Annotated in this window: 95 protein-coding genes and 7 pseudogenes (1 of these 102 only partly in view); 45 read left to right on the top strand and 57 right to left on the bottom strand. The window is 73.9% G+C overall.

Annotation, left to right across the window (positions count from 1 at the left end):
- Positions 1-26, bottom strand: partial view of an MFS transporter gene (locus ABZY20_RS27580; RefSeq protein ID WP_356444644.1) — the 5' end (the start) only. 1240 nt of this gene lie to the left of the window's left edge; 26 of the gene's 1266 nt are visible here — the first part of the coding sequence; it begins with the start codon at positions 24-26; its stop codon lies beyond the left edge, outside the window.
- 210 nt (positions 27-236) lie between these two features.
- On the opposite strand from ABZY20_RS27580, the gene ABZY20_RS27575 reads away from it, so the two are divergent.
- Positions 237-4331, top strand: coding sequence for a glycosyl hydrolase (locus ABZY20_RS27575; RefSeq protein WP_356444642.1), 4095 nt, complete (start codon positions 237-239; stop codon positions 4329-4331).
- Here the strand turns inward: ABZY20_RS27575 and ABZY20_RS27570 are convergent.
- Positions 4328-5347 (bottom strand): LacI family DNA-binding transcriptional regulator, encoded by a 1020-nt coding sequence (locus ABZY20_RS27570; RefSeq protein WP_356444640.1) that lies wholly within the window; start codon positions 5345-5347, stop codon positions 4328-4330. The two genes, ABZY20_RS27575 and ABZY20_RS27570, sit on opposite strands and share 4 nt — an antisense overlap.
- Positions 5348-5581: 234 nt before the next feature.
- Here ABZY20_RS27570 and ABZY20_RS27565 point away from each other — a divergent pair, with 234 nt between their 5' ends.
- The gene (locus ABZY20_RS27565; RefSeq protein WP_356444638.1) at positions 5582-6817 is read left to right on the top strand and encodes a four-carbon acid sugar kinase family protein; all 1236 of its coding nucleotides are present in this window, start codon (positions 5582-5584) and stop codon (positions 6815-6817) included.
- Between the two features lie 263 nt (positions 6818-7080).
- On the opposite strand, the pseudogene ABZY20_RS27560 reads toward ABZY20_RS27565, so the two are convergent.
- A pseudogene (locus tag ABZY20_RS27560) lies at positions 7081-7458 on the bottom strand (helix-turn-helix domain-containing protein); the annotation flags it as partial.
- 95 nt (positions 7459-7553) lie between these two features.
- Between ABZY20_RS27560 and ABZY20_RS27555 the strand changes: the two are divergent.
- The 3 genes from ABZY20_RS27555 to ABZY20_RS27545 are packed head-to-tail and all read left to right on the top strand — an operon-like array spanning position 7554 to position 10270.
- Positions 7554-8423, top strand: a complete 870-nt coding sequence (locus tag ABZY20_RS27555) for a class I SAM-dependent methyltransferase (RefSeq protein WP_356444636.1) — start codon at positions 7554-7556, stop codon at positions 8421-8423.
- A 51-nt stretch (positions 8424-8474) separates the two neighbouring features.
- Positions 8475-9188, top strand: coding sequence for a ThuA domain-containing protein (locus ABZY20_RS27550; protein ID WP_356444634.1), 714 nt, complete (start codon positions 8475-8477; stop codon positions 9186-9188).
- Positions 9158-10270, top strand: coding sequence for a Gfo/Idh/MocA family oxidoreductase (locus ABZY20_RS27545; protein ID WP_356444632.1), 1113 nt, complete (start codon positions 9158-9160; stop codon positions 10268-10270). The genes ABZY20_RS27550 and ABZY20_RS27545 overlap by 31 nt, the downstream gene beginning before the upstream one ends.
- 5 nt (positions 10271-10275) lie before the next feature.
- Here the strand turns inward: ABZY20_RS27545 and ABZY20_RS27540 are convergent, their stop codons facing one another.
- Complete coding sequence (locus ABZY20_RS27540) at positions 10276-11754, bottom strand: glutamate-cysteine ligase family protein (protein WP_356444630.1); 1479 nt, start codon at positions 11752-11754, stop codon at positions 10276-10278.
- A gap of 122 nt (positions 11755-11876) precedes the next feature.
- Between ABZY20_RS27540 and ABZY20_RS27535 the strand changes: the two genes are divergently transcribed.
- From ABZY20_RS27535 to ABZY20_RS27525, 3 genes are all read left to right on the top strand, one after another.
- On the top strand, positions 11877-13058 hold the full coding sequence (locus ABZY20_RS27535; RefSeq protein ID WP_356444628.1) for an MFS transporter: 1182 nt from the start codon (positions 11877-11879) through the stop codon (positions 13056-13058).
- A gap of 302 nt (positions 13059-13360) precedes the next feature.
- On the top strand, positions 13361-14239 hold the full coding sequence (locus ABZY20_RS27530) for an SDR family oxidoreductase (protein WP_356444626.1): 879 nt from the start codon (positions 13361-13363) through the stop codon (positions 14237-14239).
- Positions 14240-14312: 73 nt separating this feature from the next.
- Positions 14313-15041, top strand: coding sequence for a maleylpyruvate isomerase family mycothiol-dependent enzyme (locus ABZY20_RS27525; protein ID WP_356444624.1), 729 nt, complete (start codon positions 14313-14315; stop codon positions 15039-15041).
- Positions 15042-15059: 18 nt separating this feature from the next.
- Here ABZY20_RS27525 and ABZY20_RS27520 read toward each other — a convergent pair whose 3' ends face one another.
- Positions 15060-15458 (bottom strand): MarR family transcriptional regulator, encoded by a 399-nt coding sequence (locus ABZY20_RS27520; protein WP_356444622.1) that lies wholly within the window; start codon positions 15456-15458, stop codon positions 15060-15062.
- Positions 15459-15544: 86 nt separating this feature from the next.
- Between ABZY20_RS27520 and ABZY20_RS27515 the strand changes: the two genes are divergently transcribed.
- Complete coding sequence (locus ABZY20_RS27515; protein WP_356444620.1) at positions 15545-17026, top strand: MFS transporter; 1482 nt, start codon at positions 15545-15547, stop codon at positions 17024-17026.
- Positions 17027-17185: 159 nt separating this feature from the next.
- Here ABZY20_RS27515 and ABZY20_RS27510 read toward each other — a convergent pair whose 3' ends face one another.
- Positions 17186-17587: a RidA family protein gene (locus ABZY20_RS27510; protein WP_356444618.1), complete on the bottom strand. Its 402-nt coding sequence runs from the start codon at positions 17585-17587 to the stop codon at positions 17186-17188.
- Between the two features lie 132 nt (positions 17588-17719).
- Between ABZY20_RS27510 and ABZY20_RS27505 the strand changes: the two genes are divergently transcribed.
- From ABZY20_RS27505 to ABZY20_RS27495, 3 genes are read left to right on the top strand one after another with little or no spacing between them, the layout of a single operon-like run.
- Complete coding sequence (locus ABZY20_RS27505) at positions 17720-18757, top strand: WYL domain-containing protein (protein WP_356444617.1); 1038 nt, start codon at positions 17720-17722, stop codon at positions 18755-18757.
- Entirely contained in the window at positions 18741-19289 is a 549-nt protein-coding gene (locus ABZY20_RS27500) for a GNAT family N-acetyltransferase (RefSeq protein ID WP_356444616.1), read from the top strand. The genes ABZY20_RS27505 and ABZY20_RS27500 overlap by 17 nt, the downstream gene beginning before the upstream one ends.
- 58 nt (positions 19290-19347) lie before the next feature.
- Positions 19348-19635, top strand: coding sequence for a DUF6332 family protein (locus ABZY20_RS27495; RefSeq protein ID WP_356444614.1), 288 nt, complete (start codon positions 19348-19350; stop codon positions 19633-19635).
- 72 nt (positions 19636-19707) lie between these two features.
- Here ABZY20_RS27495 and ABZY20_RS27490 read toward each other — a convergent pair whose 3' ends face one another.
- Together ABZY20_RS27490 and ABZY20_RS27485 are read right to left on the bottom strand one after the other, a co-directional pair.
- Positions 19708-20373 carry a response regulator transcription factor gene (locus tag ABZY20_RS27490; protein ID WP_356444612.1) on the bottom strand — a complete coding sequence of 222 codons (666 nt, stop codon included), beginning with the start codon at positions 20371-20373 and terminating at the stop codon, positions 19708-19710.
- A 31-nt stretch (positions 20374-20404) separates the two neighbouring features.
- Positions 20405-21628, bottom strand: coding sequence for a sensor histidine kinase (locus ABZY20_RS27485; RefSeq protein ID WP_356444611.1), 1224 nt, complete (start codon positions 21626-21628; stop codon positions 20405-20407).
- 114 nt (positions 21629-21742) lie between these two features.
- Between ABZY20_RS27485 and ABZY20_RS27480 the strand changes: the two are divergent.
- A pseudogene (locus tag ABZY20_RS27480) lies at positions 21743-22624 on the top strand (helix-turn-helix domain-containing GNAT family N-acetyltransferase); the annotation flags it as partial.
- A gap of 176 nt (positions 22625-22800) precedes the next feature.
- On the opposite strand, the gene ABZY20_RS27475 reads toward ABZY20_RS27480, so the two are convergent.
- Positions 22801-23517: a TetR/AcrR family transcriptional regulator gene (locus tag ABZY20_RS27475; RefSeq protein ID WP_356444609.1), complete on the bottom strand. Its 717-nt coding sequence runs from the start codon at positions 23515-23517 to the stop codon at positions 22801-22803.
- A 265-nt stretch (positions 23518-23782) separates the two neighbouring features.
- Between ABZY20_RS27475 and ABZY20_RS27470 the strand changes: the two genes are divergently transcribed.
- Positions 23783-24232 (top strand): nitroreductase family deazaflavin-dependent oxidoreductase, encoded by a 450-nt coding sequence (locus tag ABZY20_RS27470; protein WP_356444607.1) that lies wholly within the window; start codon positions 23783-23785, stop codon positions 24230-24232.
- Here the strand turns inward: ABZY20_RS27470 and ABZY20_RS27465 are convergent.
- Positions 24216-25460 (bottom strand): geranylgeranyl reductase family protein, encoded by a 1245-nt coding sequence (locus ABZY20_RS27465; RefSeq protein ID WP_356444605.1) that lies wholly within the window; start codon positions 25458-25460, stop codon positions 24216-24218. The genes ABZY20_RS27470 and ABZY20_RS27465 overlap by 17 nt on opposite strands.
- Before the next feature lie 134 nt (positions 25461-25594).
- Between ABZY20_RS27465 and ABZY20_RS27460 the strand changes: the two genes are divergently transcribed.
- From ABZY20_RS27460 to ABZY20_RS27450, 3 genes and pseudogenes are all read left to right on the top strand, one after another.
- Complete coding sequence (locus tag ABZY20_RS27460) at positions 25595-26950, top strand: dipeptidase (RefSeq protein WP_356444604.1); 1356 nt, start codon at positions 25595-25597, stop codon at positions 26948-26950.
- Positions 26951-27011: 61 nt separating this feature from the next.
- A pseudogene (locus ABZY20_RS27455) lies at positions 27012-27086 on the top strand (MBL fold metallo-hydrolase); the annotation flags it as partial.
- 152 nt (positions 27087-27238) lie between these two features.
- Positions 27239-27853: pseudogene (locus ABZY20_RS27450) on the top strand (MBL fold metallo-hydrolase); the annotation flags it as partial.
- A gap of 61 nt (positions 27854-27914) precedes the next feature.
- Here ABZY20_RS27450 and ABZY20_RS27445 read toward each other — a convergent pair.
- From ABZY20_RS27445 to ABZY20_RS27415, 7 genes are all read right to left on the bottom strand, one after another.
- Positions 27915-28958 (bottom strand): NUDIX domain-containing protein, encoded by a 1044-nt coding sequence (locus ABZY20_RS27445; RefSeq protein WP_356444602.1) that lies wholly within the window; start codon positions 28956-28958, stop codon positions 27915-27917.
- A 144-nt stretch (positions 28959-29102) separates the two neighbouring features.
- Positions 29103-29303 (bottom strand): hypothetical protein, encoded by a 201-nt coding sequence (locus tag ABZY20_RS27440; RefSeq protein WP_356444600.1) that lies wholly within the window; start codon positions 29301-29303, stop codon positions 29103-29105.
- Positions 29304-29370: 67 nt separating this feature from the next.
- The gene (locus tag ABZY20_RS27435; RefSeq protein ID WP_356444599.1) at positions 29371-29595 is read right to left on the bottom strand and encodes a hypothetical protein; all 225 of its coding nucleotides are present in this window, start codon (positions 29593-29595) and stop codon (positions 29371-29373) included.
- A 500-nt stretch (positions 29596-30095) separates the two neighbouring features.
- Positions 30096-32501, bottom strand: coding sequence for an excinuclease ABC subunit UvrA (locus ABZY20_RS27430; RefSeq protein WP_356444597.1), 2406 nt, complete (start codon positions 32499-32501; stop codon positions 30096-30098).
- Between the two features lie 149 nt (positions 32502-32650).
- The gene (locus ABZY20_RS27425) at positions 32651-33067 is read right to left on the bottom strand and encodes a VOC family protein (RefSeq protein ID WP_356444595.1); all 417 of its coding nucleotides are present in this window, start codon (positions 33065-33067) and stop codon (positions 32651-32653) included.
- Positions 33068-33077: 10 nt separating this feature from the next.
- Positions 33078-33524 carry a helix-turn-helix transcriptional regulator gene (locus ABZY20_RS27420; protein ID WP_356444594.1) on the bottom strand — a complete coding sequence of 149 codons (447 nt, stop codon included), beginning with the start codon at positions 33522-33524 and terminating at the stop codon, positions 33078-33080.
- Between the two features lie 165 nt (positions 33525-33689).
- Entirely contained in the window at positions 33690-34643 is a 954-nt protein-coding gene (locus ABZY20_RS27415; RefSeq protein WP_356444592.1) for an ROK family protein, read from the bottom strand.
- Positions 34644-34836: 193 nt separating this feature from the next.
- Between ABZY20_RS27415 and ABZY20_RS27410 the strand changes: the two genes are divergently transcribed.
- Positions 34837-35901 carry a LacI family DNA-binding transcriptional regulator gene (locus ABZY20_RS27410; RefSeq protein WP_356444590.1) on the top strand — a complete coding sequence of 355 codons (1065 nt, stop codon included), beginning with the start codon at positions 34837-34839 and terminating at the stop codon, positions 35899-35901.
- A gap of 7 nt (positions 35902-35908) precedes the next feature.
- Positions 35909-36724 (top strand): hypothetical protein, encoded by an 816-nt coding sequence (locus ABZY20_RS27405; protein ID WP_356444589.1) that lies wholly within the window; start codon positions 35909-35911, stop codon positions 36722-36724.
- Here ABZY20_RS27405 and ABZY20_RS27400 read toward each other — a convergent pair.
- Positions 36670-38562: a protein kinase gene (locus tag ABZY20_RS27400; RefSeq protein ID WP_356444588.1), complete on the bottom strand. Its 1893-nt coding sequence runs from the start codon at positions 38560-38562 to the stop codon at positions 36670-36672. The two genes, ABZY20_RS27405 and ABZY20_RS27400, sit on opposite strands and share 55 nt — an antisense overlap.
- A gap of 109 nt (positions 38563-38671) precedes the next feature.
- Here ABZY20_RS27400 and ABZY20_RS27395 point away from each other — a divergent pair, with 109 nt between their 5' ends.
- A complete protein-coding gene (locus ABZY20_RS27395; protein ID WP_356444586.1) occupies positions 38672-38974 on the top strand; it encodes a hypothetical protein in 303 nt (100 codons plus the stop codon).
- A gap of 31 nt (positions 38975-39005) precedes the next feature.
- Here ABZY20_RS27395 and ABZY20_RS27390 read toward each other — a convergent pair whose 3' ends face one another.
- On the bottom strand, positions 39006-40307 hold the full coding sequence (locus tag ABZY20_RS27390) for an aldolase/citrate lyase family protein (RefSeq protein WP_356444584.1): 1302 nt from the start codon (positions 40305-40307) through the stop codon (positions 39006-39008).
- 192 nt (positions 40308-40499) lie between these two features.
- Between ABZY20_RS27390 and ABZY20_RS27385 the strand changes: the two genes are divergently transcribed.
- Positions 40500-41405 carry an endonuclease/exonuclease/phosphatase family protein gene (locus ABZY20_RS27385; RefSeq protein ID WP_356444582.1) on the top strand — a complete coding sequence of 302 codons (906 nt, stop codon included), beginning with the start codon at positions 40500-40502 and terminating at the stop codon, positions 41403-41405.
- A gap of 59 nt (positions 41406-41464) precedes the next feature.
- Here ABZY20_RS27385 and ABZY20_RS27380 read toward each other — a convergent pair whose 3' ends face one another.
- The 4 genes and pseudogenes from ABZY20_RS27380 to ABZY20_RS27365 form a co-directional block, all read right to left on the bottom strand.
- The gene (locus ABZY20_RS27380) at positions 41465-42427 is read right to left on the bottom strand and encodes an electron transfer flavoprotein subunit alpha/FixB family protein (protein ID WP_356444580.1); all 963 of its coding nucleotides are present in this window, start codon (positions 42425-42427) and stop codon (positions 41465-41467) included.
- Positions 42428-42482: 55 nt separating this feature from the next.
- Entirely contained in the window at positions 42483-43271 is a 789-nt protein-coding gene (locus ABZY20_RS27375) for an electron transfer flavoprotein subunit beta/FixA family protein (protein ID WP_356444579.1), read from the bottom strand.
- 218 nt (positions 43272-43489) lie between these two features.
- Complete coding sequence (locus ABZY20_RS27370) at positions 43490-43981, bottom strand: flavin reductase family protein (protein ID WP_356444577.1); 492 nt, start codon at positions 43979-43981, stop codon at positions 43490-43492.
- An 86-nt stretch (positions 43982-44067) separates the two neighbouring features.
- Positions 44068-44474, bottom strand: a pseudogene (locus ABZY20_RS27365) (thioredoxin family protein).
- Positions 44475-44840: 366 nt separating this feature from the next.
- Between ABZY20_RS27365 and ABZY20_RS27360 the strand changes: the two are divergent.
- A complete protein-coding gene (locus ABZY20_RS27360) occupies positions 44841-45569 on the top strand; it encodes a lysophospholipid acyltransferase family protein (protein ID WP_356444575.1) in 729 nt (242 codons plus the stop codon).
- A gap of 21 nt (positions 45570-45590) precedes the next feature.
- Here the strand turns inward: ABZY20_RS27360 and ABZY20_RS27355 are convergent, their stop codons facing one another.
- The 4 genes from ABZY20_RS27355 to ABZY20_RS27340 all read right to left on the bottom strand — a co-directional run bounded on the left by ABZY20_RS27355 (position 45591) and on the right by ABZY20_RS27340 (position 49716).
- Positions 45591-46292: a phenylalanine--tRNA ligase beta subunit-related protein gene (locus ABZY20_RS27355; protein WP_356444573.1), complete on the bottom strand. Its 702-nt coding sequence runs from the start codon at positions 46290-46292 to the stop codon at positions 45591-45593.
- 159 nt (positions 46293-46451) lie between these two features.
- Positions 46452-47522 (bottom strand): low specificity L-threonine aldolase, encoded by a 1071-nt coding sequence (locus tag ABZY20_RS27350; RefSeq protein ID WP_356444571.1) that lies wholly within the window; start codon positions 47520-47522, stop codon positions 46452-46454.
- Positions 47519-48268 carry an SDR family NAD(P)-dependent oxidoreductase gene (locus ABZY20_RS27345; RefSeq protein WP_356444569.1) on the bottom strand — a complete coding sequence of 250 codons (750 nt, stop codon included), beginning with the start codon at positions 48266-48268 and terminating at the stop codon, positions 47519-47521. The genes ABZY20_RS27350 and ABZY20_RS27345 overlap by 4 nt, the downstream gene beginning before the upstream one ends.
- A gap of 50 nt (positions 48269-48318) precedes the next feature.
- Positions 48319-49716, bottom strand: coding sequence for a DUF6421 family protein (locus tag ABZY20_RS27340; protein WP_356444567.1), 1398 nt, complete (start codon positions 49714-49716; stop codon positions 48319-48321).
- A 249-nt stretch (positions 49717-49965) separates the two neighbouring features.
- On the opposite strand from ABZY20_RS27340, the gene ABZY20_RS27335 reads away from it, so the two are divergent.
- The gene (locus tag ABZY20_RS27335) at positions 49966-50649 is read left to right on the top strand and encodes a glycerophosphodiester phosphodiesterase family protein (RefSeq protein WP_356444565.1); all 684 of its coding nucleotides are present in this window, start codon (positions 49966-49968) and stop codon (positions 50647-50649) included.
- A 3-nt stretch (positions 50650-50652) separates the two neighbouring features.
- On the opposite strand, the gene ABZY20_RS27330 is transcribed toward ABZY20_RS27335, so the two are convergent.
- A complete protein-coding gene (locus tag ABZY20_RS27330) occupies positions 50653-51192 on the bottom strand; it encodes a GNAT family N-acetyltransferase (RefSeq protein ID WP_356444563.1) in 540 nt (179 codons plus the stop codon).
- A 73-nt stretch (positions 51193-51265) separates the two neighbouring features.
- Between ABZY20_RS27330 and ABZY20_RS27325 the strand changes: the two genes are divergently transcribed.
- Positions 51266-51658 (top strand): VOC family protein, encoded by a 393-nt coding sequence (locus ABZY20_RS27325; RefSeq protein ID WP_356444561.1) that lies wholly within the window; start codon positions 51266-51268, stop codon positions 51656-51658.
- A 24-nt stretch (positions 51659-51682) separates the two neighbouring features.
- Here ABZY20_RS27325 and ABZY20_RS27320 read toward each other — a convergent pair whose 3' ends face one another.
- On the bottom strand, positions 51683-52597 hold the full coding sequence (locus ABZY20_RS27320) for an N-acetyltransferase (RefSeq protein WP_356444559.1): 915 nt from the start codon (positions 52595-52597) through the stop codon (positions 51683-51685).
- Positions 52598-52772: 175 nt separating this feature from the next.
- Between ABZY20_RS27320 and ABZY20_RS27315 the strand changes: the two genes are divergently transcribed.
- A complete protein-coding gene (locus tag ABZY20_RS27315) occupies positions 52773-53534 on the top strand; it encodes a VOC family protein (protein ID WP_356444557.1) in 762 nt (253 codons plus the stop codon).
- Between the two features lie 19 nt (positions 53535-53553).
- Here the strand turns inward: ABZY20_RS27315 and ABZY20_RS27310 are convergent, their stop codons facing one another.
- Together ABZY20_RS27310 and ABZY20_RS27305 are read right to left on the bottom strand one after the other, a co-directional pair.
- On the bottom strand, positions 53554-54015 hold the full coding sequence (locus tag ABZY20_RS27310; RefSeq protein ID WP_356444756.1) for a MarR family transcriptional regulator: 462 nt from the start codon (positions 54013-54015) through the stop codon (positions 53554-53556).
- A 695-nt stretch (positions 54016-54710) separates the two neighbouring features.
- Positions 54711-56387, bottom strand: coding sequence for an FUSC family protein (locus ABZY20_RS27305; protein ID WP_356444556.1), 1677 nt, complete (start codon positions 56385-56387; stop codon positions 54711-54713).
- Positions 56388-56562: 175 nt separating this feature from the next.
- On the opposite strand from ABZY20_RS27305, the gene ABZY20_RS27300 reads away from it, so the two are divergent.
- The 5 genes from ABZY20_RS27300 to ABZY20_RS27280 all read left to right on the top strand — a co-directional run bounded on the left by ABZY20_RS27300 (position 56563) and on the right by ABZY20_RS27280 (position 60497).
- Entirely contained in the window at positions 56563-57111 is a 549-nt protein-coding gene (locus ABZY20_RS27300; protein WP_356444554.1) for a DUF5134 domain-containing protein, read from the top strand.
- 123 nt (positions 57112-57234) lie between these two features.
- On the top strand, positions 57235-58170 hold the full coding sequence (locus ABZY20_RS27295; RefSeq protein ID WP_356444552.1) for a M56 family metallopeptidase: 936 nt from the start codon (positions 57235-57237) through the stop codon (positions 58168-58170).
- Between the two features lie 79 nt (positions 58171-58249).
- A complete protein-coding gene (locus ABZY20_RS27290; protein ID WP_356444550.1) occupies positions 58250-58945 on the top strand; it encodes a phosphatase PAP2 family protein in 696 nt (231 codons plus the stop codon).
- 9 nt (positions 58946-58954) lie between these two features.
- The gene (locus tag ABZY20_RS27285) at positions 58955-59644 is read left to right on the top strand and encodes an HAD-IA family hydrolase (protein ID WP_356444548.1); all 690 of its coding nucleotides are present in this window, start codon (positions 58955-58957) and stop codon (positions 59642-59644) included.
- Between the two features lie 166 nt (positions 59645-59810).
- On the top strand, positions 59811-60497 hold the full coding sequence (locus ABZY20_RS27280) for a helix-turn-helix domain-containing protein (protein ID WP_356444547.1): 687 nt from the start codon (positions 59811-59813) through the stop codon (positions 60495-60497).
- Here ABZY20_RS27280 and ABZY20_RS27275 read toward each other — a convergent pair.
- Positions 60485-61987 (bottom strand): hypothetical protein, encoded by a 1503-nt coding sequence (locus ABZY20_RS27275; protein WP_356444545.1) that lies wholly within the window; start codon positions 61985-61987, stop codon positions 60485-60487. The two genes, ABZY20_RS27280 and ABZY20_RS27275, sit on opposite strands and share 13 nt — an antisense overlap.
- 189 nt (positions 61988-62176) lie before the next feature.
- On the opposite strand from ABZY20_RS27275, the gene ABZY20_RS27270 reads away from it, so the two are divergent.
- Positions 62177-62833, top strand: coding sequence for a DUF305 domain-containing protein (locus ABZY20_RS27270; protein ID WP_356444544.1), 657 nt, complete (start codon positions 62177-62179; stop codon positions 62831-62833).
- Positions 62834-63151: 318 nt separating this feature from the next.
- Here ABZY20_RS27270 and ABZY20_RS27265 read toward each other — a convergent pair whose 3' ends face one another.
- On the bottom strand, positions 63152-63598 hold the full coding sequence (locus ABZY20_RS27265; RefSeq protein WP_356444542.1) for a DUF6214 family protein: 447 nt from the start codon (positions 63596-63598) through the stop codon (positions 63152-63154).
- A gap of 217 nt (positions 63599-63815) precedes the next feature.
- On the opposite strand from ABZY20_RS27265, the gene ABZY20_RS27260 reads away from it, so the two are divergent.
- Positions 63816-65150 (top strand): FAD-dependent oxidoreductase, encoded by a 1335-nt coding sequence (locus ABZY20_RS27260; RefSeq protein ID WP_356444540.1) that lies wholly within the window; start codon positions 63816-63818, stop codon positions 65148-65150.
- A 14-nt stretch (positions 65151-65164) separates the two neighbouring features.
- On the opposite strand, the gene ABZY20_RS27255 is transcribed toward ABZY20_RS27260, so the two are convergent.
- Positions 65165-65515: a helix-turn-helix domain-containing protein gene (locus ABZY20_RS27255; RefSeq protein ID WP_356444754.1), complete on the bottom strand. Its 351-nt coding sequence runs from the start codon at positions 65513-65515 to the stop codon at positions 65165-65167.
- 119 nt (positions 65516-65634) lie between these two features.
- Between ABZY20_RS27255 and ABZY20_RS27250 the strand changes: the two genes are divergently transcribed.
- Positions 65635-66714 (top strand): NADH:flavin oxidoreductase/NADH oxidase, encoded by a 1080-nt coding sequence (locus ABZY20_RS27250; protein WP_356444538.1) that lies wholly within the window; start codon positions 65635-65637, stop codon positions 66712-66714.
- Between the two features lie 21 nt (positions 66715-66735).
- On the opposite strand, the gene ABZY20_RS27245 is transcribed toward ABZY20_RS27250, so the two are convergent.
- A complete protein-coding gene (locus ABZY20_RS27245) occupies positions 66736-68052 on the bottom strand; it encodes a PHB depolymerase family esterase (protein WP_356444537.1) in 1317 nt (438 codons plus the stop codon).
- A 598-nt stretch (positions 68053-68650) separates the two neighbouring features.
- On the opposite strand from ABZY20_RS27245, the pseudogene ABZY20_RS27240 reads away from it, so the two are divergent.
- Positions 68651-69055: pseudogene (locus ABZY20_RS27240) on the top strand (pectate lyase); the annotation flags it as partial.
- A gap of 53 nt (positions 69056-69108) precedes the next feature.
- Positions 69109-69897 (top strand): pectate lyase, encoded by a 789-nt coding sequence (locus ABZY20_RS27235; RefSeq protein ID WP_356444536.1) that lies wholly within the window; start codon positions 69109-69111, stop codon positions 69895-69897.
- A 90-nt stretch (positions 69898-69987) separates the two neighbouring features.
- Here ABZY20_RS27235 and ABZY20_RS27230 read toward each other — a convergent pair whose 3' ends face one another.
- Positions 69988-70155: a hypothetical protein gene (locus ABZY20_RS27230; protein ID WP_356444774.1), complete on the bottom strand. Its 168-nt coding sequence runs from the start codon at positions 70153-70155 to the stop codon at positions 69988-69990.
- Between the two features lie 162 nt (positions 70156-70317).
- On the opposite strand from ABZY20_RS27230, the gene ABZY20_RS27225 reads away from it, so the two are divergent.
- Positions 70318-72630 (top strand): HEAT repeat domain-containing protein, encoded by a 2313-nt coding sequence (locus ABZY20_RS27225; RefSeq protein ID WP_356444535.1) that lies wholly within the window; start codon positions 70318-70320, stop codon positions 72628-72630.
- Positions 72631-72931: 301 nt separating this feature from the next.
- Here ABZY20_RS27225 and ABZY20_RS27220 read toward each other — a convergent pair whose 3' ends face one another.
- Complete coding sequence (locus ABZY20_RS27220) at positions 72932-73516, bottom strand: hypothetical protein (RefSeq protein ID WP_356444534.1); 585 nt, start codon at positions 73514-73516, stop codon at positions 72932-72934.
- Between the two features lie 176 nt (positions 73517-73692).
- Here ABZY20_RS27220 and ABZY20_RS27215 point away from each other — a divergent pair, with 176 nt between their 5' ends.
- From ABZY20_RS27215 to ABZY20_RS27200, 4 genes are all read left to right on the top strand, one after another.
- The gene (locus ABZY20_RS27215; protein WP_356444533.1) at positions 73693-74850 is read left to right on the top strand and encodes an exo-alpha-sialidase; all 1158 of its coding nucleotides are present in this window, start codon (positions 73693-73695) and stop codon (positions 74848-74850) included.
- Between the two features lie 88 nt (positions 74851-74938).
- On the top strand, positions 74939-75616 hold the full coding sequence (locus ABZY20_RS27210; protein WP_356444532.1) for a uracil-DNA glycosylase: 678 nt from the start codon (positions 74939-74941) through the stop codon (positions 75614-75616).
- On the top strand, positions 75613-76599 hold the full coding sequence (locus tag ABZY20_RS27205; RefSeq protein ID WP_356444531.1) for a BadF/BadG/BcrA/BcrD ATPase family protein: 987 nt from the start codon (positions 75613-75615) through the stop codon (positions 76597-76599). Before ABZY20_RS27210 ends, ABZY20_RS27205 begins: the two co-directional genes overlap by 4 nt.
- 110 nt (positions 76600-76709) lie before the next feature.
- Positions 76710-77633 (top strand): hypothetical protein, encoded by a 924-nt coding sequence (locus ABZY20_RS27200; RefSeq protein WP_356444530.1) that lies wholly within the window; start codon positions 76710-76712, stop codon positions 77631-77633.
- 78 nt (positions 77634-77711) lie between these two features.
- Here ABZY20_RS27200 and ABZY20_RS27195 read toward each other — a convergent pair whose 3' ends face one another.
- Together ABZY20_RS27195 and ABZY20_RS27190 are read right to left on the bottom strand one after the other, a co-directional pair.
- A complete protein-coding gene (locus ABZY20_RS27195) occupies positions 77712-78731 on the bottom strand; it encodes a lactonase family protein (RefSeq protein ID WP_356444529.1) in 1020 nt (339 codons plus the stop codon).
- A gap of 180 nt (positions 78732-78911) precedes the next feature.
- Complete coding sequence (locus tag ABZY20_RS27190) at positions 78912-80402, bottom strand: FUSC family protein (RefSeq protein WP_356444528.1); 1491 nt, start codon at positions 80400-80402, stop codon at positions 78912-78914.
- Between the two features lie 196 nt (positions 80403-80598).
- On the opposite strand from ABZY20_RS27190, the gene ABZY20_RS27185 reads away from it, so the two are divergent.
- The 4 genes from ABZY20_RS27185 to ABZY20_RS27170 all read left to right on the top strand — a co-directional run bounded on the left by ABZY20_RS27185 (position 80599) and on the right by ABZY20_RS27170 (position 85637).
- A complete protein-coding gene (locus ABZY20_RS27185) occupies positions 80599-81075 on the top strand; it encodes an Lrp/AsnC family transcriptional regulator (protein ID WP_356444527.1) in 477 nt (158 codons plus the stop codon).
- 43 nt (positions 81076-81118) lie between these two features.
- A complete protein-coding gene (locus ABZY20_RS27180; protein ID WP_356444525.1) occupies positions 81119-81814 on the top strand; it encodes an HAD family phosphatase in 696 nt (231 codons plus the stop codon).
- A 151-nt stretch (positions 81815-81965) separates the two neighbouring features.
- The gene (locus ABZY20_RS27175; RefSeq protein WP_356444524.1) at positions 81966-84779 is read left to right on the top strand and encodes a beta-L-arabinofuranosidase domain-containing protein; all 2814 of its coding nucleotides are present in this window, start codon (positions 81966-81968) and stop codon (positions 84777-84779) included.
- Positions 84780-84875: 96 nt separating this feature from the next.
- A complete protein-coding gene (locus ABZY20_RS27170; protein WP_356444522.1) occupies positions 84876-85637 on the top strand; it encodes a DUF4142 domain-containing protein in 762 nt (253 codons plus the stop codon).
- 15 nt (positions 85638-85652) lie between these two features.
- Here ABZY20_RS27170 and ABZY20_RS27165 read toward each other — a convergent pair whose 3' ends face one another.
- Complete coding sequence (locus ABZY20_RS27165) at positions 85653-86396, bottom strand: LysR family substrate-binding domain-containing protein (protein WP_356444520.1); 744 nt, start codon at positions 86394-86396, stop codon at positions 85653-85655.
- A gap of 57 nt (positions 86397-86453) precedes the next feature.
- On the opposite strand from ABZY20_RS27165, the gene ABZY20_RS27160 reads away from it, so the two are divergent.
- Positions 86454-86837 (top strand): DUF5997 family protein, encoded by a 384-nt coding sequence (locus ABZY20_RS27160; RefSeq protein WP_356444519.1) that lies wholly within the window; start codon positions 86454-86456, stop codon positions 86835-86837.
- 66 nt (positions 86838-86903) lie between these two features.
- Here ABZY20_RS27160 and ABZY20_RS27155 read toward each other — a convergent pair whose 3' ends face one another.
- The 17 genes and pseudogenes from ABZY20_RS27155 to ABZY20_RS27075 form a co-directional block, all read right to left on the bottom strand.
- Entirely contained in the window at positions 86904-87797 is an 894-nt protein-coding gene (locus ABZY20_RS27155) for a peptidoglycan-binding protein (RefSeq protein WP_356444517.1), read from the bottom strand.
- The gene (locus ABZY20_RS27150; RefSeq protein ID WP_356444515.1) at positions 87797-89344 is read right to left on the bottom strand and encodes a DUF6519 domain-containing protein; all 1548 of its coding nucleotides are present in this window, start codon (positions 89342-89344) and stop codon (positions 87797-87799) included. The genes ABZY20_RS27155 and ABZY20_RS27150 overlap by 1 nt, the downstream gene beginning before the upstream one ends.
- A 61-nt stretch (positions 89345-89405) precedes the next feature.
- Positions 89406-91592 carry a hypothetical protein gene (locus tag ABZY20_RS27145; protein WP_356444513.1) on the bottom strand — a complete coding sequence of 729 codons (2187 nt, stop codon included), beginning with the start codon at positions 91590-91592 and terminating at the stop codon, positions 89406-89408.
- On the bottom strand, positions 91592-95416 hold the full coding sequence (locus ABZY20_RS27140) for a putative baseplate assembly protein (protein ID WP_356444511.1): 3825 nt from the start codon (positions 95414-95416) through the stop codon (positions 91592-91594). Before ABZY20_RS27140 ends, ABZY20_RS27145 begins: the two co-directional genes overlap by 1 nt.
- A complete protein-coding gene (locus tag ABZY20_RS27135) occupies positions 95413-98547 on the bottom strand; it encodes a putative baseplate assembly protein (protein WP_356444509.1) in 3135 nt (1044 codons plus the stop codon). The genes ABZY20_RS27140 and ABZY20_RS27135 overlap by 4 nt, the downstream gene beginning before the upstream one ends.
- A complete protein-coding gene (locus ABZY20_RS27130) occupies positions 98544-98948 on the bottom strand; it encodes a GPW/gp25 family protein (protein ID WP_356444507.1) in 405 nt (134 codons plus the stop codon). Before ABZY20_RS27130 ends, ABZY20_RS27135 begins: the two co-directional genes overlap by 4 nt.
- Positions 98945-99286: a hypothetical protein gene (locus ABZY20_RS27125; RefSeq protein ID WP_356444505.1), complete on the bottom strand. Its 342-nt coding sequence runs from the start codon at positions 99284-99286 to the stop codon at positions 98945-98947. Before ABZY20_RS27125 ends, ABZY20_RS27130 begins: the two co-directional genes overlap by 4 nt.
- Before the next feature lie 14 nt (positions 99287-99300).
- On the bottom strand, positions 99301-99837 hold the full coding sequence (locus tag ABZY20_RS27120) for a phage baseplate assembly protein V (protein ID WP_356444503.1): 537 nt from the start codon (positions 99835-99837) through the stop codon (positions 99301-99303).
- A gap of 47 nt (positions 99838-99884) precedes the next feature.
- Positions 99885-101024, bottom strand: coding sequence for a hypothetical protein (locus ABZY20_RS27115; RefSeq protein ID WP_356444501.1), 1140 nt, complete (start codon positions 101022-101024; stop codon positions 99885-99887).
- The gene (locus ABZY20_RS27110; RefSeq protein WP_356444500.1) at positions 101017-101388 is read right to left on the bottom strand and encodes a hypothetical protein; all 372 of its coding nucleotides are present in this window, start codon (positions 101386-101388) and stop codon (positions 101017-101019) included. Before ABZY20_RS27110 ends, ABZY20_RS27115 begins: the two co-directional genes overlap by 8 nt.
- 8 nt (positions 101389-101396) lie before the next feature.
- A complete protein-coding gene (locus ABZY20_RS27105; RefSeq protein ID WP_356444498.1) occupies positions 101397-102098 on the bottom strand; it encodes a hypothetical protein in 702 nt (233 codons plus the stop codon).
- Entirely contained in the window at positions 102095-102781 is a 687-nt protein-coding gene (locus ABZY20_RS27100; protein ID WP_356444496.1) for a hypothetical protein, read from the bottom strand. The genes ABZY20_RS27105 and ABZY20_RS27100 overlap by 4 nt, the downstream gene beginning before the upstream one ends.
- A gap of 18 nt (positions 102782-102799) precedes the next feature.
- On the bottom strand, positions 102800-109759 hold the full coding sequence (locus ABZY20_RS27095; RefSeq protein ID WP_356444494.1) for a DUF4157 domain-containing protein: 6960 nt from the start codon (positions 109757-109759) through the stop codon (positions 102800-102802).
- Complete coding sequence (locus tag ABZY20_RS27090) at positions 109756-110076, bottom strand: hypothetical protein (RefSeq protein ID WP_356444492.1); 321 nt, start codon at positions 110074-110076, stop codon at positions 109756-109758. Before ABZY20_RS27090 ends, ABZY20_RS27095 begins: the two co-directional genes overlap by 4 nt.
- Complete coding sequence (locus tag ABZY20_RS27085) at positions 110067-112103, bottom strand: ATP-binding protein (protein ID WP_356444490.1); 2037 nt, start codon at positions 112101-112103, stop codon at positions 110067-110069. Before ABZY20_RS27085 ends, ABZY20_RS27090 begins: the two co-directional genes overlap by 10 nt.
- 410 nt (positions 112104-112513) lie before the next feature.
- Positions 112514-113413 carry a DUF4255 domain-containing protein gene (locus ABZY20_RS27080; RefSeq protein WP_356444488.1) on the bottom strand — a complete coding sequence of 300 codons (900 nt, stop codon included), beginning with the start codon at positions 113411-113413 and terminating at the stop codon, positions 112514-112516.
- A 69-nt stretch (positions 113414-113482) separates the two neighbouring features.
- Positions 113483-113727: pseudogene (locus ABZY20_RS27075) on the bottom strand (hypothetical protein); the annotation flags it as partial.

The following is a 113727-nucleotide window of genomic DNA, read 5'->3' as shown; positions in this document are numbered from 1 at the left end:
TTCGGGATGGGGCGGGTACCGGCCATGATGCGACTCCCTCGTCGGGGACAGCGCGGTTCGGGAGGGCCTGGTCGCAGCGAATATAGGGCGCTTAAAACGTTGCAACAAGGTGTCGCGCACGAGTGCGTGACAGGACGTCCCGCCGCCCTGCGCCCGTCCCCGGATCTGGTGTGCAGGCCCCAGGTCGCCTACGGTGACGGAAGCCTGAAAACGTTTTAGGGGAAGGACCGTGCCCCGTGCTCTCCCCCACGCTCCGGCAGCTGTTCGACGATCCGCCCCGCGGCTTCGGCCCCGCCCCCCTGTGGTGGTGGTCCGGCGCGAAGGTCACCCGCGACCGTCTCGCCTGGCAGGTGCGGGCGTTCGCGGACGGCGGCGTCCACGACCTGGTCGTCATCAACCTGGCCCCGGCGGGACCGGCGTTCGGCGCCCGGGCCGACGATCCGGCGTGGTTCGGCGAGGAGTGGTGGGCGCGCTTCACCGACGCCTGCGAGATCGCCGGTGAACTGGGCACGCGTCTGTGGTTCTACGACCAGATCGGGTTCTCCGGGGCCAATGTGCAGGGCGCCGTGACCCGGCGCCATCCCGAGGCGGCCGGGCGCGCCCTGCGCCACCGCTGGGCGGGAGTCCGCCGGGGCCGGGTCGAACTGGGCCACGCCGAGAAGCCGTTGGCGGCGTACTGCGCGCGGGGCCGGCGGCTCGGCATCGCCCCGGACGGGAGCGTCGCGGCCGCCGACGGCACCGGGGTGCGGCTCGTCACCGCCGTCCCCACCGCGTTCGACTACCTGGACCCGCACGCCGTGGGCCTGCTGATGGACGCGGTGCACCACGAGTACGACCGCCGGGTGCCCGGGTACCTGGGCACCGTCGTCGCGGGCAGCTTCCAGGACGAGCTGCCGGGCACGAACGCCTGGAGCCACCGCTTCGCCGCCGAGTTCCGCGCCCGGCGCGGCTACGACCTGCTCGACCACCTCCCGGCCCTGTTCGGCACGGACGGCGGCGTGCGGGAGGGGAAGATCCGCGCCGACTACTACGCGGTGCGCGCCGAGCTCACCGAGGAGGCGCTGTTCCGTCCCCTCGCCGACTGGCACCGCGAGCGCGGCCTGCTGCTCGGCAGCGACCAGAGCCACCCCGCCCGCGCGGGCTACCCGGCGCAGTCGACGCAGATCTACACCGACTACTTCCGCACCCACCGCTGGTTCAGCGCCGCCGGCAGCGACCACCACGGCGACGCCAAGGTGCACTCCTCCATGGCCCACATCTACGGCCACGACCGTGTCTGGATCGAGGCGTTCCACTCCTCCGGCTGGGGCGGCACGCTGGAGGACACCTACCACTGGCTGCTGCCGTTCCTGCGCAGCGGCGCCACCCTGTACAACCCGCACGCCAGTTACTTCGGCACCGCGGGCGGCTGGTTCGAGTGGGCCCCGCCGTCCACCGACTGGCGCCAGCCCTACTGGAAGCAGTACCCGGCGTTCTCCCGGGCCGTGGCCCGGATCTGCTCGATCATGTCGTGGGGTGGCTACGCGGCCGAGGTGGCGGTGCTGCACCCGACCGCCACCCTGCAGGCCCTCCTGCCGCTGGACGCGCCCGTCCGGCACTTCGGCGACGGCCGGCTGGGCGACGGACACGCCGACGCCGACGAGACGCAGCGGCACTACCTGGACCTGTGCGGCACGAACAACTGGCTCTCGCCGCACGTCGGTTCCCTCGACCGGCACGGCATCTCCTTCGACGTCGTCGACGACGACTCGGTGCGGCGCGCCGAGGCCACCGGCGGCGCCCTGCGGATCAGGGACCTGGCGTACACCGCGGTGCTGCTGCCCTCGGCGAGCGTGCTGGAGGAGGAGACGGCGCGCCGGCTGACGGAACTGCTCGACGCGGGCGGGCGGGTCGTGGTCGTGGGGCGCCCTCCCGCGACGGCCGCCGGCCGGTCCGGTGACGACGCGGCCGTCGAGGCCCTGGCGCACCATCCCCGGCTGGAGCGGGTGCGCGACGCGCAGGCCGGTGCGGAGGCGGTCGCGGACGCGGCCGGGCACGCGACGGGTGAGGTGCCGCTCCTGGTGCGGCGGCAGGGGGACATGGGGGTCGCCCTGGTCATGGCGGCGTTCCCGGAGGTCGGCTCGCATCCGCTGCGGCCCGGCCCCGCCCCGGTCACGGCCGACGCCTCGTGCGTCACCGTGCGGGCCGCCGTGGCCGAGGCCGAGGTCTGGAACCCGGCGACCGGCTCCCGCTCTCCCGCCTCCGTCACGGTCCCGGGCGACGGCACCGGCTCGGTCATCGGGGTACCGCTGGACGGCGCCCCGGCGGTCCTGGTCGTGTGGCGCGAGGAGCGCCCGGCGCCCGCCGCCGAGCGGGTCGGCACGGACGCGGCCCTGAACGCGGCCCTGGACGCGGCCCTGGACGCAGAGCCGGCCACGGCCACGGACACGGACACCGGCACCGGCACCGGCACCGACACAGGCACGGGCACGGGCACAGCCACGGTCAGCCGGGTGGTGGACATCTCGTCCGGCTGGCAGGGACGGCTGGTCCCCACCATGGACAACACCTGGGGCGACCTGGCCCTGCCCGCGGGATCGCCCGTGGACGAGCCGCAGATCTGGACCATGGAGTGGACCGAGGGGGCGGGCCGGGAGCGGATCCGGGCCACGTACGGCAACCGGGTGCGGGTCCTGCCGCCCCTGCCCGCGACCCGGCTGCCCGAGCCGCTGGACGGGGCGTCCGTCGAGCGGATCCTGGCCGGTGAGCTGCCGCTCGTGCCGCCCGGCGGCGGCTGGGACACCGGGGTGTACTCGTCGAGCCGCGGCATCCCGGACCAGGGCGGGCTGCTGGGTCTCAAGGGGCTGGTGAACGAGGAGTTCGTGCGGGTCGCGGTGCCCGGCGGCGGGACGGCCGCCCGGGTCCGGGCGATCGTGGAGACCGACCGGCTGGGGCCTGCCGAGCTGCACGTCGGCGCGGAGGCCGGCAAGCGGGTGTGGTGGAACGGCACACGGCTGTCGCCCGGCGGCGACGGCTACCTCGCCTCGGCCCGCGTCACGGTCACCCGCGCCCGCAACGTCCTGGAGTACGAACTGTCCGGCGCCCAGGACCGGCCCACGACGATCGGAGCCACCCCAGGCACCCCGCTCGGCAGCTTCTTCTGTCTGTCCGATCCGGGCGGGCTGGGACCGCGACCGCGGTTCATGCGGCTGCCCGACGGCGTCCCGGCGGACGGGCGGGTGACCTACGGCGCCCGGCTCCGGGTCCCGCACGGCGGGGCGCGGGCCGTGCTGGTCGTGGGCGCCGCCCCGGCGGTCACCGTGCTGCTCGACGGGGAGGTCGTGGCGCGGCAGGAGAAGGTGGAGTACTACGAGGCGGACTGGGGCGCGGTGCCGGCGTTCTTCCGCCACGAGCCGGAACTCGGGGCGGGCGAGCACACCGTGGAGGTGGTGGCCGAGGGTGCCGGGGCCGGGAACGCGGTCTTCGTCGACCTGGTGGCGGTGTCGGACACCGACGTGACGGCCCTGGTCAGCGCCGCCGGCTGGGAGGCCGCGGCGGGCACGTGGCGAGGGGTGAGCGTCGAGGACGGGACCAGGCGGGGCGAGCTGCGGCACTGTCACGCCGTGGTGCGGCCGCATCCGCTGCCGGACAGCGCGTGGCTCACGGGCCGGCCGGTGCCGGGCGGTGCCGTGTGGCCGGTGCGGTCCACCGACGACGTCCACGCCCTGCCGCAGCGCTTCGGCTTCACCGTGCCGGCGGGGACGGTCGCACTCGATCTGCCGCTGGCACTCCGCGCGCGGATCCGTGTGGGCGACGCCGAGGAACGTCCGCTGCACCAGCCTTACCTGACGCTCCCTCAGCCTTTGCGGAGGCCGACCCGCGTCGAGGTGGTCACCGAGCCCACGGCCACCCTGCGCGGCGGCTCGGCCTGGCACGGTCCGGTGCGGGTACGGACGGTGCCCGCGCCGCTGCCGCCGGGCGACTGGCGCGAGCGGGGGCTGGGCGGGTGGAGCGGGGGCGTGACGTACACGCGGCTGGTGGAGGTGCCGCCGGGGAGCGATCCCGTGCTGGATCTGGGGAGGGTGCGGGGCAGTGTGGAGGTGGCGGTGGACGGGGAGTTCGCCGGGGAGGCGTTCTGCGCTCCGTACCGCTTCCCGCTGCGCGGGGCAGCCGGCCGGACCGTCCGGCTGGAGGTGACCGTACGGGGCACCCTGGCGCCGTATCTCGCGGAGGCCACGCCGACGGAGTGGGCCTTCGAGTCCCAGCTGTCCTCCGGGCTGATGGGGCCGGTGACGCTGCGGAGTGCCGCGAGGCCGCCGTCCGGGCGACGGGAACCGCGCGGCGGGGTCTAGCCGTCGGCGGGCGGCCGGGTGGAGTCGCGCACGACGAGGCCCGGGGCGAAGACCCGGGTCTCGTGGAGGTGGTCCGCGCGGGCCTCGATCTCGTCGAGGAGCATCTCGACGGCCGCCCGGCCGAGTTCCTCGACCGGCTGCCGGACCGTGGTCAGGGTGGTCGCCCCGAACGTCGCCACGTCGAGGTCGCCGTAGCCGACGACCTGGACGTCCTCCGGGACGCGTACGCCCCGCTCGGCCAGACCCCGGCACAGGCCCGCCGCGAGGAAGTCGTTGGTGCAGAACACCCCGTCGGGCAGGTCCTCCAGCGCGCGGGCGATCTCCGTGCCGTACGCGACCGTCATCCGCTCGGCGACCACCTGGTCCAGCCGCGCCTCCCGCCGGCTGCGCACGGCCTGCCGGGCGCCCTGGTACCGGTCGGCGCACTGGCGTATGCCGCGCTCGCCGTTGACGACGAGGATGTCGCGGGCCCCGCGGTCGAGCAGGTGCCGCACGGCGATGCGGCCGCCCGCGATGTCGTCGACCGAGACCGAGCAGCCCTCCCGGTCGGGCATCGCGCGGTCGGCGAGGACCAGCGGGATGCCCCGCTCGCGCAGCCGGGCGAGGCGGCCCGGGTCGGCGCTCAGCGGCACGACGACGACGCCGACGGCCCGTTGCCCGGCGAGCATGCTGAAGTAGCCCTGCTCCCGCTCCGGGGCGTCCCCGCTGTGGCAGAGGACCAGGGAGTAGCCGTGGTCGTAGGCCGCGTCCGCGGCGCCCCTGGCGATGCGCGCGTAGAAGGAGTTGGTGACGTCGGGCAGGACCAGCCCGATCGCGGAGGCGCGCCCGGTGCGCAGACCGGCGGCGCCGGGGTGAGGCACGTAGTCGAGTTCGGCGACGGCGACGCGGACGCGTTCGGCGGTGCGGGCGTTGACGCGTTCGGGCCGGTTGAGCACGTTCGACACCGTGGAGACCGAGACGCCGGCGGCGGCAGCGACGTCCTGGATGCGGGCGGGGCGTGCCGGAACGGCGTCCACCCCCTCGCTGTTGCAGCCGTGCGACCAGGCACGACGATGGCCGTCATGGGCGCCGCAAGTATAACGTGACGGGGCGTGGAACGTTTTTCGCGCCCGGTCCGCGGGAGGGCGCGGACGCCGTGCCGGAACGGGCGTCCCTGCGCGAAGTGCGCAGGGTTCCTCGTCCACTTCACGCACCCCATGTCATCATCGTGGGCCGAGACGGTCCGACCGGGCCGCCCGAGGAGGTACGCGTTGTCCCTCTCCGCATCCGGCCCCGGCGGCCCCGCCCGCCCGGTGCTGGCCGTGGCCGACGATCTGTCCGGTGCCGCCGAGACGGCGGTGGCGCTGCGCTCGCCCGGCCGGATCCTGCTGGGGCCGGCCGGCGCGCCGGAGCCGCCCGCCCCCGGTGAGTCGCTCGTCGTGGACCTGGACTCCCGGCAGCTCCCGGCCGCCGAGGCGGCACGGGCGGTGCGCGACGTCACGCTGACCGCCCCGCCCGGGGCGCTGCTGTTCAAGAAGGTGGACTCGCTGCTGCGGGGGAACCTCGCCGCCGAGGCGGCCGCCTACGCGCAGGACGCCCGGGGCGTGGTGATCGCGACGGCGCTACCGCCGGCGGGGCGTTCGGTGCGCGACGGTGTCGTGCGCCTGCGCGGTGTCCCGCTGCACGAGACCGACGCCTGGCGGGCCGAGACCCGGCCGGCACCGCCCTCGGTCGCCGCCGCGCTCGGCGGCCTGCCGACGGCACCGGTGCCGCTCACGGCCGTGCGCGGCGGGCCGGGGGCGCTGCGGGACGCGCTGCGTGCGTGTTTCGCGCAGGGGCGGCACCCGGTGTGCGACGCGGAGACGGAGGCCGACCTCGACGCGGTCGCCGCGGCGGCGCTGGAACTGGGCCCGGGCGTAAGGCTGTTGGGCACGGGCGGACTGGCGGGCGCGGTGGGGCGGCTGACGGGCGCGGACGCCTTCCCCTCCCCCGCTGTCCCACCCGCGGACGGCGGCGTCCGGCCGGTGCTGGTCGTGGTAGGGACGGCCGAGCCCTCCGCCCGGGGGCAGATCGCCCACCTCCTCGCGGACGGCGCCCACCACGTGTCCCTCACCACAGAGGAACTCCTGGGCTCGCCCCGGCGGCTGGAGTCCCCGACCGCCGCCGTCACCGTCGTCCGCGTCACCGGCACGGCCGGCCCGGCCCTGGCCCGCCGGCTCGTCGCCGCGCTCGCCCACGCCGTCGCCGACGCGGCACGCGACTGCGACCTGGTCCTGACCGGGGGCGAGACCGCCCGCCGCGTCCTGGACGCGCTGCGCGTCACCGACCTGCATCCGGTGGGCCAGGTCCATCACGGCGCGGTGCACTCCCGCACGCCGGACGGCCGTTCGGTCGTCACGCGTCCCGGCAGCTACGGCGAGACCGACTCCCTGCGGCGCATCGTCCGGTCCCTGCGCCCCACAGCGGAACGCGCCACCCCGACCGCACCCGCGGCCGCGACGCCGTGACCTTGGCCCGCCCCTCCGGCGCGGCCGGGCGCGGCCGGACAGCGCGGCGGCCACGGGCGGCGGCACAGGGCGGGGACGGGGATGGGGACGGGATGGGGACGGGATGGGAACGGAGACGGGTCCGGCGGATCCTAGGACCCGGCGGGCGCCGTCCCCGCGTGGCTGCGGGGCGCGGCCGGGCCGCTCCCGGACGGTGGGGGTCTGAAGGGCTGTCGGCGCCCGGAGACCCGCCTTTCCCGTGGTGCGGCAGGGCCGGTCCCGGTCGCGTCGAGCAGGCGGCGGAAGGTGGGGCACTCCAGATGACGCGGCGCCGGACAGGCTGCGGCGTGCCGCAGGGAGTCGCGCAGCACGGCCAGTTCGCGGATCCTGCGGTCCAGTTCGTCGGCTCTGGCCGTCAGCATCTCCCGGTCGATGTCCGGCTGCCCGTCGGGCCCGAACATGCCCGCGATCTCGTCCAGCGAGAACCCGGCGGTGCGGCCGAGGGCGATCAGCGCCAGCCGCTCCAGCACGCCGGGGTCGTACTGGCGGCGCAGGCCCCGCCGCCCGGTCGGCGCTATGAGCCCTTTCTCCTCGTAGTACCGCAGGGTCGAGGCGGGCACCCCGGCGCGGTGCGCCACCTCGGCGATGTCCAGCTCCGTCATGGCTTGACCTCAAGTCGACTTGAAGGAGAACGCTGTCATCCTGCCGTACGGACGGCACGCAGCAGCGGACGAGGACTACAGAAGGAGAGACGGGTATGGACGCCTCGCGCAGGACCGACGACGAACAGGCCGCCCGCTGGAACGGACCCGCCGGCCACGCCTGGGTCGACCTCCAGCCGGTGCTGGACGAGATGTTCCGGCCCATCGAGGACCTGCTCGTCGAGGCCGTGGCCGCCGAACGGGCGGACCGGGTGCTCGACGTCGGCTGCGGGACGGGCGCCCTCACCCGGGCCGTGGCCCGGCGGGTCGGCCGGTGCGTGGGGATCGACCTGTCCGGGCCCATGATCGACGCCGCCCGGGCGCGTGCCGGCCAGGAGGGGGTGCCGGCGTCCTTCCTGCGTGCCGACGCGCAGGAGCACCCGTTCGAACCGGGCTCCTTCGACACGGTGGTCTCCCGCTTCGGCGTGATGTTCTTCAACGACCCGGTCCGGGCCTTCGCGAACATCCGCGGGGCGGTGCGCGACGGGGGCGGGCTGCGGCTCGTCGTGTGGCGCGGGCCGGAGGAGAACCCCTACATGACGACGGCCGAGCGCGCCGCCGCGCCGTTCGTGCCGGGGCTTCCGCCGCGCCGGCCGGACGGGCCGGGCCAGTTCGCCTTCGCCGACCCGGACCGGGTGCGGCGTGTCCTGGCGGACAGCGGCTGGGACGGGATCGAGCTGCGGCCGCTCGACGTGGAGTGCGCCTTCCCCGAGGAGGACCTCGTCCGGTACTTCACCCGGCTCGGCCCGCTCGGCACGATCCTCCCCGGGGCCGACGAGCAGACGCGCGCACGGGTCGTCGAGACGGTGCGCCCCGCCTTCGACCCGTTCGTCCAGGGCTCGCAGGTGCGCTTCACGGCGGCCTGCTGGCTGGTCTCCGCACGGTCCTCGTCCGCGAAACGGTCCTCGTCCGCGAAAGTTTCGTGAGGTCCGGCCCTCTTTTCGCGGCTCGGGGCGTCCGCGCATAGTGAGTGCACGATGACGCAGAAAAGAGCCCTGGTGGTCCGCGGCGGATGGGAGGGGCACCAGCCGGTCCAGGCCACGGAGCTGTTCCTGCCCTTCCTCCGCGACCACGGATACCTCGTCCGGGTCGAGGAGTCGACCGACGTCTACGCCGACGCCGCCGTGATGTCCGGCACCGACCTCGTCGTGCAGTGCGTGACGATGTCGCAGATCACGTCCGAGCAGGTGGCGGGGCTGAGCGCGGCGGTCGCCGCCGGCACCGGCCTCACCGGCTGGCACGGCGGGATCGCCGACTCGTTCCGCGCCAGCTCCGACTATCTCCACCTGGTGGGCGGCCAGTTCGCCTCCCACCCGGGCAAGGAACCGTGCGAGCGCAAGGGCGAGGCGGCGGACAACTTCCTGCCGCACACCGTCGCCTTCACCGCGGCCGGCCGCGACCACCCCGTCACCGCGGGCCTGGAGGACTTCGCGCTGGACACCGAGCAGTACTGGGTGCTGCACGACGACCTCATCGACGTCCTCGCCACCACCACCCACCCCGTCCGGCCCTGGCAGCCCTGGCACCGGCCGGTCACGTCCCCGGCGGTCTGGACCCGCCGCTGGGGTGCCGGGCGGATCGTGGTGACGACGCCGGGGCACAGCGTCGACGTGCTGGAGCACCCCCCGGTAGTCCGCACCATCGTCGAGAGGGGCATGCTGTGGGCGACGCGCACCGCATCGGCGTCGTAGGGCTCGGGGTCATCTCCCGGGCGTACCTCGAGACGCTGGCCGGCCATCCCGCCGTGCGCGTCACCGCGGTCGCCGACCTGGACGCGGCCCGCTCGGCCGCCGTCGCCGCCGGCCTGCCGGGAGCCCGGGCGCTGCCGGTCGACGCGCTGCTGAGCAGCCCGGACGTCGACACGGTTCTCAACCTGACCGTTCCCGTGGCGCACGCCGGGATCGCCCTGGGCGCCGTCCGGCACGGCAAGCACGTCTACGGGGAGAAGCCCCTGGCCGCCACGTTCGCCGAGGCCCGGGCCGTCCTGGAGGAGGCGGCGGCAGCGGGGGTCGGGGTGGGGTGCGCGCCGGACACCGTCCTGGGCACGGGCGTCCAGACGGCCCGGGCGGCGGTGGAGGCGGGGAGCATCGGGCACCCGCAGTCCGCCTCGGCCGTGATGGTCACGCCGGGCCACGAACGCTGGCATCCGCACCCGGACTTCTACTACACGGAGGGCGGCGGTCCGCTGCTGGACATGGGCCCGTACTACCTCACGTCCCTGATCCACCTGCTGGGCCCGGTGCGGGCCGTGATCGGGGCCGCCGGGCGGCTGCGCGCCGAGCGGGTCATCGGTTCGGGTCCGCGCGCGGGCGAGCGCATACCGGTCGAGGTGGACAGCCATGTCTGCGGTGTGCTGGAGCACGACAACGGCGCGCTGACGACGCTCACCACGAGCTTCGACGGGGTGGCGACCACGGCCGCGCCGATCGAGGTGCACGGCGAGTCGGCGAGCCTGTCGGTCCCCGACCCGAACCGCTTCGACGGCGAGGTCCGCCTCCACGCCCTCGGTGACACCCGGTGGCGCGCCCTGCCGGTCTCGGCGGGGTACGAGGAGGGCGCGCGGGGCGTCGGGCTGCTCGACTTCCTCAGCGCCGGGGGACGGCGCGCCGACGGTGAACTCGCCCTGCACGTCCTGGAGGCGATGACCGCCCTGCTGCGCTCCGCGGCCGAGGGGCGGCGCGTGGAGCTGACGACGACGGCCCGGGTGCCGGCGCCCGTGCCGCTGACGCCGGCGCGGGTCTGGCGGGGCCGGGCCGCGGCCGGCCCCGCATGACCGGGTCAGTCCACGGGCCAGGTGTGCGCGGGCGCGTTCATGTGCATGTAGTCCATGTACGTCCTGGTCATCTGCCGCAGCGCCTCGCCCCGGTCGGAGACGCCGGCCTTCTCCAGGTGGTGGACCGTCTCGGCCTGCCAGGTGGCGCCGTTGCGGGCGGTGACACAGCGCTGCTCGATGATGCCGAGCAGGGGTTCGCGCCACGGGTCGTCCATGCCGGCCAGCTCCAGGCCCCGGTGGGCCAGGGGCAGCAGGCGCCGCAACACCAGTTCGGTGACCGGGACTTCGCCGACGCCGGGCCAGTAGAGGCGGGCGTCGATGCCGTCGCGGGCCGCGGTGTGCAGGTTCTCCTCGGCGACCGCGAAGGACATCCGCGTCCACACCGGCCGGTCCTCGTCGACGAGGGCGCGGGTCAGGCCGTAGTAGAAGGCGCCGTTGGCGATGATGTCGGCGACGGTGGGGCCCGCGGGCAGGACCCGGTTCTCGATGCGCAGGTGCGGGCCGCTGTCGGTGACGGCGTACACGGGGCGGTTCCAGCGGTAGATGGTGCCGTTGTGCAGGGTCAGTTCGCCCAGTTGGGGCACGCCGCCGCTGTCCAGTTCGCGCTGCGGGTCCTCGTCGTCGCACAGCGGCAGCAGGGCGGGGAAGTAGCGCACGTTCTCCTCGAACAGGTCGAAGACGCTGGTGATCCACCGCTCGCCGAACCACACCCGGGGCCGTACGCCCTGCGCCTTGATCTCCTCGGGGCGGGTGTCGGTGGCCTGCTCGAACAGGGGGATGCGGGTCTCGCGCCACAGTTCGCGGCCGAACAGGAAGGGCGAGTTGGCGGCGAGGGCGATCTGCACGCCGGCGATGGCCTGGGCGGCGTTCCAGTAGTGCGGGAACTCCTTCGGGTCGACCTGCAGGTGGAACTGGGTGCTGGTGCAGGCCGCCTCGGGGGTGATGGTGTCGGCGTACGTCGACAGGCGCTCCACTCCGTCGACCCTGATCCGCAGGTCCTCGCCGCGGGCCGCGAAGATCTGCTCGTTGAGCAGCCGGTACCGGGGGTCGCCGGACAGCGCGGCCTCGCTCACGTGCGCCTCGCCCAGGGTGGGCAGGATGCCGACCATGATCAGGTGGGCGCCGACGGCGGCGGCGCGGTCCTCGGCGTGGTTGAGGGCGTCCCTGATCGCCTGCTCCCAGGCCCCGGGTCCGCCGGCGGTCAGCCGCCGCGGCGGGATGTTGATCTCCAGGTTGAAGCGGCCCAGCTCGCTCGACCAGGCGGGGTCCGCGATGGCCTGGAGCACGTCGGTGTTCCGCATCGCCGGGAGCCCGTGGTCGTCGACCAGATTGAGCTCGATCTCCAGCCCCACCTGGGGGCGCTCGCTCTCGAAGCCGGACTCGCGCAGCATCTGCGCCAGCACCTCGAGGTCGGTGTGCATCTTCTCCCGGTAGCGACGGCGGTCCTCCCGTGTGAACACCAGGGCCGGCACATCACGTCCCATCGTGTCCTCCGGAGCTGCGTCGGCGGGTACCTACCGTCCAAGCCTCGCACCTTGTCCCCTCCCCCGCACCCACCTAGCCTGAGTTTGTGCCGCAAATAAACAAACCCCGAACGCACAGTGCCGTGCCGGGCAACGCCCGGTCCCTGACCCGGCTCCGCGTCGCGCTCACCGTCTTCTTCGCCCTGGACGGCTTCGTCTTCGCGGGCTGGGTCGTCCGCATCCCCGCCATCAAGGAACAGACCGGCGCCTCCGCCAGTGACCTGGGACTCGCCCTTCTGGGTGTCTCGGCCGGCGCCGTCATCACCATGACCCTCACCGGGCGACTGTGCCGTCGCTACGGCAACCACCGGGTCACCGTCGTCTGCGCGGTCCTGCTCTCCCTGAGCGTGGCCCTGCCGCCGCTCACCCGTTCCGCCCTCGCGCTCGGCCTGGTGCTGCTGCTGTTCGGGGCCGCGTACGGCGGGATCAACGTCGCGTTCAACAGCGCCGCCGTCGAGCTGGTCGCCGCGCTGCGCCGGCCGGTCATGCCGAGCTTCCACGCGGCGTTCAGCCTGGGCGGCATGATCGGCGCGGGGCTGGGCGGTCTGGTCGCCGGGTCCCTGTCCCCCACGCGGCACCTGGTGCTGCTGACCGTGACGGGACTGCTGGTGACGGCCGCGGCCGGGCCCGTCCTCCTGCGCCACGAGCCCCCGGCGCCGCCGGAGCGGGAGTCCCCCGCGCGGGACGCGCCGCGCCGCCCGGACCGCCGCACCCGGGGTCTGGTGATCGTCTTCGGGCTGATCGCCGGGTGCACGGCGTACGGCGAGGGGGCGCTGGCCGACTGGGGCGCCCTGCACCTGGAAGAGGACCTGGGCGCCTCGGCGGGCGCCGCGGCGGCCGGCTACTCCTGCTTCGCGCTCGCCATGACGGTGGGGCGGCTGACCGGTACGGCCCTGCTGGAACGGCTGGGGCGGACCAGGACGGTGGTGGCGGGCGGCGGCACCGCGGCGGCGGGCATGCTGCTGGGCTCGCTCGCGCCGTCCCTGTGGGCGGCCCTGCTCGGGTACGCGGTCACCGGCATCGGCCTCGCGAACCTCTTCCCCGTGGCCGTGGAGCGCGCCGGCGCGCTGGCCGGCCCCGGCGGCGTCGCCACGGCGTCCACGCTGGGCTACGGGGGCATGCTGCTCGGGCCGCCCGCGATCGGCTTCATGGCGGACTGGTTCACCCTTCCGGTGGCGCTCACGAGCGTGGCGGTGCTCGCGGCGGTGGCGGCGGGCGTGGGAGCGCTCGCGGGGGCGTCGGCGCGGCGGGCCGCGGGAGGGTAGGCGCCGCCCGGGATGCGGAGCGTTGGGCGCCGCCCGGACCGCGCGACGGTGGACGGCGCCCGGGGTGCAGGACGGCAGACGCCGCCAGGGGTGCGGGAGGGCAGGCGCCGCCCGGGGTGCCGGGTGAGGGCAGGGTGCCGCCCCGGGATGCGGGCGGGCGGATAGTGGCCGACGATCCTGCGTGCGGGGCTGATCGGCACGGACTTTCCTGGGTACCCGTCGCCTCGCCCGAAGTGATCATCGCGCCGCGACCGGCCCGGGCGATCACCGGGACGTACGCCATGGAACGAGGAGGCAGACCCGTGACCGCACAGCAGCACCCCGGCGAGCAGCACCCGAACCCGGAGTTCCCCGCCCAGGACCAGCCGCACCCGGGCTGGACGGGGCCCATGGACCCGCCTCCGGACCACGGCGAGGAGTCCTACCGGGGCAGCGGGCGGCTGGAGGGCCGCAAGGCCGTGATCACCGGAGGGGACTCCGGGATCGGCCGCGCGGTCGCGCTGGCGTTCGCCCGGGAGGGAGCCGACGTGCTCTTCACCCATCTGGATGACGAGAAGGACGACGCGGCCGAGACCGCCCGGCTGGTCGAGGAGGCCGGACGGCGTGCCGTGCCCGTCTCCTGCGACGTACGGGAGGAGGAGAACTGCCGCGCGCTGATCGACCGGGCCGTGGAGGAGTTCGGCCGGATCGACGTCCTGGTGAACAACGCGGCGTACCAGATGTCGCAGCCCGACGGTATCGAGGCGATCTCCACCGAGCAGTTCGACCGGGTGATGCGCACCAACCTGTACGGCATGTTCTGGCTGTGCAAGCTGGCCGTGCCGCACATCCCCGAGGGCGGCAGCATCATCAACTCCACGTCCGTGCAGGCGTACAAGCCCAGCCCTCACCTGCTGGACTACGCGACGACGAAGGGCGCGATCGTCACGTTCACGCAGGGGCTCGCGCAGATGCTGATCGACCGGGGCATCCGCGTCAACGCGGTGGCGCCGGGCCCGGTGTGGACGCCGCTGATCCCGGCGACGATGCCGGACACTCAGTCGTTCGGCAAGCAGGCGCCCATCGGACGTCCCGCGCAGCCCGCCGAGATGGCTCCGGCGTACGTGTTCCTGGCCTCGCAGGAGGCGTCGTACATCACGGCCGAGATCGTCAACGCGACGGGCGGGACGCCGCTGCCGTAACCGCCCGGCACCGACAGACGCCGCCGCGGAAAATCGCGGGACGGCCGGGACGGCGTGCGGCAGACTCGGCGCCATGGAGACCGCCGAGTTCCTGAGCGCGCTGGAGACCGAGGGCAGGCTGCTGGCCGCGGCCGCCGAGAAGGCCGGGACGGACGCGGACGTGCCGACGTGCCCGCGGTGGCGGGTGGGTGATCTGCTGCGGCACACGGGGGCGGTGCACCGCTGGGCCGCCGCGTTCGTCGCCGAACGGCACACCGGGCCCCGCCCCCTGACCGAACCCGCCGGTCCCGACGGCGCGGAGCTCGTAGCCTGGTACCGCGACAGCCACCGCCTCCTGGTGGACACCCTGGCCGCCGCCTCGCCCGACGTGGAGTGCTGGGCCTTCCTGCCCGCGCCGTCCCCGCTGGCCTTCTGGACCCGGCGGCAGGCGCACGAGACGGCCGTGCACCGGTTCGACGCCGAGTCCGCGCGCGGCGGCGAACCGGCGCCCTTCACCCCGGAGTTCGCCACCGACGGCATCGACGAGCTGCTGCGCGGCTTCCACGCCCGCGCCAGGAGCCGGGTCCGCACCCCCGGACCGCGCGTGCTGCACGTGCGCACGGAGGACACGGGCGCGGTGTGGACGGTACGGCTGTCCCCGGAGCCGCCCGTGACCACGCGGGGCGCGTCCGGCGAGCCCGATGCCGAACTGCACGGCCCCGCCGGGGAGTTGTACCTCGCCCTGTGGAACCGCCGGCCCCTGCCGGGCGTCTCGGGCGATCAGGGACTGGCCGCGCTGTGGCGGGAGGAGTCGGGGATCTGACCGGCCACCCGGCCGGGCTCAGTCGTCGTCCAGCATCCGCGCCAGCACCGCGCGCTGCACGGGCAGCACCTCCGCGTGCCGTGCGCGCCCCTTCGGGGTCAGCACCACCCGTACTCCCCTCCGGTCCTCGGGACACATGCAGCGCTCGACGAGCCCTTCCTTCTCCAGCCGTGCGATCAGCCGGGACAGCGCGCTCTGGCTGAGATGGACCCGTTCGGAGATCTCCTGGACGCGGTAGGACGAGCCGCCCCTGGCCGCCGTCCGGCAGCCGGCGAGGACGTCGAGCACCTCGAAGTCACTGGCGCACAGGCCGTGGCCGTGCAGCGCGCGATCGAGTGCGCACTGGGTCCGCGCGTGCAGCGCCAGAATGTCCCGCCACTGCTCCACGAGTGCCTGTTCGGCCTGCTCCGCCGCCATGCGCGGCACCGTAACAGAGAATCGAGATCGTTGCACTCGAATTAAATGCGCTTGCATTTCATGCATGCGCATGTAGCCTCTCGGCCATGACTTCTCCGCTCGTCTCCCCCGCGCCCGAGGGGCGTTGGACCGCCCGGCTCTGGGGGACCCTCCTCGTGCTGTGCGCCGCGATGTTCCTGGACGCCCTGGACGTGTCCATGGTCGGCGTCGCCCTGCCGTCCATCGGCGCCGACCTCGGCCTGTCGACCTCCGCGCTGCAATGGATCGTCAGCGGCTACATCCTCGGCTACGGCGGTCTGCTGCTCCTCGGCGGACGCGCCGCCGACCTGCTGGGCCGGCGCCGGGTCTTCCTGGTGGCGCTGGGCGTCTTCGCGCTGGCCTCGCTGCTCGGCGGTCTCGTCGACTCCGGTCCGCTGCTCATCGCCAGCCGCTTCGTCAAGGGCCTGAGCGCGGCCTTCACGGCCCCCGCCGGCCTGTCGATCATCACCACGACGTTCCCCGAGGGCCCGCTGCGCAACCGCGCCCTGGCCATCTACACGACCTGCGGCGCCACCGGCTACTCCATGGGCCTGGTCTTCTCCGGTCTGCTCACGGAGGCCAGCTGGCGCCTGACGATGCTGCTGCCCGCCCCCGTGGCGCTGATCGCCCTGGCCGCGGGCCTGAAGCTGCTGCCGCGCACCGCGCGCGAGCGCGGCCGGGGCGGCTACGACATCCCCGGCGCCGTCCTCGGCACCGCCTCGATGCTGCTGCTCGTGTTCACCGTCGTCGAGGCACCCGAGGCGGGCTGGGGTTCGGCCCGCACGGTCGTGTCCTTCGCCGCCGTCGCCGTGCTGCTGGCCGCGTTCGTGGCCGTCGAGCGGCGCAGCACGAGCCCGCTGGTCCGGCTCGGTGTGCTGCGCTCGGGGCCGCAGGTGCGGGCACAGTTGGGCGCGCTGACGTTCGTCGGCAGCTACATCGGTTTCCAGTTCCTGGTCACGCTCTACATGCAGCAACTGCTCGGCTGGTCCGCGCTGCACACGGCTCTGGCGTTCCTGCCGGCGGGCGCGCTCGTGGCGCTGTCCGCGACGAAGGTGGGGGCCGTCATCGACCGGTTCGGCACGGCCCGGCTGATCGTCCTGGGCTTCGCGTTCATGGTGGCCGGGTACGTGCTGTTCCTGCGCGTCGACCTCGACCCGGTGTACGCCTCGGTGATCCTGCCGACGATGCTGCTGGTCGGCTCGGGCTTCGCACTGACCTTCCCCTCCCTCAACGTCCAGGCCACCAACGGCGTCGACGAGCACGAGCAGGGCATGGTCTCCGGGCTGCTCAACACCTCGGTCCAGGTGGGCGGCGCGATCTTCCTCGCCGTGGTGACGGCGGTGGTGACCGCGAACGCCCCGGAGCGCGGCGACGCCTCACCGCAGGCCGTCCTCGACAGCTACCGGCCGGGGCTGGTGGTGGTGACGCTGGTCGCCCTCGCCGGTCTGCTGATCACCCTCACGGGACTGCGGAACCGCCGCCACCGGCCGTCCGTCGTGGTCGCCCGGTCCGCTGCCGCGGAGTCGGAGCGCGTCGCCGTACGCGACTAAGGCACGTTCCGCACGGAGCGCGTCGCCGTACGCGACCAGGGTGCGCTCCGTCCGGGGCGCACCCGCGCCCGACCGTCCGCCTGCCGCTCGTACCCGACCGTCCGCCTGCCGCTCGTGCCGGCCGAACCGGCACGAGCGGCCGCAGCGGCGCCGGTCACCTCACGCGACGGCGGTTCCCTCCAACTCGACCAGCTGGCCGGGGATCGCCAGCCGGGTCACCCCGAGGAGTGTGGTGGCCGGTGCCGCCCCGGCGGCGCCCAGGCGTGCCGCCAGGACGCCGTAGTGCGGGAACAGCAGATCGACGTCGGTGGCGTAGACGGTGAGCCGGACCAGGTGCGCGAGGGACATGCCGGCCTCGCCGAGCACGGCCTGGAGGTTGTCGAGGCTCAGCGCCAGTTGCCCTGCCATGTCGCCCTCGTGTTGCGGCTTGCCGTCCGCGTCCGTCGCGGTCTGCCCCGAGCAGTACAGGGTCCTGGTGTGACCGGAGACGAGCTCGCCCTGGTTGAACCCCAAGTCCAGCGACCACGTCACCGGGTTGACCGCCGTGCGTACCACTGCCATGTCAGCTCCCTTCGCTTCACGGGGGCACCTCCGTCCTTCGGCGCGGAAGCCGCCGTCGCCGAAGGGGGTGCTCACGAGGAGCCTTCCAACGAAGCATGACACCCTTGGTCATGTATTCGATAAGGTCCCCGCATGCGTGCCGATCGCCTGGTCTCGCTGGTGCTGCTGCTGCGGCAGCACGGCCGGCTCACCGCGGGTGCGCTGGCCCGCGAGCTGGAGGTGTCCACCCGCACCGTGCTGCGCGACATCGAGGCGCTGTCCGCGGCGGGTGTCCCGGTCTACGCCGAGCGCGGGCGGCACGGCGGCTTCGCGCTGCTGCCGGGTTTCCGCACGGAGCTGACCGGACTGAACCACGAGGAGACCCTCGCCCTGCTGACCGCCGGATCGGCGCGCGGCGAGCGGGTGTTCGGCCTCGGGCCGGCGCTCGCTTCGGCCCTGCGCAAGGTGGTGGACGCGCTGCCGGAGAGCCATCGGGCCACCGCGAGCGACGCGGCCCGGCGTTTCCTCGTCGAGCCGGAGACCGACCTGCTGTCCCGCGGGCGGGTCACCGAGGAGCTGACCGGCGCGACGATGACCGAGATCCGGCGCGCGGTGCTCGCCGGGCACCGGTTGCGCATCCACTACGCGGCGGCGGACCAGGCTCCGCAGTGGCGGACGGTCGACCCGATCGGCCTGGTCACCGTCCGCGAACGGGGCTACCTGCTCGCCACCCGATCCGGCGCGGACCGCACCTACCGGCTGTCGCGGATCCTGGCCGCCGAGGCACTCCCCGAAGCGGCGCAGCGACCCGACCGGGTCGACCTGGACCGCGCATGGCGGGAACGCTGCGCCCGGTTCCTGTCCGGCGACCACATCGCCGTGCTGGTCCGGGTGAACCCGGAGCGGCGCGAGGACCTGCTGAGCAGCACGGTGGCCGTCCGCACCGCGGGGACCGACGCGGACGGCTGGCTGCGCCTGGAGGCGACGTTCCAGGACCTGCGCCACGCGGAGTGGGCGCTGTGGCAACTCGGGCCGGACGCGGAGGCGTTGACGCCGGCGTCGTTGCGTACCGCCCTGCACCACCGCGCCAGCGCACTCGCCACCCGCTACCGGAACTCCCCTGAGGAGGCACCACCGACCCCCGAGCGGCCCGGCCAGTCCCCAGGATCCCGCCATGCCTCGCACGAGTGACAGGAGGCCTGCGGCCGAGGAACTGCTGACCGCCCGGCTGTCCTTGCGGCGACCGGCCGAAGGCGACATCGACGCGATCCTCGCGATCCATCACGATCCCGCCACCTGCCTGCACAACCCCTCGGACGCGCTGACCCGGCTCGCCGAGGCCGAGGCCCTGTACCGGCGCTGGAACGACCAGTGGCAGCGGTACGGATACGGCTACTGGGTCGTCCGACGCCGTGATTTCGCACGGCAGTTGGGCTTCTGCGGCATCAAGCCCATGGAGCTGCGGGGCAGAGAGGTCCTCAACCTCTTCTACCGTTTCGCCGCCTCGGCCTGGGGCCGGGGCTACGCCGGCGAAGCCGCCACGGCGGTCACCGCCTGGGTCTCCCGCCACGGCCCCGGCCTGCCGCTGATCGCCCGGATCCGGCCGGACAACACCGCCTCCCAGCGGGTGGCGATCCGCGCCGGTCTGACGCGGGCGGAGCACCTCGACACACCGGGGGACGACGGCCTCGACTGGATCTACGCCGCGCGGCCCCCGGGTTGAGAGCGAGGCCCAACGGGCTTCCTTGCCCGGCGGGCGTACTGCTGTTTGACTCGTCCGTATGACGTATCACGGGGGGCGGCGTACCCAGGCCGAGCGCGACGCGATGACCGTCGAGATCGGGTACGCCCTGTTCAGTGCGGCCTTCGCGGCGGCGGTCGTCTTCGGTGCCGTGGCCGGTCCGGCCCTGCTCTTCGACCTGCCGGACACCCTGGAGAAGGTGCTGCTGGTCACCGGGACGACGCTCGCGCCCGCGCTCTTCGTCGCCCGGGTGGTCAGTGTGCTGATCCGGTTCCGGTCGTCGTCGGCCGAACCAGGCCGTCCGGGCCGCGGCAGCGCGGACTCCTAGGGCGGGAGGGCTGGTCGGGGCGCTTGCCGCTGAGGGCTCCTTCGGCCGTCCCGCCCGGGCGGTGCCGCCCGCTCAGCCCAGCCAGCCCGGCCGTACCAGGCCCGACTCGTAGGCGAGCACGACCAGTTGGGCCCGGTCGCGGGCGCCGAGCTTCACCATCGTGCGGCTGACGTGGGTCTTGGCGGTGAGAGGGCTGACGACCAGCCGGCGGGCGATCTCCTCGTTGGACAGGCCGATGCCGACCAGGGCCATCACCTCCCGCTCCCGCTCGGTGAGCCGCGCGAGGGCGCCGGCCGCCGCCGGTTCCTTGGAGCGGGCCGCGAACTCGGCGATCAGCCGGCGCGTCACGCCCGGCGACAGCAGCGCGTCGCCCGCGACCACCGCCCTCACCGCGCGCAGGAGTTCGTCGGGTTCGGTGTCCTTCACCAGGAACCCGGACGCGCCCGAACGGAGCGCCTCGAAGACGTACTCGTCGAGTTCGAACGTGGTGAGCATGACCACCTTGACGCCCTGCAGCGCGGGCTCTCGCGTGACCTGCCGGGTCGCGGCGAGACCGTCGAGGGCGGGCATGCGGATGTCCATCAGGACGACGTCCGGCCGCAGCGCGCGGATGCGGCGCACGGCCTCCTCGCCGTCGGCGCTCTCCGCGACCACCTCGATGTCGGGCTGCGCGTCGAGCAGCGCCCGGAACCCGGCCCGGACCAGAGCCTGGTCGTCGGCGAGCAGTACGCGGATCACCGGCCTTCCTCCCTCGCTCGGTTGCTACGGCTCACCGGCCGGCCGACGTCCTGAGCGGCAGTACGGCGAGCACCCGGAAACCGCCGTCCGGGCGGGGCCCGGCCTCGATGGTGCCACCCAGCGCGGCGGCCCGCTCCCGCATCCCGGCCAGTCCGTTGCCGCTGCCGCCCGCGTCGGCCCCGGTCGCGGGCCCGTCGTCGTCGACGCGCAGCCGCAGCACGTCCGCGTCCCGCGCGAGCCGCACGCGCGCGTGCCGGGAACCGGAGTGCCGTACGACGTTGGTCAGGGCCTCCTGGACGATCCGGAAGGCGGCGAGGTCCGTGCCCGGCGCGAGGCGCGGCGGCTCTCCCTCGACGTCGACGGTCAGGCCCGCGCCCGCCGCCTGTTCCACGAGTTCGGGCAGCCGGTCGAGTCCGGGCGCCGGGGCGCGGGGCGCGTCGCCGGGGGCGCGCAGGGTGTCGAGCACCTGGCGGACCTCGCCGAGCGCCTCCTTGCTCTGGGCCTTGATGGTGGTGAGGGCGGTGCGGGCCTGCTCCGGGTCGGTGTCGAGGAGCGCGAGACCGACCCCGGCCTGCACGTTGATCACGGAGATGCTGTGCGCGAGGACGTCGTGCAGTTCGCGGGCGATCCGCAGCCGTTCCTCGTCGGCCCGCCGCCGCGCGGCCGCGGCCCGCTCGGCCCGCTGGCGGTCCCACTCCTCCCGCCGGACCCGGAACAGCTCCGACACCGCCGTGATGGCCACCACCCAGGTGGCGACGACGACCTCCTCGCCCCAGGAGACGGCGGAGTCCCCCGGCGGCGGCAGCCACCGGTAGAGCCAGTGCGCCACCAGGACGTGCCCCGCCCACAGCATGCCCATCGCCGCCCAGGCCGCCCGGCGGTGCCCGGCGACGATCGCGCTGAAGCACGCCAGCGCGACGGTGACGAACACCGGCCCGTACGGATAGCCCGCCCCGAGATAGAGCATGACGGCGGCGGCCGTACCGAACACCACCGCCACCGGATACCGCTTCCGCCACAGCAGCAGCCCCGAGGCCACGAGCAGCAGCACGCGGGCGAAGAGGTCCAGGTCAGCCCGCCGGCCCTCCTGTCCCTGTGCGGCGAAGTTCGACCCGACCAGCACGAAGACCGTCACGACCAGGGTGGACCGCCAGGGCCACCGGGGCGCCCGCTCCCCGTCCGCCCACCGGCCCCACCGGACAGGCCCGTGCCGCCACCACTGCGGCGGGCCTCCCCGCACGCGCTGCTCGTCCATACCGGCCACGCTAGACGCCGCCCCCGCCCCTAGGCGTCCCCCGAGCGTGGTGATCAGCCGTACTCCCCGGGAAGTACATTGCGGCCGCCGACACTGCCTGACTAAGGTCAGAGAATGACTGCGGAGCAGGTGGAACAGGTACGGCGCTTCAACCGGACGGTCGCCGAGCGGGTGGGCGTGCTGCACGACCACTATCTGGGCGGCGCCCGCCCCTACGGCCAAGCCCGCCTGCTCTGACAGATCGGCGACGAGGGCACCCACGACGTGCGCAGTGTCCGCGACCGGCTCGGCCTCGACTCCGGCTACACGAGCCGGCTGCTGCGGGCGCTGGAGCGCGACGGGCTGGTCGCCGTCGAACCCCACCCCCGCGACCGGCGGGTGCGCACCGTGCGGCTCACCGAGGCGGGGCGGCGGGAGCGCGCCCTGCTCGACGACCGCAGCGACGCGCTCGCCGTGTCGCTCCTCGACCCGCTGGACGCCGGGCAGCGGGAGCGGCTGACCGCCGCCATGGCCGAGGTCGAGCGGCTCCTGACCGCCTCGGTGGTCTCGCTGGAGGTAGTCGATCCCGACCACCCGGACGCGGTGTTCTGTCTGCGGTCCTACGCCGCCGAACTGCGGGAGCTGTTCGACGGCGGCTTCGAACCCGCGCGCAGCCTGCTGCCCGACCCGGGTGAACTGCGGGCGCCGCGCGGCCAGTTCCTCGTCGCCCGCCTGCACGGCGAACCGGTCGGCTGCGCCGGGCTGAAGCTGCCGGCCCGAGCACCCGCCGAGATCAAACGGCTGTGGGTCTCCCCCGGCACCCGCGGCCTCGGCCTGGCCCGGCGCCTGCTGGCCGAGCTCGAGGAACGCGCCGCCCGGCACGGCAGCGAGCTGGTGCGGCTCGACACCAACAAGGCGCTGGAAGCGGCCACCCGCCTCTACCGCGGCAGCGGCTACACCGAGGTCCCCGCCTTCAACGACGAGCCCTACGCGCACCACTGGTTCGAGAAGCGCCTCGCCCCGCCTTCGGGAGCGTCGGGAACGTCCGGGATGTCGGGGGCATCGGGAACATCCGGGATGTCGGGGGCGTCGGGGACCTCGGAGACCTCCAGGACGGCGGGAACCCCTGGGGCGCCGGGGTAGGGCAGGCGGCGAAACGCAGCCCGACCGCAGTCGCCGAACCCCGAGAGCCGCTACGACCGGGTCGCGCGCTTCCCCTGCCGGTGCACCAGCCCCACCCCGTGGGCGAGCTGCCCCACCGCATGCCGGAAGAACGCCGCCCGGTCCTCCACCACCCGGTTGAACTGCCCGAACACCTCGAACCCGACCAGCCCGTAGAGCTGGGCCCAGGCCGCGACGAGGGCCGTCACCGTCTCGGGCGGCAGATCGGGGGCGAGGTCGGCGGCCATCCGCTCGGCCTCCGGGCGCAGCTCGGCCGGCAGCGAGGGGCGGGCCAGTCCGGGACCGCGGTGGGCGTCGCGGGCGATGGCGAACAGCAGGAGACCGACACGGGAGGCCGCCGCGACGGTGGTCCGGGGCGCGGTGTAGCCGGGGACGGGCGAGCCGTAGATCAGCGCGTACTCGTGCGGGTGGTCGAGCGCCCAGCCGCGCACGGCCTCGCACACCGCGACCCAGCGCTCCGGCGGGACGGCGTCCGCGACGGACTCGTGGGCCTTCTCGGCACTCTCGCCGAGGGAGTCGTAGGCGTCGATGATCAGGGCGGTCAGCAGCTCGTCGCGGCTGGGGAAGTAGCGGTACAGCGCCGAGGAGACCATGCCGAGTTCGCGGGCCACGGCCCGCAGGGAGAGCCGGGCGGCGCCCTCGGCCGCGAGCTGTCTGCGCGCCTCGTCCTTGATGGCCGCGGTGACTTCGATCCTGGCCCGGGCACGGGCGCCGTGTGCGGAGCTCATGCGGGGCAGTGTGCCACGGAAGCAGAGCACTGCACACAAACGAGAGCACCGCACACGGATGGGAGCACCGCACAGAAACGAGAGCACTGCCTACGTCGGCGAGCGCCGCCCGGACGCGAGAGCACTGCCCACACTGGAGAGCACCGCCCACATTCGAGAGCACTGCTCTTGCCCTGCGGCACCGACCTCGTGCACACTGGCCCCACCAAAGTGAGAGCACTGCTCACAGAAGTGAGCAGCGCTCCCCACACCTCAAGGGAACCCCATGTCCGCACATGTGCAGAAGCCCGGCTGGTTCACGGTCCACGTCCTCAACCGGTTCGTCGCCTGGCTGACCCGCCGCGGCGTCAGCGTCTGGGGCTCCCGCGTGCTCGCCGTCCGGGGCCGCAAGAGCGGCCAGTGGCGCACCACCCCGGTCAACCTGCTCACCCTCGACGGCAGGCAGTACCTCGTCGCGCCCCGCGGCCACGTCCAGTGGACGCACAACATGCGGGCCGCGGGCGGCGGCGAGCTGCGGCTCGGCAAGCACGTGGACGTGTTCACCGCGTCCGAGGTGCCCGACGACGCCAAGGCCCCGATCCTGCGTGCCTACCTCAAGCGCTGGAAGGCGGAGGTCGGGGTGTTCTTCGGCGGCGTCGGTCCCGGCTCCTCCGACGACGAGCTGCGCCGCATCGCCCCCGACCACCCGGTCTTCGAGATCACGGTGACGGGCTGACCTCGTCGCCCGTCGCGGCCGGGCGGCGGTCCATCGCCGTCAGGGCCCGCTGGGCCAGGGGGTGCGTGCGGACCATCTCGCCCAGCGACGTCGAGCCCTGGGTGATGTCCTTGAACGCCTTCCAGGCCGGACGGAACCCGGTCAGCACCGCGTGGAACAGACCGGGGCGTCGCTCGAACACCGCCAGCATCCGCTTGCCGACGCTCATCTCCACGCCCAGCCCGGCCTTGATCGCGAACGCGTAGTTGAGGGCCTGCCGGCGGGTGTCCACGGCGTCGTGCGCCTCGGCGATCCGCACCGCCCACTCCCCCGCGAGCCGGCCGGAGCGCAGCGCGAAGGAGATGCCCTCGCGGGTCCACGGCTCCAGCAGCCCCGCCGCGTCGCCGCACACCAGCACCCGCCCGCGCGACAGCGGCGAGTCCTCGGCGCGGCAGCGGGTCAAGTGCCCGGAGGAGATGCTCGGTTCGAAGCCGGCCAGGCCCAGCCGGCCGATGAACTCCTCCAAGTACCGCTTGGTGGCGGCGCCTTCGCCGCGCGCCGAGATCACCCCGACCGTGAGCGTGTCCCCCTTGGGGAAGACCCAGCCGTAACTGCCGGGCATGGGGCCCCAGTCGATGAGCACCCGGCCCTTCCAGTCCTCGGCGACGGTGTCCGGCACCGGGATCTCCGCCTCCAGGCCGAGGTCCACCTGCTCGACCTTGACCCCGACGTGGGCGCCTATGCGGCTGGCGCTGCCGTCCGCGCCGACCACGGCCCGGGCGAGCAAGACCTCACCGCCCTGCAGTACCACGGCGACCGTGCGCCGGTCCGGCACCGCCGAGCCGTGCTGCTCGACCCGCTGGACCGTGACGCCCGTGCGCAGCTCGGCGCCGGCCTTCTGCGCGTGCTCGACGAGCTGCTGGTCGAACTCGGGCCGGTTGATCAGCCCGAACAGCATCTGCCGGGAGCGGCGGGTGCGCGTGAAGCGGCCGTTGTTGGAGAACGTCACCGCGTGCACCCGGTCCTTCAGCGGCAGCTCGAAGCCGGGCGGCAGGGCGTCGCGCGAGGGGCCGATGATGCCGCCGCCGCACGTCTTGTAGCGCGGCAGCTCGGCCTTCTCCAGCAACAGCACGCGTCTGCCGGCGACCGCCGCCGCGTACGCGGCCGAAGCACCCGCGGGTCCCGCGCCCACCACGACGACGTCCCACACCTGCCGCACGTCGTCCGCCGAAGAGTTCTCGCTGCTCACGATGGTCTACTGCTCCCGATCAAGCCGCCCGCTGCTGCTGTCTCCCGCATCCTACGGCGGACCTGATCACAGGCCGCTGTGGGAGGATCTACAGCACTCACCGCTACAACGTCGCACCCACAAGGAGCGTGCCCATGTCGTCGAATCCGGTCGCCGATACCGTCGCCTCGCTGATGCCCAGGGCGAAGGAGGAGCTCGCCGAACTGGTGGCCTTCCGGTCGGTGGCGGACTTCGACCAGTTCCCGAAGAGCGAGAGCGAGGGCGCGGCGCGCTGGGTCGCGGACGCGCTGACCGCCGAGGGCTTCCAGGACGTGGCCCTGCTCGACACCCCCGACGGCACGCAGTCGGTCTACGGGTACCTGCCCGGCCCGGAGGGCGCGAAGACCGTCCTGCTCTACGCGCACTACGACGTGCAGCCGCCGCTGGACGAGGCCGCCTGGACCACCCCGCCCTTCGAGCTGACCGAGCGTGACGGGCGCTGGTACGGGCGGGGCGCCGCCGACTGCAAGGGCGGTGTGATCATGCATCTGCTGGCGCTGCGCGCGCTGCGGGCCAACGGCGGCGTGCCGGTGCACGTGAAGGTGATCGCCGAGGGCTCCGAGGAGATGGGCACGGGCGGCCTGGAGCGGTACGCCGAGGAGCACCCGGAGCTGCTGGAGGCCGACACGATCGTGATCGGCGACGTGGGCAACTTCCGGGTGGGCCTGCCGACCGTCACCTCGACCCTGCGCGGCATGACCGCGCTGCGCGTGCAGGTGGACACGCTCGCGGGCAATCTCCACTCGGGGCAGTTCGGCGGCGCCGCGCCCGACGCGCTGGCGGCGCTGATCCGGGTACTGGACTCGCTGCGCGCCGAGGACGGTTCGACGACCGTCGACGGACTCACCGCGGACGCGTCCTGGGACGGGCTGCAGTACGACACGGAGCAGTTCCGGCGGGACGCCAAGGTGCTGGACGGTGTCGAGCTGCTCGGGTCAGGGACGGTCGCCGACCGCATCTGGGCGCGTCCGGCCGTCACCGTCCTCGGCATCGACTGCCCGCCGGTCGTGGGCGCCACCCCGTCGGTGCAGGCCAGCGCCCGGGCGCTGATCAGCCTGCGGGTGCCGCCGGGCGTGGACGCGGCCGAGGCGACCAAGCTGCTCCAGGCGCACCTGGAGGCGCACACGCCGTGGGGCGCGCGGATCAGCACCGAGCAGATCGGCCAGGGCCAGGCCTTCCGCGCCGACACGGGCAGCCCGGCGTACCAGGCCATGGCGGACGCGATGGCGGTGGCGTACCCGGGGCAGGAGATGCAGTACGCCGGTCAGGGCGGCTCGATCCCGCTGTGCAACACGCTGGCGGCTCTGTACCCGCAGGCGGAGATCCTGCTCATCGGGCTGAGCGAGCCGGAGGCGCAGATCCACGCGGTGGACGAGAGCGTGTCGCCCGAGGAGCTGGAGCGGCTGTCGGTGGCGGAGGCGCTGTTCCTGCGCGCCTACGCGGCGAGCTGACCGCTCTGCCCTCGGCAGAAGGCCCTCGTCCTCGGACGGGGGCCTTTCCTACGGTCGTCCCGTGGACGCCGTCGCACTGCTCCCCCGCCTCCACCTGCTGCGTTTCCCGGTCGGCCAGGCCTGCCTCTGGCGCGACCGAAGCGGTCGTTCCGGGGGGAAGCGGAAGCGGTGGAAGCAGTGGATGCGGGGGGGGGAAGAGGGGGAGCCGGCGGGCCCGGGCGCCGGGAAACCCTCCAGGCGGCGCAGCAGCTCGTCCGTACGGGCGGCCGCCTGCTCACGGTCGTGCGCGACGAGCTGACGCTGATCGACGCGGTCCCGGCGGGCTCCGGTGCGCCGATCGCGCGGGCGGTGAGCGCGCTGGGCCGCGATCCCCGGGACGTGCGGCGGATCGTGCTCACCCATTTCCACGAGGACCACGCGGGCGGGGCGGGGGAGTTCGCGGCGCTCAGCGGTGCCGAGGTGCTGGCGCACCGGCTCGACGCCCCCGCCGTGCGCGGCGAGGTCCCGGGCCCGGCGCCGGTGTTCGAGGACGGGGAACGCCCCCTCCACGAGCGGGCGCGGCAGCTCCTGCCCGAGGGCGGCCCCCTGCGGCCCGGGCGGGTCACCGAGCTGTCCGGCGGCGAGGTGCTGGACCTGGCCGGCGGGGCGCACGTCGTCCATGTGCCGGGGCACACGCACGGCAGCATCGCGCTGCATCTCCCCGAGCACGGCGTGCTGTTCACGGGTGACACGGTCGCGGCGTCCCCCGTGGACGGCACGGTGATGCCAGGCGTGTTCCACCTCGACCGCGGTCAGGTCCTCTCCGCCTGCGCGCGGCTGGCGGAGCTCGACGCGGACGTGGCCTGCTTCGGCCACGGGGACCCGGTGCGGGGGCGGGCGGCCCGTGCGCTGCGGGACGCGGCGCACGGGCGACGGCCGAGCGTCCGGTCCGGGGGCCCAGGACGCCGGCGTCCGGCGGCGCGTGTCAGCCGACCGGCACCCCGGCTTCCAGGTAGAACGCCGCTCCGCGTTCGCGCGCCCGCAGGGCCCAGCGCAGCCGCTCGTAGCGTACGGGGGGCAGCAGGTCGGCGGCCTCCTCCTCGGTGACGAACCGCCATGCGCGCAGTTCCGGGCCGGGCAGCAGCAGCCGTCCGGCCTCCGCCGAGTCGAGGACGCCGCCGTCGAAGAGGAGCCGCAGTCCGCCGTAGCCGGGGGGTGCGGGGCGTTCCCAGTCGACGACGAGCAGGCCGGGCACCTCGTCGAGGCGGATGCCGGTCTCCTCGGCGACCTCCCGCATCCCGGCGCGCGCGGGCGCCTCACCGGGCTCGACGACCCCGCCCGGGAACTCCCAGCCGGCCTTGTAGGTGGGGTCGACGAGCAGCACCCGGCCCTGTTCGTCGAAGAGGAGCACCCCGGCGGCGAGCGTCTCGGCGGTGGGCTCGGGCGTCTGCACGATGTCGCAGACGGGCACGGAGCCGCTGCCCAGGGCCTCGGCGATGCGGGCGGCGGCCTGGTACGGGGTGAGGTCGCTGGTGTCGACCGGGTGGGCGTCGGCGCTGAGCCAGGAGGCGAGGGCCGCCCGGTAGGGCTCGATGTGGTCGAAGGACCACCGGCGTATGCGCATCTCGCCGTCGGGGAGGTCCGCCGGCACCTCACGGCCCGCTATGCGCTCGCGCAGTATCGTTTCGGCCGGAGCGAGCAGGATGTGGCTGACCGCGATCCTGCGCGCGGCCAGCCCGCCGAATATCTCGTCCCGGTACTCCTGGCGCAGCAGGGTCATGGGGACCACCAGGGTCCCGCCGAGCTCGGCGAGCATCGCGGCCGCCGTGTCGATCACGAGCCGCCGCCAGATCGGCAGGTCCTGGAAGTCGCCGACCTCGGCGAGGTGTTTGGGCGGCAGCAGGTGGGCGAGCGCGCCGCCGATGACCTCCGGGTCGAAGAGCGTGCTGTTCGGGATCAGTTCGATCAGTTCCCGTGCGGTGGTGGTCTTCCCCGCACCGAACGCGCCGTTGATCCAGACGACGGTCACAGGTCCCCCTCTTCTGTTGGCCCCCTGAGGCTTGCCCGCTCCACCCTGCCACGGAAACCAGCCGCAGTTGAGGGCGCATGGCGACGGCGCCGGTGCCCCCTTGTGCGGGAGCACCGGCGCCGTGGGCCGGGACCGTGCGGCTCGTCAGCCCTTCTTCTTCCCCTTGGCGCCGTCCTCCCGGTCCAGCGAGAGGCTGTCCTTGGCGACGGTCTCGTCGAGCGACTTGAGGGTCTCGTCCACGCTGAGGGAGCCGAGGCTGTCCCCGAGGGCGTGGGACGGGGTGACCGCCGCGACGACGAAGCCGGTGGCGAGGGAGGCGATGGCGAGCATGCTGCGCTTCTTCATGCCCGGCACAACTGCCGGGGAGCCCTCGGGGTCACGCAGCGGCGTACGACCGGGCGACGGGCGGCTCTCATCCCGGCGCTCCGCCCCACGCCTCGGGGCCCCCGCCCCGCCACTCGATCAGTCCGGACGCCGCCACGTACGTCTCGTCCGCGTCGTCGATCCCCGCCCGCCTCAGGAACTCGGCGATGTCCAGCAGCCCGTAGGCGATCCCGAGGAACTGGTCGTCCACACGGACCCGCCGGCCACCGTCCGCGGCGGGCGGGTAGACCACGACGGGTTTCACGGACGCCATGCCACCAGAGTGCGTGACCGTGGGGTGCACCGCCCGCGGCAGTGGGCCGTTCGGGTGCCCCGAGGGCGGGGTCCGAGTGAGGGGTCCGAGTGATACGTGGCGGTGCCGAGCGGGGTCTCCGATGACCGGCACGTCCACTGACCGGCACGTCCACGCGGACTGGTGGACCGGACGGCAAGGGATCCGGGCACGCGTCGGCCCGGGAGCCTGGCGTTCCTGCCCGGGCATGGCCGTGCCCGCCCGGTCACAAGCCCTCGTGCCCGCCCGGTCACAAGCCCTCACGAGGGCTCCCCGACCCCGGAGCGGCACCCCGCAGGGTCGCGTCCGGCACCCTGCCGGAGCCGTGGGCCCGAACGGCGCCGGAGTCGCGGTCCCACCGGGGCCCGAGCCGCGGGCCCGACCGGCGCCCGAGCCGCAGGCCCGACCGGCGCACGAGGGCCGGTCGGGCCTGGGGCCGTGCGTGAGCGCCGGACGCTCGCCGCACGGCCCGGAGGGGCATGTCAGGCGCCCACGTACGCCGCCAGGTGCTCCCCCGTCAGCGTGGAGCGGGACGCGATCAGGTCGGCCGGGGTGCCCTCGAAGACGACGCGGCCGCCGTCGTGGCCGGCGCCGGGCCCGAGGTCGACGATCCAGTCGGCGTGGGCCATGACCGCCTGGTGGTGCTCGATGACGACGACCGACCGGCCGGCGTCCACGAGCCGGTCGAGCAGGCCGAGCAGCTGCTCCACGTCCGCGAGGTGCAGGCCGGTGGTCGGCTCGTCGAGCACGAGGATCCGGGGTTCGCCGCCCTTGTCGGCCATGTGCGCGGCCAGCTTCAGCCGCTGCCGCTCGCCCCCGGACAGCGTGGTGAGCGGCTGGCCGAGGGTGAGGTAGCCGAGCCCGACGTCGGCGAGCCGCTCCAGGATCCGGTGCGCGGCCGGCGTGCGGGCCTCGCCGGTGCCGAAGAACTCCTCGGCCTCGGTCACGGGCATCGCGAGCACCTCGCTGATGTCGCGGCCGCCGAGGTGGTACTCCAGCACCGAGGGCTGGAACCGCTTGCCCTCGCAGTCCTCGCAGGGGGTGTCGACGCCGGCCATCATGCCGAGGTCGACGTAGATCACCCCGGCGCCGTTGCAGGTGGGGCAGGCGCCCTCGGAGTTGGCGCTGAACAGGGCCGGCTTGACGCCGTTGGCCTTGGCGAACGCCTTGCGGATCGGGTCGAGCAGCCCGGTGTAGGTGGCGGGGTTGCTGCGGCGCGAGCCCTTGATGGGGCTCTGGTCCACGGAGGTCACGCCCGCGTCGGCGGGCATCGAGCCGTGCAGCAGCGAGCTCTTGCCGGAGCCGGCGACACCCGTGACGACGGTGAGCACCCCGAGCGGGATGTCGACGTCCACGTTCTGCAGGTTGTTCGCCGAGGCGCCCCGGATCTCCAGCGCGCCGGTGGGCTCGCGGACCACGTCCTTCACCTTGGCCCGGTCGTCGAAATGACGGCCGGTCACGGTGTCGGCCGCCCGCAGCCCTTCGACCGTGCCCGCGTAGCAGACGGTGCCGCCCTCGGTACCGGCGCCGGGGCCGAGGTCGATCACGTGGTCGGCGACGGCGATCGCCTCCGGCTTGTGCTCGACGACGAGCACGGTGTTGCCCTTGTCCCTCAGCCGCAGCAGCAGGTTGTTCATCCGCTGGATGTCGTGCGGGTGCAGGCCGACGGTGGGCTCGTCGAAGACGTAGGTGACGTCCGTGAGCGAGGAACCGAGGTGGCGGATCATCTTCACGCGCTGCGCCTCGCCGCCGGAGAGCGTGCCGGCCGGCCGGTCGAGCGAGAGGTAGCCCAGGCCGATCTCCACGAAGGAGTCGAGCGTGCCCTGCAGGGCGGCGAGCAGCGGCGCCACCGACGGTTCGGTCAGGCCCCGGACCCACTCGGCGAGGTCCCTGATCTCCATGGCGCAGGCCTCGGCGATGCTGATGTCCCGGATCTTCGACGACCGGGCCGCCTCGGTCAGCCGCGTGCCGTCGCACTCGGGGCAGGTCGTGAAGGTGACCGCCCGCTCCACGAAGGCCCGGATGTGCGGCTGCATCGCCTCCTTGTCCTTGGACAGGAACGACTTCTGGATCTTGGGGATCAGGCCCTCGTAGGTGAGGTTGACACCGTTGACCTTGACCTTGGTCGGTTCGCCGTAGAGGAAGTCCCGCATCTCCTTCTTGGTGTACCGGCGGATCGGCTTGTCCGGGTCGACGAAGCCGGACTGGGCGTAGAGCCCGACGGTCCAGACGTTGTCGGCCTTCCAGCCGGGGATGGTGAAGGCGCCCTCGGCGATCGACTTGGAGTCGTCGTAGAGCTGGGTGAGGTCGATGTCGGAGACCTTGCCGCGGCCCTCGCAGCGGGTGCACATGCCGCCGGTGCGGGAGAAGGTCGCCTTCACCGTCCTGGTCTTCTCGGCGCCGCGTTCGACCCGGATCCCGCCGCTCGCGCTGACCGAGGCGGTGTTGAAGGAGTAGGCGCTGGGCGGCCCGATGTGCGGCTCGCCGAGCCGGCTGAAGAGGATGCGCAGCATCGCGCTGGCGTCGGTGGCGGTGCCGACCGTGGAGCGCGGGTCGCCGCCCATCCGCTGCTGGTCGACGGCGATGGCGGTGGTCAGCCCGTCGAGCACGTCGACCTCGGGCCGCGCCCGGTTCGGCATGAAGCCCTGCAGGAAGGCGCTGTAGGTCTCGTTGATCAGCCGCTGCGACTCCGCGGCGATCGTGTCGAACACCAGCGAGCTCTTGCCCGAACCGGAGACACCGGTGAACACCGTCAGCCGGCGCTTGGGGATCTCGATGCTGACGTCCTTGAGGTTGTTCTCGCGCGCGCCGTGGACGCGGATCACGTCATGGCTGTCGGCGACGTGCGGACCGGGCGGCCGTCTGTCCGCCGTCTCGGCCTTGCTCATGGTGTCTCCTTCTTCTGGGGCGGGGCTGCCGTCCCGGACGATCTCGGTCCCGCGCCGCCCCGGGCGGGGACGGCGCCGGGGTGCGGGAGCCGGCGGCCGGGTGGGGCCGTACGGGAACCCGCGCTGCGACAGGCCGAACCGCGGTGCCGCTACTGCGCCTTGAGCTGCTGGATGCGGACCATGTTGCCCGCGGGGTCGCGGAAGGCGCAGTCGCGCACGCCGTACGGCTGGTCCACCGGTTCCTGGACGACCTCGGCGTCGCCCGCCTGGAGCCGCTCGAAGACGCCGTCGACGTCGCTGGTGGCCAGGACGATGCTGGCGTAGGTGCCCTTGGCCATCATCTCGGCGACGGTGCGGCGCTCGTCCTCGGTGACGCCGGGGTCGACGGCCGGCGGGTGCAGCACGATGTTCGTGCCGGGCTGGCCGGCGGGGCCGACGGTGATCCAGCGCATGCCCTCGTACCCGACGTCGTTGCGGACTTCGAAGCCGAGGGTGTCGCGGTAGAACGCCAGGGCGGCGTCCGGGTCGTCGTGCGGAAGGAAACTGGCGTGAATGGTGAGGTCCATGGCCACCACGCTAGTGACGGCCCGTCGCGGGCGCTTCTCGATTCCTGACCGGTCTGGTGACCTGCTTCGCCACGCATGACGGGATGCCCGCGGTGGCCCGCGCCGCCTCGCGCTTGTAGGCGCTGGGCGGCATGCCGACGAGTTCGGTGAAGCGGGTGCTGAAGGTGCCCAGCGAGGAGCAGCCGACCTCGAAGCACACCTCGGTGACGCTGAGGTCCCCGCGGCGCAGCAGCGCCATCGCGCGCTCGATGCGGCGCGTCATGAGATAGCTGTACGGCGACTCCCCGTACGCCTGCCGGAACGCGCGGCTGAGATGCCCCGCCGACATGTGCTCGCCGCGGGCCAGCGCCTCGACGTCCAGGGGCTGCGCGTACTCCCGGTCGATCCGGTCCTTGATCCGGCGCAGGCGGACCAGATCGCGCCGGCGCTGCTCCGAGACGGCTCTGTTGCTGCTCACAGGCGCGATCGTGTCATATCGCACGGACACGCGGCCGGTTTCCGGGCGGCGCGGACCGGAGGGGAGAACTCCGGAAGAACGGGGTGCGGGGCCGCGCCGGGGCGGCCCGCGTGCGGCGGCGCACCAGGGCCGCCTGAACGTTCCTGCCGGCTCCAGGGCCCGGGCTCACACCCCCGCGGCGGCCGCGTCCGGACGCTTCGCCAGTGCTGCCGCCGCCGCTCCCACCAGCCCGGCGTCCGTGCCCATCTGGGCCGGTGCCACGGTCAGGTTCCGGACGAAGGACAGCGTCGCGTAGGTGCTCAGGGCCTTGCGCAGCGGGGCGAACAGGACGTCGCCCGCCTTGCCCACTCCCCCGCCGACGACAGCGATGTCGATCTCCACGAGGGTCGCCGTCGCGGCGATCCCCGCGGCCAGGGCCTGGGCGGCGCGTGCGAAGGAGGCGACGGCGACCGGGTCGCCGGCCCGCGCCGCGGCGGCCACCGCGGCGGCGGAGGTGTCGCCGTCGGAACCCGGACGCCAGCCGTTCTCCAGGGCCCTGCGGGCGATGTTGGGCCCGCTGGCGATGCGCTCCACACAGCCGTGCGAGCCGCACGGGCACGGGTCGCCGTCGAGGTCGACGCTGATGTGCCCGATGTGGCCGGCGTTGCCGGTGGGCCCGGGGTGCAGCCGGCCGCCGAGGACCAGGCCGCCGCCGACGCCCGTGGAGACCACCATGCACAGCGCGTTGTCGTGGCCCCGGGCCGCGCCCTGCCAGTGCTCGGCCGCCGTGATGGCCACGCCGTCGCCGATCAGCTCCACGGGCAGGCCCCCGGCCGCGGCCCGGACCCGGGCGACGAGCGGGTAGTCGCGCCAGCCGGGCACGTTCACCGGGCTCACCGTGCCCGCGGAGGCGTCCACCGGACCGGCGCTGCCGATCCCCACGGCCGTCGCACGCTCCCACAGCGGCGAGGCGGTGAGCTCGCCGAGCACCTGCTCCACCGCCCGCATCACGGTGTCGCCGTCCTCCCGGGCGGGCGTCGGACGCTGCGCGCGGACCAGGATCCGGCCGCGGTCGTCCACCAGCGCGCCGGCGATCTTGGTGCCGCCGATGTCGAGCGCGGCCACGAGGTCGGTGTGCATCAGAGTCGGATCTCCCCGTCGAGCATGAGACAAACGCCGAATAGGCCTTGGAGCAGGGCACGAGGCAGTCCGGTCCCGTGGCGGTGCGCGGGCCGGAGAGTGCGGTGGACAGTCTCTCCCGAGTCTGACAACGTTGTCCAGGCTCTATGCTCGACGCCACATCCTCATACAAACCCAGGACCGACGCACCCCCGTGGACGACAGGACAGGACGCCGCACCGTGCCCCAGACCCATCTCCGCTCCGCAACGCGCTACGGCAACCGTCCGACCATGAAGGACGTGGCCGCCCGTGCCGGAGTCGGCCTCAAGACGGTCTCGCGGGTCGTGAACGGGGAGCCCGGGGTCACCCCGGAGACGGAGCGGCGCGTCCAGGAGGCGATCGACGCCCTGGGCTTCCGCCGCAACGACAGCGCGCGGGTGCTCCGCAAGGGCCGCACGGCGAGCATCGGCCTGGTCCTGGAGGACCTCGCGGACCCGTTCTACGGGCCGCTGAGCCGGTCGGTCGAGGAGGTGGCCCGCGCGCACGGCGCCCTGCTGATCAACGGCTCCAGCGCGGAGGACCCCGAGCGCGAGCAGGAGCTGGTGCTGGCCCTGTGCGCGCGGCGGGTGGACGGGCTCGTGGTGATCCCGGCCGGTGACGACCACCGGTATCTGGAACCGGAGCTCAAGGCGGGCGTCGCCACGGTGTTCGTGGACCGGCCGGCCGGTCACATCGACGCCGACGTGGTGCTGTCCGACAACTTCGGGGGCGCCCGCGACGGCGTCGCCCACCTCATCGCGCACGGGCACCGCCGCATCGGCTTCATCGGCGACATGCCCCGGATCCACACCGCCGCCGAGCGGCTGCGCGGCTACCGGGCCGCGATGGAGGACGCGGGCATACCGGTGGCGGACTCCTGGATGTCCCTCGGGGTCACCGACCCCGAGCGGGTGCGCAGGGCCGCCGAGGAGATGCTGTCCGGCCCGGACCCGGTCACCGCGGTCTTCACGGGCAACAACCGGGTCACCGTCACCGTGATCCGGGTGCTCGCCGAGCAGAGCCGCCGCGTCGCCCTGGTCGGCTTCGACGACATCGAGCTGGCCGACCTGCTGCAGCCGGGCGTGACGGTCGTCGCCCAGGACGCGGCGGACATCGGCCGCACCGCGGCGGAGCGCCTGTTCCGGCAGCTGGACGGCTCCCTGATCACCCCCGAGCGCATCGAGCTGCCGACCCGGCTGATCACCCGCGGCTCGGGCGAACTGCCCCCGGCGGATTGAGCCGCCCATGGACCACGCCTTCGCCCGCACGCTGCGCGCCCTCGGTCTCGCCGAGGCACCGCGCGACCATCCCCTGCTCTACCCGGGGGCGTGGCCCGAGGACTCCGGTCTGCTCGACGGGGACCGCTTCCTGCCGCTGGAGCGGCTGGTGCACGCCGACCGCACGCCGGTCCTCGCCATCGGCTCCAACGGCTGCCCCGGCCAATTGAGCCACAAGATGCGGGAGTTCGGCCTCATGGCCCCGCTGCCGATGGTGAAGGCCCGGGTGACCGGCGTCGACGCCGGGGTCTCGGCGCACGTGAGCCGCATGGGGTACGTCTCGGCCTCGCCGGTCAGCGCCCCGGACACGGTACGGGAGCTGTTCGTCCTCTGGCTCGACGCCGAGCAGCTCGCGGTGATCGACGCGAGCGAGGGAGTACCGCTGCCGGGCGGCAACTTCGAGCGGGCCTGGCTGCCCTCCCCCGGCGTACGGATCGACCTCGCGGACGGCACGCGCCTGCCCGGCGTGTACGCCTACGTCAACCGGCACGGCGTCCTGCACGACGGCACCGGCACGCTGCGCACCCACCCGGGCGAGCGCGAGCTGCTCACCGACCTGCTCGTCCAACTGCCGCGCCTGCGGGAGCTGTTCGGTGTCGTGCCCGAGGAGTTCTGCGCCCGGGCACGGGCCGACCGGCGGCTGTGCGAACGGGGCACGCGGCTGTTCGTCGAGGAGAAACTGGTGACGGCCTCGGGTCTGGAGCGCTACGCGGCGGCGTCGCTGCGCGCTCAGCAGACCGGCAGCCCGGGCACCGGCGCGTCGTTGTCGCCGCCCTTGATGTAGACGTCGCTGACCCAGACGTCCGTGTTGCCGCTGTCGTCGTCGGTCTTGGCCCACCAGACGTTGGTCCACTCCCCGTAGGACTCGCGGCGGCCCAGGTTCTGCTGGCAGTAGAAGTAGTTGGTGCCCGCCTTCAGGATGCCGGCCCGTGCGCCGGAGGCGGTGTGGGAGTCGGCGGTCTTCCAGACCTGGCAGTTGTACTTGCCGCCGCCGATGGCGTGGCAGACCGGCGCCGGGGCGGGTGAGCCGCTGTCCGTGGCGGGACCTCCCGGGGCCGAGCCGTCCGGGTCCGCGGTGCCACCGCCGGAGGACGGGGCCGGGGCGGCGGGCCGGCCGGAGGACCCGGGCCGCTTCCCGCCGCCGGGCTGCGCGGAGGGCGTTGCGCTCTCGCCGTCGCCCTGCCGGGTGGTCCCGGGCGCGGTCGAGGCGTCGTCGCCGCGGCCGGGCGCGGAGGGGGCGGCGGCCTCGGTCCGCCCGCCCGGCTCGGCGCCGCCCGAGTCCCTGAGCAGGGCGATCGTGGTACCGGCGGCGGCGAGGACGACGGTGACGGCCATGGCCGCGAGAAGCGCCCGGGGCCTCTTGCGGCGGGCGGCGGACCCGGAGTCCATCGGGCCGGTGGGGGCGTCACTGCCGGGACCGCCCGCGCCGAGACCCTGGACGCCGGGAGCCGGAACCGCCGCCCCCGGCGCCGGGAACCCGGCCTGCGGCCCCTGCGCAGCGGGACCCGCAGGCGCCGTCCGGCCGCCGCCCGGACCGAACCGCCCCGCATCCTCGTCGCCGGCGCCCCCCGCCGGGCCTGCGCTTGCGGCCGCCGCGGCCGGGCCCGAGCCGGGCGTGCCCCGGCCCTCGTGCGGCCCGTCGGCGCCCGGGCGGACCTGCTGCGGCGGCCCGAACCCCGGCGGTACGGACGGGACGCGTTCCGTCTCCGGGTGCGGGGGCACGGGGGCAGGGCCGCGCAGCCTGGACGTCGGCGTGTCCGTGCCGCCCGAGTCGGCCACCGCCTGGAGCAGTTCACGCGCCTGGTCGGCCTCCGGGCGGGCGTCGGGGCGCTTGTCCAGCAGCCGCTGCAGCACGGGGCCGAGGGAACCGGCGCGCCGGGGCTGCGGCAGCGGCTCCGTGACGATCGCGGTGAGCGTGGAGAACGTCGACGTACGGCGGAAGGGCGAGGCGCCCTCGACGGCCGCGTACAGCGTGGCGCCCAGCGCCCAGATGTCGGCGGCCGGGCCCGGGTCGCCGCCCTGGGCGCGCTCGGGGGCCAGGTAGTCGAGCGAGCCGACGAGTTCACCGCTGCGGGTGAGGTGGGTGGCCGAACCGTCGCCCGGGTCGTCCATGGTGGCGATGCCGAAGTCGGTGAGGACGATGCGGCCGGAGCGGTCGAGCAGGATGTTGCCGGGCTTCACGTCGCGGTGGAGGACGCCCGCCTCGTGGGCGGCGGCCAGCGCGTCCATGACCGCGGCGCCGATCCCGGCGGCCTCGTGCGGGACGAGCGTGCCGCGTTCGCGCAGGACGTCGTCCAGGGACGGCCCGTCGACCAGTTCCATGACGATGAGCGGGCGGCCGTCGGCCTGGGCGATGTCGTGCACGGCGATGACACCGGGGTGGCGGACCCGGGCCGCCGCACGCGCCTCGCGCCTCATCCGCAGGTGCAGTTGGTCCAGTTCGGGACCGGCCGCGTCGGTGTAGGTGCGCAGTTCCTTGACGGCGACCTCGCGGCCCAGGACCTCGTCGACGGCCCTCCAGACGACGCCCATGCCGCCGCGCCCCAGCCGGCCCGTGACCCGGTACCGGCCCGCCAGCACCCGTCCGGCTCCCTCGGCCCGCCCGTACTCCCCCGTTGACACCACTGCCCCGTTCCTGTGCCCCCGCCGGATGCACTGACACGTTCGTAGGTGGCGTACAGCCTACGGGGCGGCGGTGACGGCGGCGGCCGGCCAGGGCAGGATCGTGTGCGTGAGTACGGACATCCACGGGTTCGTCGAGGTCCAAAGCAGCTTCGTCGACGGCTCCGAGCCCGAGGACGACGAGCCGTTCCTCCGCTGGCATCCGGCCATGGCCCTGGACCACGTCTTCGACGGCCGGTCGTATGCGGCCTTCGGGTGCCTCTTCGGCGTCCGCGGGCGGTCCTTCGAGCCCCCTCGCGGCCCAGCGGGGGTTCCCGCAGGACGCCTCGCGGGCCGTCGCACGAGCCTTCGAGTCGGCGCGGGAGGACGCGCACAGCCCTACCTGGATCAGCTGGGCCGAACTGTGAACTAGCAGCTCGTCCGCACGAGGGTTCACGAGGGTTCTAGCTCGACGCCGTCAGGTCGCCCCGGCGCGGGGCCGCGAAGCTCTCCAGGTCGGCTCGGGTGAGGCCGGTCAGGCGGGCGACCTCGCCGATGTCGAGGGCGCCGCAGTCCAGGCCGCGCAGCAGGTAGCCGGCGAGGGCCTTGGCGGTGGCGGGTTCGTCCATGACGTCGCCGGCGGTGCGGTTGGCGTACCGGGCCAGGCGGGCGGCGGCCTGTTCGAAGCCCTCGCGGTAGAAGGCGAAGACGGCGGCGTAGCGGGTGGGGATGTGGCCGGGGTGCATGTCCCAGCCCTGGTAGTAGGCGCGGGCCAGGGCGCGGCGGGTCAGGCCGTAGTGCAGGCGCCAGGCGGCGTGGACCTTCTCGGTGGGGCCGACCGGCAGGACGTTCGTCGAGCCGTCCGAGACGCGGACGCCCGTGCCGGCCGCGGCGACCTGCATGACGGCCTTGGCGTGGTCGGCCGCGGGATGGTCACTGGCCTGGTGGGCGGCGGAGACGCCGAGGCAGGCGCTGTAGTCGAAGGTGCCGTAGTGCAGTCCGGTGGCGCGGCCCTCGGCGGCCTGGATCATGCGGGCGACGGTGGCGGTGCCGTCGGCGGCGAGGATGGACTGGCTGGTCTCGATCTGGATCTCGAAGCCGATCCGGCCGGGCTCCAGGCCGTGCGTCTTCTCGAAGGCGTCCAGCAGCCGTGCCATGGCGGTGACCTGCTCGGCGTAGGTCACCTTGGGCAGGGTGAGCACCAGCCCGGCGGGCAGCCCGCCGGCTTCCATCAGGCCGGTGAGGAAGATGTCGAGGGTGCGGATGCCCCGGGCGCGCACGGGCGCTTCCATGCACTTCATGCGGATGCCCATGTAGGGGGCGGCGGTGCGGTCGGCGTACGCCTCGGCGATGATCCGGGCGGCGCGGGCGGCGGCCTGGTCCTCCTCGGCGTCGGGGCGGTTGCCGTAGCCGTCCTCGAAGTCGACGCGCAGGTCCTCGATCGGCTCGCGCTCCAGCTTGGCGCGCACGCGCGCGTGGACGGGCTCGGCGAGTTCGCCGGAGAGGCCGAGGACGGCGGCGAAGGAGGCGGCGTCGGGGGCGTGCTCGTCGAGGGCGGCCAGGGCGCGGTCGCCCCAGGAGCGGATGGTGCCGGGGGCGAAGACGTCGCCGGGTACGTAGACGGTGTGGACGGGCTGGCGGGTGCCGGGGTCGCCGGGGTAGCAGCGCTCCAGCTCGGCGTCGACCGGGGCGAGGGAGGCGCTGATCTCCTCGCTGACGGCGCCCGCGAGGCTCGTCGCCACCTTCTCCTGCTGGCCCTGACCCATTCCGAGACCCTCCTGTTTTCCGCTGTACGGAATCAACAATCCGTAGAGCGAAGTTATCGGCCGACCTTCCCCCTGGTCAACAGCGTCTCGCCGTGCGATTGCCCATCTTCACCTCCGATCACCGCGGACCCGCCCCCCGGTTCCGTATTCAGGGGCAGGCTTCATCCTGACGTGCAAGGGGAGGGAAACCACGTGCCGAACGAGGTCGGAGTGACGCGCCGCCACGGGCTCAAGGCGGCGGCGGCCGCCGCCGTCGCGGGACCGCTGCTCACCACCGCGGGTCCCACACGGCCCGCTTCCGCCGGCGAGCCCGCGGGCGCGCTGAACGTCATGACGTTCAACGTGCGCTTCGCGACCGTCGTGGACGAGACACCGCGCTGGACCGTGCGCCGGCCGGTGATGCGCGAACTGCTGCGCCGCGAGCGGCCGCACGTCATCGGCACCCAGGAAGGGCTGTACGGGCAAGTGCGCATGATCGAGGCGGATCTCGGCGAGCACTACGACTGGATCGGCACCGGACGCGGGGGCGGCAGCAAGGACGAGTTCATGGCGATCTTCTACGACACGCGCAGACTCGACGCGATCGAGTTCGACCACTTCTGGCTGTCCGACACCCCGTACACGATCGCCTCGAACACCTGGGACGCGGACTGGCTCCGCATGGTGACCTGGGTCCGCTTCGCCGATCTCGCCGACGGCGGACGGGAGTTCTACGTCCTCAACACCCATCTGGACAGCGTCAGCCAGTACGCCCGGGAACGCTCGGCGGGGCTGATCGGCGAGACGATCGCCGGCTGGGACCGGTCGTCGCCGGTCATCGTCACCGGCGACTTCAACGCGGGCGCCCACGACAACCGGGTGTACGACCTCATGCTGGACATCGGGCTGGTGGACGCCTGGGATGCGGCGGCCTCGCGGGGTCCGGCGTACGGGACGTACCACGGCTACCGGCCGCCCAGGCCCGGCGGGCGGCGCATCGACTGGATCCTCACCACGCCCGGGGTGACCACGCACTGGGCGGGGATGAACACCTTCTCGGTCGACGGGACGTACCCGAGCGACCACCTGCCGGTGCAGGCCTCGATGACCCTGGGATGAGCACAGGCCCCCGCGACCGTTCGCGCGGTCGCGGGGGCCTGCCGGAGCCGGGGAGGCGATCAGCCCTTGCGGGCCTTGATCTCCTCGGTCAGGGCCGGGACGACGTCGAAGAGGTCGCCGACGACGCCGTAGTCGACGAGGTCGAAGATCGGGGCCTCGGCGTCCTTGTTGATCGCCACGATCGTCTTCGAGGTCTGCATACCGGCGCGGTGCTGGATCGCGCCGGAGATGCCGGAGGCGATGTACAGCTGCGGCGAGACGGACTTGCCGGTCTGGCCGACCTGGTTGGTGTGCGGGTACCAGCCGGCGTCGACCGCGGCGCGCGAGGCGCCGACGGCGGCACCGAGGGAGTCGGCGAGCGCCTCGATGATCGCGAAGTTCTCCGCGCCGTTGACACCGCGGCCACCGGAGACCACGATCGCGGCCTCGGTCAGCTCGGGGCGGCCGGTCGACTCGCGCGGGGTGCGGCCGGTGACCTTGGTGCCGGTCGCCTGCGCGGAGAAGGACACGCTCAGCGCCTCGACGGTGCCGGCGGCCGGGGCGGCCTCGACGGCGGCGCTGTTGGGCTTGACCGTGATGACCGGGGTGCCCTTGGAGACGCGGGACTTGGTGGTGTAGGACGCGGCGAACACCGACTGGGTGGCCACCGGGCCCTCGTCGCCGGCCTCCAGGTCGACGGCGTCGGTGATGATGCCGGAGCCGATGCGCAGCGCCAGACGGGCGGCGATCTCCTTGCCCTCGGCGGAGGAGGGGACGAGGACGGCGGCCGGGGAGACGGCCTCCACCGCGGCCTGCAGCGCGTCCACCTTCGGTACGACCAGGTAGTCGGCGTACTCGGCGGCCTCGTGCGTGAGGACCTTGACCGCGCCGTGCTCGGCGAGGGCGGCGGCGGTGTCACCCGCGCCGCCTCCCAGCGCGACGGCGACGGGCTCGCCGATGCGGCGGGCGAGGGTCAGCAGCTCCAGGGTGGGCTTGCGGACGGCACCGTCCACGTGGTCGACGTAGACGAGAACTTCAGCCATGGGACTTCTTCTCTCCTGCTTGCGGAAGATGAGGGACGGATCGCGACTGCGGGGCTCAGATGAACTTCTGGCCCGCGAGGAACTCGGCGAGCTGCTTGCCGCCCTCGCCCTCGTCCTTGACGATCGTGCCCGCGGTACGGGCGGGGCGCTCGGCCGCGCCGTCGACCTTGGTCCACGCGCCCTCCAGGCCGACCTCCTCGGCCTCGATGTCCAGGTCGGACAGGTCCCAGGACTCCACCGGCTTCTTCTTGGCCGCCATGATGCCCTTGAAGGACGGGTAGCGCGCCTCGCCCGACTGGTCGGTCACCGACACCACGGCCGGCAGGGAGGCCTCCAGGCTCTCGGAGGCGGCGTCGCCGTCGCGGCGGCCCTTGACCGTGCCGTCCTCGACCGACACCTCGGACAGCAGCGTCACCTGCGGCACACCGAGGCGCTCGGCGAGCAGCGCGGGCACGACGCCCATGGTGCCGTCGGTGGAGGCCATGCCGGAGATCACCAGGTCGTAGCCGGCCTTCTCGATCGCCTTGGCGAGCACCAGGGAGGTGCCGATGGCGTCGGTGCCGTGGATGTCGTCGTCCTCGACGTGGATCGCCTTGTCCGCGCCCATGGACAGCGCCTTGCGCAGGGCGTCCTTGGCGTCCTCCGGGCCCACCGTGAGGACGGTGATCTCCACGTCGTCGTCGGAGTTCTCGGAGATCTGCAGCGCCTGCTCGACCGCGTACTCGTCGAGCTCGGAGAGCAGACCGTCCACGTCGTCCCGGTCGACGGTCAGGTCATCGGCGAAGTGCCGGTCGCCAGTGGCGTCGGGCACGTACTTCACAGTGACAACGATCCTCAAGCTCACGCCGGCTCTCCTACTGCATCGTCATTTCTCGGTGCTTGCTTGCAGGCAGCATAGGCGCCTCAAGCGGCCGATCCCGGTCGGGGCGACCCGCGCTCCGAGCGAAATATTACTCGTCAGTACACCCAGTTCGTTCCCGCTAAGCAAGCGCTTTGAACTGTGACCTTCGCAACGCAGCGTAACCGGAACTCGACGGTCACGCAGCCCGGAGCGCAGGCCGGTCAGTCGCGCAGACGCTGGAAACGTCCCTGGTGATAGAGGAGGGGACGGCCGGTGCCGGTGGGGTCGCCGTGCACGACCTCGGCGATCACGACGCGATGGTCCCCGGCGGGCACGCGCGCCACGATCCGGCCCACCAGCCAGGCGAGCACGCCGTCGAGCACGGGGACCCCCTCGGGCCCCTCCCGCCAGGCGGTGGGCGCCGCGAACCGGTCGGCGCCGCTGCGGGCGAAGGTGGCGGCGAGCTCCTGCTGGTGCTCACCGAGGACGTGGACGCCGACGTGGTCGGCCTCCGCGATCGCGGGCCAGCTGGAGCCGCCGGTACCGACGCCGAAGGAGAGCAGGGGCGGCTCGGCGGAGACGGAGGTGAGGGAGGTGGCGGTGAAGCCCACCGGGCCGTTCCCGCCCACAGCGGTGATCACGGCGACGCCCGCCGCGTGCCGTCGGAAGACCGAACGCAGCAGGTCGGTCGCGGAGAGAAGATCCGAAGGCATGGAGTCAGGCTGACGATAAATGGTACGCGCAGTCAAGTTCGTTCCGTGAAGTGGGAGACGGTTCACTGGCGGCGGCGTCCCGTCCCTCACACCGCCTCCCCGAGCGCGGCGATGACGTCGGCCTTGCGGGGCTGTCCGGCGGCCCGCCGCACCACCCTGCCGTCGGCGTCGAGGACGAGCACGGTGGGGGTCTTGAGGATGCCGAGGCGTCGTACGAGTTCCAGGCGGGCCTCGGCGTCGACCTCGACGTGGCTGACGCCCGGGACCATCCGGGCGATCTCGTCGAGGATCCGCCGGGTCGCCCGGCAGGGCGCGCAGAACGCGCTGGAGAACTGCACGAGCGTGGCCCGCTCGCCGAGCCGCGCGCCCAGTTCCGCCGCACCGAGCCGCTCGCCGTCGTCCCGCCCGCGCACCCGCACTCTCCCGCTCCGCCGCCGTCGCGGCCCTCGCAGGCACCCGCCGTCGCGAGTACCACCACGCACACACCAGTCAGATCATCATCACTGCAAGCGTCCACGCCAACGTAAAGATTCCCGGCCCCGGGACACCGAGCCGGAGCGGGCCGGTGAGCCGCGGACGTCGATGCCGTGAGACGCGCGGGGCTTCGCGATCGCCGGGCGCGGGCGGGGAGTTGGGTCCGGCGGGGCTGCGGACACAGCTGCGCACAGAGTAACGGGGGCGCAAAAGCCCGAGGTGGGGTCGGGGGTGACGTGACGAGAATCTCCTCGCCTCGGGGCACGAGGACTGGCTACCCGGCCGTTCTTGGGGCACGATCTGCGACAAGCCGTAAACCTACGGCTGCGTAACTTGTCCGCTGGGAATCCCTTCCCAGGCAGAGCAGGAAGGGTCCGACCCGCCCATGGCAGAACTCGTCTACCGTCCCGTCGTCGGTTTCGCCCGCACGCTGTTCAAGGTGTGGGACCTCAAGATCGACTGTCAGGGTTCGGAGAACATCCCGCGCTCGGGCGGCGCCGTGCTGGTGAGCAACCACATCAGCTACCTGGACTTCGTGTTCAACGGGCTGGCGGCGCTGCCGCAGAAGAGACTCGTGCGCTTCATGGCCAAGGAGTCGGTCTTCCGGCACCGCGTCTCGGGTCCGCTGATGCGCGGCATGAAGCACATCCCCGTGGACCGCACGCAGGGCGAGGCGGCCTACGCGCACGCCCTGGACTCGCTGCGGTCCGGCGAGATCGTCGGTGTCTTCCCCGAGGCGACCATCTCGCAGTCGTTCACGCTGAAGAGCTTCAAGTCGGGCGCCGCGCGCCTGGCCCAGGAGGCCGGCGTCCCGCTGATCCCGATGGCGGTCTGGGGCACGCAGCGGCTGTGGACGAAGGGACACCCCCGCAACTTCAGGCGCAGCCACATCCCCGTCACCATCCGCGTCGGCGAGGCGATCGAGGCGTCCCGGGACAAGTACGCGGGCGCGATCACCCGTCAGCTGCGCGAGCGTGTGCAGGAGCTGCTGGAAGCCGCCCAGCGCGCCTACCCCGTGCGCCCGAAGGGCCCGGAGGACACCTGGTGGATGCCCGCGCACCTCGGCGGCACCGCCCCGACGCCGGAGCAGGTGCGGCAGGCCGAGGCGCACTGACGCGCGTACGGCGGCCGGGGCTCAGGCGCAGGACTGCGGGGCGCGTACGTCGATGTCCGCGCCGGGGCTGAACTCGGCGAGCAGCCCGGCCAGTTCCGCCGCGGCCGCCTCCACCTCGGCGACCGGCATCGGGGCCATGCCCTCCAGCAGGAAGACGCCCGAGGTGGTCCGCTCGGTGAGCCGGGTGCGCGGGCCCTGGCGCCAGTTCCAGCGGCGGCAGGTCACTCCCGCGTCGTCGCACCACACGACCTCGCCCGCGTCCGGGTGCTCGACGGTCTCCTCACCGCCGGCGACGGTCACGAAGTCCTCCGTGCCCGTGGCACGGACCAGGCGCATGCCGCCCCGGACGAGGTCGAGGTCCTCCCCGCCGACGGGGATCAGGTGCGCCACGCTGACGGCGTTGTAGAGGTCCACGAGCAGGTTGATCCGGGGCAGCCCGGCGTCCGAGAGGGCGCGTCTGGCCAGCGCCTCGGCGGAGTTGCGGGTCCGCGACGGCTTGGAGCCGAAGGCCGTGTAGGCGGCGCGCCAGGCGGCCATGTGCGGGTCCTCGTGCGGGGCGCGGCCGTCCAGGCGTGCGGCGAGGCGCCGGGCGGCGTCGTCCAGGAGCGCCGAACCGGCTTCACTGCTCGGCCCGTTGACCAGACCGTGCGCCTCGATCGCGACGTGGGTGAAACCGGGGGCGAGGGCACGTACGTCGTCGGACACGGTGAGCGTGAGAGTCATGGTCGGCCCTGCCTCGGGGTGCGGTGGGGAGCGTCTGCCGGATGCAGTGCATCATACAAGACTTCTCAGTCCAACCTACTGGACTCCTGAGGTGAGAAAGACGCCGCGGGGCGCGCAACGGCGTCGCCCCGCGGCTGAACCACCAGCGGGTGACCGGCCCTAGCCGGCCATCTCCTCCTTCACGGCCGCCACGAACGCGTCGACGTCGTCCTCGGTCGTGTCGAAGGAGCACATCCAGCGGACGTCGCCCGCGGCCTCGTCCCAGAAGTAGAAGCGGAAGCGCTGCTGCAGGCGCTCGCTCACCTCGTGCGGGAGACGGGCGAACACCGCGTTGGCCTGCACCGGGTGGAGGATCTCCACCCCGTGCACCGCCCGCACGCCCTCGGCGAGGCGCTGGGCCATCTCGTTGGCGTGCCGGGCGTTGCGCAGCCACAGGTCCTTGGCGAGCAGGGCCTCCAACTGCACCGACACGAAGCGCATCTTCGAGGCGAGCTGCATGGACAGCTTGCGCAGGTGCTTCATGTGGCTGACGGCGTCCTGGTTGAGGACGACGACGGCCTCGCCGAAGAGGGCGCCGTTCTTCGTGCCGCCCAGGGAGAGGATGTCGACGCCGGCGACCTGCGTGAGCGTCCGCATCGGGACGTTCAGCGTGGCGGCGGCGTTGGCCAGCCGGGAGCCGTCCAGGTGCACCTTCATGCCGTGCGCGTGGGCGTGCTCGCACAGGGCGCGGATCTCGTCCGGCGTGTAGACCGTGCCCAGTTCGGTGGCCTGGGTGATCGAGACGACCTGCGGCATCGCGCGGTGCTCGTCGTCCCAGCCGTACGCCTGCCGGTCGATCAGCTCGGGGGTGAGCTTGCCGTGGGGCGCCGGGACGGTGAGCAGTTTCAGGCCGCCGACCCGCTCGGGCGCCCCGCACTCGTCGACGTTGATGTGCGCGCTCTCGGCGCAGATCACCGCGCCCCAGCGGTCGGTGACCGCCTGGAGCGCGACGACGTTGGCGCCGGTGCCGTTGAAGACCGGGAACGCCTCGGCCGTGGCGCCGAAGTGGCTGCGGACGAGACTCTGGAGGTTCTCCGTGTACGCGTCCTCGCCGTAGGCGACCTGGTGCCCGCCGTTGGCCAGGGCCAGGGCGGCGAGCACCTCCGGGTGGGCGCCGGCGTAGTTGTCGCTGGCGAAACCGCGGACTTCGGGGTCGTGGTGGCGACGGGCGTCGGTCTTCGGAGGGTTCACGGCTTCTCGGTGAGCCACAGACGGTTTCCGTTCACTTCTGCGGCGGGCTTCTCCCAGACCTCGGTGATGGCCTCGGCCAGGTCCTTCACGTCGGTGAAGCCCGCGAACTTCGCGTTGGGGCGGTCGGCGCGCATCGCGTCGTGCACCAGTGCCTTCACGACCAGGATCGCAGCCGCGGACGTCGGGCCCTCGGGGCCCCCGGCCTTGCGGAAGGCGTCGGCCAGGGCGAGCGTCCAGGCCTCGGCGGCGGCCTTGGCGGCGGCGTACGAGGCGTTGCCGGCCGTCGGCTTGGAGGCACCGGCGGCGCTGATCAGCAGGTACCGTCCGCGGTCGCTGCGCTGCAGGGCCTCGTAGAAGGCGAGCGAGGTGTGCTGCACGGTGCGGATCAGCAGCAGTTCGAGGAAGTCCCAGTCGTCGAGGCTGGTCTTGATGAAGGTCTCGCTGCCGCGCCAGCCGCCCACGAGGTGGACCAGGCCGTCGACGCGGCCGAACTCCTTCTCGATGTGGTCGGCCCACTCACGGGTGGACTGCAGGTCCAGCAGATCGACCGTCTCGCCGGTGACGGTCGCGCCGCCCGAGGCGTACCGCGCCGCGTCCACGGCCTCCGCGAGCCGCTCGGGATCGTTGTCCGCGCCGACGACGGTGGCACCCGCCTCGGCCAGTCGCAGCAGTGCCGCGCGGCCGGCGGGGCCGCCCGCGCCGGCCACCGCGATCACCGCACCGCTGAGAGCTCCGTTCCCCGCCATCTTCTTCGCCTCCTGAGCAGTGTTCCCGGTGTCGCGGAGGGCTCCGCCGCTCACGCGGCGATCCGCTCGGCGCCGTCCGCCGTGATGCCCTTGGTGGAGGCGATCACGTTCTTCAGCTTCTTGGACAGTGCCTCATAGAACATGCTCAGCGGAAACTCGTCCGGAAGCACGTCATCGACGAGTTTGCGCGGGGGCAGCGTCACGTCGAGCGTCTCGGGACCCTTGGCCCACTTCGAGCCGGGGTGCGGGGCGAGGTAGGTGGAGACGAGCTCGTACCCGGCGAACCAGTGGACGAGCTTGGGCCGGTCGATGCCGTCCCGGTACAGCTCCTCGATCTCGGCGCACAGCTGGTTGGTGACCTGCGGGGCGCGCTCCCAGTCGATGCTGAGCTTGTTGTCGGTCCAGCGCACGACGTCGTGCTTGTGCAGGTAGGCGAAGAGGAGCTGACCGCCCAGGCCGTCGTAGTTGCGGACCCGCTCGCCGGTGACGGGGAAGCGGAACATGCGGTCGAAGAGGACCGCGACCTGCACGTCACGGGCCTGCGGGACGCCCTCGGCCGACAGCTTCACGGCCTCCTTGAAGGCGGTGAGGTCGCAGCGCAGCTCCTCCAGGCCGTACATCCAGAACGGCTGGCGCTGCTTGATCATGAAGGGGTCGAAGGGCAGGTCGCCGTGGCTGTGGGTGCGGTCGTGGACCATGTCCCACAGGACGAACGCCTCCTCGCAGCGCTTCTGGTCGTGGACCATGGCGGCGACGTCCTCGGGCAGCTCCAGGCCCAGGATGTCGACGGCGGCCTCGGTCACGCGGCGGAAGCGGGCGGCCTCGCGGTCGCAGAAGATGCCGCCCCAGGTGAACCGCTCCGGCGCCTCGCGCACGGCGATCGTCTCGGGGAACAGGACGGCCGAGTTGGTGTCGTAGCCGGACGTGAAGTCCTCGAAGGTGATGCCGCAGAACAGCGGGTTGTCGTAGCGGGTGCGCTCCAGCTCGGCCAGCCAGTCCGGCCAGACCATGCGCAGCACGACCGCTTCGAGGTTGCGGTCCGGGTTGCCGTTCTGCGTGTACATCGGGAAGACGACCAGGTGCTGCAGGCCGTCGGCGCGGTGCGCGGCGGGCTGGAAGGCCAGCAGCGAGTCGAGGAAGTCGGGCACCTGGAAGCCGCTGTCGGCCCACCGGCCGAGGTCCTTGACCAGGGCCTCGTGGTAGTCGCCGTCGTGCGGGAGCAGCGGGGAGAGCTCCAGCACCGCGTCGGCGACCCGGCGCACGGCGAGCTCGGCGTCGGCGGGGTCGGGCGCGCCCTCGGCCTCGAAGTCGATCGACCCGTCCTTGGACTGCCACGGCCGGATCCGCTCCACGGCATCCTTGAGCACGGGCCATGCCGGGTGCTCCACCACCCTGGTCACGGGAGGAACCTCTTCCTCCGAACCCACCTGCACAAGAATTTCCGTCATGTCACAGCCTCCACGGGAGAATCTCACGTAAGCAGACCGTATACATACGAGGTTCCGTCCAGCAAGGGCCATCTCGGGAAATTATCCTGCCTCACCCCGCCCTTCGCCGCACTTTTTCCTGTCGGCCCTGCTTCTGCCCGGATCCGCCGCAACCATGCCCTCACTCTCTGCACAGGGCGGGTGCAGGCGATACGGTCAAGTGGGCCGTCAGGCCCCCAGTGCCGCCTGTCGACGGAAGAGAGTCGCGTCTTGAACTTCCTCACCATCGGTCACCGCGGAGTCATGGGTGTGGAGCCCGAGAACACCCTCCGGTCCTTCGTCGCCGCCCAGGAGGCGGGCCTCGACGCCATCGAACTGGATCTGCATCTGAGCAAGGACGGCGCCCTGGTCGTCATGCACGACACGGATGTGGACCGCACCACCGACGGCACCGGCCCGATCGCCGAGAAGACCCTCGCCGAGCTGCGGGCGCTGGACGCGGGCCGGGGCGAGCGGGTGCCGGTCTTCGAGGAGGTCCTGGACGCCGTGCGGGCACCGCTGCAGGCGGAGATCAAGGACGTGCAGGCGGCACGGGCCCTGGCCGAGGTGATGACCGCGCGCGATCTGGCCGGCCGGGTGGAGGTGTCCTCCTTCCACGACGAGGCGGTCGCCGAGATCGCCCGTCTGGTGCCGGGTGTGCGCACCGCGCTGATCGCGAGCCGCTACGGCACCGACGTCGTGGAGCGCGCGGTGCGGGTCGGCGCCGGGACGGTCTGCCTGAACATCCGGCGGCTGACGCTGGAGATCGTGGAGCGGGCGCGCACGGCGGACCTGAGGATCATCGGCTGGGTGGTGAACACCCAGGACCAGCTGCGGCTGGCGCGGGCCTTCGGCCTGGACGGCGTGACCACCGACCACCCGGACATCAAGCGCACGGGCCGTTTCACGGCCTGACGGCTAGGCGAGCTCCTTGACCAGCAGCTCGAACCGCAGGTCGTCGCGGCGCGGGATGCCGAAGCGCTCGTCCCCGTAGGGGAAGGGGGTCATCCGCCCCGTGCGGCGGTAGCCGCGCCGCTCGTACCAGGCGATGAGGTCCTCGCGGACGGAGATCACGGTCATGTGCATCTCCGTCGCGCCCCAGGTCGCGCGGGCCTGCCGCTCCGCCTCCGCGATGATCACCTTGCCGAGGCCCGCGCCCTGGAGCCGGGGACTGACCGCGAACATCCCGAAGTAGGCGTGGGCGCCGCGGTGCTCCAGCTGGCAGCAGGCCACGATCCGGCCGTCGCGCTCCACGGTCAGCAGCCGGCTGTCGGGCGACTTGATGACGGCCAGCACACCCTCCGGGTCCGTCCGCTGCCCTTCGAGGATGTCCGCCTCGGTGGTCCATCCCGCCCGGCTGGCGTCACCCCGGTACGCCGACTCGATCAGCGCGACCAGCTCGTCCACGTCGGCGTCGGTGGCGTCGCGAAAGCTGAGTGCGGTGGCTGCGGTGTCCATGGGGATACGTCTCCGTCTTTCCGGGCGCGGCTCGGGCAGGGATGAGCGTAACCCTCCCACTAGGCTCCGGTGCATGGTGCATGTACTCAGCAGCCGCATCCTGCTCCGCCCCTCCGACCCCGAGAGGTCCCGGGCGTTCTACGGCGAGCAGCTCGGCCTCGCCGTCTACCGCGAGTTCGGCACGGGCCCCGAGCGCGGCACGGTCTACTTCACGGGCGGCGGGTTCCTGGAGGTCTCCGGCCGGTCAAGCACTCCCGCGGAGCCTTCGGTACGGCTCTGGCTGCAGGTCGACGACGTGACGGCGGCGCAGGACGAGCTGCGCGCCAAGGGCGTCGAGATCGTGCGGCCCGCGGTGAAGGAGCCGTGGGGGCTGGTGGAGATGTGGATCGCGGATCCGGACGGGACGCCGATCGTGCTGGTGGAGGTCCCGGCGGACCATCCGCTGCGCTACCGGCCGGGCATCTGAGCGCCCCGTCCGTCGGCGGCCCGCTCACCCCGGGCGGTGCTCCCAGCCCCGGTCGGTCCGGGTGACCTCGCGGAAGCCGGCCTCCGGCAGCAGTCCGTGCAGGGCGTCCTCACCGGCCGTCTCGTAGGCGGCGAGCCGGTCGACGCCGCACAGGCGGAGCCAGTCGGCGGCCTGGGCGAGGAGCCAGTGCTCCAGGCCGGTGCCGTAGTGCGCGGGCTCGATGTGCAGGTTGCCGACGTCGGCGAGGCCCGCCGCGCGCGTGTGCCGCTCCGGACGGGCCAGGGCGGTGTCGACCTCGACGAAACCGAGGGCGCGCCCGTCGGCGCGGGCCGTGAAACGGGTGCCGCACTCCCCCAGCGTGCGGACGGCGGTGACGCCCGGCAGGGCCGGGGCCGCCGGCAGGTCGGCGACCCGGGCGAGCAGGACGACCTCGGTGTCCCCGACGTGCCGGAACCCCGCGCGTTCGTAGACGGCCCGCACGTGCGGCCAGTTGTGGGGCACACCGTGGACGAGCGGGGCGGGCAGGGCGCCGTCGGCGTACCGGACGCGGGCGTTCCAGCGGGCGAGCTGCGCCAGGCACGCGTGCATCAGCAGGTCCGCCGCGATCTCGGTGCCGGGCTGGAAGGACGCGGGCGGGCGGTGGACGAACCAGTTGATCTCGGCGGCGTCCCGGTAGCCCTCGCCGACCTCGGCGCCCGCACCGTAGCGCAGCAGGTGGGCCGCGGCGACGACGGAGGCGCCCAGCTCGGCGACGAGCGTCGTCCGCTCCGCCACCCACGGGTCGGTGAGGAACTCGCCGGGCCGGCGCTCCAGATGGCCGAGCACGGTGTTCACGGAGACGGAGACGCCGGGGACGACGGCCGCCACGTGCTGGTTGACCAGGTCGGTGAGCTGGTCGCGGTCGGCTCGGCGGAAGGGGCGCACCACGGGCGCGGACATGGGGTACCTCCGGGCGGGGTGAAGGAGCTGGAGGCCGCCACACGGTGCGGTACGGGGTGAGCGTACGCCGGGGCCGGTGCGGCACACCACCGGGTTGTCCCGGATGGCAGGCGGCCCGGGGCGCGGCTTAGCGTGCTGGAGGGGGCAGCCTCGCCGCTCGCGGAAGGAACGCGCCATGAAGCTCGACGCACCGGTGACCGGCGGGCCCTGCTGGGTCGAGCTCGGCACCAGCGACCTGGACGCGGCACAGCGGTTCTACACACGCCTGTTCGGCTGGCGCCCCGGGTCCGGTCCGCGGCAGGGCGCCGGCGGTTACACCGTCGCGCACCTCGGGGAGGCGGCTGTCGCCGCGCTCGCCCCGCTGTACCAGCCGTCGCAGCCCGTCGCGTGGAACGTGTCGTTCGCGGTGGCCGACGCGGACGCCACCGTCCGGGAGGTGACGGCGGCCGGCGGGACCACGCTGTTCGGCCCGGTCGACGTGTCCGACGTGGGCCGGCTGGCGGTGGCCGCCGACCCGGGCGGCGCGGTGTTCCAGCTGTGGCAGGCGGGGACCTTCCCCGGCGCCGGGCTGTTCAACGCGCCCGGCGCGCTGGGCTGGGTGGAGCTGTTCACCCGGGATCCCGGACAGGCCGTGGCGTTCTACACCCGGGTGTTCGGGTGGAGCGCCGATGCCGGGGAGCGCTACACGCGGTGGGGCCTCGACGGCGACGGCTTCGGCGGCATGGTGACGATGGACGACAAGTTCCCGCCCGAGGTGCCGGCGCACTGGCTGCCGTACTTCGCGGTGGAGGACGTCGACGCCGCGACGGCGGTCGTCCAGCGGCACGGCACGGTCCTGATGGTGCCCACCTCCGTGCCCGACGGTCCGCGCATCGCGGTGCTGCGCGATCCGCAGGGCGCGATGTTCGGGGTGTACCGCGCGGACGACGAGAGGTGAGGCGACGGCGCCGCGGGGGTCAGGTCCGCGGTGCGCCGAGCCTGCCTTCCAGCTGGCCGAGCAACTCGCCCAGCAGGGACGAGAGTTCGGCCTGCTCGGGGCCGTCGATGCCGGACAGGACGGCGGTCTCGTAGGCGAGCTGGGCGGGCAGGATGCCGTCGACGAGGTCGCGGCCGGCGTCGGTGAGGCGCAGGTGGGCGACGCGGCGGTCCCGGCTGTCGCCGCGGCGCTCGACCAGGCCGCGCTCGCTGAGCTGCTTGAGGCGCTTGGTGACGGCGGCGCCGGAGGAGAAGGTCTCCCGGGCCAGTTCCCCAGGCGTCAGCTCGTGCCCGGTCCGGCGCAGCGCGCCGAGCAGGTCGAACTCCGGGCGGCTGAGCCCCGCCCTGCGCAGCGGCGCGTCCTCGGCCTGCTGGAGCAGCGCGGCGCAGCGGTTGATCCGGCCGATGATCTCCATCGGCCCGGTGTCGAGCCCGGGGTGCACGGCCCGCCACTGCCGGACGACGGAGGCGACGGTATCGCCCCGGCGCCCGTCGGTCCCCTCTTCTCCGGCGGCCGGGGGGCCGTCTTCGACTGCGGCCGCGGTGCCGTCCTCCCCTGCCGCTGCAGGGCCGTCTTCCCCTGCCACTGCAGGGCCGTCTCCTCCTGCGGCCGTGGGGCCGTCTTGACGCGCGGCCGGGGTGCCGTCTTGCTCCGCGGCCGGGGCGCTGTCCTCACTCGCTGCCAGGGGGCCGCCTCGGCGCGCGGCCGGAGTGCTGTCTTCACCCGCGGCCAAGCCGCCTTCTCCTGTCGCCGGAGCGCTGTCTTCATTCGCGGCCGGCGTGCCGTCTTGCCCATTGGCCGGGGCGCCGTCGTCACCCGCGACCGGGGCGTCGCCCTCTCCCACGGCCGGGAGGCCGCCTTCCCCAACGACCGGGGCGCCGCCCTCGCCCCCGCCCGGGGCACCGCCTTCCCCCACCACCGGGCGGCCCGCCGAGGTGCCGCCGGAGGGCCCGCCCCCCTCCCGGCCCTGTTCCGGGTGCGTCTCTCCGGTCGCGCCGGCCGGGACCCGGCCGGCGGCCCGTCGCCGGGCGCCGGGGGCCTCTCCGGCCGCGTGCGCACCGGCCGGGGCCGCTTCGCGTTCCGGCTGCGGGCGCGCCCCCGAATCGCTGCGCGTCCGCGATGGTTCGTCCGTCGGCGTCATGGCCGCGCGTCCTCCGTGTCTGTGTCCGTGTCCGGGCTCCGGTCCGGGAGCAGCCCCTGGCGTCGTGCCGTAGCGGCGAGCGTACGGTGTCCGGACTGCTCGGCGAGCACGACCCGCTCCTGGGGCAGGGCACGCTGCCACCATTCGCCGGCCGCGGCGTCGGCGGCGGCGCGGAGATCGGCCAGGGCGGCGGCGAGACGACGGCGAGCGGACTCCAGGGCGGCCGGAGCGGGGGCGGGCTCCGCCGCCAGCCGGGCGGCGTCCTCCCGGGCCCGGTCGGCGGCGGCCAGGGCGCGTTCCACCCGGTCGCCCGCGCGCCGGTTGGTGACGGCCACGGCGGCGGCGAAACCGACCAGCGCACCGACGGCCGTGTCGACGATCCGCTCGGTCATCAGCTCGCCGGGCCGCTGGTACCCGGCGAACTCGGTGATCAGCAGGGCCATCGGCGTCACGCAGACACTGCCGAGCCAGTAGTTGCGGCTGATCAGCACCTCCGCGCCGAAGCTGAACGCCAGGCAGCACAGCACGAGGGCCGCCTGGCCGAGGTGCGCGAGCGGCGCGACGGCCGCGAAGACGAGCACGCCGGCCACGTTGCCGACGACACGCTGGACGGCCCGGCTCCAGGTCAGGGCGATGTTCGCCTGATAGAGGGAGGCGGCCGTGACCAGGGCCCAGTAGGGGCGGCCGACACCGAGGGCGAGGGAGGCGTACCCGGCCAGGGCGCAGCCGAGCGCGGTGCGCAGCGCGAGCGGGGTCAGAGGGCCGAGGCGCGACCGGAGCGGGCGGGCCGCGTCCACACCGAGCAGTTCGTCGGCCGCCGCCCCGGGCAGCCCCGCGTGCGGGACGTCTCCGGTGCCGCGCAGGGAGCGGGCCCATGCGCGCAGCCGCTCGGGGTCCGCGTCCGCCGGTGCGGCGAGGGCGACCTCGGCCCGGACGACGAGGCGTTCGAGGGCGCGCCGGGTCCGGGAGGGTGCACCGGTGGACAGCAGCGACTGCCAGGCGGCCTGCACGGCGGCGTATCCGGCGGCACGGGCCCGGGCGTGCCCCTCCCCCGTCACGCCCGTGCCGGCGTACGCGGCGGCGGCCCTCAGCGCGCTCGCGGTGGCGCGGCGCTCCGGTCCGTGCGGGCGGACGAGCGCGGGCGCCATGCACACCAGCCAGGCCCAGGCACCCGTCGCCGCCGCCGGCGCCAGATGCCCGGGGACCTGGGCGAGGGTCTGCGGCGCGAACAGGGAGGCCGAGGTGACGAAGGTGAGGACGACGTTGCCCGGCGGGCCGATCCGGGTCGCGTCGCACAGCACCTTCTGCGCGGCGGCCAGCAGCGCGCCGACGGTGACCAGCACGACGGCGCTGCCGGTCAGCGAGGCCGCGACCAGGGCGACGGCGAGTCCGCCGAGCATGCCGAGCACGACCCACAGCAGGGCCACGGCCCGGGCGGCGTACGGGCGGTTGTGGGCGTACAGCGCGCACAGGGACCCGGCCATGGTGTACATCGCCAGATCGAGCCGGCCGAGCGCCAGCAGGGTGAGGTTGGGCGGGGCGATCGCCGCGACGACGCTCAGGGCGGGCTTGAACCAGATGTCGGAGGGCCGTCCGGGACGCAGGACACCGGCCAGGGGCAGGCGTGTGGCGGGCGGGGCGGCGGGAGGGGGTGTGGGGGTCGCGCTGCTCATTTGGGGCAACTCTAGCAGTTGTTTTACATGTAAAACACTCGTGAAGCATCTCTCGGCGGGTCCACGTTCTCACCTGCCGTGCTCCGGCGAATGCCCCCCGTGTACACCTCTGCGCTCGCGTGCGCGCCGCATGGGCCGGGCATCGAATGACCGACCGTCGAACGGGGAGGTACGCGTGCACGGACCGGCTTCGTCCGGCTGGCTGCTGGTGGGACTCTGCGCGTTGACCGGCACCTACTGCCTGGCGCGGATGCGCAGCGGCGCCCGGGAGCAGCGGAGCGCCGCGGGCGGCGAGGCGCTGATGGGTTTCGGTATGGCCGCGATGGCGGTGCCGACGGCGGTGTTCACGCCGCCCTCGTGGGCCTGGCCCCTGTACGCGGTGGTGTTCGGGGCCGCCGCTGTCCACGCGCTGTGGGCGGCGCGGGCGGGGGCCCACCATCTCCATCACCTGGTGGGAGCCGGGGCGATGGTCTACATGTCCGTCGTGATGGCCGGCAGCCCGGCACACGCGCACGGCCGGGGCGGAGCGGGGGTGCCGCTCCTGACGGGGGCGTTGCTCCTCTACTTCGCCGGCTACGTCCTGCTGAGCGGTGTCCGGCTGGTGCCGGTGGCCGCGGTGGCCGGCGCTGGCGGTCCGGGCGGGTGGGGCGACCGCCCGGAGCTGGCCCGGGCCTGCCGGCTGTCCATGGGGATCGCGATGGTGGCGATGCTGCTGACGCTGTGAAGGCCCCTGCTCCCTACCGGTGAGGACTCCGGAAGCCGGCGGCCCTTCGGATTCCGTTGCCTGCGTCACTTCGCCGCCCCGAGGCGTACCCGCGAGCGGGCCCGGGCTCATAGGCTGCGTTTCATGATGCTCCCCGCGGCGTTGCTGCTGCTCGGCGCCCTCACCGCCGTGGCCGGTCCCCGGCTGCTCGCCCGGGCCGACTGGCCGGACCGTGAGCCGGTGGTGGCGCTGTGGATGTGGCAGTGCGTCGTGGCGGCCGTGCTGGTGTGCTGCGCCCTGTCGATGACGCTCAGCGCGGCGGCGGCCTGGCACGCGGTCGCCGGGCAGCTCTTCGCGACGGCGCCGGGCCCGGTCCTCGAGGCCTACGTCCTCGGCACGGCGGGCCCCTGGGCCGCGACGACCGCGGTGGCGCTGGCCTGCGGCGCGGTGTGGAGCGCGGCGATGCTGGTACGCGAGGCCGGCCGGGCGCGGTCCCGGCGCCGCAGCCGGCGCGCCGGCCTGCTGGAACGCGTTCCGCTGCTGCCCGGCGAGGTGGCCGTGTCGGGCCGGCTGGTGGTGCTGGAGAGCGAGCGGCCCGACGCCTGGTGGCTGCCGGGCGCCCCGCCGCAACTGGTCGTCACCACGGCCGCGTTGCGGCGGCTGAAGGGCCGGCAGCTGGACGCCGTGCTGGCGCACGAGCAGGGCCACGCGCGTGCCCGGCACGACTGGCTGCTCACCTGTTCCTCCGCGCTCGCCGAGGGCTTCCCGCAGGTGCCGGTGTTCGCCGCGTTCCGCGACGAGATGCACCGCCTGGTCGAACTGGCCGCCGACGACACGGCCTCCCGCCGCTTCGGCCGCCTGACCACGGCCCTGGCCCTGGTCGAACTCAACGAGCACCGTGGCGTGTTCGGCCCCTGCCCGACGCCGCACGCCCATGTCCCGGCACGGGTGCACCGGTTGCTCACGCCCCCGGACCGGCTGACCGCGGCCCGGCGTCTGCGCCTCACGGCGGCGGCCGCGCTGGTACCCGTCGTACCCGTGCTGGTGGCGTTCGTACCGGGGTTGCGGGCGCTGGGCTGACGGCGCCGATCCGGCGCTGCGCGGCCGAAGGTCGCCCCCGAACTGGATCCTCACCCCCCGGTTCGGCGAGGATCACTGTATGCACACCCCGTCCGTCGACTCCCCGCCCCGTCCGGAGCACCGCACGGCCGCCGGTCTCACCGGTGTCCTCGCCCTGTGCTCGATCCTGTTGCTGGCGCTCGTCGCGACCAGATGGAGCCCGTTGATCGGCGCGGACGGGGACATCGCCGCGGCCACCCACCGCTGGGCGGTCGACGAACCCGGCCTCACGCAGGCGTGCCGCATCCTGACGGACTGGGTCTGGGACCCGTGGACGATGCGCCTGCTGTGCGCGGCCGTCGTGGTGTGGCTGGTGGTCCGGTTCGCGGCCCGCTGGACGGCGTTGTGGCTGGCGGTGGCCGTCACGCTGGGTTCCGTGCTGCAGCAGGGCGTCAAGGCGGCGGTGGACCGCCCCCGCCCGGTGTGGCCCGACCCCGTCGACTCGGCGCACTACGCGGCGTACCCGTCCGGGCACGCCATGACCGCGACGGTCGTGTGCGGTCTGCTCCTGTGGCTGCTGCACCGGCACGGCGTCACCCCCGTGGTGTGGCGTACGGCGCTGGCCGTGGGGGTCGTCTCGGTGGTCGGTGTCGGGCTGACCCGCGTCTGGCTCGGCGTGCACTGGCCCACGGACGTGGTGGGCGGCTGGCTGCTGGGCGCGACGGTGGTGTGCCTGGCGGTGTGGCTGCACGGGCGCCGGCCGCAGCGGGCCCCGCGGGACGCCGGGCTTTCGTAGGATCTGCCCATGACCGCCGTGCTGTTCGACTTCTCCGGGACCCTCTTCCGGGTCGAGTCCACCGATTCCTGGCTGCGCGGCACCCTCGCCGCCACCGGAGTCTCGCTGCCGGAGGCGGAGTTGACCGCCGCGGTGCGTGCCCTGGAGGCCGTCGGGGCGCTGCCGGGCGGCGGCGACCCCGCGCGGGTGCCGGAGGAACTGGCGGACACCTGGGGCGTCCGGGACCGCAGCGCCGCCCTGCACCGGGCCGCCTACACCGGCCTCTCGCGCCGCGTCACGCTGCCCGACCCGGCGTTGCACGACGCGCTGTACGACCGTCACATGACCCCGGCGGCGTGGGCCCCGTACCCGGACGCGGTCGAGGTGCTGCGCACGCTGCGGGAGCGTGGCGTCCCCGTCGGGGTGGTCAGCAACATCGGCTGGGACCTGCGGCCGGTCTTCCGCGAGCACGGCCTGGATCCGTACGTCGACACCTACGTGCTGTCGTACGAGCACGGCGTCCAGAAGCCCGACCCCCGGCTGTTCGCCCTGGCCTGCGAGGCGCTCGGCGCGGATCCGCGGCGGACGCTCATGGTCGGCGACGACCGCCGGGCCGACGGCGGCGCGACCGCCCTGGGCTGCGGGGTGCACTTCGTGGACCACCTGCCGGTGACCGCCCGCCCGGACGGGCTGCGTCCGGTCCTGGAACTGGTGGGCTGAGCCTCCGCCGACCACCGCCCGCCCCCGTCCGGACGGCTGCTCGCCCGCCTCGGACGATCCCCCGTGTCGCCCGAGGCAGACGGCATCTCCGGCGCGGGCCGCACGGGCCGGGGCCGGAAGCTCCGAGTATAGTTGGCTGGCAGCCAGTCAACGCAGGAGTTACAGCATGTCCCCGCGCAGCGCCTCGGTCAATGAAGAGTTGCGGAGACGTTCGAAGGAGCGGCTTCTGCAGGCGGCGGTCGAGCTGGTCGGCGAGCGCGGCTTCGAGGCGACGACACTCGGCGACATCGCGGACCGGGCGGGTTCGGCGCGCGGTCTGGTCTCGTACTACTTCCCCGGCAAGCGCCAGCTCGTGCAGTCCGCCGTGCACCGGCTGATGCACCGCACGCTGGAGGAGGCGCTGGAGCGCGAGCCGCGCGCCGAGGACGGCCCGGAGCGGATGGCCCGGGCGATCGACGCCGTCCTGGGCCTGGCCCGGGACCACCCTGTGCTGATGCGCCAGCACATGGCTGGGCTGCTGCAGGCCGAGGGCTTCGTGCCCTGCCCGGAGCAGCGGCGCCTGGCGGAGCTGCTCCGGGACACCGTCGCCCGGCACGGATCGCGGGACGTCGACCACGACTACCCGAAGCTGCGCGCCCTGCTGATGGGCGCGGTGTACGCGGCTCTGGTGCCGGGGGCGCCGATGCCGGTGCCGGTGCTCCGGGCCGAGCTGTTCGAGCACTACGGGCTCGACTGGGAGCTGGGTGTCCCGCCGGGGACCGGGGCCTCCGGCGGGACGGGCGGCACCGACCTGTCGCGGTTCTTCGCCACGGGGACCGCACCGGAGTGCGGTCCGCCCGTTCAGTCGAAGTAGTCCGGCTGCGTCTGCACGTTCAGCTCACGCAGATGGACCCGGCGGGCCGGGGCCGTGCGCCGGTCGTCGATCTTCAGGACGTCGAAGCCCCGGGCGTACTCGTTCGAGTAGATGTAGCCGTTGTAGTAGTACGCCGACCACGAGCCGCCCGACTTGATCGTGTCGGTGGTCAGCGGGCCGCGGTCGAAGTAGGCGATCTCCTTGGGGTCCGCCGAGTCGGTGAAGTCCCAGACGGAGACGCCGCCCTGGTACCAGGCCTGGACCATGATGTCCTTGCCCTTGACCGGGATCAGCGAGCCGTTGTGGGCGACGCAGTTCTCGGTGGCGGCCTGGTGGCGGGGGATCTTGAAGTAGCTGCGGAAGACGAGCTTGCGCTTGTCGCCCTTGCCGACGATGTCGTAGATGCCGTCGGCGCCGCGGTCCGGGCCGATCTCCGCGTTGCAGGTGGCCGCCCCTCCACCGCCCAGCTCGTCGGTGAACACGACCTTGTCGGCCCGCTGGTTGAAGGTCGCCGAGTGCCAGAACGCGAAGTTGACGTTGTCCTGCACCCGGTCGATGACCTTCGGGCGTTCCGGGTCCTCGATGGAGAACAGGATGCCGTCGCCCATGCACGCGCCCGCCGCCAGGTCCTTCGACGGCAGCACGGTGATGTCGTGGCAGCCGGTGGTCTTGGAGACGCCCGGGTTGGTGGGTCCGCCCGGGTTGCCGCCGCCGTCCGGCCCCTCACCGGGGAACAGCACGGGGAAGCCGACGACCTTCGCCTTCTCGGGGGCGTTGCGCGGCACCTTGATGACGGAGATGCCGTCGTGCGGCGGCTGGCAGTCGGGGTAGGCGGCGTTCGGCGAGTACGAGGAGACGTACACGTAGACGTTGCGGCGTTCGGGCACCAGCGTGTGCGTGTGCGAGCCGCAGGCGGTCTCGACGGCGGCGACGTACCTCGGGTTGCGCTTGTCGCTGATGTCGAAGACCTTCATGCCCTCCCACGAGGACTTCTCGGTCGCCGGCTGGGTGGTGCTGTTGCAACTGCTGTCGCTGCGCGAGGAGTCGGTGGACAGGAACAGCAGGTTGCCCGAGACGGAGATGTCGTTCTGCGAGCCGGGGCACAGCACTTGGGCGACGGTCTTCGGTGCCTCGGGGTCGCTGATGTCGAAGATGCGGAAGCCGTCGTAGTTGCCGGCGAAGGCGTACCTGCCCTGGAAGGCGAGGTCCGAGTTGGTGCCCTGGAGCACGTCCTTGGGGACGTGGGCCAGGTGCCGGATGTTGTCGGAGTGGACGATCTCGTTCTGGCCGGGTATCTCGCCGCTCTCGATGGCCTCGCGGACCTCGGTCCGGTCGCTCTGGGAGACCTTCTCGGGCACGGACGGGGCGTCCCCGGGGTCGGGGGTGGCGCCTGCCGGTGCCGCTGTCAGGAGCGCGGCCAGCAGTCCACCGGCGGCTGCGGCGACTCCCAGTCGTCTGCGGCGCGTTCTGCGGTCGTTCAACAGGATCACTGTCTTCCTCCCTGGTTCCGTTCGCAGGGGAACGGTTCACGCACCACGCAGTATCGTCTTGGTCATGCACATACCAACAGGGGGCGACAGGACCGCAATCAGGTTTCCCGGCCGATGACACGCGGAAGCGTGTCCCTGCGCCCGCACCTCACGAACGGTCAGTCAACCCGCCCGCCACAGGAGGTCGTTGTGCTCTTCCGCCGTGCGTCCCGCGCGTCCGCCGTCACGGGGCTGGCCGTTCTGGCCCTGCTCACGGCCGTGGCCTGCGACTCGGGTCAGGACCGAAAGCCGGCCGCCGCGGACGGCCCCGCCGTGATCGCGCCGGACGAGCCCGGCGGGGCGAACCGCACGCTGTCCGCCGAGGAGGCGGCGGACCGGCGCGCGGAGAACGACTCCCCCAACTCGGCGGACGTCTCCTATGCCCGCATGATGATCGCGCATCACGACCAGGCCCTGGTGATGACCGAACTCGCCCCGGAACGCGCCCGGTCGACGAAGGTGAAGCGGATCGCCGCGCGCATCGCCGCCGCCCAGAAGCCGGAGATCGAGGCGATGAAGGGCTGGCTGAAGTCGTACGGCAAGCCGCTGGAGCCCGAGCGGCACGAGCACGCAGCGATGCCCGGCATGGCGACCGGGGCACAACTGGACCAGCTCCGCGCGGCCCGGGGCACGGCCTTCGACCGGCTCTTCCTCACCTTGATGACGACCCATCACCAGGGCGCGATCACCATGGCCACGGACGTGAAGGGGCAGGGCAACAACATCCGCATCGAGGAGATGGCCGACGAGGTGATCGCTCAGCAGACGAGCGAGATCTCCCGGATGCGGGACATGCTCGGGACGTGACACGCCCCACCGGCGGCCCGTGCCGCGCGACCGAAACGGTACGGGCTGACCACGGCCGGCCCCGCGAAGAGGCTCCGGGTGAACATCGCGGCGCTGGTGGCCGGCCGGTCCGACACGACGATCGAGATGTCGTCGCCGTGCTCGCGCAGTCCGCCGCGCCCCGTTAGGCCCGGAAGCCGGTCGGCCACACAACGGAACCAGAATCCCGGAATGCATGAGAATGCGTTATGCGGAACATGTTTGCAGCCGGGGTGCGGGCTGTCCATCCACTTTCGGACGCCGACGCGGTGCGGTGCGCCGTCCGTCAAGGACCGCCCCTCACCGCCGGGCGCGACGCGGTGACAGCAGGCCCGCGTCGCGGGCCTGGCGGATCAGCCGCAGCGAGGTGCGGCGGCCGTGCCCGGTCGCGTCCATCACGGCGAGGACCGGATCGGCGCCGTCCCGCTGGGCCGCGCGGTACTCCCGCGCCACCAGCCGCCGCCCTTCCGCGCCGTGCGGCCAGGCCGGCCGGGCGCGGCGGCCCCGCCCTCCGGCGTCCCCGGATCCGGCGCCGCACACGTCGGCGACCGACTCCTCGATCCAGGCGGCGAGCACGGCCAGGTCGTCGATCGACAGCGCGGGCTGAGCGCGCACCTCCTCGACACAGACGCTCGTACCGGACACGACGGCCAGCGCGTCGACGCGGGCGCCGTCCGCGAAGGCCAGCCGGAACTCGAACCAGCGGGTGGCCGTCTCGTTCTCCCGCACTTCCCAGGCGGGCCGCACGGACGCCCCGCCCTCCGCCGGAGAGCGATCGGAAAGATGAAGAAAGGAGGCTTCCAGCACACACGGAACGTAACCTCATGATCACATTCTCAAGAGATCGGACACGCACCCCGGGCGGAGCACTGCACCCTGTCAGCGGAGCCGGGCCGGTGCGATGCTGGAGGCGTCAGCGCTCTCCTGGGGTCCGTCGGGTTCTTCCCGGGTAAGGAGTTCCGCCGTGCTGTGCGTCGCCGTCGTAGGCTCCGGGCCGAGCGGGTGCTACACCGCCCAGAGCCTCGTCCAGCAGGATTCCGGGGTGCGGGTCGACGTCCTGGACCGGCTGCCGTGCCCGTACGGCCTGGTCCGCTACGGCGTCGCCCCGGACCACGAGAAGATCAAGTCGCTGCAGGGCAGCCTGCGCGCGGTCCTGGAGCACGACCGGATCCGGTTCCTCGGAGGGGTGCAGGCCGGGCCGGGCGGGGTGCCGGTCGCACGGCTCGGGGAGCTGTACCACGCGGTGGTGTACTGCGTGGGCGCGGCCGCGGACCGGCGCCTCGGGATTCCCGGCGAGGACCTGCCGGGCAGTTGGTCGGCGACGCAGTTCGTGTCCTGGTACAGCGCGCACCCGGACGCCGTGGACGCCGGTTTCCTGCGGGACGCCCGCTCGGCGGTGGTGATCGGCGCGGGGAACGTGGCGGTGGACGTGACCCGGATGCTCGCCCGGGGGCTCGCCGAGCTGAGCCCGACCGACATGCCGCAGGCGGCCCTGACCACGCTGGCCGCGAGCCGGGTGAGCGAGATCCACATGGTGGGCCGCCGCGGCCCGTCCCAGGCCCGCTTCACCACCAAGGAGCTGCGCGAACTGGCCACGCTGCCGCAGACCGGCGTCACCGTGGACCCGGCGGACCTGACACCCGACCCGGGGTACGCGGACCCGAGCGGACTGCCCACGCCCCGGCGCCGCAACGTGGAGGTCCTGCGCGCCTGGGCCGAGGCGCCGCCGGGGAGCGCGCCCCGCCGCATCCGCCTGCGCTTCTTCCTCCGGCCGGTCGAGCTGCTCGCCGAGCGGGGCCGGGTCGCCGCGGTGCGCTTCGAGCGGACGGCACCGGACGGACACGGCGGGGTGACGGGCACGGGACGGTACGAGGAGATCGAGGCCCAGCTGGTGCTGCGCTCGGTGGGCTACCGCGGGGTACCCCTGGAGGGACTGCCGTTCGACGCGGCCACCGGCACGGTCCCGAACGCGTCCGGCCGTGTACTGCGCGAGGGCGTGGCCGTGCCCGGCACCTACGTGGCCGGCTGGATCAAGCGGGGCCCGACGGGCGTCATCGGCACGAACCGTCCCTGCGCCAAGGAGACGGCCGCCTCCCTCCTGGAGGACGCCCCCGCGCTCGCCGGGAAGTCCGTGCCGGACGACCCCCTCCCGGCCCTGCGCGCGGCGGGCGCCGACCCGGTCGCGTGGGAGGGCTGGCAGTCGATCGAACGGGCGGAGGCGGAACTGGGCGCCTCACTGGGCCGCGCGGTGGTCAAGCTCCCGGACTGGCCGTCGCTGCTCAGGGCCGCCCGCTCCTAGCCGCCGGCCCGCGCTCAGCCACTCCCCCGGGCCGACTGCCGCTCCGCCGCGTCGAGCAGCGCGTCCAGCAGCCCCGGGAACCGCTTCTCCAGGTCGTCCCGCCGCAGCCCGTTCATCTTGGCCGTCCCCCGGTACACCTGCCGGATCACGCCGCTCTCCCGCAGCACCCGGAAATGGTGCGTGGTGGTCGACTTGGTCACCGGCAGCTCGAAGTCCGAGCAGGACAACTCGGCGCTCCTCGCCGCGAGTTCCCGCACGATCTGCAGCCGCATCGGGTCGGAGAGCGCGTGCAGCACACCCTCGAGCCGGATCTCGTCGCGGACGGGATGCGGCAGGTCGCGGCTACTGACGGCGGGGGCGGTCACGACGGGCTCCACTTCCTCGGGAATCTCCATGGTACGAGAACCCTCGTAGTTTGACATCCACCGTACTACGATGCCTATCGTACGAGTCGACCCCGGCCCCGTGACGATTGGAGTCCGCCGTGACCGCGCTCTTCGAGCCCTGGACCCTGCGCGATGTGACCATCCCGAACCGCGTGTGGATGGCCCCGATGTGCCAGTACTCGGCGGCACCGCAGGGCCCGGAGGCGGGTGCCCCCACGGACTGGCACTTCGCGCACTACGCCGCCCGCGCGACCGGCGGCACCGGCCTGATCGTCGTCGAGGCCACCGCGGTGTCCCCGGAGGGCCGCATCTCCCCGTACGACCTGGGCATCTGGAACGACACGCAGGTCGAGGCGTTCCGCCGTATCACCGGCTTCCTCGCCGCGCAGGGCACCGTGCCCGCGATCCAGCTGGCGCACGCCGGCCGCAAGGCCTCGACGGAACGCCCGTGGAAGGGCGGCGCCCCGGTCGGCCCGGAGGGGCACGGCTGGGACTCCGTCGCACCGAGCGCGATCGCGTTCGACGAGCGGCACCCGGCCCCGGCCGAGCTGACCACCGACCAGATCCGCGCCGTCGTCGGGCAGTTCGCCGCCGCGGCCCGCCGCGCGCTCGCCGCCGGGTTCGAGATCGCCGAGATCCACGGCGCCCACGGCTATCTGATCAACGAGTTCCTCTCCCCGCACTCCAACCACCGCACCGACGCCTACGGCGGCTCGTACGGGAACCGCACCCGCTTCGCGCTCGAAGTCGTCGACGCCGTACGGGAGGTGTGGCCGCAGGACAAGCCGCTGTTCTTCCGCATCTCGGCGACCGACTGGCTCGACGAGGGCGGCTGGACCCCGGACGACACCGTCCGCTTCGCCGCCGACCTGCGCGAGCACGGCGTGGACCTGCTGGACGTCTCCACCGGCGGCAACGCCTCCGGCGTCCGCATCCCCACCGGCCCCGGCTACCAGGTGCCCTTCGCCGCCCGGGTGAAGAACGAGACGGCCCTGCCGGTCGCCGCGGTCGGACTCATCACCGACGCCGAGCAGGCCGAGAAGATCCTGGCCAACGGCGAGGCGGACGCCGTCCTGCTGGGGCGTGAGCTGCTGCGCAACCCGTCCTGGGCCCGGCACGCGGCGCGGGAACTCGGCGGCGAGGTGCGGGTGCCGGACCAGTACCACCGGTCGGTCTGACCCGGCGCCCGCCCACGCCCGTCAACCGGCCGCGCACGCCGTCCCGTTGAGGGTGAACGCGGCCGGAGCGGCGCTGTTGCCGCCGTGCCCGGCCTGATAGCCGATGCTGACGCTCGCGCCCGGCGCGATCGTGCCGTTGTACGACGCGTTCGTCGCGGTCACCGCCCCCGACGAGGGCGTGTAGGCGGCGCCCCAGCCGCCGGTGATGGTCTGCCCCGCGGGCAGCGTGAAGCCCAGCTTCCAGCCGTCGACGGTCGTCGTACCGGTGTTGGTGAGGGTCACGGAGGCGGTCAGACCGGTGCTCCAGGCGTTCACCGAGGTGCTCACCCTGCAGGCCCCCGGCTGGGGCTGGGGCGCCGGGCCGGAGGCGTCCAGGCCGAAGAACGTGAGCACGCGGGACGCCATGCCCTGGGCGTACAGGTTGTGGCCGACGCCCTCCAGGCTGACGGCCTCGACGGGGGCACGGTCACCGGTGCCTCCGTAGCGGGTGCGGTTCCAGCCGGGCCGGGGCGTGTCGGAGGCGGCCGGTGTCCCGCTCACGCCCTGTACGTTCGTCCACTGCTTGATCTGCTCCCCGAAGTTGGGGTAGCGCAGGACGTCGTCCTGGGTGCCGTGCCAGATCTGCATCCGCGGCCGGGGCCCGCCGTAGCCGGGGTACGCGTCGCGGACCAGGTCGCCCCACTCCTCGGGGGTGCGGGTGAGCGTGCCGCCCGAGCAGGCGCTGTTCCACTCGGAGCCGTCGGTGGTGGCGAAGCAGCCGAACGGGACGCCGGAGAAGGCGGCGCCCGCGGCGAACACGTCGGGGTAGACGCCGAGCAGGACGTTCGTCATCATCGCGCCGGAGGAGATGCCCGTGGCGAACACCCGGCCGGTGTCGGCGTCGTAGGTGCGGGTGACCCAGTCGATCATCGACTTGATGCCCACGGGGTCGCTGCCGCCGCCGCGCCGCAGCGCCTGCGGCGAGGAGACGTCGAAGCACTTGCTGCCGCGGGTGACGGACGGGTAGAGCACGATGAACCCGTACCGGTCGGCCAGCGTGTCGTACTCGGTGCCGTTGTACATGTCCGGACCCGAGCCGGTGCACCAGTGCACGGCGACCACGACCGCCGGGTTCGGCGTGACGCTCTCCGGCACGTACAGGTACATCCGCAGATCGCTGGGGTTCGCACCGAAGCCGGTGACCTCGGTGAGGGTGGCGGCGGGCACGGCCCGTTCGCGGGCGGCGGCAGCGGGCGCGGGGAGCGCGGTCGCCGCCGGCACGGACAGCAGCAGGGCGAGGAGCGCGAGGAGCACCGACCGCAGCGGTCTCCTCGCCGTGGGGCGGGGGGTGGCGGGCACGTCCGGGTCCCTTCCGTTGTCAGGCGCGGCGCACAGGACGCCGTGGGACGCTTCGGCGGGCGGGATGCGTCCGGGCCGGCGGCTCGGGCCGGCGGGGTGTCGTGGTCATCGCGGCCCGGCGAGTGGTCAGACTCGTGAACACCGGCCCGCCGGCGACCGTACGCATACGCGGGATCCTCATCGACTCGCCCTCTCCTGAAGGCTGCTGAAGGGAAGCGTCCGCTCGGCATGGTGACATGAACACGGCCGCCACGGAAGCGCTTTCACGCTTCGGCAGCCGCGATCGCAAGCGGCCGAATGTGTACTGCGCGAGGCGTTGACTAGAAAGCGCTTGCCGTCTACGTTCCGTTCAGCAGCGTGACCCGGAGACGCCGCCGCGAAGGCGTCCGCGGGAGCCTGCCCGGGCCGGAGACGTGCACCTCTGTGCCACGGCAGACACCCGGACCGGTTCCGCTCGCCGCGCACGACGACCAGCATCACAAACAGCGTTCATGTACATGATTACCAGCAGCTTGAGGTACCACGAAGGGACGCACCCCCCATGCGTACTCGCCCCCCACGCAGTCGCTTACGCAGATCCACCCTCGCGGTCGCCGCACTGGGCATCACCCACGGCGCGGACGGCGTCACGGTGTCGTGGAACATCCTCGAGAACCACTTCAAGGGCTCGCTCGTCGGCCACAGCGACAACAACGCGGGCGAGGACACCGGGCGCCTGAAGGTGACGTACCACCACAACCGCTTCGCGAACGCGTACTCGCGCATGGGCGCCCAACTGCTGGTCGAGAACAACGGCTTCCGCTCGACGAAGATCGCGGTCACCGCGAGCCGCAGCAGCGACGTCGACGGACACGCCAACCTGCGGGGCAACGCTCTCGGTGGAGCCGCGACCGAGATCTCGCGGGTCGGCACCTTCACCAGCCCGCCCTACGGCTGCTCGGCCGAGCCCGCCTCCTCCGTCACCGCCTCGGTGACGGCGGGCGCGGGCGCCGGAAAGCTCTGACCCCCGTCCATCCGGACACTCCCATCCGCTCCCACGACAGAAGGAATCGGGACATGACTTCTGCGACACGTCCGCGCGCCCGCAGGCGCGCACTGACCGGCGCGCTGGCCACCCTCGGCCTGTCGGTTGGCATGATCATGACTACCAACGCGCCGACGGCGAGCGCCGCCACCTGGCCGACGCCGAACGGCAGCCAGGGCACCTCCGCCACCATCTCCGTGTCCGGCACCAAGGACTACGGGATGAAGCGGTACTACGGCACCGGGGACCTGGCCGGCGACGGCCAGGAGGAGGGCCAGGACCCGATCTTCCGGCTCTCGGACGGCGCGGTGCTGAAGAACGTCATCCTCGGCGCCCCCGCGGCCGACGGCATCCACTGCGAGGGCAGCTGCACGCTGCAGAACGTCTGGTGGGAGGACGTCGGCGAGGACGCGGCCACCTTCCGCGGCGGCAACGGGGCGACGTACCAGGTGATCGGCGGCGGCGCCAAGAAGGCCGCGGACAAGGTCTTCCAGCACAACGGCGGCGGCACGCTGACCATCTCCAACTTCGCGGTGCAGGAGTTCAAGACGCTCTACCGCTCGTGCGGCGACTGCTCCACGCAGTACACGCGCAAGGTCAACCTCAACACCATCGACGTGACCGGCACGGGCTCCACCGCGCGGATCGTCGGCATCAACGTCAACCGCAACGACGTGGCGACGCTGCGCAACATCACGATCCGCAACGACGCCGGCCGCAAGGTCGTCCCCTGCCAGAAGTACAACAACAACACCGCGGTGGGGACCGGCCCGGACAGCACCAACTGCCTCTACTCCAGCTCGGACATCACCTACAAGTAGCCCTGGCACGCCCCGGGTGCACAGCGATCCCCCCACGGTGAAGGCGGCCGTGCGAAGCGTCCCGGCGGGCGTTTCGCACGGCCGTCCGCGTCACGCGCCCCGCACGCGCGCGTGCACCGCCCCGGTCAGCTCCCGCTGGTAGCCCGTGTACGCCGCGCGCAGCTCGGCCCCCGGCCAGCCGGCCGTCGCCGACGCGTTCTGCGCGACCCGGCCCGGGGGTGACTGGGGGCACGCGTTCGGGACGCTGCCCGCGGGCACCGGGCTGGACCGGATCCTGGAACGTTCGCTGCCCGCCGGGGACTGAACGACAGTCAGCCAACCAGCACACAGTTCGCGCACAGTCATCTCCCGATTCCGCTTGGTTGTCGGTGCCGTGGTGCAGACTCCCCGTCAGTCGGTACTTCGCGTGGGGAGGACAACGTGTTCAGGGGGATCGACGAGGTCGACTGGGCCTCGCTGCGGCATGCGCACGGCAGCGCGGAGGACGTGCCCGGACTGCTGCGGGGACTGGCCTCCGCCGATCCCGTCGAGCGGCAGACCGCGCTCGACGGGATGTACGGCGCGGTGCACCACCGGGGAGACGTCTGCGAGGCGACGCTCGCCTGTGTTCCGTTTCTCCTCGCGCTCGCCGGCCGCGAGGAGGTGCGGGACCGGGCGGGGGTGGTGGAACTCCTCGTCAGCATCGGCGGCATCGAGGGCGCCCGCGGTGATCTGGCGGCACGCGCGCGTGCCGCCCTGCGCGCGGACGGCGAGGTCTTCGTACGGCTCGCCGGGGACGCGGACGCCGGGGTGCGCCGGGCGGTCCCGGCGGCGCTCGTGCGGTTCCTCGACGACCCGGCCCGGGTGCTGGCCCTGCTGCGGGAGCGGATCACGGTCGAGCGGGACGACCGGGTGCTGCTCGCCCTCGCCGAGGCCGTCGGCCTGCTGGCCCGGCGGCACCGGCCGGCCCGCGGCACCGGCCCGGCGGCCGACGCGGTGCGCCTGCTGACCGAGCTGAGCGAGCCCCCGTACGGGCCCGGGCTGCGGCTCGCCGCACTCGGCCAGCTCGCCGGATGCGCCCCGCAGTCGCTTCCCGCGGATCTCGTACCGACCGTCGTCCGGCTGCTCAGGGACAGATCCGGGCAGCGCACGCGCGCGAGACACCCCCACGACTGCCCCCACACCGACACGCTCGCCGTCCGGCTGCGGCGGCTGCGGCCCTCGGACGAGGAGGGCTCGCAGCTGCTGCGGACCCTGCACGGCGCGCTCGGCAGCCGGGTGGCCGACCGGGTGGCCCTGCTGCGCGGGCAACTGACCAGCCCGGACCCGCTCGACCGGTGCAACGCCGTGTGGATGGCGGCCGGGCTGTTCCGCGAGTGGCGCGGCGACCACGCGGAGCCCGTCACGCTCATAGCGGCCCAACTGGGCTCCGAGGAGAGCCGGTTGCACGACGCGGCGGTCACCGTCCTGCTGGAGCTGTACGACCTGGCCGCCCCCGCCGCCGACCATCTGCACGCGCTGCTGACCTACCGCCCGGCGCTGCGGGTGCGTCACGGGGAGCGGGGCGCACCGCGGCTGGGCGGTCCGCTCAAGGCCCTGGCCCGCACCGGTGACCCGCGGGCCGTGCCGCTGCTGGCCGAGGTGCTCGCCGGCCCGGTCGTACCGGACGACCTGGGGCTGGTCACGCCCCATCTGGGACGTGCCGCCGCGCCCCTCGCCCCGGCGCTGCGGCGGCGCCTCGCGCGGGTGCCGCTCGACGGGCCCGCCACGCGCGAGCGGGCCGTGCCGCTGCTGACGGCGCTCCGGGCCCTGGGCGACGCCGAGTCCGTGCCGTCGGTGCTGCGCGTGTTACGGGGCGCACCGGACGGTCCCCGCCCCGCTGCCGCCGTCACCGACGCGGCGGTCCGGGCCCTCGGCGCCTTCGGCAGCGCGGCGCGCGAGGCGATACCCGACCTGCGCGTGCTGCTGGACACCGACTGCGCGGTCACCGCCGCGGAGGCACTGTGGTCGGTCACGGGTGGCGGTGGCACGGACGCCGTGCTGCCTGTGCTGATACGGGAGTTGACGGAGACCGGGGGCGGCGGCCCGCGCCCCGGGGCGGCCGCCCGGGCGACGGACACCGGCAGCGGCGGGTCCGCCGATGTGGCGGTCCGGGCACCGTCGGACGCCGGGAGCGCCGGGGCCCTCGATGTGGTGGCCCGCGCGCTGGAGGACGCCGGGAGCGGCGGGCTCCCCGACCTGGCGGCCCGCGTGCCGGAGGAACCAGGGAGAGGCGGATCCCCCCACGGGGCGACCGGCGCGCCGGACCGCGGCGGTGACGGATCCCGCCGTCCGGCGTCCCGCGCGCCGGACGCCGGCGAAGGCGGCCGGTCCCGTCGCGTGGACGCCGCGGGGCTCCTCGGACGCCTGGGACCGGCGGCCCGTCCGGCGCTGCCCGCGCTGCGGCGGATGACCGGCTCGGGCGACGCGCTGGAGCGGGTGGCCGCCGCGTGCGCGGTGTGGCGGGTGGCCGGGGAGCCGGAGCAGGTCGTTCCCGTGCTGCGCGCCGCGTGGGAGGAACACCCTCGTACACGGACGACGATCGCCGGGTGCGTCTCGGGCCTGGGACCGGCGGGCACACCCCTGCACGACCTGCTGCGGGCCGAACTGGCCTCCCCCCGGCGACACCGCTCCGACACCGGCGGCCAGGTCATCCGCGCCGACCTGGAGCTGATACGGGTGTGCGGGCAGGTGCTGTCCGGGGAAGGGCGGTAGGGCATCCGAGGCGTCGCCACGATCGCCGGATGCGTCTCGGCCCCGGGACCGGCGGGCACACCCCTGCACGACCTGCTGCGGGCCGAACTGGCCTCCCCCCGGCGACACCGCACCGACACCGGCGGCCAGGTCATCCGCGCCGACCTGGAGCTGATGCGAGTGTGCGGGCAGGTGGTATCCGGGGAGGGGCGGTAGGGCCCGCGACGGACCTCACGCTCCTACGGGGGTTCAGGCAAGTGCGGTCGTCCAGGACGGGTGGGCGGGCAGCCGAGGCGCCGCGGCGGCCGGGCCCCGTACCGTCTCACCCCGTCGTCCGCCCCCACATCGGGCCGAAGCGGGACCACTCGGCTTCCCACTGGTCGATGCGGTGGCACTCCAGGCGGCTGCGGAGGGCGCGGCCTGCGAGGAGCGGGACGGCGGCGGCGCTGAGGCCCGCCACGCCGCCGATGAGCACGGCCCGGACACGGGCCTGCGACGCGGTGACGGGCCGGGTGACCTGGCGGCCCCCGGGGTCCGTCCACACGGTGACCGGCGTCCCGGCCGCGCTGCCCGCCGGGACCCGGAGCTGCCCGGAGTGCGCGGAACCGTCCCCCGCGGTCCAGGTCGCCTCCGCCCACACCGGTTCGGCGTGGGAGGCGCGGCCGTCGGCGGAGGGCGTTCCGGGGGCCCGCTCGGCGAGGTGGGCCACGGCGGGGCGCCACTCGGCGCGCTCCCGGGCCAGGCCGTCCTCGACCGAGCGGCTCACCGACGTACCGGCCAGCAGCCCGGCGAGGGCGGTGAGCGTCCACACGCCCAGCACGACCCAGGCCTCGATCCTGTCGGCGCGGCGCTTGAGCGGATTGCGCCGCCAGCGCCACAGCCACACCTTCGGACCACGTAACGCCATCGTGGGCATCCTCCTCACGAGCGCATGACCATCCCGCCGCCTTCCCCATACGGAGGATCGGCCCCGGACGCTCACCGCGTCCCCCGGGCGTGGGCTCTTTCACAGGCCCGAACCCGCGCCGACGGCCCCGACACCGCCCTGACCTGGACCTGAGCCGGACGCAGGGGTCACTGTCAGTGGTGGGGTGCAGACTGTCCGGTGTCCTAGACGAAGGCGTCGAAGGGGACGCCGCGGAGGTGATCGGCATGACCGAGGTACTGCTCGCCGTGGGCACGCGCAAGGGCCTGTTCATCGGGCGCAGGCGGGGCGGCGGCCCCTGGGAGTTCGACGAGCGTCCCTACTTCAACGCGCAGGCCGTGTGCTCGGTCGCGATCGACACCCGCGCCGCCACCCCGCGCCTGCTCGCCGGCGGCGACAGCGCGCACTGGGGCCCGTCCGTCTTCCACTCCGACGACCTCGGCCGGACGTGGACCGAACCGGCCCGGCCCGCGGTCAAGTTCCCCAAGGACACGGGTGCCTCCCTGGAGCGGGTGTGGCAGCTGCACCCGGCCGCGGCGGAGCCGGACGTGGTGTACGCGGGCACGGAACCGGCCGCGCTGTACCGCTCGGAGGACCGCGGGGAGACGTTCGAGCTGATCCGTCCCCTGTGGGAGCACCCGACGCGGTCGAAGTGGGTGCCCGGCGGCGGCGGCGAGGGGCTGCACACGGTGCTCACCGACGCGCGCGACCCGCGGGCGGTGACGGTCGCCGTCTCGACGGCCGGCGTGTTCCGCACGCTGGACGGCGGCGCGAGCTGGACGCCCTCCAACACGGGCGTCTCCGCGGTGTTCCTGCCCGACCCGAACCCGGAGTTCGGCCAGTGCGTGCACAAGGTCGCCCGGGACGCGGTGAACCCGGACCGGCTGTACCTGCAGAACCACTGGGGTGTGTACCGCAGCGACGACGCGGGCGCGCACTGGACGGACATCGGCGACGGCCTGCCCTCCACCTTCGGCTTCGCGGTGGCGGCGCACCCCCACAGAGGGGACACGGCGTACGTGTTCCCCATCAACGCCGACGCCGACCGGGTCCCGGCCGGCCGCCGCTGCCGGGTCTACCGGACGGCGGACGCGGGCAAGACCTGGGAGCCGCTCGCGGCGGGGCTGCCCCAGGAGGACCACTACGGCACGGTGCTGCGCGACGCCATGTGCACCGACGACGCGGACCCGGCGGGCGTCTACTTCGGCAACCGCAACGGCGAGGTGTTCGCCTCCGCGGACGACGGCGACAGCTGGCAGCAGCTCGCCGCGCATCTGCCGGACGTGCTGTGCGTGCGGGCCGCCGTGGTCGGATGAGGCGGCGGACGCCGCGCCCCGAGCGGTTACGGACGGGCCTTGGCCACCGGTTGATCTCCGCTGCCCGTACGGCAGTAGGGTGACGCCCGTGGCTCCACGACCCTTGCATGAAATCGTCGAAGCAGGCTGGGCGAAGGCCCTGGAACCGGTGACCGAGCGCGTCGCCGCGATGGGGGACTTCCTGCGCGCGGAGATCGCCGCGGGACGCACCTACCTCCCGGCCGGGCCGAACGTCCTGCGCGCCTTCCAGCAGCCCTTCGACGACGTGCGCGTCCTGATCGTCGGTCAGGACCCGTATCCGACCCCGGGGCACGCGGTGGGGCTGTCGTTCTCGGTCGCGCCCGAGGTGCGGCCGCTGCCCGGCAGCCTCATCAACATCTACCGGGAGCTGACCGCCGACCTGGGCCTGCCCCAGCCCTCCAACGGCGACCTCACACCGTGGACGCGGCAGGGCGTGCTGCTGCTCAACAGGGCCCTCACGACGGCCCCGCGCAAGCCCGGCGCCCACCGGGGCAAGGGCTGGGAGGAGGTCACCGAGCAGGCGATCCGGGCCCTGGCCGCGCGCGGCAAGCCGCTGGTGTCCATCCTGTGGGGGCGCGACGCCCGCAACGTGCGCCCGCTGCTGGGCGATCTGCCCTCCGTGGAGTCCGCCCACCCCTCCCCCATGTCCGCGGACCGGGGCTTCTTCGGCTCCCGCCCGTTCAGCCGGGCCAACGACCTGCTGATCCGCCAGGGCGGCCAACCGGTGGACTGGCGTCTGCCGTGACCGGGGCGGCGGACGGCTCCGGTTTCCTCGCCGTGGACTCCGGCGGGTCCGGGCTCCGGGCGGTGGTGGGCACCGCAGGGCGGGGAGCGCTGGCCCGGCGTTCCTCCGGGGAGCCGGTCCGCACCGGCGAGCGGGGCATCGACCCCCGGCACTTCATGGCGCGACTCGTCCCGCTGGTGCGGGCGTTGACCGAGGAGAGCGGGCCGGTGCGGCTGGAGGCGGCGGTCGTCGGCGCGGCCGGGCTCGCCTCGCTCGGTGACGCGCTGCGCGCCGAACTGCCGGGCGCCCTGGCCCGGGAGCTGGGCGTGCGCAGGGTCGCGTTGGCGGCCGACGCCGTCACCGCGTACGTCGGTGCCCTCGGCTCCCGGCCGGGGGCGGTGATCGCCGGGGGCACGGGGCTCATCGCGATCGGCATGGACGGGACCGGCTGGCGCCGCGCGGACGGCTGGGGGCATCTGCTGGGCGACTGCGGGGGCGGTGCCTGGATCGGCAGGGCCGGACTCGAGGCCGCGCTGCGCGCCCACGACGGGCGCGAAGGCGGCTCGGCCCGGTTGCTGGAGTGCGCCGAGGAGATGTTCGGGCCCGTGCGCGGGCTTCCCGCAGCGCTGTATCCACGGCCGGACCGGCCCGCCGTGCTCGCGTCCTTCGCGCCCTCCGTGGCGGCCTGCGCGGACGGGGACCCGGTCGCGGCGGGCATCCTGCGCGCGGCCGCCGGGCACATGGCCGGCTCCGCGGCGGCGGTGTGCCCGTCCGGCGGTGAGCCGCCGGTCGCCGTCACCGGCGGCCTGTTCAAGCTGGGCGCCGCGCTTCTCGGCCCCCTGGACGAGGCCTTGACCGAGCGGCTGCCGCGGGCCCGGCGGGTGCCCGCCGAAGGCGATCCGCTGGACGGCTCGGTGCGCATGGCCGCCGAGCTGAGCACCGGGACACTCAGCCTGCCGTGTGACCCGGCGATGCTCACCGTGACCGCCCGATCGGGTGATTGACCCCATCGCGCCCGAATCGTACGTAACTCATCAGACAAAACAGGACGGATACCGCTCACCTGCACCCTCCCCGAACAGGGGAGCCCAGGAAACCAGTAACATGCGGCGCCATGAGTTCCCCCACTGGGCCCGCGGATGGCCTGCCAGTACGAATGCCGCGCCCCCGCCAGCCCGGACGGCACCGCCGTCCCGAGCCGCTGGTCGCTCCCGAGGGCGCGCCCGCGCTCGTCCTCGCCGTGCCGGGGACGCCCAGTAGCGCCACGCGCAGCCTCGCCGAGGAGGTCGTGAGCATCGCCCGCTCCGAGCTGCCCGGCCTCGACGCCCGGATCGGGTACCTCGACGGGGACACCGAGGAGTTCCCCTCGCTGCAGGCCGTGCTCGTGCGCGCCGCCGAGGAGCGCACGGCCCGTTTCGAGCAGGCGCGCGCCGCCGGGATGGACGTCAAGGCGCCCGACGGCCCCGTCGCGGTCGTCGTGCCGCTGCTCGCCGGCCCGGACAGCGCGCTGCTGCGCCGGGTCCGCCAGGCCGTCATGGAGAGCCGTATCGCGGCCGAGCTGACCGATGTCCTCGGCCCGCACCCGCTGCTCGCCGAGGCGCTGCACGTGCGGCTCTCGGAGGCCGGTCTGGCCCGCGCCGACCGCGCCCGCCTGTTCACCGTGGCGACCGCCGCCGACGGCATCATCCTGGCGTCCGTGGGCGGTGACGAGGCCGTGCAGGCGGCCGGGATCACCGGCATGCTGCTCGCCGCGCGCCTGGCGGTGCCGGTGATGGCGGCGGCCCTGGACCAGGAGGGTTCCATCGCGTCCGTCGCCGAGCAGCTGCGGTCCTCCGGCTCGCAGCAACTGGCCCTGGCGCCGTACCTGATCGGCCCGGAGATCGAGCCGGGGCTGGTCGAGGAGGCGGCGAAGGAGGCGGAGTGCTCCGCGTCCGAGTCGCTCGGCCCGTACCCGGCGATCGGGAAGCTGGCCCTGGCCAAGTACACGACGGCGCTGGGCATCACGCCGCAGCAGCCGCAGGGCGCGCCGGTGCGCTGACGCCCCGGTGTGATCCGGAAAGGCCCGCTCCGCTTCGGAGCGGGCCTTCGCCGTGAGGGGGCGGGCTTCCCGGTCCCGTCAGGCGATGACCACGCAGGAGGCCGCCGGGACGCCGACCGAGCCCGCGCGTTGGGGAACCCCCGTCAGCGGGTCGGTGGCGAACCAGGTCACCTCGCCCGAGCGCTCGTTGGCGACGTACAGGAAGGTCCCGGACGCGGTGAGGGCGCGCGGCCAGCGGCCCCCGCAGGGGACGGTGGTGACGAGCCGCAGGTCGTCGTCCTGCGCCGCCAGGACGGACAGGACGTCCTCGCCCCTGGTCGCGGTCCACACGAACCGGCCGTCGGGTGAGACGGCGATACCCGAGGGGTAGGCGTCGCCCGCCGGGGCGCCGGGCAGGACGGGGGTCTCGGTCAGGGGCGTCAGCACGCCGCCGGCCGCGTCCCAGCGGCAGACGGTGACGGACGGGCTGAGCTCGTGGACGACGTAGGCGTGCCGGCCGTCCGGGTGGAAGGCCAGGTGGCGCGGTCCGGAGCCGGGCCGCAGGGCGGTCTCCCGGTGCGCGACCGGCACGCCGTCCGCCAGGGTGCACACCCGCACGGAGTCCGTGCCGAGGTCGACGCTGACGGCCCAGCGGCCGCTCGGGTCGGGCTGCACCTGGTGGGCGTGCGGCCCCTGCTGGCGCGCGGTGCACGGACCCCGGCCGGTGTGCCGCAGGACTCCGGAGGCGCTCGCGGCGAGCGAGCCGTCGGGGCGGACGGGGACGGCGGTGACGCTGCCGGAGCCGTAGTTGGCCGTCAGGACGTGCCCGGCGAAGAGGGTGAGGTGCGTCGGGCCGTTGGCGTCGACGCGTACGGGCGGGCCGGCCGGCTCGGGCTCGTCCCCGTGCACGCGGTAGGCGGCCACCGTGCCCACGGCCGTCTCACTGACCGCGTACAGCGTCCGCCCGTCGGGAGCCAGGGCGAGGTAGGAGGGGTCCGGGACGTCGTTCACGGTGCTGAGGACGGTCAGGGCGCCGGCGGCGTCGACCTCCGCCGTCACGATGCCGGGTCCGCCGGCCGCCGTGTACGACCCGATGAACGCCCGCCTGCCGTCCGCCACCGCTGTCCCCTCTCGCCCTTGTGCCGCCCGCGTGGCACCCGCGGTCGTCCGCCGGGGCCCTCCACGGCCGCCGGGACGCGTCCGTCACGGCCACCGGGGAGGACCGTGCGGCGCCGTCCGCGGGACCGCGCAGCCGATCATGCGCGGTCTAGACCAAAGGGTCAAGGGTGGGGACGGGGTTCAGGCCCCGACCAGCGGCGAGCCGGGCGGTGTGCGCAGCGGGCGGGCGAGTTCGGCCAGGGCCCGCTCCAGGCCGTGCAGATGGGCGAGGGCGGGCTCCGCGAGGGGCGCCCCGTCGGGGTGGACGGCGATGTCCCGGCCCTCGGTGAGCGCCTCGACCGCGGCCTCCACGCGCCGGCAGGCCGTGGCCAGACGGGCGTCGTGCGAGGCCTCCGGGTCGGCGGCGACGGCGACCAGGCCGCGGACCTCCCGGGCGCAGTCGTCGAGCAGGCCGAGGACGTGCCGGGCCCGTCGCTTGCGGCCGCGCATCGGGTTCAGCGGGTGCACCAGCGGGGCGACCGAGAGCCGTACCCGGCCGAGCAGCTGCTCCAGCTCCGCCACCCGCGGGCCGGGGTCGGCCCCGGGCGCCCCCGCGAGCCGCTGCGCGGTCTCCACGGCGCAGGCGTGCACGCAGCGCAGGGCGCGCCGGATCCAGGCGTCGGTGACGCTGTGCGTGGTGACGGGCAGCACGAAGATCACGGCCAGGGCGGCGCCGAGCGCCCCGACCCCGGTCTCGGCGAGCCGCAGGGCGAGCAGCCCCGGGCCGAGCACGCCGAGGAGGCCGTAGAGCAGTCCGGCCAGCAGGGTCACCCAGAGCATCATCCAGGTGTAGGACACGGCGGCCGTGTAGAAGACGCCGAAGACGCAGGCGGCGGCGATCAGGGCCGTGACGGCCGGGTCCCCGTGCACGGGGACGGCGACGAGCAGGCCGAGGGCGATGCCGATGACCGTGCCGAGCAGCCGGCGGAAGCCGCGCACGAGGGTCTCGCCGCGCGAGGTGGTGTTGACGAAGATCCACCAGGTCGCGCCGACGGCCCAGTACCAGCGCTGTCCGGAGACCAGCTGGCCCACGACGAGGGCGAAGCCCGCCCCGGCGGTGGCCTGGACGGCCTGGCGGGTGGTGACGCGGGCCAGGCCGGTGCCGCCCGGCGGGGCGGGCACGACGGCCGGGGGCAGGCGGCGCTCGTAGCACCACAGGCCGAAGCGCACCGCGGCGGCGGCGAGGACGGACAGCAGGACCGCGGCGTACAGCTCGGGCAGCTGGTCGCCGGTGGCGTGCAGGAACTGCGCCACGAAGAAGGTCATGAACGCGAAGACGCCGAGGCTGTGCCCGCGCGGACCCCAGCGGCGCGCGTACACGCCCGCGCCGACCACGGCGAGGAAGGTGAGGTCCCGGGCCACCGGGTGGTCGTGGAGCTGGGCCGCGGCGGTGAGCACGGGCAGGCCGACGGCGGGCAGCAGGGCGGTGGTGACCGCCTGGGCCCGGACGGTGGCGTCGGTGACGGTGAACAGGGCGAGCAGGGCGGCCAGCCCTCCGGTGACGGCTCCCGTGAGGGAGTGCCCGGCGAGGCCGCACAGGGCGACCGCGAGCGCGATGCCGACGACGGCACGCGTGGCGAACCGCAGCCGCGTCCGCCCCGGATCCGGAGCCGTGAACACCCTCTTCAGCACCGCCTACCGCCCCCTTCGCGCACCGCGCATGAGCAAGCATGAAAAAGGCGCCGCGGGATCCGCAGCGCCATCGACCCCTCCATATGAGCACCTCAGGCACCACTGGCTCAACTCGCTCCTTCTAGACTGGGCCATCGGCACAGCCCCGGCCGCCGGTCGGCGGCCACGACAGAGCCAACGGACGAGGAGGCGCGCCATGGCCGTGGACGAGCTCGACACCCGCATCCTGCGGCTGCTGCTGGAGCAGCCGCGTACGAGCGTGCGCGAGTACGCCCGGATCCTCGGTGTGGCCCGGGGCACCCTGCAGGCGCGGCTGGACCGGCTGGAGCGCACGGGGGTGATCACCGGCACGGCGCCGGCCCTGTCCCCCGCCGCCCTCGGCCATCCGGTGCTGGCGTTCGTGCACATCGAGGTGACCCAGGGGCACCTGGACGAGGTGGGCGACGAGCTGGCCGCGGTGCCGGAGATCGTCGAGGCGTTCTCGATCACGGGCGGCGGTGATCTGCTGGCCCGGGTCGTGGCGCGGGACAACGGGCACCTGGAGGACGTCGTCCAGAAGCTGATCAGCATGCCCGGGGTCGTGCGCACCCGTACGGAGGTCGCGCTGCGCGAGCGGGTGCCGCACCGGCTGCTGCCGCTGGTGGAGTCGATCGGGCGGGCTGCCCGCTCCTGACCCCTCACCGTTTGCGGATCATGGTCTTTGGCATGCTGACACCATGAGCACCCTCGGCGACGTGTCGGTCATCTTCGATCTCGACGGAACGCTCGTGGACAGCGAGCCCCACTACTTCGAGGCGGGCCGGCAGACGCTCGCCGCGCACGGCGTCACCGGTTTCGGCTGGGCGGACCACGAGGGGTACGTGGGCATCAGCACGCTGGAGACCGTCGCCGACTGGAAGGAGCGGTACGGCCTGCGGGCGTCCGTCGAGGAGCTGTTCGCCGACAAGAACCGCCGCTACCTGGACCTCGCCCGCCGCTCCACGCGCGCGTACCCGGAGATGCGCAGGTTCGTCGAGCTGCTGGCGGCCGGGGGCGTGCCCATGGCGGTGGCCTCCGGGTCCTCGCCCGAGGCCATCGAGGCGGTGCTGGCGGGTACGGGGCTCGACGCCTGCCTGCGGACCGTCGTCTCGGCCGACGAGGTGGCGCGGGGCAAGCCCGCTCCGGACGTCTTCCTGGAGGCGGCCCGCCGGCTCGGGGCGGATCCGTCGCGCTGCGTGGTGCTGGAGGACGCGCCCCCGGGAGCCGCCGCGGCCCACGCGGCGGGCATGCGCTGCATCGCGATCCCGTACGTCCCTGCGCAGGCGGACGCCCCGGAGTTCGCCACGGCGGGCCTGCTGCTCCGGGGCGGCCAGCAGGAGTTCACGGCCCGGGCCGCGTACGACTGGCTGGCGCGTTCGGCCCGGCTTTCTTGAACTCCTCTCGCCCGGCCCGTTGACGCCCTGCCGTCGCCTTCCTAGGGTCTGGTCGGCTTTCCGTACAGTGTTCGACATCTCGGCCAAAAGGGCCGCTCCCGAACACCGTCGACCTGGACCCGTGGACCCGTGGACCCCTGGAGGCGCACACATGGCACGGCCCTTCTCCCGACGATCCGTTCTCCAGGCCGCGGCCCTCGCCGCGGCCGTCCCCGCTCCCGCCCGAGCGGCCACCGGGCGGGGCGCGGCGGCTCCCGCGTCGGCCGCCGGCGTCCCGTCCGCCTGGAGCGTCCGGCCCTTCGGGCTGGAGGACGTGAGCCTCGGCCAGGGCGTCTTCGCCCGCAAACGGGAGCTGATGCTGGACCACGCGCGCGGTTACGACGTGAACCGGCTGCTGCAGGTGTTCCGCGCCAACGCCGGTCTGGCCACGGGCGGCGCCGTCGCCCCGGGCGGCTGGGAGGGCCTGGACGGCGAGGCCAACGGCAACCTGCGCGGCCACTACACCGGCCACTTCCTGACCATGCTGGCGCAGGCGTACCGGAGCACGGGCGAGCAGGTCTTCGCCGACCGGATCGCCACCGTGGTCGGGGCGCTGACCGAGGTGCGCGCGGCGCTGCGGCGCGATCCCGCGGTGCTGAACGCCGAGGGGCGGTTCGGGCCCGCCGCGGACCAGGTGCGCGGCTCCCACCAGTACGTCGACCTGCCGGCGACGGTGCTCGGCGGGGCTTCGGCGGTCACGCTCTCCGTCTGGGTGCGGCCCACGCACGACGCGGACTGGACGCGCGTCTTCGACTTCGGCGACGACACCGGCCGCTACCTGTACCTGGCCGCCCGCAACCGGTCCGGGGTGCCGCGCTTCGCGATCACGGCCTCGGGCGCCGGCGGCGAGCAGGGCCTCGACGGCACGGCGCCGCTGCCGCCCGGCCGGTGGAGCCACCTGGCGGTCACCCTCGCCGACGGCACCGGCACGCTCTGGGTCGACGGCACCGCCGTCGCCCGCGACACCGCGATGAGCCTCACCCCGGCGGCGCTCGGCACGCTCCGGAACAACTGGCTGGGCCGCTCCAACTACTCCGCCGACCCGGTCTTCGCGGGCGCCTTCGAGGAGTTCAACGTCTTCTCGCGGGCGCTGACCGCCGCCGAGATCACCGAACTGGCCGGCCGCCGGGCCGCCGACGCCTCGACCGGCCGGGGCGACCTGGCGTCGTACGCGCTGAACGAGACGTCCGGCGGGACCTTCGCGGACGCCTCCGGCCGCAACCCGGCCGCCACGCTGCGCCGCACCTGGGGCGGGCCGAGCCACCCCGGGTTCCTCGCCGCGTACCCGGAGACGCAGTTCATCGACCTGGAGTCCCGGACCACCTCCGACTACACCAAGGTCTGGGCGCCGTACTACACCGCGCACAAGATCCTCCAGGGGCTGCTCGACGCGCACACCGCCACGGACGACGCCCGGGCCCTGGATCTCGCGTCCGGCATGGGCGACTGGATGCACGCGCGGCTGTCCGGGCTGCCGGCGTCCACGCTGCAGCGCATGTGGGGGCTGTTCTCCAGCGGGGAGTTCGGCGGCATCGTGGAGGCGATCTGCGACCTGCACACCCGCACCGGCAGGGCCGAACACCTGGCGCTGGCCCGGCTGTTCGACCTCGACCGGCTGATCGACGCGTGCGCGGCGGGCACCGACGTCCTCGACGGGCTGCACGCCAACCAGCACATCCCGATCTTCACCGGCTACGCGCGGCTGTACGACGAGACGGGCGAGGAGCGCTACCTGACCTCGGCGAAGAACTTCTGGGACATGGTCGTACCGCACCGCATGTACGGCATCGGCGGCACCAGCACCCAGGAGTTCTTCAAGGCCCGGGGCGTCATCGCGGGCACCCTCGGCCCGGCCACGGCCGAGACCTGCTGCGCCTACAACATGCTCAAGCTGAGCCGGACCCTGTTCTTCCACGAGCAGGATGCGAAGTACATGGACTACTACGAGCGGGCCCTGTACAACCAGGTGCTCGGCTCCAAGCAGGACCGGCCCGACGCGGAGAAACCGCTCGTCACCTACTTCGTCGGGCTGACTCCCGGTCATGTCCGCGACTACACGCCCAAGCAGGGCACCACCTGCTGCGAGGGCACCGGCATGGAGAGCGCCACGAAGTACCAGGACTCGGTGTACTTCGCGCAGGCCGACGGCAGCGCCCTCTACGTCAACCTGTACAGCCCGTCCCGGCTGACCTGGGTGGAGCGGGGCGTCACGGTCACGCAGAGCACCCGCTACCCGCGGGAGCAGGGCAGCACGCTGGTCGTCGGCGGCGGCCCGGCCTCCTTCGCACTGCGGCTGCGGGTGCCGGCGTGGGCCGCGGCCGGGTTCCGGGTGACCGTCAACGGGCGTGCGGTGTCCGGGACCCCGCGGCCGGGGAGCTACTTCGAGGTGTCCCGGACCTGGCGGGCCGGCGACACCGTCCGCGTCGCCCTGCCGTTCCGGATGCGGGTGGAGAAGGCCCCGGACGACGCGTCCCTGCAGACCCTGTTCCACGGACCGGTCAACCTGGTCGCACGCGACGCCGCCACCGGGTACCTGGAGACGGCGCTGTACGGCGGGGCCGGTCTGTCCGGCGATCTGGCGCCCTCGTTCGAGCCGGTGCCCGGCGAGCCGCTGCACTTCACGCTCGGCGGGAGGTTGTGGGTGCCGTTCTCGGAGGGGACGGAGGACCCGGCGCACGCCTACTTCCGCCGCGCGGAGCCGAGGGTGGTGTTCAGCGGCCGGGACGCGGGCGTCGCCAACCCGGCCCGGGACGACGGCTCCACGCTCCTGGACGAGATCTGGGCCGGGGCGCCGTTCTCCGCCAAGGGCGCCCTGGTGGCACGGGTGCGGTCCACGGTCGGCGCGTGGGTGACGGCCGGGCTGCTGAGCAGGGCCGACGGCGACCAGGTGGTGCGGACGGCGGCTGCGGCCTCGTACGCGCCCTGAGCACGGGCCGTCGAACTTTTTCGCGGCGCGGGTGATTGTTTCGCCGTCGGCATCCGTACCTCTGGGTGTTGGGCCGTTTCTTTCCCAGGAGGCACGATGCGCATCTCGCGCAGCACGGCAGGAACCGCGTTCGTGGGCGGTGCGTTGGTCCTTACGCTCAGCGCGCTCGCCTACCCCAGCATGCTGGGTGTGCAGAACACGGCCTCCGGCCAGGACCGCATCATCGCCAACACCCAGTGGGGTCCGCTGACCGAGGCCGACCGGGACTTCGTGGTCCGTGTGCGCGCGGCCGGCCTGTGGGAGTACCCCCTGGGACAGATGGCGATGGAGCGGGGCACCACACCGGCGATGAAGGAGGTCGCCAAGCACCTGCTCGTGGGGCACGGGCGGCTGGACGCCACCTGCCGCAAGATCGCCACGGACATGAACATCACCCTGCCGAACGAGCCGTCGCCGCAGCAGCAGCAGTTCGTGGCGACGGCGGAAGGCAGCACCGGCAAGGAGTTCGACTCCACCGCCGTGACCATCATGCGCGTCGCGCACGGCGGCATCTTCCCCACGATCGCCAAGATCCGGGCCACCACGCGCAACAGCCTGGTGCGGGCGCTCGCCGACCAGACCAACGACACCGTGCTGGACCACATCACGATTCTGGAGAAGACCGGTCTGGTCAACCACGAGCAGGTCGCCTTCCAGATCACCGCCCCGGCCAAGCTGCCCGAGGAGCAGACCACGCCGCCGCCTCCGCAGGCGGGTGCGCCGGTGCGGGTGCTGCCGGTCCCCGAGGACCTGAAGGACTTCCAGACGGTCGCCCCCAATCCGTCCTTCGGGCCGGGGCCGACTCCGGCGGCGGGCTGAGCGAGGGCGCCGGGCTCAGGAGCGGCGGCGGGGCCCGCCCCGCCTGCCGCCCTTGGGGGCTCCGCCCGAGGCACCGCGCCGGTTCGCTCCCGACGTTTTCCGCGGCTGCGGCGTGCGCTTCGGCTTCTCCTGGGCCGGCGCCTGCCGCCGTCCCCGCGTGCTGTTGACCGTCCGGCCGCGCACGATGCCGATGAAGTCCTCCACCAGGTCCGTCGTCGCGTCCTGCGGCCAGGCCAGGGCCACGCTCGACTCGGGGGCGTCCGCGAGGGGCCGGTGGGTGAGGTCCTTGCGGTGGTGGAGGCGGGCCAGCGACAGGGGGACGATCAGGACCCCGATGCCGGCCGCGACCAGTTCGACGGCGTCGGCCGTGGTGGCGGGGCGTTCGAAGGCGGGCTGCCCGGGCAGGCCCCGCTCCCAGTCGAGGACGTCGTCGAGGGGGTGCAGCACGATCTCGTCGGACAGGTCCTCGGGCGTCACCTCGTCGACGGCCGTGACCAGGTGGTCCTTCGGCACCACGACGACCGTCTGCTCGGTGTAGAGGGGGATCGCGCTGAAGACCGCACGGTCCACGGGCAGCCGGACGAGACCCGCGTCGGCCTCCCCGTCGCGCAGCCGCCCGGCCGCCGCTCCGGCGGGCACCTGCGTGAGGGCCAGCGGGACGCCGGGCTGCCGCTCGTTCCAGATACGCACCCACTTGTCGGGCATCACGCCGGGGACGTACACGAGCCGGAACGGGGAAGGTGCTTCCGAGCCTGTCACCTGGCCAGGTTACCGGCCGTGGTCGGGACCCGCGCACGCGCTCGATACCCTGGCGGTATGACGTCGCACCAGAACACCCAGACGATGAAGCCCGCCACCGCGGCGAAGAAACTGGGTGTGTACCTCGAGGCCACCCCCGCCGAGTTCCGGGAGGGTGTCGTCTCGCGCGCCGAGCTCGGTGAGCTCCAGGCGAACCCGCCGCAGTGGCTGCAGGACCTGCGGCGCAACGGCCCGCACCCGCGTCCGGTGGTCGCGGCGAAGCTGGGCGTCTCCATCGCGGGTCTCGCCCGCGGTGGCGTCACCGAGCCGCTGACCACCGAGCAGATCGAGACCCTCAAGCAGGAGCGGCCCGAGTGGCTGGAGCGGGAGCGGGCCACCCAGGCGGAGGTCCGCAAGGAGGCGGCCCGCCTGAAGAAGAAGAACGCCGAGCGCGACAGCTGACCCCGGCGGCCGTCCGGCGGCGCCGGTGACCCGGGTGCGCCCCTCCCCGGGGAGGGGCGCACCCGCTCACTTCCCGGACTTCGGCACCTTCAGCCGGTCCCAGGTGAGCTTGCCGGGGATGCCGTCGGCGTCCCGGCCGGAGAAGCCCTGCTTCTGCTGCCACAGCGCGTAGGACCGGCGGTCGGCCTCGGACCAGTCCGGGCTCGGGCCCTCCTCGTAGCGGCTGCAGCCCTCGGCGACCAGGCGGCGGCCCATCGCGGTGATGATCGGGGAGCGCTGCCCGACGTGGAAGAACGCGGCGCCCGGGAACGGCTCGTAGGACGGCTTGGGCGACGGCTTCGGGTCCGGGGCGGGCTTGCTGCCGCCGGCGCCCTTGAGCCGGTCGCGTATGCGTCCCCGCATGCTGTCCATGGTGAAGCCGCGCGGGTCGACCTTGCCCGGCTGCCACTCCTTGTGCCCGATGACGGACCGCTCGGACCAGCCGTGGTGGCGGCAGATCGCGGCCGCCACCTTCTCGATGGCCTCCTTCTGCGCCTCGGGCCAGGGGTCCTTGCCGTTGCCGAGGTTGACGCACTCGAAGCCGTAAAAGTGCCGGTTGCCGTCGGTGTCGGCCTCGTTGTCCGCCGGGAGTGCCGACTCGTTGACGACGGCGCGCAGCACGTCGCCGTCGCCGAGGCCCGCGTGGTTGGCGCGGCCGTTGCCGACCAGGTGGACGTGGCCCTTCTTGTCGATCACGCCGTGGCAGAGCGGGCCGGGCAGGCTGGCGTAGCCGTCGTAGCAGATGTCGACGGAGGCGGCGGTGCCGGAGGTGACGGTGTGGTGGATCATCACGCCGTTGACCGGGCCCCACGGGCCCTTGCTGTTGCGGTTGTGGGTGCGCCAGCTGCGGACCTCGTGGACGGTGAGGCCCTCGGCCCGCAGGATCTCGACGAGCTTGGACGCGCTCAGCGGCTTGGCCATCAGTGGTCTCCTTCCGCGGCGGCTTCCGCCTCGGCTGTGGTCTGCGACCTCCCGTGGGAGGGGTCGGCCTCGGCGGCCTGTTCCTCGCGGCGGGCCCGCTCCTCCGCGGCGAGCGCCGCCGCGTCGGCGGGCGGCATGCTGCTCGCCAGCGGGCCGAACGCGAGACGCAGGTCGACGGAGCTGCCCTCGCCCTTGATCAGGGCCAGCGGGGCGAAGTGCCGGGCGATGCCCGCCGGGTCCCGCAGCAGCGGGCGGCGGGCGGTGTCCACCGGCCACTCCACGCCGCCGGTGGCGGTGCGGGCCGGGACGAGCCAGTGGTCGCCGGCGCGGTAGGCGCCGCCCGGGGCGAAGTACACCTCCACGCCGTCCTCCAGCGGCAGCCACTCCCCCTCGATGACGGGGACGGCGCCGCCGCGCAGGGCGGTGCTGCGGCCCTTGCGCCTGGGGCCCGCGGTGTGGTCCCAGCGGCGCAGGTACGGGTTGAGGTGCGCCAGGCGCCCGACGCCCCCGGCGGGTTCGGCGGACAGGCGGACGCGGCGGCCGGGCAGGTCCAGTTCCTCGACCCGCAGCAGCGGCTGGGGCTCCAGGCGGGAGGTGTGGGCGGTGTCGGTGAGCTCGACGTGGTCGCCGACGTCCAGGTCCAGCCTGCCGTCGTGGCCGAGGGACACCAACTGCACCCAGGTGCCGTCGAGTTCGTCGACGGGGAAGACGACGGAGCCGTTCTCCCGGGACCATTTGAAGGTGGCGTCCTCGGCCTGCCCGCCGTGGTGGACCTCCACCCGGTACAGCTGGTTCTCCGGGCCCCGGTAGCGGGCGTCCGGCTTGACCAGGCAGGGGTCCTCGTCGGCGTGGCCGGGCCGCTCGCTGCGTGCGGCGAGCCGGGCCGAGGGGGCCGCCTGCCGCTGCGCCCAGCGGGCGAAGGCGGCCCGGACGACCTCCTTGGACGGGTCGGTCTCCTCGACCTCCAGCTCGGCCAGGGACAGCGGCAGCACCTGCCAGACGACCTTCAGCCGGGCGGCGGTGTCGGGCATGGCGGCGCCGAGGGCGACCTCGCGCAGCGCCGGGTCCTCGGCCGCGCCGACCGACCGCTCCCACACGTTCAGGTAGACGACGAACGGGCTCTGGGCCGGCGAGGGCAGCCGGTCGCCGGGCCTCTCCGGGTCGCGGAAGCCGTCGGGCTGGTCCCAGTAGGTCCAGTGCGCGGGCGGCTGCGGCGCGGATTGCTCGTTCTCCTCGCCGGTGACGGGCACGCCGGGCGCCGGGCGGTCGGCGTCGCACAGGATGCCGTCGACGTAGTAGCGCCCGCCGTGGATGAGGAGGGTGTCGATCTCGTGCTTGCCGCCGACGTACTCGATGCGGAAGCCGGCCGCGTCGCGCGGTCCGCCGTGCGGTCCGATCAGGTCGGCGGCCAGGCTGCGGGTCTGGTGCAGCTGGATCGCGGTCTGCTCGTTGAGGTCGGCGTCGAGCTGGACGCGTCCTTGCTGGGCGACGACCGCCGAGTAGTGCCGCTCCGGCCGGAAGGTGGAGCGGGAGAGGTCTGCGTGCATGAAGGGTGTCCCCCTGGTTCGGGAAGGTGCGGGTTCACGAGGTCGGTGGCGGGTGCGCGCCTCACGTCACGAAGAAGATCCCGGCGTCCGTGCCGGCCGGGGTGTACTCGGCGAGCCGGGCCCTGAGGCCGTCCTCCCGCTGCGGCCGGTACAGGTCGTGGAAGGCGCCGAGTTCGGCGCCGTCGTCCGCGCCGCGCCGGATCTCCTCGGGGCAGCGGTCGGCGAGCAGGCCGTACCAGGGCGTGCCGTAGCGCAGCGAGGTGAACAGCGGTGCGGTGTCCGGGCAGCGGTGGCGGCGCGGGGTGCGCGAACCGGTGGGGACGCGGCAGTGGCGCAGGCAGCCGATGCCGCGGCGGGCCACGTGGAGGCGGCCGGTGAAGACGCTGTTCTCGGCGATGCGCACCGCGTGGGTGTGGATCTCGCCGATGACGGTGGTGCGGTGCAGGTGCAGCACGGCGTGGGCGTGGCGGCAGTCCGGGGCGGAGAGGGCCTCGCGGTCGTCTGCGGTGGCGTCGAGGACGCTGTCGCTGAGGTGGATGTCGAGGGGGTCCTCGCTCACCTCGTCGCCGATGACCTCGATGGTGCCGAGGACGCTGTGCTCGATCCTGAGGCACGCGGTGGTGCGGTCCAGGACGATGCTCGGCTCCTCCGGCGAGTGCGGCTCGCACCCGGGCTCCAGGGTCCAGCCGGGCACGAGCGTGCTGTGGCGGACGACGACGGCGCCCATCGCGCCGGTGACGTTGATGCCGCGCCCGGCGACGAGCAGCCCGTCGAGGACGACCCGGGGCCGCTCGTGCGGGGCGCAGTCGTCGTTCACCGCGCGGACGTTGAGGGCGTCGGGGCGGTTGCTGTACCAGTCGAGCAGCCGGATGACCGGGCGGGTGCCCTCGGCCGCGCGCAGTTCCAGCCGGTCGCCGGGGTCGAGGTCGAAGTCGAGCTGCTCCTGGTAGGCGCCGCTGTGGGTGATCTCGATGATCCCGGCGGGGCCGGTGCGGTCGGCCCGGCGGTCGTGCTGCCAGGCCCGGTAGGCGTCCATGATCTGCCGGTACGGCTGCCCGGGCCCGACCCGGTACACCTCGGCGTCGGGGCGCGGCTCCCGGTGGCGCTCGTACTCGCCGCCGCCCAGGTCGGCCGCGGCGGCGTGGTGGTGGTCGGTCCACACGCCCTGCCGGGGCGCGGAGCGCGAGCCGAACGCGATCCGGCCCAGCTCGGGGTCGACGGCGACCTGGCCGCGCCGCGGCCGGTAGCGCCAGTCGGAGAGGTCGGCGACCACGATGTCCGAGGGCGGTACGGGACGGTCCTCGCCGTCGAGGCGGATCACGAAGCTCTTGCCGGGGCCGTAGTAGTCGAGCAGCCGGTCGTGCAGGAGGCGGCGGGTGATGAACGCCGGCACGTTGTCGACGGTGGCGAGGTGCGTCGGCGAGGGCTCCGGGAAGGGCTTGGTGACCAGCGGGGTGTCGTTGCCGAGGATGGAGAAGGTGTAGAGGTTGCGGGCCCGGTCGACGCAGTAGGCCGGGGACCGGGTCAGCGCATGCGCCTTCAGCCGCCACACGAACAGCGCGACACCGGCCGGGGTCCAGCCGCCCTGGCGGTGCCGTGAGTCCGCGCGGCGGACGTCGGCTGTCCGGGCCGCGTCGGCGAACGGGCCCCCGGCCAGGGCGAGTTCGGCGCCGTCGCGCAGATCGGTCAGCCGGCCGCGCTCGCCGCGGTGGGTGCCGGTGCCGTAGAGCCGCACCGGCTGGGTGTGGGCGAGCTGCCGGGACAGTTCGACGGCCCGCGCGGGCCAGTCCGCGACCTGCCCGGACAGCTCCTCCAGCAGGTGCAGGGTGCCCTTGCGGCGGCGGCTCGCGACGGTGGCGGCCACGTCGCGGCGCGGGGCGACCGCCTCGGCGAGGGCGGCCCGGCCGCCGTCGTGCAGGCCGGTGGTGAGGACGCTCCCCCAGCCTCCGGCCGGGGGCACCCCCGTCTCGCTTCGCTCGTAGCCGGGCAGGGTGCGGTAGCCGACGAGGTCGCCGAGGTAGGGCAGCACCCAGGGGGCCGCGGTCTCCACGAACAGGTCCTCGTAGCCCTGCTGGACGCCGTCGCGGACGCGGTCGATCTGCTCGGCGACGACGGCGAGCAGCGCGCGCAGCGGCTCGCCCTCCTCGCTGTCGCGCAGCCGGTGCCAGCGGGGCAGCAGCGCGGCGAGGCCGTCCGGTTCCCTGGGCGCGGCCGGGGCCGGCGTCCGAAGCCCGTTGTCCGGGGACATCACTTGACCTCCGTCAGAATCAGGGTGTCCGCGGCCCGGGGCGACAGCATGGCGAGCTGGGCGGGGCGGATGCCGCGGAAGACGTACACCGACCGGCCCCTGGGCAGGCGCCGGGTGTCGGTGATGTCGGGGTTGAGGCGCAGGAGTTCGGCGAGCGGGACGCCGTGGCGGGCGCAGATCTCGGACAGGGTCTCGCCGTTCTCGGCGCGGACGGTGTGGACGCGCTCGTCGTACGCCGCCGGGTGCGCCGGGACGGTCGTCCGGGGCGGACCGGGCCGGGTGAGCAGGGCGGTGAGCTCCTCGGGGGTGGCACCGGCGGGTACGCCGGTGAAGACGTCGACGTCCACGTGGTCGACGCCGGGCACGGTGTGGGCGGTGGCCAGGACCTCGGAGAGACGGGCGGGCCGGCCCAGTTCCCGTCCCTCGAAGCCGAGCCGCCGCGACAGCGCCCGCCGCAGCCGCGGTTCGACGTACTGCCAGGAGTGGCCGGGGGCGGTCCTGACCCGGGCGGCGATCAGCAGCAGCACCAGCTCGCGGCCGTCGACGCGGACCGGCAGGCCCGGGTCGCCGTACGCGGTGAGGGCGCCGCGCAGGGCGCGCAGGGTGTCCGAGTCCGGCGCGATCGGCACGTCGTCGGTGCCCGCGACCGTCACGTGCAGCACGCGCCGCCGCCCGTCGAAGAGTTCGCGTGCGTCGGCCCGGCCGATGCCGGCGCGGGAGCGGGCGAAGTCTTCGTAGTCGGACGCGGACACCAGCCGGTCCAGGGCGGAGACGGCGAGGGGGACCGTGCGGCGGGTCAGCTCCGGGCCGTCGGCGTCGGCGCCGCCGGTGACCGGGCGCGGGTTGGTGACGGCGGTGACACCGAGCGGCCGGGTGAGGGGCTGGGCGACGCGGTCGGCGGGCATGTTGGCTGCCTTGCCGGTGCCGAAGCGGTAGCGGGCCCGCACGTTCTCGTGCCCGGACGGCAGCCGGGCGCCGTGCACGCCGTCGCCGAAGGTCACCGTGGTGCGTCCGCCGGCGGTGGAGCCGGTGATGTACACCCGTTCGGCCGGGCCCCGTCCGGCGAGGCTGTCGACCTCGTTCCAGAGCACGCCGTCGACCCGGATCTCCAGGACCGGGGTGGCGCCGAGGGGGTTGTCGTCGGCGAGCCAGGTCAGCGGGGACTGCCAGAGCGCGAAGGTCTGGTTGACGCGGTCGGAGTCGCCGCTGCCGATGGCCTCCTCGCGGCTCTCGCCGTGGGTGGCCTCGACGACGTTGCCGAGGACGCGGACCGTCTCGCGGCGGTAGCGGTGGGCCAGGTCCGCGGTGAGGACGAGCCGGGTGTGCACGTGGTCGCCGGGCAGCCGCGGGTCGAGCGCGGGGTCGGCGGAGGCGACGGTCACCACCTCGGTGGCCCGCACGCCGGACACGCCGGGGATGTCGCTGCGCTCCCCCGCCACGACGAGGGCGCGGCCGGGGCGCAGCCCTTCGTACAGCTCGGCGAGTTCGATCTCGTTGCCGTGCACGTCCTCGCCGAGGGGTTCGTCCGCGAGGCGCAGCGGCTCGCCCGCCGCGTGCACGGTGGTGTCGCGGATGTGGGACAGCAGCACGTCGAACTCGTCCAGCCACGGGTCGGCCAGGGTGAGTTCGGTGCCGCGCCCGGTGATGCCGTAGCCGGTGAAGGCGGCCGTGCGGGCGGCCACCACCCGGGTGGTGACGAACGCCAGTTCCGGGTCGCCGGGCACGCCCTGGTCCCTGCCCTTGGCGGGCCGCCGGATCGCCACCCAGCTGCCGGCCGTGATGCCCTCGTGCACGGTGTCCAGTTGCAGGACACGGCGGTTGACGGGTTCCGGCTTGGTGGCGATCACGACCGCGACGTGGGGCTCGGCGCTGCCGACGGTGTACGTCAGGCTCACCTCGTACTCGCCGTGGGTGAACTGCTCGCTCGCGCCCGGCCGCAGGACGATCTGCCCGGAGGTGCCGTTGTGCACGCCGACGTGGACCGCGCCCTCGTCGTCGGGCCGCGACACGAACACGGTGCGCTCGGGCAGTCCGGCGTGGAAGCGGGCGGTGACACCGGGTTCCTGGGAGTCGGTGGGGCGCCGGTTGAGCCAGCTCAGCTCGCGGTCCTGGCCGGAGCGCACGGACAGGTCGACCCGGCCGGGGCCGAGGGGGAAGGTGACCGGCTGGGTGACGGGCAGGTTCTCGGCGCGCTGGTCGGAGTCGCCGCCCTCGACGTACTGGAACTCGGCCCGCACCGGGACCTTGCCCGCCGTGTCGTACACGACCCGCAGGGCCGCCAGCACCGCGCCGGTCAGCGGCCAGTCGGCGGTGCGGACGACCCGGCCGCGGTCGTCCTGGACCGGCTTCAGCGGGGCCGTGGCGCCGAAGGGGGCGGCGGTGACGCGCAGCGCGAGCAGTTCGCGCAGGAGCGGGGGCGCGCCGGGGGCGGCGGCCGTGCGCCAGGCCGGGTACAGACCGCCGAGGCCGGGGTCGAGGGCGGACAGCAGGCGGGCGGTGTCGGTGCCGGGGAGCTGCCGGGCGGTGGGGCCTGCCGGGGCACGGGGGGCGGCGCGCAGGGCGGGCAGGACGGCGCCCAGGGCTTCCACGGCCGCTGCGCGCGCGTCGCCTCCGAGGCGCGCGGAGAAGGGCGTGACCGGTTCCGACGGCTCCGCGGACGGCCGGCGGCCCGTCGGGGTGTCCCCCTCGGCCGTCCGCGCGGGAGCCAGCTCCAGCGCGCGTTCGCGCAGTTCCGCGAGCACCGCCTCCAGCCGCTCGAACCACGCCGCCACGTCCTCGTACGCCGCCGCGAGCACCTGGGCCTCGCCGAGCCGGGCCAGGGGCTCGTCGAGGCGCGCCGCGAGCCGTTCCGGCGTCCTCACACCGTCCAGGTCGTTGCGCAGCGGCTCCAGTACCTGGTCCTCGAAGTCCTCCACGAGGCGGCTGACCGGCCGCGGGTTGGGCACCTCCGGGGTGGGCGGCTCCTGCCCCGGCTCCCCGGGCCGGGCGGGCGGCGCCGTCCAGCGCCGTACCTCGTCGACGAGTTCCCGCAGCGTCGGCGGTGCCGACTTCGGCAGGGAGATCGCCGTGACCTCGTCGTCCCGGTCGACCCGGACCTTCGCGACCGGCAGCATCCGGCGTTCGCCACCGGCCTGTTCGCCGAAGACGAAGAGGAGCTGGTCGCCGGTCCCCAGAGCGGTGGCGGTGCCCTCGACGAACAGCTCGGAGCGCTGGTCGAGGTCCTGCGGGGTGAGCAGCGAGGGGCGACGGCGGCGGACCTTCAGCTCGTTGAGGTCCCAGCGGGCCGTCAGGTCCCGGCCGGTCTCGAAGGTCAGCGACTCCTCGTCGGAGGAGGCGGGCACGCTGTGGCTGCGCGCGCCGCGCGGGATCAGCACGTTCTGCGCCTCGGCGCGCGGGTCGCGTTCCAGGGTGTACGCCAGGTGCGTGGCGGCGGCGACGCCGGGGCGCGGGCGGTGCCCGACGAGCCGGCCGAGCAGCACCAGGGAGCGGTGCTCGTTCGCGGTGCGGAGGTAGGCCTCGTCGGCGATCCGCTCGGAGTGGAAGGTGAGCAGGTCGCCGAGGACGGCGGCGGCGTCGAGCAGGCCGATCGCCGGGTCGTCCGGGGTGCGGACGGTGAGGCCGTTCAGGGCCGGGTAGGCGGGCGAGGCGAGCCGGTCGAGCAGGGCGGCGCGGAAGGAGCCGTACTCGCCGACGCGGTAGTCCAGCGCGGTCCGGCCGGGCGGGTTGTGCGGCGGCCGCGGCGCGAGGCGCTCGTCGTGGCCGTCGCCGCAGGCTCCGCCGCAGCCGCAGCCGCCGGTCCCGGGGACCGGGTGCGTGTCCGTCATCGGGCACCTCCCAGGGTGATCGCCAGCAGGCCGTTCTCCGGCCGGTCGGGGTCGTTGTCGCAGGTGGCGATCTCCAGCGGGCCGAGCCGCAGCACGCCGTCCTCCCTCGCTCCGCGGTCCGGTCCGGACAGCCGCCGCAGCCGGGTGACCTCGACGCTCTCCACGCCGGGCACGGCCGCGGCGGCGGCGACCAGGCGGCTGAGCCGGACCGGTTCGCCGAAGGTGAGCGCGTCGGGGTGGAAGAAGCCGAGCCGCCCGCCCGGCAGCCGTCCAGCGCCCAGGACGCGGTACAGCTCGGACAGGATCTGCCCGTGCTGGTGGCCGGGCGCCGCGCACACGGTCAGCGCGATGTCGAGCGGCACCATGCGGGCGGGACCGACGACGAGGTCGTGGCCGATGCGCCGGTAGGTCTCCAGGGCCTGGGCGACCGAGTCGAGCAGCTCGCGCGAGGGGGCGGCGGTGCCGTACGCGTCGATCGCGACGTGCGCCTCCTGGAGGCTGCCGGTCCAGCGCAGTTCGGCCGCCGCCCGCTGCACGCCCGGCAGGGCGCCGGCGAGGGCCGCGTAGTCCTCGGCGGTGACCGCGCGCAGGCGGGTGCGGCGCAGGTCGAGCGGGGCGAGCTGGCGCACCTGCTCGACGGGTTCGGGCCGGGTTCCGCCGGTGGCGGGCAGCGGGTTGCGCACGAGTGCGGCCGGGGCGTCGCAGCCGTCGTGCACCACGAGGTGGTTGATGGCCTCGGCGCCGACGTTGCCGGCGGTGCCGCCGCCGAGCCGGTAGCGCACCTCCAGGCGGGAGGCGGGCGTGGGCCTCACTCCGTGCCGGCCGTCGCCGAAGCGCAGTGCCAGACGGCCGTCGTCCTCCAGTTCGCCCACGAAGTGCCTGTCGCGCGGGCCGCTGCCGAGCAGGTCGCGGCGCGGCAGCCAGGTCTCGTCGCCGTCGTGCAGCCGGACGGCGGGGAGTGCCTCGCGCGGGTCCTGGCGCAGGGCGGCGGTGGCGGAGCCGCGCAGCACCGGCTCCCCGGGGTGGAGTCCGGCGGCGTAGGCCGGGCCCCAGGCCTGTGCGATCTCCCAGGCGAGGGAGCCGTCGAGGACGGTGCCCGCACGGGCCCGGGCGGCGAGGACCTCCACGCGGCGCAGCTTGGTGTCGAGCAACTGGTCGCTGCGGTAAAGCAGTTCGCGCAGGGCACGGACCGGGTGGCGGCGCAGTTCGAGGCGCTCCAGGACGTTCAGGCCGTAGATCACGGCGAGTTCGGCGATCTCCTCCTCGGTGAGCCCGTCCCGGTCGCGGGCGCTGCGCCACAGCTCCACCAGCCGCTGCCGGACCCGGCCGGGAACGGCGGCGATGCGTTCGGCCTGCCCGGCGGCGACGGTTCCCGGGGCGGGGAAGGGCACCGCCTGGGTGACGGGCGTCCGGCCGAGGACCGGGCGGAAGCGGGGCGCGATGCCCGGGTAACCCGACTGGGCGAGCAGGGTGCGCAGCGCGGCGGCCTGTGCGTACGCCGTGCCGGGCACGACCTGCTCGTGCCGCTGCCCGGCGCTGCGCAGTCCGAGGCCGGCGCGGTGCGTGGCGGCCTCGCCGACGACCTCGAACAGGGCCCGGACGTCGTCCGGTTCGAGGGCCCGGCCCGACTCGGCCCGGTCCGTGAGGGAGGTGATGAGCCGCGCGGGCGCGTTGCCCGCGTCGCCGTCGTGGCAGCCGCAGGCGGGCGAGGCGGCGGGGTGCCCCGGGGAGGGGCAGCAGGGGGCGGCCGCGGCGGGTGCGGGCGGCACGGTCACCGTCTCGGGCGGTCCGGTCAGGGTGCGCCCATGGTCGACGAGGACGACGTTGCCGCGGGCCAGGGTGACGTCCTCGACGGGCAGGCAGTGGCGTCCCGCGCGGGTGGTGAGGCGGAGCGGGAAGCGCAGCGCGTCCTCGGCGGACCAGGTGACCTCCAGGACCGGCTGGTCCTCGATGCGGTCGAGCCCGGGGGTGACGGAGGTGAGGCGGACGGCCTGGCGGTGGGCGGGGTCGGCGTCGCCGGGGGTACCGGTGCGCGGGCCCTTCACCTCCTCCAGCACGATGACGTCCCCCGGCTTCAGCCGCAGGCGGCGTTCGCGGCAGGTCTCCGGGTCGGTCCAGGCGTCCCGCAGGGTGGCGGAGGTGGCGCCGCGCGGCAGGACGCACACCTCGCCGCTCCAGGTCCACAGCCGGATCGCGTTGTGCGCGACGCGCAGCTCCAGGGGGTCGGTGGGGACGACCGGTTCGAAGACCTCCACCGAGCCGCGCTCGTCGAGGTCGCCGAGGTCGGCCTCGTCGATGACCGTGCCCGGCTCGGGGCGGTCGTGCGGGTCGAGGCCGCGCACGTCGACGGAGGCGAAGCGGAAGGTGCCCGGCGCGAGCGTCCGGTCCTGCGTGGTCCGCACGGTGACGAAGGCGCGGGCGGTGCAGCCGTCGTGCATGGCGTAGTCGATCAGCCGCACGTGGCGGCGTACGGAGACGCGGCGGCGTGCGGTGTCGAGGTAGGCCTCGGTGGCGACGGCGTCCTGCTGGTAGCTGATCAGGTCGCCGGTGTGGGCGAGCAGTTCGACGAGGGTCGTGCCCAGGTCGGCGGGGTTGCGTTCGGTCCAGTCGGGCGTGGTGAGCGCGAGCCGGTCCAGCAGCAGCTTGCGGATCGTCTCGTAGTCCCGGGCGGTGTAGTCGACCACGGGCGCGGCCGGGAAGGCGGGCTCCTCCTGGGGCCGGTCCGCGCAGTCGAAGGGGGTGGGGCAGTCGGGCCGGAAGTGGAACGTGGCGCTGTGGTAGCGCTGGTCGAAGCCGCGGTAGGGCTCGGTGCCGGGCCGTCCGTACGGGTCGGTCTCGACGAGGGAGAGCCGGTAGCGGGAGGTGTCGCCGGACCGGTCGAGGGTGACGTAGAGCCGGTCGTCGAGCTCCGGGTCCTCCTCGCGTTCGACGCTGACGTCGACGGCGGTGATGCCGGTGACGCGCCGGCCGCCGTCGATGCGGACGTTCTCCGGGCCGAGGCCGTGCGGGGCCTTGCCGAGGAAGGTGACGGTCAGCAGCAGGCCGTCGTCGCCCACCTCGACGCTGTCGACCCCGTTGAGCCGGGCGGCCCTCACCTTGCTGCGGCGGGACGCGGTGACGCCGGTCGTCATGCGGCCGCCCTCCCTTCGAAGACGTCGTCGCGCTGGGCACCGGTGGCGCGCACGGCGTACGACAGATGGACGCGGACGACTCCGTCCTCGCCGCCCTCGCTGACGATGTCGAGGGCCAGGACGTCGATGAGGTCGCCGAGCCAGCGCTGCAGCTCGGCCTGTACGGACAGTTCGAGCGTGCTGATCAGCTCGGGGCTGTCGGGTGCGAACACCAGGTCCAGCAGCCCGCAGCCGAAGTCGGGGCGCATCACCCGCTCGCCGGGGCTGGTGAACAGCAGTTGCTCGATCAGGTCGTGGACGTGCTCGTCGTGCCCGGCGTGCGCGGTGCGGCCCCGCCGGTCGGCGCGGAAGGGGAACGCGAGGTCGGAACGGGGCCTGCCGGCCCGGCTGGTGGCGCTCATCGGACGGTGACCTTTCGCTGCGCTGCCTGGACGACGGGCGGCCCCTGCGGGATCAGGGCCGCGCTGAGGCACTGGGCCGCCGAGGTGTCGAGCAGTACCGGCGACCCGTCGACGGTGATGCCGGTGGCCGGGGCGGTCCAGCGGACCGTGACGCACGGCGACGGCACCCGGTCGACGGTGTGCGGGCAGCCGGTGACGACGTGGCCGTGCGCGGCCGTGGCCACGGCGGCGCCCGCGATGCGCAGGCCGCCGGCGGGTGGTGCGGCGGGGGTGACGCGGCCGCCGTGCGGGCAGCCGATCACCGTGCTCGCGTCGAGCGGACTCCCGGTCCCTGACATGTCTCTTCCCCCGTCTATCGCTTGGAGAGCACGGTCAACTGGCCCTCGTTGATCGTCACTTCACGTCCGCGCAGCACGACCTCGGCGCCCGCGCCGGTCGCGATCACCACGGCGTCCTTCGTGATGCGGATGTAGGCGCCGCCCTGGGCCTGCAGGAGGATTCCCTGCTCGGCGCCGGGCGTGTCGTTCAGGACGACCTTGTGCGCCTGCGGTGTCTGCACGACGACCGGCTTGTGCGGCGTGTTCGCCTGGAGTTCGCGGCGCGCGTCGGGCGGCAGTTCCGCGGCGGCGCCGTACCAGCAGCCCGTCCACACCGGGAAGCTGGGATCGCCCTGCTCGAACTCCACCCACACGCCCGCGCCGGGCGGCGGCACCGCGAACTGCCCGGACTCCGGCCCGGTGAAGGGCAGGCAGGGCAGCGCCCAGGTCGACGGCTCGTCGCCGAGCACGTCGGGGACCTCGACGGTGACCCGGCCGATGCGCAGCGGGTCGTTGTTGTCGACGACCCGGCCGCGGAACTTGCCGAGGTAGCGATTGCTGGGTGCCGCCATGGTGAGGGTGCTCCTGGTAGGTGGATCGCGGGTGCGTGCGGGTGGGGTCAGGGCCGGACGTGGTCGCTGCGGGCCTCCAGTCCCTCCCGGGAGAGGGTGAAGTTCTGCCGGAACGAGCCGGGGCGCAGGTTGTGCGTGACGGACTTGACGTAGTAGTCGCCGTCGTAGGCCCGTCCGGCGCCGCGTACGCCGACCAGCTGGCGCGGCTGCAGGAGGTAGCCGTGCCGGTTGACGTCGAGGGAGCCGGAGCCGGAGACGACGTCGGCGGAGACGGCCGCGCGGGCGAGCAGTTCGGCCTCGGCCTGCTCGCGCTGCTGCTTGGCGGTGCCGGACAGCGTCCTGCGTTTCAGGGCCGGGGTGGGGCGGCGGCCCAGGGGCGGGCGCAGCGGGCTGATCGGCGGTTGCGGCAGCAGCGTGGACTGCCGGGTCCCCGGGTCCTGCCAGCGGGCCTGCGGCTCCTCCCGGGCCGTCCCGTCGTAGGCGAAGGTCATCTGGTCGACGGTGGAGTGGGCGTCCATGTTGACGTTGAGGGCGTGCTGCCGGACGCCGAGCCGGACCTCCGGTCCCCAACGGGCGCTGGACTGGCCGGGGCCGGGGCCGGGTTCGAGGTAGAAGGTGTAGCCGTTGGCCCGGGCCAGCTCCGTGACGTACTGCAGGTCGGTGCCCGTCTGGTAGTGGACGCGCAGGTCCTGGTGCGGGGGCTGGGCGATCTTCTCGGTGTAGACGTCGGGCCGGATGCCGTAGTCGGAGTAGCGGCGCAGGATGCTGAGGACCCGCCCGGAGGGCGGCAGGTTGGGGTAGCGGGCGGTGCGCTCCTCCAGGTCCATCAGGAGGGTGAGGTCCTCGCCGGTGACGGTGAGGGTGGAGTGGCCGGGCCGGTTGCTGGCGCCGACCTCCTGCCGTACGACGAGCCCGTCGAACAGCACGGCGGAGGTGCCGCGCACGTGCACGGTGACGATCAGCCGCGTCTTGGGGTCGAAGAACCCCTCGGGGAGCAGCCGGCGGCTGATGAGGCCGTTCTTGGTCAGGTCGAACGCGAGCTGGAAGCCGCTGCGCTCGCCCGCGGTGGCGGTGATCTGCGCGGTGAGCAGGGCCTCGGTGACCTCGGCGGGCACGGGGCGGGCGAGCTTGGGCCCCATGAGGAGGGTGATGTGGACGGGGCCCTGCCCCACGGGCAGGTCAAACACGCCGGTCCCCCCGCGGGAAGCCGCCGGCGAGGGGGATGTCGACGACCCGTCCGGCGTCCTCGGTCAGCTCGCGCGGATCGAGGACGGGATTGGCGTCGGCGATCTGCCACCACTGGCCGGGGTCGCCGAAGTACCGCTGCGCGAGCAGATCGGGCCGCTCGCCTGCGGCGACGACGTGCTGCCCGGTCTCCTGGCCGTCGTCGTCGAGGGGCGGCAGCAGCCGGCGCTTGGTGTAGCGCACTTCCGTTCCGTCGGGACGGCGGTGCATCCCGATCTCGGCGTCGTGGTACCGGCTGGTGCGGGGGTAGGGATGAGCGCCGGGCACGGCGTCCAGTGCGCTCTCGTACGGTTCGGTGTCGGCCATGGTGCGGTTCAGCCCCTCCTGATCGCGGCGGTCGCGGCTGCTCCGATGCCGCCGCCGAGCCCGAGCGTGCCGAGGCTCCCGCCCCGGGCCGCGGCGGCCAGTCGCTCCTTCTGGGCGAGGTGGGCCATGTACAGATCGGCACCGCGGTGCCCGGCGGGCAGATCGCTGACGGTGAGGATCTTCATCCCGATGCTCAGGGAGGCGCGGATCGGATTGAGGTGGACGTCGAAGGCGGATTCGTTCACGGACAGTTCGGTGAGCCGCACCGGCATGACCCGCTTGCTGCCCCAGGTGAAGAGGGTGAGGGGCATCTCGATCGGGCTGATCTCGATGGCGCCCTTCTGCGACAGCCGGGACGCGGCGCGCAGTTGGGCGGTCGTCGGCTGCACGAGCATCTCGAGGGTGGCGAGCTGGGGGTGGATCCCGTCGGGCGCGGCGACCTCGAACTGGTCGGTCGCGTCGATCTCGGCGGTGAACTTCCAGGTCTCCTGGGCGGGGCCCTTGAGCCGCAACGCCTCGTTCCGGTCCCCGCTCCCGGCACCACCGCCTCCGGCGTCCCCGCTGTCACCGGCCGACTGAGGGCTCACGCTGCGTTCGAGGGTGTCCGGGTTGAACTGGAGCACGATGATGCGCTGCGGGGTGCCGGTGTCGGGGTTGACGACGACGATGCCGGAGCGGATGGGTTTGGGGATGTCGGCGTAGCGGGTCACAGGCGGGCCTCCAGGCGGGCGCGGAGGTCTGTGTAGTCGTGGGTGGGGAAGAGTTCCGGAAGCACGTCCAGCATGGCCCGCAGATCCGCTGCCGTACCCGTGAACTCGTCGTCGTCCAGCGGTGCATCCGTGAAGAGGTGCTGCCAGTCGAACACTCCCTTGGTCAGTCGCAGGGCATCCATGTACGCGCAATAGTCGACGTCCATCAGCCACAGCGAGTTCGTCCTGTGATCGGAGAACCAGACCTCGGGATTTCCGACGCCTGGCTGCAGCCGCAGCGCGGTGAAGGAACCCGTCCCGGTGAAAGGGCTGTCATCGATAACCCTCAATTTGTCTGCCAGGAGCCGCCGTTCGTCGGAGAAGAGCGGTGAGGTGAATTCAGGCGGATCCTCGTGGACCGCCAGTGGCAGGGGTGTGAGGTGGAACTCGCCCGTCAACTCGGGACAGGGAGCGACGGTCCGCCATTGGACTCCCAGTTGCGCAAAGCGAATGTAGGCCGCACGGAGATCCGCATCGATCTCAACACCTTCCCACTCCGCCAGTTCGTCGAAGGCCGTGTCCTCCGCGGTCAGATCGATGTCCAGCCGGACCTCGTTCATCACGTCGACGGCCGGGTTGTCCCGTAGCGCGTCCAGAATCCTGAGCCAGCCTTGTTCGTACGGTGTCGGTTTCTCGAGTTCCATGCCCTCTCCCATGAGCTGTCAGAAGTAGATCCGATTGTCCGTCTCGGCCTCCTTCAAGATCGCGATCACTCTCTTGGCTGCGGCCACAGCGGGAGGGCTCGCCGCTTGGGCCGTCAACTTGGTCTTGAGATCCCCCATGCCCGCGAACGTCTTGCCGGGCTGACTGTCTCGAAGCTTGACGATTCTCTTGGCCGTGAGGGCGTTGAGCTTCGTCACCGCGATCACTTCTTTGTACGTGGCCTGGTTGAGGTTGACCGAGAGCGGGGTGTTTCCTGTGGCCTGCCAGGGCGGCGGGGCAAAGTTCCCCGTGGTCCAGGACCCGCCCGGCCGGCTCTTGCGCTGCCAATGCCCGTGGGGGTGTTCATATGTCCCCCAACGCATGTCCACGGCGCTCGGATATCCCGGATAGTTGCTTCGCATCGTGATGTCGACGTCGTACCAGATCATCCTCTCCGGCTGACCGGTCCACCCGGACTTCTTGCCGATCGCACGTGCGGCTGGGTGTTCGGCCTTCTCACGCGCATCGATGTTGTCCGCTCGGCGGGCCGGCGCCAGATTCGATGTCGAGGCATGACCGCCGAGGACTGCCGTGAGCATGTGCATGCGCACCCAGTCGCCTCTGGCGGTGATGCCGTTCGCGACGGCCCGGTCCCAGCCCAGAGGCCACGCGTCCGGACGGTGGTTGGCCTCGGTGCCCACCGGCGTGTCCTCCTGGATGTAATGAGCCCTGAAGGACTTCGCGGTGTCCCCGTCGGAGAACACCGGCAAAACGGTGTCCGGGAGCGGTGGTTCGCCCCCTCCACGCGACCGCTGTTCCAGGGCGGTCGCCAGTTGCTCCATCAGTTGCCGCAGGGCGGTCAGTTGTCGTTCGATCCCTGCCTGGTCACCCTGCAGGAAGATCGGTTCGCCGTATGTCGACCTGCCCGTGCGCCTGGTGTATCCGCTGTTGCTGGTCTCCCTGTCGGGGAGGCCGCTCTGAGCCCTTTCCGCGCTCTCACGCAGATTTTCCGCCTGCTTCCGAGCCTGCTCCTGGCGACTGCGCAGATCCCGCTGCCGGGAGATCGGGGGCGTGTTGTTCTCCCCTTCCCACGCGTCTATGTACGTCTTGATCGCTACCAGCGTGCTCCGCATGGCCAAGTCGGCGCTCTTGCCCTTGCCGTCGAAGAGCAGCGTGTGGATGGCCCCGTCCACGGTACGGAAGCGGACCGAGGGCAGGTCGTAGTCCTTTCTGCCCTGCTGCCACGCCTGCTGGTCTCGCTCACGTGCGCGGTCCCTGTGGCGATCGCGGGTCCGGTCTCGCTCGTTCCTCCGGCGCCACTGCTCCCGCAGCCTGCGCAGTCTGTCGTCGAGTCGCTTCCCCAGCTTGCGTCGCGCCTTTCCGAAGAGCCTGCCGGTGGCGCGTCGAGCCCGGTCGGCGGCGGCCTTGATGGTCTGCCGGGCGCGGCGGAGCGGTCGGCGGCGCCGACGGCGCGTGTCGGTCTCATGCCCCCGGTCGTCCGCACGCCTTCGCTCGTCACCACGGCGACCGCCCGTGCGCTTGGAGAGGTCCGTCGGCCGGTCACCGGGCCGCGCATCTCGCGGATCGCGGTCGTGCTCGCGGTGGTTCGCCTCGCGACGGCGGTCCGGGCGGAGGGTGTCGCGGGCCGGGCCCCGGCGGGTGGGGGTGACGGGGCGGTCCTGGTGGTCGTCGTCCTTCATGCGGCGCTCCGCGTCGCGCATGCGGCGCCTGGCCGCGTTCACCTCGCGGGCGTCGTCGCGGCGTTCGTCGTCGTCGCGGCGCTTCTTCGGGCGGGTGGTGTGGGAGGGGCGGGGCTTCTTCTCCGGGGTGGAGCGCTTGCCCGGGCGGGGCTTGGACGGGGGGCGGGAGGTCCGGTCCGGGGACGGCTTGCGGGGAGGTGCCGGGCGGCGGCCGGGCCGGTCGTCCGTGCGGTCGTCCGCGGGGGCGGGGCGGTCGTCCGCGGGCCTGGCGGGCGCGTCCGGCTTGTCGTCCGAGGGGCCGGGCTTCCTCTTCTTCGCGCGGATGCCCTTGAGCATGTCGCCCAGCCGTTCCGCCACCTTCCCCATGAAGCGGCTGACACCCTCGATGAGGAACTGGTAGATCAGTTCCAGGAGCGCCACGACCCCGGCCGCGACCGCCTTCGCGAAGGGCAGTGCGCCGTTGCCGCTCTTGACCGACTTCAGGAAGTCCATGAAGAGGCCGAACGCGGCGAGGATCTCGCTCAGGGCTCCCCACGCGGTCTGCAGGGCGTCGATGACCGCCATCACCCAGCCGGCGCCGGGAATGAGTTTGGCGACGACCTTCTCGACGACCATCACGCCGATGATGAACGGGAGTTGGGGCACCGCCTCGTCCCAGGCCAGCTGGGCCATCTGCTCGACGGTGACGCCCCCGGAGACCAGTTCCTGGAAGTCCTCCACCGGGATGCCGATGATCTCCTGGACCTTCTGGCCGAACCAGGCCCGGACCGCGGTCTTGATCTCCTCGAAGAGGTGCTGCTTCGCGCCCGTCTCCGCGGCGGCGCCGGCCTTGCTGATCCAGTCGCCCGGGTCGGAGACGATGTCGTTGAAGATGGCCGCCCACTCGCCGAGCGCGGCGACGGCCGCGGCCCCGAACTCCAGCGCGCCGACCGTGACCGACTCGGCGATGTCGACGGCCGCCAGCAGGCCGCCCTCCAGGGCGTCCAGGCCGGCCAGGAGCGCACCGCACAGGCCGTCGAGGAGCTTGCCGGCGACCTCCTTCAGCGCGTCCGCCGCCTCGTTGACCTTCTGCACGGCCCAGTCGCGCGCGCCGTCGATGGTGTCGCGCCACTTGTCGCGCATCGCGGGATAGTCGGCGAGGAGTTCGTCGCCGAGGGCGATCAGCGCGTCGGCGAAGGTGTTGATCTGCTCGATGACCCAGTTGCGGGCGTCGTCGATGAGTTTGAAGACCTGCTGCTTGAACCGGTCGATGAGGTCGGTGACGACCTGACGGGCCTTCTCGAAGACGCTCTTGATGGCGTTCTTGAGGTTCTCGAAGAACTGCTTGAGCTTCTCGATCGCCTCCTCGAGCCAGTTGTCGGCGTCGTCCTTGCCCTCCTGCTGCTTCTTCTCCGCCTCCTTCTCGGCGTTGGTCTGCTCGTCGTCGATCTTCTTGTTGTCGTCCTCGGTCCGCTTGTCGACGTCCTTGTCGGTGTCCTCCTCCTTCTTCTTGATGTCGTCGCGGACCTTGTCGTACTTCCTGCCCTTCTTGTCGTCGATCTCCGCGACCTTGTCGTCCTGCTCCTTGCGCCACCGGTCCCGTGAGTCGGCGATGTCGGCACGGCCCTTGTCGCGGGCGGCGGACTGCTTCCTGCCGCTGGCCTCGACCTCCTGCTTCAGGTCCCGGTCGTGCCGCTCGCGGTCGTCCGCCGCCTTCTTGTCCTTGGCCTGGCGCTCCTGGCCCATCTTCTGGCGGCCCTGGGCGAAGCCCGCCCGGATCTGGGGGCCGCGGTCGTGCTCGGCCACGGCGGAGGCGGACTCGACCGGTACGCCGCCGCCGGACACCGAGCGGGTTCCGCCGGCCTGCGCGCCCTTCTTCCCGCCGGTCACCTTGCCGGTCAGGGTCTCCTTGGGCACGTCGGGATAGATCTGGTCCTCGCCCATGGGGCGGGCGGCGTCCTCGCGTCCCGACCGGTGCAGTTCGTTCTTGCGCTCGTCGAGCCTGCGGCCCTGCTCGTCGGTGCGGCGCGGGTCGGAGTCGTTCTCCAGCGGCAGCCGGGGGGCGTCGCCGACACGGGCGTTGCGCAGTCCCTCGTCCGTGGTGGGCAGCCCCAGGATGGAGTCGATCAGGTCGTCGAGCGGCAGGATCTCCTTCAGCAGCTTGCCCAGCAGCTGGGCGCCGATGGTGACGGCGATGTCCCACCAGCTCGGCTCGGGGACGTTCGCGCCCGGGACCTCGCCCTCCGGCCTCCGCTCGCCGGTGATCTCGGGCGTCCGGCCCGCAGCGGCCTGCGTTCGGGCCACCTTGGCGTTGGTGTAGGTGCCCGGGGCCGCGGCCTTCGGGCCGCCGGGGACCGTGCGCGGGGAGCCGGACGGCCGCCGCATCGCGGGCGGGGCCTTGCGCAGGGCCGTGCGCTCCTTGTCGACCGAGCGGCCGACCGCGCTGTCCACGCCCTTGAGGGTCTCCAGGGCCTGGTGCGGCTTGAGTCCGGCGGCCGTGGACAGGCCGGACTCGGGGGTGGCCCGGGAGACGTCCGGGGGCGGGGTCTCCTTCCTGGCCCTGCCCGGGGAACCGCCCGACGCGGCGGGCCGGGCACCGCCGCCGGAGCGGCCACCGGAGCGGACGGGCGCCGGGGACGTACGGCCCGTTCCGCCGGTGCCGCCCCCACCGCTGCGGGACGCGGTCCTCGCCGCCTGGCGGGCCGCCTGGCGCCTGCCGCTCGCCGGACGTGAGCGGGACCCCGCGGCGTCGCCGCCCGTGGCGCCCGCCGCGCGTCCCGTGCCGGAACCGGGCGCCTCGGCGGACTTCGGCGTGTTGGTCCGCGGCTGCGGGCCGGCGGCCATCGGGGAGGGTCCATGGCCCGGTGCCAGTCGCGGAGCGTCCGCGGGCCCCGGCGTCGAGACCTGGTCGGGACCGCTCTGCGGTGCGGGGACGGTGGCCGGGCCCTTGCCGGGGGATTCCTCGCGGCTGCCGCCGGGCGAGGTGTCGGGCGTCCGGGGAGCGGTCTCCTGGTCGCCTGCCGTGTCCCGTTCGCCGGCCGCCGCACCGGAGGGCTCGCCGGTCTGCCGGTCCCGGGCCGTGTCCGTCCCGGGCTCCGTGCCCTTCCCGCCGCTGCGGTCGGGGGCTCCGGCCTCCGGCTTGCGGGCGGTGCTCTGCGCGCCGTCCGCCGAACGCGCGCCCCCTGCCTGCGCGGCGGTGCCCGAGGCCGGGCCGGTGGTCCGGGTGCGGGCGTCCTCCTCGGCCTTGGCCAACCGGTCCGGCGGGGCCGTCTCACCGGACGCCGTGGTCGCCCCGGGCGACGCGGCGTCGGCCTTGCGGGCCTCCTCGTCACGCCGGGCGGCCTCGGCATCCTCCCGGCGTGCGTCCGCCTGCCGCCGGTCCCGGTCCGCCCCGGCCGCGTCCGTCACCGAGCCGGCGCCCTCCGCCGCGGAGGAGGCGGCGCCCGCTGCCGTGCCGAGCGTGGGGGGATCGGCGTCCGACCCGCCGGTCAGGTCGTTCGACAGGTCCTCGAAGGACTCGCCGCCGTCCTCCTCGTCCTCGGTGTGCGACGCGCCGGTCGCGGACTCCGGCGGTGCCTGATCCGCCGCCGGGGCCTCGGCCGCGGCGGGCACGGACGAGACGGCGGGCGGCGGGGCCGTGCCCTTCCGGCGTTCCTCGGCGAGGTTCGGGTTCCTCGCCGCGTCCGTGTACCCGACGAGTTCGGCCTCGGGCACGGGCTCCTGCCCGGCCGCCGCGGGCGTGCCGTCCCCCGCCTCCCGATCGGACTCGTCCTGCGCGGGCTCCGCGTCCAGCCCCAACGGCTCGTCGTCGGCGTCCTGTTCGTTTTCCGGGTCACCCACCGCGCGGGCCGCGCCGGTGTCACCGCCGGTGCGGGACCTCTCCCCCGGTTCGGCGCCGCTGCGGTCGACCGTGCCCGGGGCCGTGGACCGCCGGTCGGCCGCCGGGGCCGCTTGCGGGCGCTGTTCCTCCTGGACGGCCTGCTTCTCCGGCTCCTGGGGGGACTCGTCCGTCTCCTGCCCGGTCTCGCCCTCGTCCCGCGCGTCCTGGTTCCGCTGCTCGCGCTCGGTGGCGGAGGCGGACTCGCGTGCGTCCTCGGCGTCCTTCCGGTCGTCCCGGCGGGAGGTGTCCTGCTCCTCCTGCCGGTCCTGCGAGCGTTCCTGATCGTCCTTCGCGCCCTCCTGCCGGCGCCCCGCCGCTCCCGCGCCGCCCGGCGCGTCCTCCCGGTCCGTGCCGGCGGACGGGGACCCTGCGTCGCCGTCCCGCTCCTCGCCCGGTGCGGTGCGCCCGTCCTGCGGCCCGTCATGCCGCCCGCCCCCGGGCGCGCCAGGCTTGACCGGCTTGCCCGCCTTGCCTGCCTTGCCCGGTTCGTTGTCGCGTACGTCCTGCTCCGGGGCGCCCTCTTGGCGGTCCCCTTGGACACCCTCTTGGACGTCCTCCTCCCCGGAGCGGTCGCGCTCCTGCGCGATCTCCTCCCCCGCCCCGGGCACCGCGTGCGGAGCCGTCGCCGCCTGCAGGGGCGGCGGGCCCGAGCGCTCCGTCTCCGCCACGTCCTCCAGCAGCCGGTCGACGACCGGCGCGGGCAGGCGCAGCTCCAGCCGGTCCAGGACGCTGTCCTGCACCTCGGGTGCCATACGGGCCAGTTGGAGGCGGACCCGCCCGGACCGGTCCTCCGGGTCCCCCCGCAGGGAACGGAGGAGGCCGTTCGCCACACGGTCCACGAGCGTCGCCGGATCCAGTTCCTCCATGCGCCGCCGGTCGGCGTCGACGGTGGCGTAGCGCAGCCAGCCGGGGGTGGCCTGCCCCCGCTCGACCTCCGCCGGGCCGGTCGACTCGGGCCGGTGCACGAGGTCCTGGGCCGCCGACTCGGCCTCCCGCTCGACGGCCTCCTGCGGCATGCTCACCGCGCCCAGTTCACGCCCGGCCCGCAACGCCCCCAGCCCGTGCGGGTTCTGGACGGTGTGCAGCAGTTCGTGGGCGAGCAGGCGGCGGCCCTCGTCCGTGCCGGGCCGGTACGCCCCCTCGCGGAAGAAGATGTCCTGGCCGACGGCGACCGCGTCCGCGCCGAGCAGACCGGCCAGGTGACCGGCGTCCCTGCCGGTGTGCAGGCGTACGCGGCTCAGGTCGTGCCCCAGGCGCTCCTCCAGCTCCCGTCGTACGCCCGGGTCGAGGGGCTGGCCGGCGCCACTGACGATGTCCTTGGGCTCGGGGGAGCGGGACCTGGCGGCACGCTCCTTGCGCTTGCGGCGGCGCTGCTCGGCACTCTGCCCGGAACGGCTGTCCTGCGCACGGGAGTCGCTCACGGTGTCACCTCCCCGCGTCCGCACAGGCCCTCGTGGACCGCGCGGGCCAGCTCCTGCCCGAGGCGGCGGGCGGACAGCCCGGCCGGCAGCGGCGGCAGGCCGGACAGGACGTCGGCCGTCCACGCGCGGTCGGCGGGCACGCCGCGCTCCCGGACCAGCCGGGTCAGTTCCCGCTCGAACGCGTCGGACACCCGCTCGGGGTCCGCGCGGAAGCCGTCGAGGACCAGGGCGCCGATCTCCACGCGGATCTCGCGCGGCGCGGGCGGCGCGGGCGTGGCACCCGCGTCCGTCCGTCCGGCACTTCGCGTCACACCCATCCGCGGACCTCCGTCGGCGTCAAGGAGCGTTCCAGCTTGAGGTATTCGGTGCGGGCCGCCGCGAGCATGTGCCGCATCCGCAGCGGCTCGCCCTCCTCGGCGGCGAGGAACGCGCCGGACAGGGCGATGTTGCGGATCGAGCCGCCCGCGACGGTGAGCCGGGCCAGCAGCGCGGGGTCGAGGTCCTTGGCCGGGGCCTGCGGCGGCAGCACGCGCCGCCAGATCTCCGCCCGTTCGGGCTCGGCCGGGAAGGGGAAGTCGACGACGAAGCGGATGCGCCGCAGGAAGGCGTTGTCCAGGGCCTTCTTCATGTTGGTGGTGAGGACGGCCAGGCCGCGGTAGGCCTCCATACGCATCAGCAGGTAGCTGACCTCGAGGTTGGCGTACCGGTCGTGGCTGTCCTTGACCTCGCTGCGCTTGCCGAACAGCGCGTCGGCCTCGTCGAACAGGAGCAGCGCGCCGCCGCGTTCGGCGGCGTCGAAGACCCGGCGGAGGTTCTTCTCGGTCTCGCCGATGTACTTGCTGACGACCTGCGAGAGGTCGACGACGAACAGGTCGAGGCCGAGTTCGCGGGCCATCACCTCGGCGGCGAGGGTCTTGCCGGTGCCGGAGCCGCCCGCGAAGAGCGCGGTGACACCGAGCCCCCGGCGCAGCGTCGACGCGAAGCCCCACTCCTGGTGGACGACCGACCGCTGCCGCACGTGCGCGACGATCTCCCGCAGCACGGCGGTCTGCCGTTCGTGCAGCACGAGGTCGTCCCAGCCGGCCCGGGGTTCGATCCGGCGGCCGAGTTCGTCCATGCCGACGCGGGCCTCGTCCATGCCGGCCCGCCAGGCGAGGGCCGCCGCGTCCAGCCCGTCCCCGGCGGGCAGATCACGGCGCACGGTGGCGGCGGCGGACCGGACCACGTGCGGGGGCAGCTGGAACTGGGCCACGAGCGAGCGCAGTTCGCCCTCCTCCAGGTCGGCCACCTCACGGAACGCGTCGGCCCACAGCGCCAGTTGCTCCTCGTCGTCCAGGCGCGGCACGCTCACCCGGGTGCCGTGCGGGCGGTCCGTGCGGCGCGGGTCGGCGCTCGACACGACGACCGGTACGGCGGCCCCGGCGAGGTACGCCTCGGTGGCCGCCCGCTGCTCGTGGTCCGGCTCGCCGTACTCCACGAGCAGCGCCGCCGGGAGCAGGATCGCCTCGCGCTGCCACAGCCGGGCGAACCGGTCGCGCTCGGCCGGATCGACGGGAACGTCCTGGGCGCTCAGCTCGTACAGCCCGAGCCCGGCGCGCGCGGCGGCCGCCGCGGCGATGTCGGCGCGGCTACGCGGGTCGCCGCCGGTCAGTTCGACGAGCAGCGGCGCGTCGGCGCGGGTGCCGTCCGTCCAGCCCGCCGCCACCTTGCTCGCGGCCAGGTCGTAGGAGGGGGGCAGGGCGTCCGGTACCGGTGTGCGGCGGAGCCGGCCGTGCAGGCGGGCGTCCAGGTAGGGCGAGCCGAGCAGAAAGTGCAGGATCCGCTCGTCGAGCCGCAGCCTGGTGGTCGTCAGCCGGGACTCGTCGTCCAGCTCCAGGATCCGCCAGCGGCGCAGCGGGGAGACGGGCGGCAGGGCGCTCCAGTGCGGTCCGTCGAGGGCGGCCAGCGCCAAGGAGAACGTCGGGTACGCGCGTTCGGGATCACCGCTGGCGGCGGCGCAACGGGCGCCGGTCGTGGGCTCCAGTTCCTGGGCGGCGGTGAGGAGCACGAGGTCCCGCTCGAAGGCGGTGAGCCCGAAGCAGGCGACCAGGGCGTCGAGGGGGCCGGTACCGGGGCCGTCGGAGGCGGGGGCGGGGGCTTCGGGGGTGAGGGCATCGGGTGCGGGGGCTTCCGGGGCGGGGGCTTCGGCGGTGGGCGCCGTGGAACTGCCGCCATGCACGGCGGAGTTCACTTCGGCCGTCGCGGGTGTCGCGCCGGGCGCGACGGAGTTCCCGTTGGGCGCTGCTGAGTTCGCGCCGCGCGCGGCGGAGTTCCCACCGGTCGCCGCCGAGTCCTCACTCGGCACGGCCGAATCCCCGCCAGGCACGGCGCGCCCACCGGGCGCTGCCGAGTGCCCACCCGGCACGGCCGAGCCCCCGCCGGAGGCCGGGTCCGCGCCACGCGCTCCGGCGTCCCCGCCGTACGCCGGGTAATCCCCGCCAGCCACACGGGAGTTACCGCCAGGCCTCGTGAAAGGGCCGTCACCGCTCCCGGAGTTTCTCCCGCCCCCCTCCCCCGTCCGGCGGCCCGCGTGGGCGTCGACGCGGGACAGGACGCGGCGGATCTCGGCCGTCAGGGTCACGGCGGCCATCAGGGTCGCGGCGTCGCCCGCCGCGCCCGGCACCGCCTCCGTGGCCGCCTCCGTGGCCGTGGCCGTGGCCGTGGCCGCTCGGTGCGTTCCCATGCCCTCACCCGCCCCCGTCGTCCCCATGTCCGTCAGCGCTCCGTGCCCTCGTCGCCGTCCGCGTCCCCGGCCGCGGGCCTGGGTCGGGCGGACTTCGCGGGCTTGGCCGCCGTCCTCTTCGAAGTCCTGGCGGGCTGGGCCGCCTTGCGGCTCCTGGTCGTCTTCGCGGGCGCCTTCGCCTCCGTCCTGGCGACGGCCTGCGCGGGCGGCGCGGGCGGCGCAGGCGGCGCAGGCGGCGCGTCGGCGGGCCCGGGGTCCGTCGTCCGCGCGGTGCGCTCGTCGGGCGCGGCCGGCTCCGCCGGGGCCGGGCCGGGCGCACCCGGCGCCCCGAACGGCAGCACCCGCACCTGCGGCCGTTCCACCGGCTTCGCCGGCACCGGCGTCCCGCGCCCGTCGATGAGGACCAGCACCGCCTGGTAGACGACCGACAGCGCGTACGGCGTCTGGTGGAGCATCCCCCACAGCTTGGACGTCTCGTCGATGTCCATCGCCGTCGGTGTGAACCGCACCCGCTGCACCGCCTCCGCGAGGTCGCTGCCGGCCAGGTGGGGCCGCTGGCCCGCGAGTTCGATGATGTCCTTGGGCAGGACGGGGATCTCGTGCAGGGTCCGCACCACGGAGCCGATCAGCCGCTGCCCGACCAGTTCGGCCTCCTCGCCGTAGGCGCTGATCAGGTAGTGCAGGTCCAGCGCGGCGGCCGGCCGCCGGACCAGTGTGCCGTCGGGAGCCCGGGTCGGCAGGTCCTGGGCGCGCTGCGAGGTGTTGGGCGTGACCTGGTACAGGAAGACGGTGACGGTCGGTTCGGCCGGCGGCTCCACCGGGGGTCTGCGCGGCTCGACCTTCACGGCGATGTCGATGTCCGGGGGGAGGTTGGCCTCGATGAGCAGGGCGAGGGCCTGGGTGACGTGGGCGAGGGCAAGTGCGTTGCTCATGGCGTCAGTTCCTCGGTCCCTCTCCTCGTCGTGGTGCGTCCGGTCGTACGTCGGTCCCGCTGCGGCGGCTCACTCGCGCCCCCTGGCCAGGTAGTCCGCGAGGCTGACCGTGGCGCGCGGGCGGTCGGCTGCGCGTGGCCGCTGCGGGCCGCCGCCCCGGGGTGCGTCGCCGGCGGTCACCTCGAGCCGCCCGATCTGCACCTGCACCACCTGCTCGGCCGGGCGTCCGGGGCGCCGGGCGGCGGCCTGCCGGGCGGCGTCCCGGGCGGCCGCCGTGTCCGCCGCGCTGGGGAGCAGCGGGACGGACACGGCGG

It is taken from the genome of Streptomyces sp. NPDC006624 (assembly GCF_040611555.1).
Lineage (GTDB): Bacteria > Actinomycetota > Actinomycetes > Streptomycetales > Streptomycetaceae > Streptomyces.
Note: the sequence above shows the minus strand (reverse complement) of the source record. Positions and strands in the feature narration are given on the sequence as shown.

Coding starts and splice junctions, on each gene's coding strand:
- ABZY20_RS27555 (WP_356444636.1), top strand. CDS start 7,554: ATGGACGCCTCGCGCAGGACCGACGACGAACAGGCCGCCCGCTGGAAC.
- ABZY20_RS27550 (WP_356444634.1), top strand. CDS start 8,475: ATGACGCAGAAAAGAGCCCTGGTGGTCCGCGGCGGATGGGAGGGGCAC.
- ABZY20_RS27540 (WP_356444630.1), bottom strand. CDS start 11,754: ATGGGACGTGATGTGCCGGCCCTGGTGTTCACACGGGAGGACCGCCGT.
- ABZY20_RS27525 (WP_356444624.1), top strand. CDS start 14,313: ATGGAGACCGCCGAGTTCCTGAGCGCGCTGGAGACCGAGGGCAGGCTG.
- ABZY20_RS27520 (WP_356444622.1), bottom strand. CDS start 15,458: ATGGCGGCGGAGCAGGCCGAACAGGCACTCGTGGAGCAGTGGCGGGAC.
- ABZY20_RS27515 (WP_356444620.1), top strand. CDS start 15,545: ATGACTTCTCCGCTCGTCTCCCCCGCGCCCGAGGGGCGTTGGACCGCC.
- ABZY20_RS27510 (WP_356444618.1), bottom strand. CDS start 17,587: ATGGCAGTGGTACGCACGGCGGTCAACCCGGTGACGTGGTCGCTGGAC.
- ABZY20_RS27505 (WP_356444617.1), top strand. CDS start 17,720: ATGCGTGCCGATCGCCTGGTCTCGCTGGTGCTGCTGCTGCGGCAGCAC.
- ABZY20_RS27500 (WP_356444616.1), top strand. CDS start 18,741: ATGCCTCGCACGAGTGACAGGAGGCCTGCGGCCGAGGAACTGCTGACC.
- ABZY20_RS27495 (WP_356444614.1), top strand. CDS start 19,348: ATGACGTATCACGGGGGGCGGCGTACCCAGGCCGAGCGCGACGCGATG.
- ABZY20_RS27485 (WP_356444611.1), bottom strand. CDS start 21,628: ATGGACGAGCAGCGCGTGCGGGGAGGCCCGCCGCAGTGGTGGCGGCAC.
- ABZY20_RS27475 (WP_356444609.1), bottom strand. CDS start 23,517: ATGAGCTCCGCACACGGCGCCCGTGCCCGGGCCAGGATCGAAGTCACC.
- ABZY20_RS27470 (WP_356444607.1), top strand. CDS start 23,783: ATGTCCGCACATGTGCAGAAGCCCGGCTGGTTCACGGTCCACGTCCTC.
- ABZY20_RS27460 (WP_356444604.1), top strand. CDS start 25,595: ATGTCGTCGAATCCGGTCGCCGATACCGTCGCCTCGCTGATGCCCAGG.
- ABZY20_RS27440 (WP_356444600.1), bottom strand. CDS start 29,303: ATGAAGAAGCGCAGCATGCTCGCCATCGCCTCCCTCGCCACCGGCTTC.
- ABZY20_RS27435 (WP_356444599.1), bottom strand. CDS start 29,595: ATGGCGTCCGTGAAACCCGTCGTGGTCTACCCGCCCGCCGCGGACGGT.
- ABZY20_RS27430 (WP_356444597.1), bottom strand. CDS start 32,501: ATGAGCAAGGCCGAGACGGCGGACAGACGGCCGCCCGGTCCGCACGTC.
- ABZY20_RS27425 (WP_356444595.1), bottom strand. CDS start 33,067: ATGGACCTCACCATTCACGCCAGTTTCCTTCCGCACGACGACCCGGAC.
- ABZY20_RS27415 (WP_356444592.1), bottom strand. CDS start 34,643: ATGCACACCGACCTCGTGGCCGCGCTCGACATCGGCGGCACCAAGATC.
- ABZY20_RS27405 (WP_356444589.1), top strand. CDS start 35,909: ATGGACCACGCCTTCGCCCGCACGCTGCGCGCCCTCGGTCTCGCCGAG.
- ABZY20_RS27390 (WP_356444584.1), bottom strand. CDS start 40,307: ATGGGTCAGGGCCAGCAGGAGAAGGTGGCGACGAGCCTCGCGGGCGCC.
- ABZY20_RS27380 (WP_356444580.1), bottom strand. CDS start 42,427: ATGGCTGAAGTTCTCGTCTACGTCGACCACGTGGACGGTGCCGTCCGC.
- ABZY20_RS27370 (WP_356444577.1), bottom strand. CDS start 43,981: ATGCCTTCGGATCTTCTCTCCGCGACCGACCTGCTGCGTTCGGTCTTC.
- ABZY20_RS27360 (WP_356444575.1), top strand. CDS start 44,841: ATGGCAGAACTCGTCTACCGTCCCGTCGTCGGTTTCGCCCGCACGCTG.
- ABZY20_RS27355 (WP_356444573.1), bottom strand. CDS start 46,292: ATGACTCTCACGCTCACCGTGTCCGACGACGTACGTGCCCTCGCCCCC.
- ABZY20_RS27345 (WP_356444569.1), bottom strand. CDS start 48,268: ATGGCGGGGAACGGAGCTCTCAGCGGTGCGGTGATCGCGGTGGCCGGC.
- ABZY20_RS27340 (WP_356444567.1), bottom strand. CDS start 49,716: ATGACGGAAATTCTTGTGCAGGTGGGTTCGGAGGAAGAGGTTCCTCCC.
- ABZY20_RS27330 (WP_356444563.1), bottom strand. CDS start 51,192: ATGGACACCGCAGCCACCGCACTCAGCTTTCGCGACGCCACCGACGCC.
- ABZY20_RS27325 (WP_356444561.1), top strand. CDS start 51,266: ATGGTGCATGTACTCAGCAGCCGCATCCTGCTCCGCCCCTCCGACCCC.
- ABZY20_RS27320 (WP_356444559.1), bottom strand. CDS start 52,597: ATGTCCGCGCCCGTGGTGCGCCCCTTCCGCCGAGCCGACCGCGACCAG.
- ABZY20_RS27315 (WP_356444557.1), top strand. CDS start 52,773: ATGAAGCTCGACGCACCGGTGACCGGCGGGCCCTGCTGGGTCGAGCTC.
- ABZY20_RS27305 (WP_356444556.1), bottom strand. CDS start 56,387: ATGAGCAGCGCGACCCCCACACCCCCTCCCGCCGCCCCGCCCGCCACA.
- ABZY20_RS27295 (WP_356444552.1), top strand. CDS start 57,235: ATGATGCTCCCCGCGGCGTTGCTGCTGCTCGGCGCCCTCACCGCCGTG.
- ABZY20_RS27290 (WP_356444550.1), top strand. CDS start 58,250: ATGCACACCCCGTCCGTCGACTCCCCGCCCCGTCCGGAGCACCGCACG.
- ABZY20_RS27285 (WP_356444548.1), top strand. CDS start 58,955: ATGACCGCCGTGCTGTTCGACTTCTCCGGGACCCTCTTCCGGGTCGAG.
- ABZY20_RS27280 (WP_356444547.1), top strand. CDS start 59,811: ATGTCCCCGCGCAGCGCCTCGGTCAATGAAGAGTTGCGGAGACGTTCG.
- ABZY20_RS27235 (WP_356444536.1), top strand. CDS start 69,109: ATGACTTCTGCGACACGTCCGCGCGCCCGCAGGCGCGCACTGACCGGC.
- ABZY20_RS27220 (WP_356444534.1), bottom strand. CDS start 73,516: ATGGCGTTACGTGGTCCGAAGGTGTGGCTGTGGCGCTGGCGGCGCAAT.
- ABZY20_RS27200 (WP_356444530.1), top strand. CDS start 76,710: ATGAGTTCCCCCACTGGGCCCGCGGATGGCCTGCCAGTACGAATGCCG.
- ABZY20_RS27185 (WP_356444527.1), top strand. CDS start 80,599: ATGGCCGTGGACGAGCTCGACACCCGCATCCTGCGGCTGCTGCTGGAG.
- ABZY20_RS27180 (WP_356444525.1), top strand. CDS start 81,119: ATGAGCACCCTCGGCGACGTGTCGGTCATCTTCGATCTCGACGGAACG.
- ABZY20_RS27175 (WP_356444524.1), top strand. CDS start 81,966: ATGGCACGGCCCTTCTCCCGACGATCCGTTCTCCAGGCCGCGGCCCTC.
- ABZY20_RS27170 (WP_356444522.1), top strand. CDS start 84,876: ATGCGCATCTCGCGCAGCACGGCAGGAACCGCGTTCGTGGGCGGTGCG.
- ABZY20_RS27160 (WP_356444519.1), top strand. CDS start 86,454: ATGACGTCGCACCAGAACACCCAGACGATGAAGCCCGCCACCGCGGCG.
- ABZY20_RS27155 (WP_356444517.1), bottom strand. CDS start 87,797: ATGGCCAAGCCGCTGAGCGCGTCCAAGCTCGTCGAGATCCTGCGGGCC.
- ABZY20_RS27150 (WP_356444515.1), bottom strand. CDS start 89,344: ATGCACGCAGACCTCTCCCGCTCCACCTTCCGGCCGGAGCGGCACTAC.
- ABZY20_RS27145 (WP_356444513.1), bottom strand. CDS start 91,592: ATGTCCCCGGACAACGGGCTTCGGACGCCGGCCCCGGCCGCGCCCAGG.
- ABZY20_RS27140 (WP_356444511.1), bottom strand. CDS start 95,416: ATGACGGACACGCACCCGGTCCCCGGGACCGGCGGCTGCGGCTGCGGC.
- ABZY20_RS27135 (WP_356444509.1), bottom strand. CDS start 98,547: ATGACGACCGGCGTCACCGCGTCCCGCCGCAGCAAGGTGAGGGCCGCC.
- ABZY20_RS27130 (WP_356444507.1), bottom strand. CDS start 98,948: ATGAGCGCCACCAGCCGGGCCGGCAGGCCCCGTTCCGACCTCGCGTTC.
- ABZY20_RS27125 (WP_356444505.1), bottom strand. CDS start 99,286: ATGTCAGGGACCGGGAGTCCGCTCGACGCGAGCACGGTGATCGGCTGC.
- ABZY20_RS27120 (WP_356444503.1), bottom strand. CDS start 99,837: ATGGCGGCACCCAGCAATCGCTACCTCGGCAAGTTCCGCGGCCGGGTC.
- ABZY20_RS27110 (WP_356444500.1), bottom strand. CDS start 101,388: ATGGCCGACACCGAACCGTACGAGAGCGCACTGGACGCCGTGCCCGGC.
- ABZY20_RS27100 (WP_356444496.1), bottom strand. CDS start 102,781: ATGGAACTCGAGAAACCGACACCGTACGAACAAGGCTGGCTCAGGATT.
- ABZY20_RS27090 (WP_356444492.1), bottom strand. CDS start 110,076: ATGGGTGTGACGCGAAGTGCCGGACGGACGGACGCGGGTGCCACGCCC.
- ABZY20_RS27080 (WP_356444488.1), bottom strand. CDS start 113,413: ATGAGCAACGCACTTGCCCTCGCCCACGTCACCCAGGCCCTCGCCCTG.